Source organism: Enterobacter sp. DNB-S2, assembly GCF_019443845.1.
GTDB classification, from domain to species: domain Bacteria; phylum Pseudomonadota; class Gammaproteobacteria; order Enterobacterales; family Enterobacteriaceae; genus Enterobacter; species Enterobacter asburiae_B.
Genome location: NZ_CP050520.1, coordinates 396,306 through 511,648, shown reverse-complemented (window position 1 = coordinate 511,648; position 115,343 = coordinate 396,306). Strand labels below are relative to the sequence as shown.

The 115,343-nt window shown below is 55.1% G+C and carries 91 protein-coding genes, 6 tRNA genes, 3 rRNA genes and 1 pseudogene (1 of these 101 only partly in view); 72 read left to right on the top strand and 29 right to left on the bottom strand.

Going from position 1 to position 115,343, the window contains the following annotated elements:
- From wzxE to HB664_RS02510, 9 genes are all read left to right on the top strand, one after another.
- Positions 1-602: the 3' portion of a lipid III flippase WzxE gene (gene wzxE, locus HB664_RS02550; RefSeq protein ID WP_219940318.1), read on the top strand. 649 nt of this gene lie to the left of the window's left edge; 602 of the gene's 1,251 nt are visible here — the last part of the coding sequence; its start codon lies off the left edge, out of view; its stop codon occupies positions 600-602.
- Positions 599-1,678 carry a TDP-N-acetylfucosamine:lipid II N-acetylfucosaminyltransferase gene (locus HB664_RS02545; protein WP_196355220.1) on the top strand — a complete coding sequence of 360 codons (1,080 nt, stop codon included), beginning with the start codon at positions 599-601 and terminating at the stop codon, positions 1,676-1,678. Before wzxE ends, HB664_RS02545 begins: the two co-directional genes overlap by 4 nt.
- Entirely contained in the window at positions 1,675-3,027 is a 1,353-nt protein-coding gene (gene wzyE / locus HB664_RS02540; protein WP_033146908.1) for an ECA oligosaccharide polymerase, read from the top strand. The genes HB664_RS02545 and wzyE overlap by 4 nt, the downstream gene beginning before the upstream one ends.
- Positions 3,028-3,039: 12 nt before the next feature.
- Positions 3,040-3,780 (top strand): lipopolysaccharide N-acetylmannosaminouronosyltransferase, encoded by a 741-nt coding sequence (gene wecG / locus HB664_RS02535; protein ID WP_196355219.1) that lies wholly within the window; start codon positions 3,040-3,042, stop codon positions 3,778-3,780.
- Between the two features lie 197 nt (positions 3,781-3,977).
- The gene (locus tag HB664_RS02530; protein ID WP_023309635.1) at positions 3,978-5,363 is read left to right on the top strand and encodes an amino acid permease; all 1,386 of its coding nucleotides are present in this window, start codon (positions 3,978-3,980) and stop codon (positions 5,361-5,363) included.
- 102 nt (positions 5,364-5,465) lie between these two features.
- Positions 5,466-5,542, top strand: a tRNA-Arg gene (locus tag HB664_RS02525).
- Between the two features lie 67 nt (positions 5,543-5,609).
- Positions 5,610-5,685 (top strand) — tRNA-His (locus tag HB664_RS02520).
- A gap of 22 nt (positions 5,686-5,707) precedes the next feature.
- Positions 5,708-5,793, top strand: a tRNA-Leu gene (locus tag HB664_RS02515).
- A 45-nt stretch (positions 5,794-5,838) separates the two neighbouring features.
- Positions 5,839-5,915 (top strand) — tRNA-Pro (locus HB664_RS02510).
- A gap of 507 nt (positions 5,916-6,422) precedes the next feature.
- Here HB664_RS02510 and HB664_RS02505 read toward each other — a convergent pair.
- From HB664_RS02505 to hemC, 5 genes are all read right to left on the bottom strand, one after another.
- Positions 6,423-7,634, bottom strand: coding sequence for an MFS transporter (locus HB664_RS02505; RefSeq protein ID WP_219940317.1), 1,212 nt, complete (start codon positions 7,632-7,634; stop codon positions 6,423-6,425).
- Between the two features lie 172 nt (positions 7,635-7,806).
- The gene (hemY, locus tag HB664_RS02500; protein ID WP_219940807.1) at positions 7,807-9,006 is read right to left on the bottom strand and encodes a protoheme IX biogenesis protein HemY; all 1,200 of its coding nucleotides are present in this window, start codon (positions 9,004-9,006) and stop codon (positions 7,807-7,809) included.
- A 2-nt stretch (positions 9,007-9,008) separates the two neighbouring features.
- Positions 9,009-10,211 carry a uroporphyrinogen-III C-methyltransferase gene (gene hemX / locus HB664_RS02495; protein ID WP_094935544.1) on the bottom strand — a complete coding sequence of 401 codons (1,203 nt, stop codon included), beginning with the start codon at positions 10,209-10,211 and terminating at the stop codon, positions 9,009-9,011.
- Positions 10,212-10,231: 20 nt separating this feature from the next.
- Entirely contained in the window at positions 10,232-10,972 is a 741-nt protein-coding gene (gene hemD, locus HB664_RS02490) for a uroporphyrinogen-III synthase (RefSeq protein WP_047059115.1), read from the bottom strand.
- On the bottom strand, positions 10,969-11,910 hold the full coding sequence (gene hemC, locus HB664_RS02485; RefSeq protein ID WP_033146903.1) for a hydroxymethylbilane synthase: 942 nt from the start codon (positions 11,908-11,910) through the stop codon (positions 10,969-10,971). The genes hemD and hemC overlap by 4 nt, the downstream gene beginning before the upstream one ends.
- Before the next feature lie 350 nt (positions 11,911-12,260).
- Between hemC and cyaA the strand changes: the two genes are divergently transcribed.
- Positions 12,261-14,804, top strand: coding sequence for a class I adenylate cyclase (gene cyaA, locus HB664_RS02480; protein ID WP_023309629.1), 2,544 nt, complete (start codon positions 12,261-12,263; stop codon positions 14,802-14,804).
- Positions 14,805-14,899: 95 nt separating this feature from the next.
- On the opposite strand, the gene cyaY is transcribed toward cyaA, so the two are convergent.
- The gene (cyaY, locus tag HB664_RS02475; RefSeq protein WP_023333807.1) at positions 14,900-15,220 is read right to left on the bottom strand and encodes an iron donor protein CyaY; all 321 of its coding nucleotides are present in this window, start codon (positions 15,218-15,220) and stop codon (positions 14,900-14,902) included.
- A 135-nt stretch (positions 15,221-15,355) separates the two neighbouring features.
- On the opposite strand from cyaY, the gene HB664_RS02470 reads away from it, so the two are divergent.
- From HB664_RS02470 to corA, 8 genes are all read left to right on the top strand, one after another.
- Complete coding sequence (locus HB664_RS02470) at positions 15,356-15,559, top strand: lipoprotein (protein ID WP_014885650.1); 204 nt, start codon at positions 15,356-15,358, stop codon at positions 15,557-15,559.
- A 35-nt stretch (positions 15,560-15,594) separates the two neighbouring features.
- Positions 15,595-16,419, top strand: coding sequence for a diaminopimelate epimerase (dapF, locus tag HB664_RS02465; protein ID WP_008501545.1), 825 nt, complete (start codon positions 15,595-15,597; stop codon positions 16,417-16,419).
- A complete protein-coding gene (locus HB664_RS02460; RefSeq protein ID WP_023309626.1) occupies positions 16,416-17,123 on the top strand; it encodes a DUF484 domain-containing protein in 708 nt (235 codons plus the stop codon). Before dapF ends, HB664_RS02460 begins: the two co-directional genes overlap by 4 nt.
- Positions 17,120-18,022, top strand: a complete 903-nt coding sequence (gene xerC / locus HB664_RS02455; protein ID WP_064673086.1) for a tyrosine recombinase XerC — start codon at positions 17,120-17,122, stop codon at positions 18,020-18,022. Before HB664_RS02460 ends, xerC begins: the two co-directional genes overlap by 4 nt.
- The gene (yigB, locus tag HB664_RS02450; RefSeq protein WP_033146900.1) at positions 18,022-18,738 is read left to right on the top strand and encodes a 5-amino-6-(5-phospho-D-ribitylamino)uracil phosphatase YigB; all 717 of its coding nucleotides are present in this window, start codon (positions 18,022-18,024) and stop codon (positions 18,736-18,738) included. Before xerC ends, yigB begins: the two co-directional genes overlap by 1 nt.
- 107 nt (positions 18,739-18,845) lie before the next feature.
- Entirely contained in the window at positions 18,846-21,008 is a 2,163-nt protein-coding gene (gene uvrD, locus HB664_RS02445) for a DNA helicase II (RefSeq protein WP_033146899.1), read from the top strand.
- Between the two features lie 149 nt (positions 21,009-21,157).
- The gene (gene ysgD / locus HB664_RS02440) at positions 21,158-21,214 is read left to right on the top strand and encodes a YsgD/CorL family protein (protein ID WP_212743980.1); all 57 of its coding nucleotides are present in this window, start codon (positions 21,158-21,160) and stop codon (positions 21,212-21,214) included.
- Positions 21,215-21,365: 151 nt separating this feature from the next.
- Entirely contained in the window at positions 21,366-22,316 is a 951-nt protein-coding gene (gene corA, locus HB664_RS02435) for a magnesium/cobalt transporter CorA (protein WP_008501540.1), read from the top strand.
- 83 nt (positions 22,317-22,399) lie between these two features.
- Here the strand turns inward: corA and rarD are convergent, their stop codons facing one another.
- Positions 22,400-23,296, bottom strand: a complete 897-nt coding sequence (gene rarD / locus HB664_RS02430; protein ID WP_023309622.1) for an EamA family transporter RarD — start codon at positions 23,294-23,296, stop codon at positions 22,400-22,402.
- Between the two features lie 51 nt (positions 23,297-23,347).
- Positions 23,348-23,815, bottom strand: coding sequence for an acyl-CoA thioesterase YigI (gene yigI / locus HB664_RS02425; protein ID WP_008501538.1), 468 nt, complete (start codon positions 23,813-23,815; stop codon positions 23,348-23,350).
- Between the two features lie 163 nt (positions 23,816-23,978).
- On the opposite strand from yigI, the gene pldA reads away from it, so the two are divergent.
- From pldA to rhtC, 3 genes are all read left to right on the top strand, one after another.
- Entirely contained in the window at positions 23,979-24,848 is an 870-nt protein-coding gene (gene pldA, locus HB664_RS02420; protein WP_023333803.1) for a phospholipase A, read from the top strand.
- A gap of 90 nt (positions 24,849-24,938) precedes the next feature.
- Positions 24,939-26,768: an ATP-dependent DNA helicase RecQ gene (gene recQ / locus HB664_RS02415; RefSeq protein ID WP_029741834.1), complete on the top strand. Its 1,830-nt coding sequence runs from the start codon at positions 24,939-24,941 to the stop codon at positions 26,766-26,768.
- 61 nt (positions 26,769-26,829) lie between these two features.
- Positions 26,830-27,450, top strand: coding sequence for a threonine export protein RhtC (rhtC, locus tag HB664_RS02410; protein ID WP_025757538.1), 621 nt, complete (start codon positions 26,830-26,832; stop codon positions 27,448-27,450).
- Here the strand turns inward: rhtC and rhtB are convergent.
- Positions 27,447-28,067, bottom strand: coding sequence for a homoserine/homoserine lactone efflux protein (gene rhtB, locus HB664_RS02405; RefSeq protein WP_008501533.1), 621 nt, complete (start codon positions 28,065-28,067; stop codon positions 27,447-27,449). The genes rhtC and rhtB overlap by 4 nt on opposite strands.
- A 110-nt stretch (positions 28,068-28,177) precedes the next feature.
- Between rhtB and pldB the strand changes: the two genes are divergently transcribed.
- The 3 genes from pldB to HB664_RS02390 all read left to right on the top strand — a co-directional run bounded on the left by pldB (position 28,178) and on the right by HB664_RS02390 (position 30,984).
- Entirely contained in the window at positions 28,178-29,170 is a 993-nt protein-coding gene (gene pldB, locus HB664_RS02400) for a lysophospholipase L2 (protein ID WP_033146896.1), read from the top strand.
- A gap of 31 nt (positions 29,171-29,201) precedes the next feature.
- A complete protein-coding gene (gene yigL, locus HB664_RS02395; protein ID WP_029741831.1) occupies positions 29,202-30,002 on the top strand; it encodes a sugar/pyridoxal phosphate phosphatase YigL in 801 nt (266 codons plus the stop codon).
- Positions 30,003-30,084: 82 nt separating this feature from the next.
- Positions 30,085-30,984, top strand: a complete 900-nt coding sequence (locus HB664_RS02390; protein WP_064673083.1) for a carboxylate/amino acid/amine transporter — start codon at positions 30,085-30,087, stop codon at positions 30,982-30,984.
- On the opposite strand, the gene metR is transcribed toward HB664_RS02390, so the two are convergent.
- Positions 30,872-31,825 (bottom strand): HTH-type transcriptional regulator MetR, encoded by a 954-nt coding sequence (gene metR, locus HB664_RS02385; protein WP_023309616.1) that lies wholly within the window; start codon positions 31,823-31,825, stop codon positions 30,872-30,874. The two genes, HB664_RS02390 and metR, sit on opposite strands and share 113 nt — an antisense overlap.
- A 115-nt stretch (positions 31,826-31,940) precedes the next feature.
- Here metR and metE point away from each other — a divergent pair, with 115 nt between their 5' ends.
- Positions 31,941-34,202, top strand: coding sequence for a 5-methyltetrahydropteroyltriglutamate--homocysteine S-methyltransferase (gene metE, locus HB664_RS02380; RefSeq protein WP_219940316.1), 2,262 nt, complete (start codon positions 31,941-31,943; stop codon positions 34,200-34,202).
- 46 nt (positions 34,203-34,248) lie between these two features.
- Here metE and HB664_RS02375 read toward each other — a convergent pair whose 3' ends face one another.
- Positions 34,249-35,055: a dienelactone hydrolase family protein gene (locus tag HB664_RS02375; RefSeq protein ID WP_023333795.1), complete on the bottom strand. Its 807-nt coding sequence runs from the start codon at positions 35,053-35,055 to the stop codon at positions 34,249-34,251.
- A 255-nt stretch (positions 35,056-35,310) separates the two neighbouring features.
- Between HB664_RS02375 and udp the strand changes: the two genes are divergently transcribed.
- From udp to tatD, 9 genes are all read left to right on the top strand, one after another.
- Positions 35,311-36,072 carry a uridine phosphorylase gene (gene udp, locus HB664_RS02370; protein ID WP_003860792.1) on the top strand — a complete coding sequence of 254 codons (762 nt, stop codon included), beginning with the start codon at positions 35,311-35,313 and terminating at the stop codon, positions 36,070-36,072.
- A gap of 139 nt (positions 36,073-36,211) precedes the next feature.
- On the top strand, positions 36,212-37,669 hold the full coding sequence (rmuC, locus tag HB664_RS02365) for a DNA recombination protein RmuC (RefSeq protein WP_219940315.1): 1,458 nt from the start codon (positions 36,212-36,214) through the stop codon (positions 37,667-37,669).
- A 66-nt stretch (positions 37,670-37,735) separates the two neighbouring features.
- Positions 37,736-38,491 (top strand): bifunctional demethylmenaquinone methyltransferase/2-methoxy-6-polyprenyl-1,4-benzoquinol methylase UbiE, encoded by a 756-nt coding sequence (gene ubiE / locus HB664_RS02360; protein ID WP_023309612.1) that lies wholly within the window; start codon positions 37,736-37,738, stop codon positions 38,489-38,491.
- A 13-nt stretch (positions 38,492-38,504) separates the two neighbouring features.
- Positions 38,505-39,110 (top strand): ubiquinone biosynthesis protein UbiJ, encoded by a 606-nt coding sequence (ubiJ, locus tag HB664_RS02355; RefSeq protein WP_064673080.1) that lies wholly within the window; start codon positions 38,505-38,507, stop codon positions 39,108-39,110.
- The gene (gene ubiB, locus HB664_RS02350; RefSeq protein WP_219940314.1) at positions 39,107-40,747 is read left to right on the top strand and encodes a ubiquinone biosynthesis regulatory protein kinase UbiB; all 1,641 of its coding nucleotides are present in this window, start codon (positions 39,107-39,109) and stop codon (positions 40,745-40,747) included. The genes ubiJ and ubiB overlap by 4 nt, the downstream gene beginning before the upstream one ends.
- Before the next feature lie 76 nt (positions 40,748-40,823).
- Positions 40,824-41,078, top strand: coding sequence for a Sec-independent protein translocase subunit TatA (gene tatA / locus HB664_RS02345; RefSeq protein ID WP_024908000.1), 255 nt, complete (start codon positions 40,824-40,826; stop codon positions 41,076-41,078).
- A gap of 3 nt (positions 41,079-41,081) precedes the next feature.
- A complete protein-coding gene (gene tatB, locus HB664_RS02340) occupies positions 41,082-41,624 on the top strand; it encodes a Sec-independent protein translocase protein TatB (RefSeq protein ID WP_219940313.1) in 543 nt (180 codons plus the stop codon).
- Between the two features lie 2 nt (positions 41,625-41,626).
- On the top strand, positions 41,627-42,397 hold the full coding sequence (tatC, locus tag HB664_RS02335; RefSeq protein WP_023309607.1) for a Sec-independent protein translocase subunit TatC: 771 nt from the start codon (positions 41,627-41,629) through the stop codon (positions 42,395-42,397).
- A gap of 41 nt (positions 42,398-42,438) precedes the next feature.
- Entirely contained in the window at positions 42,439-43,221 is a 783-nt protein-coding gene (gene tatD, locus HB664_RS02330; RefSeq protein WP_033146888.1) for a 3'-5' ssDNA/RNA exonuclease TatD, read from the top strand.
- Here tatD and rfaH read toward each other — a convergent pair.
- Positions 43,218-43,709 carry a transcription/translation regulatory transformer protein RfaH gene (rfaH, locus tag HB664_RS02325; RefSeq protein ID WP_033146887.1) on the bottom strand — a complete coding sequence of 164 codons (492 nt, stop codon included), beginning with the start codon at positions 43,707-43,709 and terminating at the stop codon, positions 43,218-43,220. The two genes, tatD and rfaH, sit on opposite strands and share 4 nt — an antisense overlap.
- 173 nt (positions 43,710-43,882) lie before the next feature.
- Between rfaH and ubiD the strand changes: the two genes are divergently transcribed.
- Entirely contained in the window at positions 43,883-45,373 is a 1,491-nt protein-coding gene (gene ubiD, locus HB664_RS02320; protein ID WP_161496003.1) for a 4-hydroxy-3-polyprenylbenzoate decarboxylase, read from the top strand.
- A gap of 42 nt (positions 45,374-45,415) precedes the next feature.
- Positions 45,416-46,117: an NAD(P)H-flavin reductase gene (gene fre, locus HB664_RS02315; RefSeq protein ID WP_008501516.1), complete on the top strand. Its 702-nt coding sequence runs from the start codon at positions 45,416-45,418 to the stop codon at positions 46,115-46,117.
- Positions 46,118-46,299: 182 nt separating this feature from the next.
- Here fre and fadA read toward each other — a convergent pair whose 3' ends face one another.
- Both fadA and fadB read right to left on the bottom strand, forming a co-directional pair.
- Positions 46,300-47,463, bottom strand: coding sequence for an acetyl-CoA C-acyltransferase FadA (gene fadA / locus HB664_RS02310; protein WP_008501515.1), 1,164 nt, complete (start codon positions 47,461-47,463; stop codon positions 46,300-46,302).
- A 9-nt stretch (positions 47,464-47,472) separates the two neighbouring features.
- On the bottom strand, positions 47,473-49,662 hold the full coding sequence (gene fadB / locus HB664_RS02305) for a fatty acid oxidation complex subunit alpha FadB (RefSeq protein ID WP_219940312.1): 2,190 nt from the start codon (positions 49,660-49,662) through the stop codon (positions 47,473-47,475).
- Between the two features lie 190 nt (positions 49,663-49,852).
- Between fadB and pepQ the strand changes: the two genes are divergently transcribed.
- From pepQ to HB664_RS02245, 12 genes are all read left to right on the top strand, one after another.
- Positions 49,853-51,184 (top strand): Xaa-Pro dipeptidase, encoded by a 1,332-nt coding sequence (gene pepQ / locus HB664_RS02300; protein ID WP_219940806.1) that lies wholly within the window; start codon positions 49,853-49,855, stop codon positions 51,182-51,184.
- Positions 51,184-51,798, top strand: coding sequence for an IMPACT family protein (locus tag HB664_RS02295; protein WP_033146883.1), 615 nt, complete (start codon positions 51,184-51,186; stop codon positions 51,796-51,798). The genes pepQ and HB664_RS02295 overlap by 1 nt, the downstream gene beginning before the upstream one ends.
- 41 nt (positions 51,799-51,839) lie before the next feature.
- Entirely contained in the window at positions 51,840-53,291 is a 1,452-nt protein-coding gene (gene trkH, locus HB664_RS02290) for a Trk system potassium transporter TrkH (RefSeq protein ID WP_023309600.1), read from the top strand.
- 10 nt (positions 53,292-53,301) lie between these two features.
- Positions 53,302-53,847: a menaquinone-dependent protoporphyrinogen IX dehydrogenase gene (gene hemG, locus HB664_RS02285; protein WP_219940311.1), complete on the top strand. Its 546-nt coding sequence runs from the start codon at positions 53,302-53,304 to the stop codon at positions 53,845-53,847.
- Between the two features lie 354 nt (positions 53,848-54,201).
- Positions 54,202-55,741, top strand: a 16S ribosomal RNA gene (locus HB664_RS02280).
- Between the two features lie 69 nt (positions 55,742-55,810).
- A tRNA-Ile gene (locus HB664_RS02275) sits at positions 55,811-55,887 on the top strand.
- 42 nt (positions 55,888-55,929) lie between these two features.
- Positions 55,930-56,005 (top strand) — tRNA-Ala (locus tag HB664_RS02270).
- Between the two features lie 180 nt (positions 56,006-56,185).
- Positions 56,186-59,083 (top strand): 23S ribosomal RNA (locus HB664_RS02265).
- 69 nt (positions 59,084-59,152) lie between these two features.
- A 5S ribosomal RNA gene (gene rrf, locus HB664_RS02260) occupies positions 59,153-59,268 on the top strand.
- The 16S, 23S and 5S rRNA genes sit together here with 2 tRNA genes alongside, the layout of an rRNA operon.
- Positions 59,269-59,394: 126 nt before the next feature.
- A complete protein-coding gene (gene murB, locus HB664_RS02255; RefSeq protein WP_143347688.1) occupies positions 59,395-60,423 on the top strand; it encodes a UDP-N-acetylmuramate dehydrogenase in 1,029 nt (342 codons plus the stop codon).
- Positions 60,420-61,382: a bifunctional biotin--[acetyl-CoA-carboxylase] ligase/biotin operon repressor BirA gene (gene birA, locus HB664_RS02250; protein WP_033146880.1), complete on the top strand. Its 963-nt coding sequence runs from the start codon at positions 60,420-60,422 to the stop codon at positions 61,380-61,382. Before murB ends, birA begins: the two co-directional genes overlap by 4 nt.
- A gap of 16 nt (positions 61,383-61,398) precedes the next feature.
- A complete protein-coding gene (locus HB664_RS02245; RefSeq protein WP_143347687.1) occupies positions 61,399-62,391 on the top strand; it encodes a glycosyl hydrolase family 8 in 993 nt (330 codons plus the stop codon).
- A gap of 48 nt (positions 62,392-62,439) precedes the next feature.
- On the opposite strand, the gene bcsG is transcribed toward HB664_RS02245, so the two are convergent.
- From bcsG to bcsE, 3 genes are read right to left on the bottom strand one after another with little or no spacing between them, the layout of a single operon-like run.
- Complete coding sequence (bcsG, locus tag HB664_RS02240; protein ID WP_033146878.1) at positions 62,440-64,119, bottom strand: cellulose biosynthesis protein BcsG; 1,680 nt, start codon at positions 64,117-64,119, stop codon at positions 62,440-62,442.
- Complete coding sequence (gene bcsF, locus HB664_RS02235; protein ID WP_024908822.1) at positions 64,112-64,309, bottom strand: cellulose biosynthesis protein BcsF; 198 nt, start codon at positions 64,307-64,309, stop codon at positions 64,112-64,114. The genes bcsG and bcsF overlap by 8 nt, the downstream gene beginning before the upstream one ends.
- Positions 64,303-65,865: a cellulose biosynthesis c-di-GMP-binding protein BcsE gene (gene bcsE / locus HB664_RS02230; RefSeq protein ID WP_143347686.1), complete on the bottom strand. Its 1,563-nt coding sequence runs from the start codon at positions 65,863-65,865 to the stop codon at positions 64,303-64,305. The genes bcsF and bcsE overlap by 7 nt, the downstream gene beginning before the upstream one ends.
- A gap of 175 nt (positions 65,866-66,040) precedes the next feature.
- Between bcsE and bcsR the strand changes: the two genes are divergently transcribed.
- From bcsR to HB664_RS02185, 9 genes are all read left to right on the top strand, one after another.
- Complete coding sequence (bcsR, locus tag HB664_RS02225; RefSeq protein WP_008503237.1) at positions 66,041-66,229, top strand: cellulose biosynthesis protein BcsR; 189 nt, start codon at positions 66,041-66,043, stop codon at positions 66,227-66,229.
- A gap of 11 nt (positions 66,230-66,240) precedes the next feature.
- The gene (gene bcsQ, locus HB664_RS02220) at positions 66,241-66,993 is read left to right on the top strand and encodes a cellulose biosynthesis protein BcsQ (protein ID WP_143347685.1); all 753 of its coding nucleotides are present in this window, start codon (positions 66,241-66,243) and stop codon (positions 66,991-66,993) included.
- Complete coding sequence (bcsA, locus tag HB664_RS02215; RefSeq protein WP_029740462.1) at positions 66,990-69,605, top strand: UDP-forming cellulose synthase catalytic subunit; 2,616 nt, start codon at positions 66,990-66,992, stop codon at positions 69,603-69,605. Before bcsQ ends, bcsA begins: the two co-directional genes overlap by 4 nt.
- Positions 69,606-69,615: 10 nt before the next feature.
- Positions 69,616-72,036: a cellulose biosynthesis cyclic di-GMP-binding regulatory protein BcsB gene (gene bcsB / locus HB664_RS02210; RefSeq protein WP_219940310.1), complete on the top strand. Its 2,421-nt coding sequence runs from the start codon at positions 69,616-69,618 to the stop codon at positions 72,034-72,036.
- Between the two features lie 6 nt (positions 72,037-72,042).
- Positions 72,043-73,149: a cellulose synthase complex periplasmic endoglucanase BcsZ gene (gene bcsZ / locus HB664_RS02205; protein ID WP_033146873.1), complete on the top strand. Its 1,107-nt coding sequence runs from the start codon at positions 72,043-72,045 to the stop codon at positions 73,147-73,149.
- Entirely contained in the window at positions 73,131-76,613 is a 3,483-nt protein-coding gene (bcsC, locus tag HB664_RS02200) for a cellulose synthase complex outer membrane protein BcsC (RefSeq protein ID WP_219940309.1), read from the top strand. The genes bcsZ and bcsC overlap by 19 nt, the downstream gene beginning before the upstream one ends.
- Before the next feature lie 119 nt (positions 76,614-76,732).
- A complete protein-coding gene (gene hmsP / locus HB664_RS02195) occupies positions 76,733-78,739 on the top strand; it encodes a biofilm formation regulator HmsP (protein WP_219940308.1) in 2,007 nt (668 codons plus the stop codon).
- A 159-nt stretch (positions 78,740-78,898) separates the two neighbouring features.
- Entirely contained in the window at positions 78,899-80,185 is a 1,287-nt protein-coding gene (locus HB664_RS02190) for a dicarboxylate/amino acid:cation symporter (RefSeq protein WP_023309587.1), read from the top strand.
- A 226-nt stretch (positions 80,186-80,411) separates the two neighbouring features.
- Complete coding sequence (locus tag HB664_RS02185; protein ID WP_219940307.1) at positions 80,412-81,905, top strand: pitrilysin family protein; 1,494 nt, start codon at positions 80,412-80,414, stop codon at positions 81,903-81,905.
- A 344-nt stretch (positions 81,906-82,249) separates the two neighbouring features.
- Here the strand turns inward: HB664_RS02185 and HB664_RS02180 are convergent, their stop codons facing one another.
- A complete protein-coding gene (locus HB664_RS02180) occupies positions 82,250-83,179 on the bottom strand; it encodes a sugar kinase (RefSeq protein WP_094934857.1) in 930 nt (309 codons plus the stop codon).
- A gap of 229 nt (positions 83,180-83,408) precedes the next feature.
- Here HB664_RS02180 and pdeH point away from each other — a divergent pair, with 229 nt between their 5' ends.
- Together pdeH and HB664_RS02170 are read left to right on the top strand one after the other, a co-directional pair.
- The gene (pdeH, locus tag HB664_RS02175; RefSeq protein WP_023309584.1) at positions 83,409-84,182 is read left to right on the top strand and encodes a cyclic-guanylate-specific phosphodiesterase; all 774 of its coding nucleotides are present in this window, start codon (positions 83,409-83,411) and stop codon (positions 84,180-84,182) included.
- 65 nt (positions 84,183-84,247) lie between these two features.
- Entirely contained in the window at positions 84,248-86,290 is a 2,043-nt protein-coding gene (locus HB664_RS02170) for an AsmA family protein (protein ID WP_219940306.1), read from the top strand.
- Positions 86,291-86,331: 41 nt separating this feature from the next.
- On the opposite strand, the gene HB664_RS02165 is transcribed toward HB664_RS02170, so the two are convergent.
- From HB664_RS02165 to HB664_RS02155, 3 genes are all read right to left on the bottom strand, one after another.
- The gene (locus HB664_RS02165) at positions 86,332-87,654 is read right to left on the bottom strand and encodes an MFS transporter (protein WP_211438699.1); all 1,323 of its coding nucleotides are present in this window, start codon (positions 87,652-87,654) and stop codon (positions 86,332-86,334) included.
- A gap of 260 nt (positions 87,655-87,914) precedes the next feature.
- Positions 87,915-88,940 carry an inner membrane protein YhjD gene (gene yhjD / locus HB664_RS02160; protein WP_039263097.1) on the bottom strand — a complete coding sequence of 342 codons (1,026 nt, stop codon included), beginning with the start codon at positions 88,938-88,940 and terminating at the stop codon, positions 87,915-87,917.
- A gap of 52 nt (positions 88,941-88,992) precedes the next feature.
- Positions 88,993-89,892, bottom strand: a complete 900-nt coding sequence (locus HB664_RS02155; RefSeq protein ID WP_045404754.1) for a LysR family transcriptional regulator — start codon at positions 89,890-89,892, stop codon at positions 88,993-88,995.
- Positions 89,893-90,011: 119 nt separating this feature from the next.
- Between HB664_RS02155 and HB664_RS02150 the strand changes: the two genes are divergently transcribed.
- The gene (locus HB664_RS02150) at positions 90,012-90,770 is read left to right on the top strand and encodes an SDR family NAD(P)-dependent oxidoreductase (RefSeq protein WP_094934859.1); all 759 of its coding nucleotides are present in this window, start codon (positions 90,012-90,014) and stop codon (positions 90,768-90,770) included.
- Positions 90,771-90,867: 97 nt separating this feature from the next.
- Here the strand turns inward: HB664_RS02150 and HB664_RS22985 are convergent.
- Together HB664_RS22985 and HB664_RS02145 are read right to left on the bottom strand one after the other, a co-directional pair.
- Positions 90,868-90,966 (bottom strand): annotated as a pseudogene (locus tag HB664_RS22985) (lysozyme); the annotation flags it as partial.
- A 71-nt stretch (positions 90,967-91,037) separates the two neighbouring features.
- Complete coding sequence (locus HB664_RS02145; RefSeq protein ID WP_094934860.1) at positions 91,038-91,577, bottom strand: GNAT family N-acetyltransferase; 540 nt, start codon at positions 91,575-91,577, stop codon at positions 91,038-91,040.
- Between the two features lie 148 nt (positions 91,578-91,725).
- On the opposite strand from HB664_RS02145, the gene HB664_RS02140 reads away from it, so the two are divergent.
- A complete protein-coding gene (locus tag HB664_RS02140; RefSeq protein WP_094934861.1) occupies positions 91,726-93,315 on the top strand; it encodes an STY4199 family HEPN domain-containing protein in 1,590 nt (529 codons plus the stop codon).
- A 127-nt stretch (positions 93,316-93,442) separates the two neighbouring features.
- On the opposite strand, the gene HB664_RS02135 is transcribed toward HB664_RS02140, so the two are convergent.
- The 3 genes from HB664_RS02135 to HB664_RS02125 form a co-directional block, all read right to left on the bottom strand.
- Positions 93,443-95,092 (bottom strand): alpha,alpha-trehalase, encoded by a 1,650-nt coding sequence (locus HB664_RS02135; protein ID WP_033146864.1) that lies wholly within the window; start codon positions 95,090-95,092, stop codon positions 93,443-93,445.
- Between the two features lie 182 nt (positions 95,093-95,274).
- Positions 95,275-96,627 carry a glutathione-disulfide reductase gene (gene gorA / locus HB664_RS02130; protein ID WP_029740254.1) on the bottom strand — a complete coding sequence of 451 codons (1,353 nt, stop codon included), beginning with the start codon at positions 96,625-96,627 and terminating at the stop codon, positions 95,275-95,277.
- A 71-nt stretch (positions 96,628-96,698) separates the two neighbouring features.
- Complete coding sequence (locus HB664_RS02125) at positions 96,699-97,541, bottom strand: 23S rRNA (adenine(2030)-N(6))-methyltransferase RlmJ (RefSeq protein WP_032640380.1); 843 nt, start codon at positions 97,539-97,541, stop codon at positions 96,699-96,701.
- 214 nt (positions 97,542-97,755) lie between these two features.
- On the opposite strand from HB664_RS02125, the gene prlC reads away from it, so the two are divergent.
- Together prlC and rsmJ are read left to right on the top strand one after the other, a co-directional pair.
- On the top strand, positions 97,756-99,798 hold the full coding sequence (gene prlC, locus HB664_RS02120; protein WP_064673676.1) for an oligopeptidase A: 2,043 nt from the start codon (positions 97,756-97,758) through the stop codon (positions 99,796-99,798).
- 7 nt (positions 99,799-99,805) lie between these two features.
- Complete coding sequence (gene rsmJ / locus HB664_RS02115; protein ID WP_029740252.1) at positions 99,806-100,558, top strand: 16S rRNA (guanine(1516)-N(2))-methyltransferase RsmJ; 753 nt, start codon at positions 99,806-99,808, stop codon at positions 100,556-100,558.
- A gap of 96 nt (positions 100,559-100,654) precedes the next feature.
- On the opposite strand, the gene uspA is transcribed toward rsmJ, so the two are convergent.
- Positions 100,655-101,092 carry a universal stress protein UspA gene (gene uspA, locus HB664_RS02110; RefSeq protein WP_003861223.1) on the bottom strand — a complete coding sequence of 146 codons (438 nt, stop codon included), beginning with the start codon at positions 101,090-101,092 and terminating at the stop codon, positions 100,655-100,657.
- A 282-nt stretch (positions 101,093-101,374) separates the two neighbouring features.
- Here uspA and uspB point away from each other — a divergent pair, with 282 nt between their 5' ends.
- Positions 101,375-101,710, top strand: coding sequence for a universal stress protein UspB (gene uspB / locus HB664_RS02105; protein WP_003861224.1), 336 nt, complete (start codon positions 101,375-101,377; stop codon positions 101,708-101,710).
- Between the two features lie 54 nt (positions 101,711-101,764).
- Here the strand turns inward: uspB and pitA are convergent, their stop codons facing one another.
- Positions 101,765-103,264, bottom strand: coding sequence for an inorganic phosphate transporter PitA (gene pitA, locus HB664_RS02100; RefSeq protein ID WP_023309552.1), 1,500 nt, complete (start codon positions 103,262-103,264; stop codon positions 101,765-101,767).
- A gap of 228 nt (positions 103,265-103,492) precedes the next feature.
- On the opposite strand from pitA, the gene HB664_RS02095 reads away from it, so the two are divergent.
- The 8 genes from HB664_RS02095 to HB664_RS02060 all read left to right on the top strand — a co-directional run bounded on the left by HB664_RS02095 (position 103,493) and on the right by HB664_RS02060 (position 114,824).
- On the top strand, positions 103,493-104,695 hold the full coding sequence (locus tag HB664_RS02095) for an NAD(P)/FAD-dependent oxidoreductase (RefSeq protein WP_210867504.1): 1,203 nt from the start codon (positions 103,493-103,495) through the stop codon (positions 104,693-104,695).
- A gap of 142 nt (positions 104,696-104,837) precedes the next feature.
- Positions 104,838-105,680 (top strand): TnsA endonuclease N-terminal domain-containing protein, encoded by an 843-nt coding sequence (locus tag HB664_RS02090; RefSeq protein WP_071922810.1) that lies wholly within the window; start codon positions 104,838-104,840, stop codon positions 105,678-105,680.
- Positions 105,667-107,790 (top strand): transposase, encoded by a 2,124-nt coding sequence (locus tag HB664_RS02085; RefSeq protein ID WP_032653909.1) that lies wholly within the window; start codon positions 105,667-105,669, stop codon positions 107,788-107,790. The genes HB664_RS02090 and HB664_RS02085 overlap by 14 nt, the downstream gene beginning before the upstream one ends.
- Entirely contained in the window at positions 107,790-109,238 is a 1,449-nt protein-coding gene (locus HB664_RS02080; RefSeq protein ID WP_032653906.1) for an ATP-binding protein, read from the top strand. Before HB664_RS02085 ends, HB664_RS02080 begins: the two co-directional genes overlap by 1 nt.
- A gap of 41 nt (positions 109,239-109,279) precedes the next feature.
- On the top strand, positions 109,280-110,836 hold the full coding sequence (locus HB664_RS02075; RefSeq protein WP_032653903.1) for a TnsD family Tn7-like transposition protein: 1,557 nt from the start codon (positions 109,280-109,282) through the stop codon (positions 110,834-110,836).
- An 11-nt stretch (positions 110,837-110,847) separates the two neighbouring features.
- Positions 110,848-111,774 carry a hypothetical protein gene (locus tag HB664_RS02070; RefSeq protein ID WP_032653901.1) on the top strand — a complete coding sequence of 309 codons (927 nt, stop codon included), beginning with the start codon at positions 110,848-110,850 and terminating at the stop codon, positions 111,772-111,774.
- Between the two features lie 362 nt (positions 111,775-112,136).
- A complete protein-coding gene (locus HB664_RS02065) occupies positions 112,137-112,436 on the top strand; it encodes a helix-turn-helix domain-containing protein (RefSeq protein ID WP_001097217.1) in 300 nt (99 codons plus the stop codon).
- 561 nt (positions 112,437-112,997) lie between these two features.
- Positions 112,998-114,824, top strand: a complete 1,827-nt coding sequence (locus HB664_RS02060; protein WP_032653897.1) for an AAA family ATPase — start codon at positions 112,998-113,000, stop codon at positions 114,822-114,824.
- A 165-nt stretch (positions 114,825-114,989) separates the two neighbouring features.
- On the opposite strand, the gene HB664_RS02055 is transcribed toward HB664_RS02060, so the two are convergent.
- Positions 114,990-115,340: a DUF305 domain-containing protein gene (locus tag HB664_RS02055; RefSeq protein WP_032653894.1), complete on the bottom strand. Its 351-nt coding sequence runs from the start codon at positions 115,338-115,340 to the stop codon at positions 114,990-114,992.
- Between the last annotated feature and the right edge of the window lie 3 nt (positions 115,341-115,343).

Genomic DNA, 115,343 nt, shown 5'->3' with positions numbered 1-115,343 from the left:
TGGGTAAATTTACCCTGATGGCGCTCATCACCTCCGTCACGCTGCCGGTGGCCTATGTGATGATGCGAAACCTGCTGGCGGCGCATTATAGCTGGGATGAGGTGGGGATCTGGCAGGGCGTAAGCAGTATTTCCGACGCCTATCTCCAGTTTATTACGGCTTCCTTTAGCGTTTACCTGCTGCCAACCTTATCGCGTCTGACGTCCAGACAGGATATTACCCGTGAGATTTTCCGATCGCTGCGCTTTGTGCTGCCAGCCGTCGCGGCGGCCAGCTTTACCGTCTGGTTACTGCGCGATGTCGCCATCTGGCTGCTGTTCTCGGCGAAGTTCACCGCCATGCGCGATCTCTTTGCCTGGCAGCTGGTGGGTGATGTGCTGAAAGTGGGTGCTTACGTTTTTGGCTATCTGGTGATTGCAAAAGCGTCCCTGCGGATGTATATCCTGGCGGAAATTAGCCAGTTTGCGTTACTGACAGCATTTTCACACTGGCTGATACCCGCGCACGGTGCGCTGGGGGCGGCTCAGGCCTACATGGCAACCTATATCGTTTATTTCGCCGCCTGTTGCGGCGTATTTTTATTGTGGCGTAAACGCGCATGACTGCACTGATTCACATCCTGGGATCGGATATCCCACACCATAACCAGACCGTTTTGCGGTTCTTCAACGACGAGCTGGCATCGGGTAATCCTGATGCGCGTGAGTTTATGGTTGCAGGTCAGGATAAGGGCCTGAGCGAGGCGTTTCCGGCGCTGACGATTCGCTTCTGGCCGGATAAGGCCGCGCTGGCGAAGGCGGTCGTTGCCAGAGCCAAGGCGGATCGTAAGCAACGTTTCTTTTTCCACGGGCAGTTCAATACCGGCCTGTGGCTGGCACTGCTCAGCGGGGGGATTAAACCCTCCCAGTGCAGCTGGCATATCTGGGGAGCCGATCTCTACGAAGTCTCCCGCGGCTGGAAATTCCGTCTTTTCTATCCGCTGCGCCGCATGGCGCAGGGGCGCGTGGGCTGCGTGTTTGCCACCCGAGGCGATCTCAACTATTTTGCTAAACAGCACCCGAACGTGCGCGGAGAATTACTCTATTTCCCAACCCGCATGGATCCGGCGCTGAACGCCATGGCGAATGACGCGGTGCGTGAAGGCAAGCTAACGATCCTGGTGGGGAATTCCGGCGATCGCAGTAACGAACACGTCGCAGCGCTCAGGGCGGTGCATCAGCAGTTTGGCGACACGGTGAACGTGGTGGTGCCGATGGGCTATCCCGCCAACAACGACGCCTATATTGCTGAGGTTCGCCAGCAGGGACTTGCGCTGTTTAGTGCAGAAAATCTGCACATCCTCAGCGATAAGCTGGAATTTGATGAGTATCTTGCGCTGCTAAGAAAATGCGATCTTGGCTATTTCATCTTCGCCCGACAGCAGGGAATCGGCACGCTGTGTCTGCTGATTCAGGCGGGTGTACCGTGCGTGCTCAACCGCGACAACCCGTTCTGGCAGGACATGGCCGAGCAGCATATTCCGGTGCTGTTTACCTCAGACACGCTGAATGTCGAGGTGGTACGGGAAGCCCAACGCCAGCTCACGCTGGTGGATAAAAATAGCATCGATTTTTTCAGCCCGAATTACCTCACGCCGTGGCATCGCGCGCTGCGTATCGCTTCAGGAGACAAAGCATGAGTCAGTTGCAATTCAGCGGCTTACTGGTTGTCTGGCTTCTGAGCGCCCTGTTTATCGCCACGCTTACCTGGTTTGAATTCCGCCGGGTGCGGTTCAACTTTAACGTATTCTTCTCGTTACTGTTTCTGCTGACCTTCTTTTTCGGCTTCCCGCTGACCAGCATTCTGGTCTTCCGTTTTGACGTGAGCGTCGCACCGCCGGAAATCCTGCTCCAGGCGCTTCTGGCGGCGACCTGCTTCTATGCCGTCTACTACGTCACCTATAAAACGCGTCTGCGTTCAGCGCAGGCTGCAGTCCCGCGTCGGCCGCTTTTTACCATGAATCGGGTGGAAACCCACCTGACGTGGGTGATGCTGATGACCATCGCCCTGGTCAGCGTCGGTATCTTCTTCATGCATAACGGCTTTCTGCTGTTTAAGCTCCACTCCTACAGCCAGATTTTTTCGGCCGAAGTCTCGGGCGTGGCGCTTAAGCGTTTCTTCTATTTCTTCATCCCGGCGATGCTGGTGGTCTTTTTCCTGCGTCAGGACAGCAAAGCGTGGCTGTTCTTTCTGGTCAGCACCGTCGCGTTTGGCATTCTGACCTACATGATTGTGGGCGGCACGCGCGCGAACATCATCATCGCCTTCGCCATATTCCTGTTTATCGGCATCATCCGCGGCTGGATCTCGCTGTGGATGCTGGTTGCGGCAGGCGTGTTTGGCATTGTCGGGATGTTCTGGCTGGCGCTGAAGCGCTACGGGATGAACGTGGCGGGCGATGAGGCGTTTTACACGTTCCTCTACCTGACGCGCGATACCTTCTCGCCGTGGGAAAACCTGGCATTGCTGCTGCAAAACTACGACAAGATTGATTTCCAGGGGCTGGCGCCGATTGTTCGCGACTTCTACGTCTTTATCCCTTCCTGGCTATGGCCGGACCGGCCCGGCGTGGTGCTTAACACGGCGAATTACTTTACCTGGGAAGTGCTGAACAACCATTCCGGTCTGGCAATCTCGCCAACGCTGATTGGTTCCCTGGTGGTGATGGGGGGGGCGTGGTTCATTCTGCCCGGGGCGGTTGCCGTGGGGCTGATTATCAAGTGGTTCGACTGGCTTTACCTGCGCGGCAACGAAGAGACCAACCGCTATAAAGCCGCCATTTTGCACAGTTTCTGCTTTGGTGCCATTTTCAATATGATCGTTCTGGCGCGCGAAGGGCTGGACTCGTTCGTTTCGCGCGTGGTGTTCTTCATGGTCGTTTTCGGCCTCTGCCTGTTGCTGGCCAAACTGCTGTACTGGCTGTTTGACAGCGCAGGGCTCGTGCACAAGCGCGAGCGGCAGGGCAGCACAACGCTGTCGCAAGTCTGAGTAAGGATAGTAATGACTGATAAAATTTCTGCACCGCGCTACGCGCTACGTGGCCTGCAGCTTATTGGCTGGCGCGACATGCAGCACGCGCTGGACTTTCTGTTCGCCGACAGCCAGATGAAATCCGGTACGCTGGTGGCCATCAACGCGGAAAAAATGCTGGCGGTTGAGGATAATGCGGAAGTCAAAAGCCTGATTGAAGCGGCTGAATTTAAATACGCGGACGGGATCAGCGTGGTCCGCTCTATCCGTAAAAAGTATCCTGACGCTAATGTATCCCGCGTGGCGGGGGCCGATCTCTGGGAGCAGCTTATGGCCCGGGCAGGTGCGCAGGGTACGCCCGTGTTCCTGATTGGCGGAAAGCCGGAGATACTGGCCCAGACGGAGGAGAAACTGCGTCGTCAATGGAATGTTAATATTGTCGGCAGCCAGGATGGTTACTTCAAACCGGAAGATCGGCAGGCTCTGTTTGAGCGCGTTCGTGACAGCGGTGCGAAAATTGTCACCGTGGCGATGGGCTCCCCGCGCCAGGAGATCCTGATGCGCGACTGCCGTCTGGTCTGTCCTGATGCCCTCTACATGGGCGTCGGCGGCACGTACGACGTCTTTACCGGCCACGTTAAGCGTGCGCCAAAGGTCTGGCAAAATCTGGGGCTGGAGTGGCTGTACCGCCTGCTATCGCAACCGACGCGCATTAAACGACAGATCCGTCTGCTTCGCTACCTCGCCTGGCATTACACCGGGAAAATGTAATCAAAATGTAGCGCGATATGCTATTCGCGCTGCAACTCGCCTGCAAAACTGCTGATAATCTGTGCAATGCATTTATTTTTTTAATGCATCGTTTGCCATTTGGCAGATTTTAGGAAACCATTCGCTCCGTATTTTAGTACCCCTAAAAAACAATACCCGGTATTAAGCCGGGAAACAGCAAACACAATCGAGGATCTATGGCAGAGAAACAACCGGAGCTACAGCGTGGACTGGAAGCTCGTCATATTGAACTGATAGCGCTGGGCGGCACTATCGGCGTGGGCCTGTTTATGGGCTCCGCAAGCACGCTCAAATGGGCAGGCCCTTCCGTATTACTGGCGTATATTATCGCCGGGCTGTTTGTTTTCTTCATTATGCGTTCCATGGGCGAAATGCTCTTCCTGGAGCCGGTAACCGGCTCTTTCGCCGTTTACGCGCATCGCTATATGAGCCCCTTCTTCGGCTACCTGACGGCCTGGTCATACTGGTTTATGTGGATGGCGGTGGGCATCTCCGAGATCACCGCGATAGGGGTCTACGTCCAGTTCTGGTTCCCGGACATGGTCCAGTGGATACCCGCGCTCATTGCCGTGGGGCTGGTGGCGCTGGCAAACCTGGCCGCCGTGCGCCTTTACGGTGAAATTGAGTTCTGGTTCGCAATGATCAAAGTCACCACGATTATCGTGATGATTGTCGTCGGCCTGGGCGTGATTTTCTTCGGCTTTGGCAACGGTGGGCACGCTATCGGCTTTGGCAACCTGACCGAAAACGGCGGCTTCTTCGCCGGCGGCTGGAAGGGCTTCCTGACGGCGCTGTGTATCGTTGTGGCCTCGTATCAGGGCGTGGAGCTGATCGGTATTACCGCCGGTGAAGCGAAAAACCCGCAGGTCACGCTGCGTAGCGCGGTGGGCAAAGTGCTGTGGCGTATCCTGATTTTCTATGTGGGCGCGATCTTCGTCATCGTGACCATCTTCCCGTGGAACGAAATTGGCACGACGGGTAGCCCGTTTGTTTTAACCTTCGCCAAAATTGGTATCACGGCGGCGGCGGGTATCATCAACTTTGTGGTCCTGACGGCAGCGCTGTCAGGCTGTAACAGCGGGATGTACAGCTGCGGGCGTATGCTCTATGCGCTTTCGAAGAATAACCAGCTGCCTGCGGCGATGAGTAAAGTTTCACGTGCCGGCGTACCGGTGGCGGGTGTGGCGGTCTCCATAGTAATCCTGCTGATTGGCTCTTGCCTGAATTACATCATTCCTAACCCGCAGCGCGTGTTCGTTTACGTCTACAGCGCCAGCGTACTGCCGGGCATGGTGCCGTGGTTTGTTATCCTCATCAGCCAGCTGCGTTTCCGTCATGCGCATAAAAAAGCGATTGAAAGCCATCCGTTCCGCTCAATTCTGTTCCCCTATGCGAACTATTTGACGATGGCGTTCCTGATTTGCGTATTAATCGGCATGTACTTTAATGAAGATACCCGCATGTCGCTGTTTGTCGGGATGATCTTCCTGGCGGCTGTAACGGCTGCATATAAGCTTTTTGGCCTGGGTCGCCGCGGCACCACGCAGAAAGTGGAGGAATAAGCGGCAAAATGTGCAAACCATAACCAAACGCGCATTTTTTTCAAAAAAGCACTAGACAGCGGGGACGGAGGTACGTAATATCCAGCCCCGCAACGGCGCTAAGCGCCCGTAGCTCAGCTGGATAGAGCGCTGCCCTCCGGAGGCAGAGGTCTCAGGTTCGAATCCTGTCGGGCGCGCCATTTTAGTCCCGGCGCTAGAGCTGCGGTGGTCTGAGAAGTAGTCAGTACCGCGTGAAAGAATACAGTGGTGGCTATAGCTCAGTTGGTAGAGCCCTGGATTGTGATTCCAGTTGTCGTGGGTTCGAATCCCATTAGCCACCCCATTATTTGAAAGAGTTGTGAATTGCGAAGGTGGCGGAATTGGTAGACGCGCTAGCTTCAGGTGTTAGTGTCCTTTGGATGTGGGGGTTCGAGTCCCCCCCCTCGCACCACGACTTTTTAAATGAATTGAACTAAAAATTCAAAAAGCAGTACATCGGCGAGTAGCGCAGCTTGGTAGCGCAACTGGTTTGGGACCAGTGGGTCGGAGGTTCGAATCCTCTCTCGCCGACCAATTTTGAACCCCGCTTCGGCGGGGTTTTTTGTTTTCTGCGAGTTCTCATCCCTGTAGTCATGCCCCGACAGCACCCTTTTTCTTTGTCGCAATCCAGCGACATGCAACTCATTGAAAATTAAAAAAATAACCATTTATGGGTTTTGCTGTCTCCTCCTGGAGACATATTCCCGTCTTTTCCCGATACGTTGTAGAGCCTAAGACGGCGCCAGGCAGCATAATTTCCTTTTATCTTAAAATGTTGCGTCATTTAAAAGTTCTGGGTGTCATGTTGGCACGTTACGTGCAATAATATGCGTGTAGATGCTCATTCCATCTCTTATGTTCGCCTTAGTGCCTCATAAACTCAGGAATGACGCAGAGCCATTTACGGTGCTTATCGTCCACTGACAGATGTCGCTTCGGCCTCATCAGACACCATGGACACAACGTTGAGTGAAGCACCAAATATGTTGTCTTACAGACCTGTTTTAACGCCTGCTTTTATAGCAGGCGTTTTTTTATGCCTTAATCCCGATACAGGCGCATGATCAGGGCAACCATCAGCAGGGCCGATACAGAGACAGCATAGAGCGCCTGTACGGAGCCAAACCCTGAAGCTACCGCCGCTGCAATGCCGGTGAAAAGAGAGGCGCTGAGCGTTTGCCAGCGCCAGGCTTTACCGCTGGCCGAAGCGGTTTGCGTGAGAGGAAAACTACTGAGTACCCCAAACGTGCCCGCTGCGAAGAGAACATTCGAGGCCAGATGTGCGATAAAGATCATCCCCAGCGCGCATACCGTCCACCCGGACAAAAAAGGCAGCATGCCATAAGCGGCCAGAAAGATGCTCAGGCAAACGATTATTCGCGGCGTGTGGGCCGCAATGCGCGTCAGGCTCTCTTTTTTTAGCAGCAGGGGGCCACAAAGCTGCCCCAGACTCCTCGCGAAAAGCAGAGGCAAAGCAAGGCCCGCCGCATCCTGAGGACTAAGCTGCTGGGCCAGTGCCGGAAGAAGCGCCATCGCCGGTGAGCCGACGGCAGCCAGCGCCGGCAGGATGAGCAGGCTGCGTTTTTGCCGAACGGTCAACGCCTGCCAGCGTAATGTTGCAGAAACTCCCCTTTCCACAGCGGTGGGATGTGGTGCCGGAGAAAACCGGCGCCCAGCCAGCCATAGCAGTACCACTGACCCGAGAAAGCTGGCGGCATCAATAGCCAGCAGGGTAAACACGGACGTCTTCTGAAACAGCACCACGCCCAGGCCGGTCCCTAACAACACCTGAGAAGCAAAAATCACATTTTCCAGACAGGTTGCAGCGGGCAGCTCCGCTTCGCTGAGACCGCGCTTAAAGAGCAATGTCAGCGCGGGCCAGCTCATCCCGCTGAGCAGGGCTTCGGTGGATTGCACGGCGAGCAATGCGGCAATACTGTGGTAACCCACACCAAGCAGGGGAAAGAGCAGGGCGAGCAGGCCCAGCCCCTCGGTCAGTATCAGCAGGGATATCGGCGAAAAGCGTGAGCATAGCTTTTCGCCGAAGATACTGCCGATGAACCCTGGTACCGTAGCGAAAAGAAAAGCGAGTGTGAGCAGAGCGGGCGGGGCTGACCACGCCAGCAGCAAACCGAAGACCACAACCTGGGTTAGACCATTCCCCAGCGAAGAAAAGATAAAAGCACAGGCAAGCAGGCGCAGCCAGCGGTGGCAGCGCAGCGCCTGGATAAGCGCATACAAAAGCGAGTTCATGGAGATTTCCTTTCAAAAACGATTTAGTCCACGCTGCAAAATGTGCGCGTGTGTGAAAAAAGGTTAATGAAAAGACATCGTTACATTGGCGGATTCGTTTGCGGATGTGGGTGCAAAGAATGTAGCAGGAGAAAGGCGATAAAAAAAGGAGACCCTCTGGCCTCCTTTTTATTTACTGCTGCGTACTGTTATTTTGCAGCGTTAGCAGCAATCCGTCACGCCGCATGGCGGCTGCCTCTTCCGGCTTGTGCTGCTTGTCCAGCGTATCGGCAAGCCACGCGTAGTCAAACGCGTCCGGACGCTGCTTCAGCGCCGCGCGGAAGGCGAGGCTCGCCTCCTGCCATTCTCCGTGCTTCATCAGCGACTGACCGAGCGTGCTCCACAGCAGCGGTCGGTCACCGACGGTTTTAATCTGCTGACGCAGCACTTTTTCGATTTGCTCAGGATTATTGGTTTTCAGACGCGGGATCACCATCACCAGACGATCGTCATACTGGCGCTTCAGGCCATCGAGGAGGATCTCCTGAGCCGTGTCATGATCGTCACATTCAATAAGATGTTCCGCCATGGCGACCTGCAGAGGAACCTGCTGGCGCGTCTTACGGCTCTGATTCTTCCACCACGTTTTCAGACCGTCGCTGCCCAGGTCGGCGCGCGCCTGATCCATCAGGCCAATCCATGCCAGACGCTGAAGCTCATCACGATGTTCATCGTCGCCCACCTCGGCCTTCGCCATCGACGGAATGATGTCCAGCAGCGAGCCCCAGGCGCCGGTACGAATATACGCCTGCTCGGCAAGACGCAGCACTTCCGGATGACGTGGCGCAACTTCCAGCAGGCGATCGATACCGTGACGCGCCGCGTGATTTTCATTGCGCGCCAGCTGCAGGCGAACGCGCGTGATTTCTACAGGAATCGGGTCGCCGTGAGCCAGCTCTGCCGCCCGCTCCAGATGCTGATTGGCGCGGGCTTCGTCACCGCGCTGCTGCGCCGCTTCGGCAGCGAGCAGATAATTCACTACCGGCTGTTCGGCATGGTCGGCGTTTTTCGACATCAGCTTTTCAACCTGCTGATAGTCACCCTCTGCAAGCTTAAGCAGCGCCTGTTCGGTCTGCTTGCGGGCGCGGCGGCGTTTACGACCAACGAACCAGCCGCGCGTGTGGGCACCGGTGCGGAAAATACGGCGCAGGATCCACTCGATCGCAAACAGCACCACCACGCCGAGGATCAGAATGATCGTCAGGCCGGTTACGCTGGTTTCAATGTTGTAGTTATCCGTCTGGATCAGGACGTAACCCTGATGACCCGCAAGCATAGGTCCCAGCACGATCCCGGCGATCAGCAGGATGAAGAGTAAGAGAACTTTTAGCATCATTACTCTCCTTGTGGTGCGCTTTCAGGCGCCGGAGCCGGAGCCGGAGCAGGTGCCGCTCCGTCCGTCGGCTCTGCCGGTACGCCCGGCTGCGCCAGCAGGTTACGTACGCGCGTCTGCATCAGTTTCTCCAGAATCGGCTGGCTGGCCAGCTTATCCGGCACGTTCATGGTGATGTTCTGCTGGCTCAGCTTATCAATGTCTTCGAGGAAGGCGGTGGTCGTCGCATCATCGGTGTTGTAGTAGGCGCGTACCCACGTCGAGACGTTATCCAGCGCCTGTTTGTATGTCTCTTCCTGATGACGCGGCACGGCCTGAGCCGCCACCAGCAGGCGGGAACGAATGTTCTCGCGCAGATAGATATCCTGGTTCGGCGCCAGCAGCGGCACGGCGGTTTCGTCGCGACGGCGGATAGTGATGAAGCTGTCCATAAAGTTCTGCCAGCTTTTCTGCAGGTTTATGCGCCATTCGCTCAGGGAGCTGGAAAGCTCGGTACCGTCGGAATCCATCGGGGAATCGTCGTCGTTGTTATCCGCCAGCTGCAGGTTATCAATCTGATTCGACAGCTGGTTCACCTTGAGGATAATGCCGTCGTAATCCACCTGCGAGACGGCGGAGAGGCTGGCGATGTCCTCGGTGATCGCGCGTCGCGCGGTGATAAGGCTCGGGTCGTTCATGTCTGCCAGGCTCGCATCGGCGCTTTTCAGCAGCGCGGCGGCAGTGGTGACGTCCTGATCGCTCCAGAGCTTACGTCCGGCGAGCTTCACCAGGAAGTCAGCCTGCGAGAGCAGCCAGGTTTTGGCATCGGTACCGGAAATCGTGGCGACTTTCTGCTGCACGTCGCCCAGCTGTTTAGCCAGCTCTTCCTGTTTGCTGTTCGCCTCGGCAAGCGCGGCGGCCTGCTGCTTAATCACCGTTTCCAGCTCGGTTTTCTGCGTCTCCTGCGCTTTTTGCAGGGCAGTGAGCTGATTCACCAGCGCATCGCTGGTGGACGTCTGGTTAGCACCCTGTTGCTTCACCAGGCCGTACAGGCCAACCCCTGCTGCCAGCGCAATGGCAATGGCAATCGCGCTCAGCGCGAGGCTCGTTTTGTTGCTGCCGTTTTTCTTCTCAGCGGTTTTCTCAGTCGTCTCTGGCTGTGGCGTCGTCTCCACAGTCTCCCTGGTCTCTTCAACCACGGCGGAGGATTTGTCGTGTTCCGTCATTATGGCTTCCCATTTGAGAGTTATTGTAATGCGCGCAGCAGCGCATCGTTGTCGGCGTTATCAGCGATCCGAATATCCTGCCAGCCCAGTTCCCGGGCCTGGTTCGCCAGACGCTCACTGACGACCAGAAGCCGACAGCGGAGTAACCAGTTTTCGCGATACCAAAGCGGTATCAGCGACCAAAGCTGTTGTAACATTTCACCGCTGGTGACCACCAGCGTATTAATGCCGCGCGCGTGCCAGCGCATCGCCTCTTCCGCGCCATCGTAGTGTTTTGCACAGCGCTGATAGCACTCAATGAACGTCACGTCTGCACCACGTTCACGCAGCGTTTCGCCCAGCAGTTCGCGGCCACCGTTGCCGCGCAAAATGAGCGCACGCTTTCCGGCAATAGTTTGTAATTCAGGTAATTGTAGCAAGACTTCGCTGATTTCCCGATCTAACGGGTAACGAACGTCCGCGCTGCTTACGGTATGCAGCGCCAGTGCCGTTGTGCGGCCAATCGCGAAATAGCGGGGGGCAAGTGGCCAGGCCAACCCCTGCTGTTGCAGCTGCGCGTGGGCAAATTCCACGGCATGTTGCGACAGCGCAAACAGCAGGTCGCCTTCCTGAAGGGTATTCATCTGGTCGGCGAGCGCGGAGAGCTCCCGACCGGGGGAGAATTCAATGAGCGGAAAACTCCAGGCCACCTGCCCCAGTGTGCGCAGACGGCTCACTAACTGCTCTCCTGCGGGAGAAGGGCGGGTGACAAGAATACTCATGCAGGGGGCTCTCCATTATAAACGTCAGCCAGAATCTCGCGGGCGCCGTTATCCAGCAGCTCTTCCGCCAGCGACACGCCAAGCTGCTCGGCATCTTGCGCTTTACCGCGACGTTCGCCGCGTACCATCTGGGAACCGTCCGGAGCGCCCACCAGCGCGCGCAGCCACAGCTCACCTTCTGTTAATTCAGCATAGCTGCCAATCGGTACCTGACATCCTCCTTCGAGGCGGGTATTCATCGCACGCTCGGCTTTTACGCGGATAGCGGTCTCGTCATGGTTCAGCGGTGCGAGCAGTTCGCGGGTACGCGCATCGTCCAGACGGCACTCGATGCCGACGGCACCCTGGCCCACGGCCGGAAGCGACAGCTCTGGCGGCAAGGCCACGCGAATGCGCGACTCCAGCCCCAGACGCTTGAGGCCGGCAACGGCGAGGATAATGGCATCGTAATCGCCGTTATCCAGCTTGCCCAGACGCGTGCCGACGTTACCGCGCAGCGAGCGAATGATCAGGTCAGGACGGCGCTCTGCCAGCTGACACTGACGGCGTAAACTGGACGTGCCAACCACGCTACCCTCCGGCAGCGCGTCGAGCGAGTCATAGTGGTTAGAGACAAACGCATCGCGCGGATCTTCGCGCTCGCAGATGGTCACCAGCCCCAGCCCTTCCGGGAACTCGACAGGCACGTCTTTCATTGAATGTACGGCGATATCGGCGCGGTTCTCAAGCAATGCCAGTTCCAGTTCTTTGACAAACAGGCCTTTGCCGCCCACTTTCGCCAGGGGCGTATCGAGGATCACGTCACCGCGCGTGACCATCGGCACCAGCTCGACGCGCAATCCACTGTGGCAGGCTTCAAGGCGCTGCTTCACATAATGTGCCTGCCAGAGCGCGAGGGGGCTTTGGCGTGTGGCAATTCTCAAAACATTGTCTAACATGCTTGTTACCGTCATTATCAATCGCTAACCATCCTAACATTGTTGACTCTGGGATGGCAGTTTTACGGTTGATGAAGCGTGAGAGGGACAAGGCGGCGTATTCGTCAGCCATAGCCGTATTCAGGAATTTACACGTACAGAACGGTGCTACACTTGTATGTAGCGCATCTTTCTTTACGGTCAACCGGCAAGGTGTTAAATTGATCACGTTTTAGACCATTTTTTCGTCGCTACCACCAAAAATGATAAGGGCGAAAAAGGGTAACGGTTATCTTTTTGAAATACTGCGGGTCCGCTGTTATTCGTGTTTTGAATAGCTTGCGACACCCGGAAACATCAGGCGATACGTCTTGTACCTCTATATTGAGACTCTGAAACAGAGACTGGATGCCATTAATCAACTGCGTGTGGATCGCGCGCTTGCTGCCATGGGCCCTGCTTTCCAGCAGGTATACAGTCTGCTGCCGACATTATTGCACTATCACCATCCGCTGATGCCTGGCTACCTTGACGGTAACGTTCCCCAGGGCATTTGCCTTTTCACGCCTGATGAAACCCAACAGCATTACCTGAACGAGCTGGAACTCTACCGCGGCATGCCGCCACAGGAGTCTCCGAAAGGTGAACTGCCGATTACCGGCGTTTACTCTATGGGGAGCACTTCATCGGTAGGGCAAAGCTGTTCTTCGGACCTGGACATCTGGGTCTGCCATCAGTCCTGGCTCGATAACGACGAGCGTCAGCTGCTGCAACGCAAGTGCAGCCTGCTGGAGAGCTGGGCGGCCTCGCTCGGCGTGGAAGTAAGCTTCTTCCTGATTGATGAAAACCGTTTCCGCCATAACGAAAGCGGCAGTCTGGGTGGTGAGGACTGCGGCTCGACCCAGCACATCTTACTGCTGGATGAATTTTACCGTACTGCTGTGCGTCTGGCCGGAAAGCGTATTCTGTGGAATATGGTCCCTTGCGAAGAAGAAGAGCATTACGATGACTACGTCATGTCGCTTTACGCGCAGGGCGTACTGACGCCAAACGAATGGCTGGATCTTGGCGGCCTCAGCTCTCTGTCAGCCGAAGAGTACTTTGGCGCAAGCCTCTGGCAGCTCTATAAAAGTATCGACTCACCGTACAAAGCGGTGCTGAAAACGCTGCTGCTGGAAGCCTATTCCTGGGAATACCCTACGCCGCGCCTGCTGGCGAAAGATATCAAGCAGCGTCTGCACGACGGGGAGATCGTCTCCTTCGGGCTGGACGCTTACTGCATGATGCTGGAGCGCGTGACCGAATACCTGAAAGCCATTGATGACACCACGCGTCTTGACCTGGTGCGTCGATGTTTCTATCTCAAAGTCTGTGAGAAATTGAGCCGCGAGCGCGCCTGCGTGGGCTGGCGTCGTGAAGTGGTCAGTCAGTTAGTGAAAGAGTGGGGATGGGACGAAGCACGTCTGTCCATGCTCGACAACCGGGCCAACTGGAAAATCGATCAGGTGCGTGAAGCGCACAACGAACTGCTCGATGCGATGATGCAAAGCTACCGTAACCTGATCCGCTTTGCGCGCCGTAACAACCTCAGCGTTTCCGCCAGCCCGCAGGACATCGGGGTATTGACCCGTAAGCTGTACGCCGCGTTTGAAGCGCTGCCGGGCAAAGTCACCCTGGTTAACCCGCAGATTTCGCCAGACCTGTCAGAACCGAATCTGACCTTTATCTACGTGCCGCCGGGCCGCGCAAACCGCACCGGGTGGTATCTGTATAACCGTGCGCCAAGCATGGACTCAATCATCAGCCATCAGCCGCTGGAGTATAACCGCTACCTGAACAAGCTGGTGGCCTGGGCCTGGTTTAACGGCCTGCTGACCTCGCGCACGCGCCTGTTTATCAAAGGTAACGAGGTGGTAGATCTCGCTAAGCTGCAGGAGATGGTCGCGGATGTGTCGCACCACTTCCCGCTGCGTCTGCCTGCCCCAACGCCGAAAGCGCTCTACAGCCCGTGCGAAATTCGCCATCTGGCGATTATCGTCAACCTGGAATACGACCCGACGGCGGCCTTCCGCAATCAGGTGGTTCACTTTGACTTCCGCAAGCTGGACGTTTTCAGCTTTGGCGAGCAGCAAAACTGCCTGGTGGGCAGCGTGGATCTGCTGTACCGCAACTCGTGGAACGAAGTGCGTACCCTGCATTTCAACGGCGAGCAGGCGATGATCGAAGCGCTGAAAACGATTCTCGGCAAGATGCACCAGGATGCCGCACCGCCGGACAGCGTTGAGGTGTTCTGCTACAGCCAGCACCTGCGCGGTTTAATTCGTACCCGCGTGCAGCAGCTGGTTTCTGAGTGTATCGAACTGCGTCTGTCCAGTACCCGCCAGGAAACCGGGCGCTTTAAAGCGCTGCGCGTCTCCGGTCAGACCTGGGGCCTGTTCTTCGAACGCCTGAACGTGTCGGTACAGAAGCTGGAAAACGCCATCGAGTTCTACGGCGCGATTTCACACAACAAGCTGCATGGCCTGTCGGTGCAGGTGGAAACCAACCACGTTAAGCTCCCGCAGGTGGTGGACGGATTCGCCAGCGAAGGGATTATTCAGTTCTTCTTTGAAGAGTCGGGCGACGATGCCGGGTTCAACATCTACATTCTGGATGAAACCAACCGCGCCGAGGTGTATCACCACTGTGAAGGCAGTAAAGAGGAGCTGGTGCGCGACGTCAGCCGCTTCTACTCCTCTTCGCATGACCGTTTCACCTACGGCTCAAGCTTTATCAACTTTAACCTGCCGCAGTTCTACCAGATTGTGAACGTCGACGGACGTACGCAGGTGATCCCGTTCCGTACACAGGCCGTAACGCCAGCCGCGCCTGCCAATCAGGACACCGCGCCGCTGTTGCAGCAGTATTTCTCCTGAGCCTTTTCGCTCGCCCGGTGGCGGCTACGCCTTACCGGGCCTACAACAGCTCGAACCCGTAGGCCGGGTAAGCGCAGCGCCACCCGGCAACAAAACTACCTGAAACTCACAGCCTCACCCGCCTGCGCGGTCGCCGCCTGTTCCAGCAGATCCCAGAACGGTACGCCGCTACGGTCGCAAACCCATTCCCCGTCCTTCAGATCGAAATGATAGCCGCCCTGTTTCGCGGCCAGCCACACCTGGTGAAGCGGCTCCTGGCGGTTAATAATAATTTTGCTGCCATTTTCGAAGCTCAGGGTCAGAATGCCGCCGTTGATTTCACAATCGATATCGCTGTCGCCGTCCCAGTCGTCAAGACGCTCTTCGATGGTCATCCACAGGTTGTCGGCAAGGCGATGGAATTCACTGTCGTTCATGGTTTTGTTCCTGTTTTTCGTGATGCCGGCAGTATAACCCTAAATAATTCCCGTTGCAGGAAAGCGGCAAACTCTTGCTTTTGTGTCTTCTCCTGCGATGATAGAAACAGATTTGAACTTACGGGCAACTTTATAATGAAAAACGCTTTCCGAACGCTTGCCGTTCTCATCACGCTGTTTAGCCTGACTGGCTGCGGACTGAAGGGACCACTGTACTTCCCACCTGCGGATAAAACCGCGCCGCCGCCGACGAAACCCGTGCAAAGCGGCATTGAGTCTACCACGCCAAATACTAACGATCGTGGCGACAACGGTGGCCCGACTCAGGTTAATCTCTGACGACAACGTTCTGTACCCGCGCAATGGAGCAAATGATGCAGTTCTCTAAAATGCATGGCCTTGGCAACGATTTTATGGTCGTCGACGCGGTAACGCAGAATGTGTTTTTCTCCCCGGAACTGATCCGTCGCCTGGCGGATCGGCATCTGGGCGTGGGGTTCGATCAGCTGCTGGTGGTCGAGCCACCGTACGATCCCGACCTCGATTTCCACTACCGTATTTTTAACGCGGACGGCAGCGAAGTTAATCAATGCGGCAACGGCGCGCGCTGTTTTGCCCGCTTTGTCCGCCTGAAAGGGCTGACCAACAAGCGTGATATTCGCGTCAGCACGGCCAATGGCCGCATGGTGCTCAGCGTCACCGATGATGAGCTGGTGCGCGTGAACATGGGCGAGCCTAACTTCGAGCCCTCCGTCGTGCCGTTTCGCGCAAACAAAGCGGAAAAGACCTATATTATGCGTGCGGCCGAGCAGACAGTATTGTGCGGCGTCGTCTCAATGGGTAACCCACACTGCGTGATTCAGGTTGATGATGTGGAAACCGCCGCGGTCGAAACGCTCGGCCCGGTGCTTGAAAGCCACGAACGTTTCCCGGAGCGCGCGAACATCGGATTTATGCAGGTGGTGAAGCGCGAGCACATTCGCCTGCGGGTTTACGAGCGCGGCGCGGGCGAGACTCAGGCCTGCGGAAGCGGTGCCTGTGCAGCGGTGGCCGTGGGCATCTCCCAGGGGTTACTGGCTGAAGAGGTTCGCGTGGAGTTACCAGGCGGTCGGCTTGATATCGCCTGGAAAGGACCGGGTCATCCACTGTATATGACTGGCCCGGCGGCACATGTCTATGACGGGTTTATCCATCTATGAAACAACCAGGGGAAGAACTGCAGGAAACAGTGACGGAACTGGACGACAGAGCTGTTGTTGATTATCTGCTGCGCAATCCTGAGTTTTTTATTCGTAATGCACGCGTCGTCGAAGAGATGCGCGTGCCGCATCCGGTTCGCGGGACCGTGTCGCTGGTCGAATGGCACATGGCGCGCTCGCGCAACCACATCAATCAGCTAGAAGAGAACATGACGCTGCTGATGGAGCAGGCCAGCACCAACGAAAGCCTGTTCTATCGTCTGCTGCATCTGCAGGCGCGTCTGGCGTCGGCGCACAGTCTTGACGAGTTCCTCAGCCGCTTCCACCGCTGGGCTCGCGAGCTGGGGCTGGCGGGCGCAACGATTCGCCTTTTCCCTGACCGCTGGCGCATTGGCGCACCGTCGGGGTTCACCCATCTGGCGCTCAGCCGTCAGGCGTTTGAACCGCTGCGCATTCAGCGTCTGGGCCATGAGCACCACTATCTGGGGCCGCTGAACGGGCCTGAGCTACTGGTGGTGTTACCGGAAGCCAAAGCGATTGGCTCGGTGGCGATGTCGCTGATGGGGCGCGATGGCGATCTGGGAGTCATGTTATTTACCAGCCGCGATGCGCATCACTATGAGCAGGGGCAAGCCACGCACCTGCTGCAGGAGATCGCCCTGATGCTGCCCGAGCTGCTGGAGCGCTGGATTGAGCGCGTATGATGGACGGACTGCTCGCCACTGACGTCTCGCGCTTTCTGCGCTATCTGGGCGTGGAGCGTCAGCTTAGCCCCATTACCCTGCTCAACTACCAGCGTCAGCTTGATGCCATCATGCAGATCGCCGACGACATCGGCCTGAAAAGCTGGCAACAATGTGACGCTGCGACGGTACGCGGGTTCGTCGTGCGTAGCCGTAAAAAAAATCTCAGCCCGGCGAGCCTGGCGCTCAGGCTCTCAGCGCTGCGCAGTTTCTTCGACTGGCTGGTCAGCCAGGGGGGCTTAAAAGCCAACCCGGCAAAGGGGATCGCCACGCCGAAAGCGCCGCGCCATCTGCCTAAAAATATCGACGTCGACGACGTAAACCGCCTGCTGGATATCGACCTTAACGATCCGCTCGCCGTGCGCGACCGCGCGATGCTGGAGGTGATGTACGGTGCCGGGCTGCGTCTGTCCGAGCTGGTTAATCTTGATATCAAACACCTCGATCTGGAATCCGGTGAAGTGTGGGTGATGGGCAAGGGCAGCAAAGAGCGCCGCCTGCCGATTGGCCGCAATGCGGTTTCCTGGATTGAGCACTGGCTTGACCTGCGCGGGCTGTTTGGCAGCGAAGAGGATGCGCTGTTCCTGTCGAAGCTCGGCAAACGGATCTCGGCGCGTAACGTCCAGAAGCGCTTTGCGGAGTGGGGCATTAAGCAGGGGCTGAACAGCCACGTTCACCCGCACAAGCTGCGCCACTCCTTTGCGACACACATGCTTGAGTCGAGCGGCGATCTGCGCGGCGTGCAGGAACTGCTTGGCCACGCGAACCTGTCGACCACACAAATTTATACCCACTTAGACTTCCAACACCTTGCCTCGGTGTATGACGCGGCGCATCCACGCGCCAAACGGGGGAAATAATGCGTTTTTACCGCCCACTCGGTCAGATCTCAGCTCTGACGTTTGACCTTGATGACACCCTTTATGACAACCGCGAGGTGATCCTGCGTACCGAGCAGGAGTCGCTGGCGTTTGTGCAGAACTACCACCCCGCGCTGAAAGCGATACAGAACAAGGACTTTCAGAAGCTCCGTCAGTCCCTGCGGGAAACCGAGCCGGACATTTACCACGACGTGACCGAATGGCGTCGTCGTGCGGTCGAGCAGGCGATGCTCAATGCTGGCCTGAGCGCGCAGGACGCGGCCATCGGTGCCGAAGCGGCCATGGAAAACTTTGCCAAATGGCGCAGCCGTATCGACGTGCCGCAGGAGACCCACGACACGCTGGCGAAGCTTGCCGAAAAGTGGCCGCTGGTGGCCATCACCAACGGCAATGCCCAGCCCGAGCTGTTTGGCCTCAGCGATTACTTTGAATTTGTGCTGCGCGCGGGCCCGCACGGGCGCGCGAAGCCGTTTAATGATATGTACCATCTGGCGGCGGATAAGCTTAACCTGCCGCTGGGTAACATTCTGCACGTGGGGGATGACCTGACCACAGACGTGGCCGGTGCTATTCGCTGCGGGATGCAGGCCTGCTGGATCAAGCCGGAAAATGCGGAGCTGATGACCGCAACCGACAGCCGTCTTCTGCCGCACGTGGAAATTTCACGGTTGGCATCCCTCACGACGCTGATATAATCACCAGTAATATTGTATAAATTACCAGGGGTTTGCAGTTGTAGGCCCGGTAAGCGAAGCGCCACCGGGCGCTTTGCTGTGTTCCTGAATACTATGTGACGGTGCCAATGGACGTTTCTTACCTGCTCGACAGCCTTAATGACAAACAGCGTGATGCGGTTGCCGCCTCGCGCACCAACATGCTGGTGCTGGCTGGGGCGGGCAGTGGTAAGACGCGCGTGCTGGTTCACCGTATCGCCTGGCTGCAGAGCGTGGAGAACTGCTCCCCGTACTCCATCATGGCGGTGACGTTTACCAACAAGGCGGCGGCAGAGATGCGCCACCGTATCGCTCAGCTGATGGGCACCAGCCAGGGCGGCATGTGGGTTGGCACCTTCCACGGCCTGGCGCACCGCCTGCTGCGCGCGCACCATATGGACGCCAACCTGCCGCAGGATTTCCAGATCCTCGACAGCGAAGACCAGCTCCGCTTGCTGAAGCGCCTGATCAAGGCGATGAACCTCGACGAGAAGCAGTGGCCGCCGCGTCAGGCAATGTGGTACATCAACGGCCAGAAGGACGAAGGGCTGCGCCCGCACCACATTCAGAGCTTCGGCAACCCGGTCGAGCAGACCTGGCAGAACGTCTACAAGGCCTATCAGGAAGCGTGCGATCGCGCCGGCCTGGTGGATTTCGCCGAGCTGCTGCTGCGCGCCCACGAGCTGTGGCTCAACAAGCCGCACATCCTGCAGCACTACCGCGAACGCTTCACCAATATCCTGGTGGACGAATTCCAGGATACCAACAACATCCAGTACGCGTGGATCCGCCTGCTGGCCGGTGATACCGGCAAGGTGATGATCGTGGGCGACGATGACCAGTCGATCTACGGCTGGCGCGGGGCGCAGGTGGAGAATATCCAGCGCTTCCTCAACGATTTCCCCGGCGCGGAAACCATCCGTCTGGAGCAGAACTACCGTTCAACCAGCAACATCCTGAGCGCGGCCAACGCCCTCATTGAGAACAACAACGGGCGTCTGGGTAAAAAGCTGTGGACCGATGGCGTCGACGGCGAACCGATTTCGATTTACTGCGCCTTCAACGAGCTCGACGAAGCCCGCTTCGTGGTGAACCGCATCAAAACCTGGCAGGACAACGGCGGCGCGCTGGAGCAGTGCGCCATTCTCTACCGCAGCAACGCCCAGTCGCGCGTGCTGGAAGAGGCGCTGCTGCAGGTGAGCATGCCGTACCGCATTTATGGCGGCATGCGCTTCTTCGAGCGCCAGGAAATCAAAGATGCGCTGTCGTATCTGCGCCTCATTGCGAACCGCAACGACGACGCGGCGTTTGAACGCGTGGTCAATACGCCGACCCGCGGGATTGGCGACCGCACGCTGGACGTTGTGCGTCAGGCCTCGCGCGATCGCCAGCTGACGCTGTGGCAGGCGTGCCGCGAGCTGCTGCAGGAAAAAGCGCTCGCCGGACGTGCCGCCAGCGCATTACAGCGCTTCCTTGAGCTGATTGACGCTCTGGCGCAGGAAACCGCCGACATGCCGCTGCACGTGCAGACCGACCGGGTGATTAAAGACTCCGGCCTGCGAACCATGTACGAGCAGGAGAAAGGCGAGAAGGGCCAGACCCGTATTGAGAACTTAGAGGAACTGGTCACGGCAACGCGCCAGTTCAGCTACAACGAAGAAGACGAAGATCTGATGCCGCTGCAGGCGTTCCTCTCCCACGCCGCGCTGGAAGCGGGTGAAGGGCAGGCGGACACCTGGCAGGATGCGGTTCAGCTGATGACCCTGCACTCCGCCAAAGGTCTGGAGTTCCCGCAGGTGTTTATTGTCGGGATGGAAGAGGGGATGTTCCCGAGCCAGATGTCGCTGGATGAAGGCGGACGTCTGGAAGAGGAGCGTCGTCTGGCCTACGTGGGCGTGACGCGCGCGATGCAAAAGCTGACGCTAACCTACGCCGAAACCCGCCGTCTGTACGGCAAAGAGGTTTATCACCGTCCGTCGCGCTTTATCGGCGAACTGCCGGAGGAGTGCGTGGAAGAGGTGCGTCTGCGGGCGAGCATCAGCCGTCCGGTCAGCCATCAGCGCATGGGCTCGCCGATTGCGGAAACCGACACCGGCTACAAGCTGGGCCAGCGCGTGCGCCATTCGAAGTTTGGCGAAGGCACTATTGTGAATCTGGAAGGCAGCGGCGAGCACAGCCGCCTGCAGGTGGCGTTCCAGGGGCAGGGGATCAAATGGCTGGTGGCGGCCTATGCGAAGCTGGAAACAGTCTAACATTCAGAAAAATATCATTATTTTGTAATAATCTGCTAGCCTTATACAGCGAAGGTCAATTAATGCCCTTCAGCGTTCCGTTGCGTGTTGACGCCACAGTTATAGCTGGCGTAACATGCGCGCACGATTACGCTAAGAGGACATTCGCCTTGGACACACCCAGTAGATACTGGCTCAATTCCCTGTCATCCAGGAACAACTCCTAAGGCTATCTCCTCTTGCTGATGGCCTTAGTGGTTGTCAGCGACCTGCATTATTCCCGTCGCGCTGAGTCAGGCTGTTTAATGGTCTGAAACCCAATTTGTTTCTGTGTGCCCACCGAACTGTCCGATATTTTTTGCATTGGGAGTCCCGGTCATGTTGAGCGCATTTCAACTCGAAAATAACCGACTGACTCGGCTTGAAGCCGAAGAGTCACAGCCCCTCATTGATGCCGTATGGGTGGATCTGGTCGAGCCGGACGACGATGAACGCCTTCGCGTACAATCTGAACTGGGGCAAAGCCTGGCAACCCGCCCGGAACTGGAAGACATCGAAGCATCCGCGCGTTTTTTTGAAGACGAAGACGGTCTGCATATTCACTCCTTCTTCTTCTTTGAAGATGCGGAAGACCACGCGGGTAACTCCACCGTGGCGTTTACCATTCGCGACGGCCGTCTGTTTACCCTGCGCGAGCGCGAGCTGCCGGCATTCCGCCTCTACCGCATGCGCGCCCGCAGCCAGGCAATGGTGGACGGTAACGCTTACGAGCTGCTGCTCGATCTGTTCGAGACCAAAATTGAACAGCTGGCGGACGAAATTGAAAACATCTACAGCGATCTGGAAAAGCTGAGCCGCGTGATCATGGAAGGCCATCAGGGCGATGAGTACGACGAAGCGCTCTCCACGCTGGCGGAGCTGGAAGATATCGGCTGGAAGGTGCGCTTGTGTCTGATGGATACCCAGCGCGCGCTGAACTTCCTGGTGCGCAAGGCGCGTCTGCCGGGCGGTCAGCTGGAGCAGGCGCGTGAGATCTTACGCGATATCGAATCCCTGCTGCCGCACAACGAATCCCTGTTTCAGAAGGTGAACTTCCTGATGCAGGCGGCGATGGGCTTTATCAACATCGAGCAGAACCGCATCATCAAGATCTTCTCGGTGGTGTCCGTGGTGTTCCTGCCGCCGACGCTGGTGGCGTCCAGCTACGGGATGAACTTTGAGTTTATGCCGGAGCTGAAGTGGAGCTTTGGCTACCCGGGGGCGATTATCTTCATGATCCTCGCGGGGCTGGCGCCGTATCTGTACTTTAAGCGCCGGAACTGGCTGTAAAAATCTGGCGGGTGGCGCTTCGCTAACCCGCCCTACGATCGAATTCCCTCTCCCTGTGGGAGAGGGTTAGGGTGAGGGCAACATCACAACCCTTTGCGCACCCTGCGCTGGGTATAAATCGCATCCGCAACAAAGATTGCCAGCGCCACCCAGATAAAGGCGAACGTCACCATCTTATCCGCCCCCGGCACCTCACCGTAGAACACCACCGCCAACAGGAACATCAGCGTCGGGCCAATGTACTGGAAGAAGCCCAGCGTGGAGAGACGCAGACGCGTCGCGGCACCGGTGAAGCACAGCAGTGGAATGGTGGTCACCACGCCCGCCGCCATCAGCATCAGGTTCAGCGACCACGGGTTGCTGCCCATATGGCTGGTGGCGCTGTCGGCGATGCCGAAGAGATAAATCGCCGCCACGGGCAGCAGCCACAGGGTTTCAAACAGCATCCCCGTCTGCGCTTCCACCGCAATCTTCTTACGCACCAAGCCGTAGAATGCAAAGCTGAACGCCAGACCGAGGGCAATAATCGGCAGCGAGCCGAAGGTCCAGAGCTGCACCAGTACGCCGCAGAAGGCCAGAATCACCGCCACCCACTGCATCCGGCGGAAGCGCTCACCGAGGAAAATCATCCCCAGCACGATATTCACCAGCGGGTTAATGAAGTACCCCAGGCTCGCTTCTAGCATGTGATGGTTATTCACCGCCCAGATAAACAGCAGCCAGTTGCCGCCAATCAGCACCGCGGAGAGCGCCAGCAGGAAAATCTTTTTCGGGGTTTGCAGCAGCGTTTTGACGCCCGACCACTGACGGCTGAGGCTCATCAGCGCAATCATAAAGAAGAATGACCAGATAACACGGTGAGTCAGGATCTCATCGGCCGGAACGTAGGCGATAAGCTTGAAATACGCCGGGGCGATACCCCAAATAAAATAAGCGGCAAGGGCGAGTAAAACGCCCTGCCGCGTCTGTTTAGCATCCATCGGGAAAATCCGTTACAAAAAAGTGAATTAATTTTACCCGATTTTGCCGCCTCAACCCACCATATAAGTGGCGGTTGCGCTGGCGATATATACCTGCTCTTCGTTGTGTAATTCAACGCGTGCCACGGCAACTTTATTTCCCGCGCGCAGTAGGCTGCTGGTACAGGTAAAGCGATTTCCGCGCCCCGGGCGAAGATAGTCGACGCGCAAATCAATGGTGCCCATGCGCGCCAGACGCTGGCGGAGTTCGTCTTCGTTGATGGTGTCATGGCGGGTCAGCGTGCTGCCCACGCAGACCAGACCTGCCGCCACGTCCAGCGCGGAGGCAATCACGCCGCCGTGCAAAATACTTTGCGCCCAGTTACCCACCATCATCGGCTGGTTGTTAAAGCTCAGCTGGGCAAAATCTTTCTCGTAACGCTCCAGCTCCAGTCCCAGCGCGCGGTTAAACGGCATATGGTAAACAAAAATCTCGCCCACGAGTTTTAACACTTCTTCGGCGGTAAGCATGGCTGACATGAGGCATCACATCCTTATTGTTAACGAAATGTTGATTTTATGCCTCGGCAACAAGGAATTCCACTTTCAGAAACGAGGATGCAGCAGTTGTCGCAGAAGTCTGTAGAATGTTCGCCACATAACTATTCAGCTAATTTTACTCTTTTGCAGGAGAACACCACCGATGCGGACGTATCTGGCCTGGTTACTGGCGGCGGTTGCGCTGCCCCTCACAGCATATGCGCAGGAAGCAACGATCAAAGAGGTGCATGATAAACCTGCCGTTCACGGTAGCATTATCGCGAACCTTCTTCAGGAGCATGACAATCCGTTCACGCTCTATCCGTATGACACCAACTATGTGATTTACACCCAGACCAGCGATCTTAACAAAGAGGCGATAAGCTCCTATAACTGGTCTGATAATGCGCGTAAAGATGAGGTGAAGTTCCAGCTCAGCCTGGCGTTCCCGTTCTGGCGCGGTATTCTGGGGCCGAACTCGGTGCTCGGGGCGTCTTACACCCAGAAATCCTGGTGGCAGCTCTCTAACAGCGGAGAGTCCTCGCCGTTTCGTGAAACCAACTATGAGCCGCAGCTGTTCCTCGGTTTTGCAACGGATTATGAGTTTGCGGGCTGGACGCTGCGTGACGTCGAAGTGGGCTTTAACCACGATTCCAACGGTCGCTCTGATCCTACCTCGCGCAGTTGGAACCGTGCCTATACGCGTCTGATGGCGCAGAACGGTAACTGGATGGTGGAAGTGAAGCCGTGGTATGTGGTGGGCGAAACCGATGACAACCCGGATATCACCAAATATATGGGCTACTACCAGCTCAAAGTCGGCTATCAGTTGGGTGATGCCGTGCTCAGCGCCAAAGGCCAGTACAACTGGAACACCGGCTACGGCGGTGCGGAAGTGGGCTTAAGCTATCCAATGACGAAGCATGTCCGTATCTATACGCAGGTGTACAGCGGTTACGGCGAGTCGCTTATCGATTACAACTTCAACCAGACCCGCGTCGGCGTGGGCGTGATGCTGAACGATATTCTCTAGGCTGTTCGAATGTTTTTGCGTTAAACGTTGAAGTTTCTCTCTCAGGCGCTGAAAATAGCGCCTGTTTCATTTCTGGCATATGGGGTTAACGTGGCGCAGGCGGAAGTATTGAATCAGGAGTCGCTGGCTAAACAGGTTTTGCATGAAACCTTTGGCTACCAGCAGTTCCGCCCCGGCCAGGAAACCATCATTGAAACGGTGCTGGAAGGTCGTGATTGCCTGGTGGTGATGCCGACCGGTGGCGGCAAGTCCCTCTGTTATCAGGTGCCCGCGCTGGTGCTTAACGGCCTGACGGTCGTGGTATCCCCCCTTATTTCTCTGATGAAAGACCAGGTTGACCAGCTGCTCGCCAACGGCGTGGCGGCGGCCTGTCTCAACTCGACCCAAACCCGGGAGCAGCAGCAAGAGGTGATGGCCGGTTGTCGTACCGGGCAGATCCGCCTGCTGTATATCGCGCCGGAACGCCTGATGCTGGATAACTTCCTCGACCACCTGGCGCACTGGAACCCGGTCCTGCTGGCGGTGGACGAAGCGCACTGTATTTCCCAGTGGGGACACGATTTCCGCCCGGAATACGCGGCCCTCGGCCAGCTGCGTCAGCGCTTCCCCGAGCTGCCGTTTATGGCGCTTACCGCCACGGCGGATGACACCACCCGTCTGGACATCGTTCGTCTGCTCGGGCTGAACGACCCCTATATTCAGGTCAGCAGCTTCGACCGCCCTAACATCCGCTATATGCTGATGGAAAAATTCAAGCCGCTGGATCAGCTCCTGCGCTACGTCCAGGAGCAGCGCGGCAAGTCCGGCATCATCTACTGTAACAGCCGTGCGAAGGTGGAAGACACCGCCGCGCGTCTGCAAAACCGCGGCTTTAGCGCCGCCGCCTATCACGCCGGATTAGAGAACCACATCCGCGCCGACGTGCAGGAGAAATTCCAGCGCGATGACCTGCAGATCGTGGTCGCAACGGTGGCGTTTGGGATGGGGATCAACAAGCCCAACGTGCGCTTTGTGGTGCACTTCGACATCCCGCGCAATATCGAATCCTACTATCAGGAAACCGGCCGCGCCGGGCGTGACGGTCTGCCTGCGGAAGCGATGCTGTTTTACGATCCGGCCGATATGGCGTGGCTGCGCCGCTGTCTGGAAGAGAAGCCGCAGGGACAGCTGCAGGATATCGAGCGCCACAAGCTCAACGCGATGGGCGCGTTTGCCGAAGCGCAAACCTGCCGTCGTCTGGTTCTGCTCAACTACTTTGGTGAAGGGCGCCAGGAGCCGTGCGGCAACTGCGATATCTGCCTCGATCCGCCGAAACAGTACGATGGCCTGATGGACGCGCGTAAAGCGCTCTCGACCATTTACCGTGTGAATCAACGCTTCGGGATGGGCTACGTGGTGGAGGTGCTGCGCGGCGCCAATAACCAGCGTATCCGCGATATGGGCCACGACAAGCTGCCCGTCTACGGTATTGGCAAGGAGCAGAGCCACGAACACTGGGTGAGTATCATTCGTCAGCTGATCCACCTCGGCTTCGCCACGCAGAACATTGCCCAGCACTCCGCCCTGCAGCTGACTGAGGCGGCGCGTCCGGTCCTGCGCGGTGACGTTGAACTCAAGCTCGCCGTGCCGCGCGTCATCGCCCTGAAGCCACGCGTGATGCAGAAATCCTACGGCGGCAACTACGACCGCAAGCTGTTTGCCAAACTGCGCAAGCTGCGTAAGGCCATCGCCGACGAAGAAAACATCCCGCCTTACGTGGTGTTCAACGACGCGACGCTGATCGAGATGGCCGAGCAGATGCCGCTCAGCGCCAGCGAGATGCTCAGCGTCAACGGCGTGGGAACGCGCAAGCTGGAGCGCTTCGGTAAAGAGTTTATGGCGCTCATCCGCTCTCACGCCGACGGTGATGATGAGGAGTAGTCAGCCGGGCGAAAAAGTGCCAGGATGATGACTCACTAAATTATTTCCCCGCGAGCTAATTATGTTAATGCTATTTCTCACCGTGGCGTTAGTGCACATCGTTGCGCTGATGAGCCCCGGCCCGGACTTTTTCTTCGTATCACAAACGGCCGTCAGCCGCTCCCGCAAAGAGGCGATGATGGGCGTGCTCGGTATCACCATGGGCGTTATGGTCTGGGCGGCCGTTGCGCTGCTCGGTCTGAACCTTATCCTGGCGAAGATGGCCTGGCTGCATAACATCATTATGGTCGGCGGCGGGCTGTACCTGTGCTGGATGGGCTACCAGATGCTGCGCGGGGCGCTGAAGAAAGAAGAGAAAAAACCGCAAGAGCCGAAGGTCGAGCTGGCTACGGGCGGTCGCAGCTTTGTAAAAGGGCTGCTGACCAATCTGGCGAACCCAAAAGCGATTATCTATTTCGGCTCGGTGTTCTCGCTGTTTGTCGGCGATAGCGTCGGCGCGGGCGCACGCTGGGGCATCTTCCTGCTGATCGTCGTTGAAACCTTTGCCTGGTTTACCATCGTAGCCAGCCTGTTCGCCTTACCGGCAATGCGCCGCGGCTACCAGCGTATCGCGAAGTGGATTGACGGCTTCGCCGGCGCGCTGTTCGCCGGCTTCGGCATTCATCTCATCATTTCTCGCTAAGCATGACGCGCTGACGCAAGCAGCGCGCCAACCAGCATAAACAGCGAACCAAAGACTTTATTCAGGGCCTTCATCTGCTTAGGCCCTTTAATCCATGCCGCAATTCGCTGCGCCAGCGTCGCGTAACCAATCATCACGATGATGTCGACGATAATGGTGGTCGCGCCCAGCACCACGTACTGCATCACCTGCGGCTGATGCGGAACGATAAACTGCGGGAACAGCGCGGCGAGGAAAACGATGCTCTTCGGGTTGGTCAGGTTGACGAACACCGCACGCTTAAACAGATGGCCGCGGTTTTGCGTCTGAGCCAGCGTATTCAGGTTGATGGAGCCTGCCGCGCGCCACTGCTGGATGCCGAGCCAAATCAGATACGCTGCCCCGGCCCATTTCAGCACCTCAAAGGCCAGCACGGAGCGGGAGAACAGGGTCCCCAGACCGATCCCGACCAGCACAATATGAATGCCCAGCCCGGTCTGCAAACCGGCAATCGACGCTGCCGCACCGCGGTAGCCGTGGTTGATGGAGGTGGTCATGGTGTTAATAGCACCCGAACCCGGAGAAAGGCTGAGGATAATGGATGTCAGCAGGTAGGCGAACCACCATTCGAAGGTCATTTGAAACTCCCGAACCGTCTATTTTTATGCCACAATACGCTATTATTGAGTCATTTTGTGACCGGTGACGAAAAAAACGATATTCCCTGGATTACGTGAGTGGAAACCCAATGTTTCAGCAGAAAAAGGACTGGGAAACACGAGAAAACGCTTTTGCTGCTTTCTCTATGGGGCCGCTGACCGATTTCTGGCGGCAGCGTGAGGAAGATGAGTTTACGGGCATCGGGGGCGTCCCGGTGCGTTTCGTTCGTTTCCGAAATGAAAAAAATGACCGGGTGATAGTGGTCTGCCCTGGGCGTATTGAAAGCTACGTTAAATATGCCGAGTTGGCCTATGACCTGGTCCATATGGGGTTCGATGTCCTGATCATCGACCATCGTGGACAGGGGCTGTCCGGACGTATGCTGCCGGACACGCACCGTGGGCACGTCGATCGCTTCAGCGATTACGTCGACGATTTTGCCGCGTTCTGGCAGCAGGACGTTCAGCCCGGTCCCTGGCGCAAGCGGTATATTCTTGCGCACTCCATGGGCGGCGCCATTTCGACGCTGTTTTTGCAGCGTTACGCGCACCAGTGCGACGCCATTGCGCTCACCGCGCCGATGTACGGTATCGTCATCCGTTTTCCTGACTGGATGGTGCGCCATCTTCTTGACTGGGCTGAGGGCCATCAGCGCATTCGTGAAGGTTATGCCATTGGCACAGGACGCTGGCGCGCGCTGCCGTTCGCCATCAACGTCTTAACCCACAGCCGGCAGCGTTATCGCCGCAACCTGCGCTTTTATGCCGATGAACCGCGCTTGCGCGTCGGCGGCCCGACCTGGCACTGGGTGCGGGAGGGTATTCTGGCCGGTGAGCAGGTGCTGGCGGGCGTAGGCGATGATGACACGCCGACGCTTCTGATCCAGGCGGAAGAAGAGCGTGTGGTGGATAACCGCATGCATGACCGCTATTGTGAACTGCGCGCTGCAGCCGGTCACCCTTGTGAAGGGGGTAAACCGCTGGTCATTAACGGCGCGTTCCATGAGATCCTTTTTGAAAAGGACGCTATGCGCTCAGTCGCGCTTAACGCCATTGTTGAATTTTTCAACAGGCATAATTGATTCTTGTTTTCCACCAGAGGTTGAAATCCCTATGTACCAGGTTGTTGCATCTGATTTAGATGGCACGCTGCTTTCCCCCGACCACACCCTGTCGCCTTACGCGAAAGAGACCTTAAAACTCCTGACTGCCCGTGGCGTGAACTTTGTGTTCGCCACCGGCCGCCACCACGTGGACGTGGGGCAGATCCGCGATAATCTTGAGATCAAATCGTACATGATCACCTCCAACGGTGCGCGCGTGCATGATACCGACGGCAACCTGATCTTTACCCACAACCTGGATCGCGATATCGCCGCCGATCTGTTCGGCGTGGTGCATAACAACCCGGCTATCGTCACTAACGTTTACCGCGACGACGACTGGTTCATGAACCGCCACCGCCCGGATGAAATGCGTTTCTTCAAGGAAGCGGTATTCAACTACTCCCTCTACGAACCGGGCCTGCTGGAGCCGGAAGGGATCAGCAAGGTGTTCTTCACCTGTGACAGCCACGAAGAGCTGCTCCCGCTTGAACAGGCGATCAACGCCCGCTGGGGCGATCGCGTCAACGTGAGCTTCTCAACCCTGACCTGTCTGGAAGTGATGGCGGGCGGCGTCTCTAAAGGTCACGCGCTGGAAGCGGTTGCGAAACGTCTGGGCTTCGGGCTGAAAGACTGTATCGCCTTTGGTGACGGCATGAATGACGCCGAGATGCTTTCGATGGCGGGCAAGGGCTGCATCATGCAGAACGCGCACCAGCGTCTGAAGGATCTGCACCCTGAGCTGGAAGTGATTGGTTCTAACGCTGACAACGCGGTACCGAAGTATCTGCGCAAACTGTTCCTTGAATAATCTTCATTCGGTTGTTTATTGCTCAGTTGTCAACTAAAGAGTTCGCTACAATGCCTCTCCTTCTTTCTGAGAGACAAGCATTGTGGCGCTACTCATTATCACCACTATCCTGTGGGCCTTCTCCTTTAGCCTGATTGGCGAATACCTTGCCGGTTCGGTCGACAGCTACTTCTCGGTGCTGATGCGCGTGGGGCTGGCGGCGCTGGTTTTCCTGCCGTTTCTGCGCAAGCGCGGGCAATCGCTGAAAACGATTGTGCTGTATATGCTGGTGGGGGCGATGCAGCTCGGCATCATGTATTTGTTCAGCTTCCGGGCCTACGTCTACCTGTCCGTCTCCGAATTCCTGCTCTTTACCGTGCTGACGCCGCTCTATATCACGCTGATTTACGACCTGCTCAGCAGACGCCGTCTGCGCTGGGGATACCTGCTGAGCGCGGCGCTGGCGGTGATCGGCGCGGCGATTATTCGCTATGACAAAGTCAGCGATCACTTCTGGACCGGGCTGATGTTCGTCCAGCTCGCCAACATCAGCTTCGCCATCGGCATGGTGGGCTATAAACGCCTGATGGAAACCCGCCCGATGCCGCAGCATAACGCGTTTGCCTGGTTCTATATGGGCGCCGCGATTGTCGCGGTGGCGGCGTGGTTTATGCTCGGTAATCCGCAAAAGCTGCCGACCACCGCCGTGCAGTGGGGCGTTCTGGTCTGGCTGGGCGTAGTGGCGTCAGGGCTGGGGTACTTCATGTGGAACTACGGCGCTACGCAGGTAGACGCCGGTACGCTGGGGATCATGAACAACGTGCATGTCCCGGCAGGGCTGCTGGTCAACCTCGCCATCTGGCAGCAACAGCCGCACTGGCCGAGCTTCCTTATTGGGGGAGCGGTGATCCTGGCTTCGCTGTGGGTCCATCGCCGATGGGTCGCTCCGCGCTCCGCACAAACGGAAGATGGTCGCACGCGTGGTTCCGCGCTGAGCGAATAAACGCCTCCGTAATCGGCTGACGCTGCTCGCCATCGCGCACGGCGGCGTACAGTCGGCTCCACAATCCTTCACCCAGGGTTTTGGTCTGCACCAGACCCTGGCGTTCAAAACTCTCCACCACCCAGTGCGGCAGCGCCGCGATACCCATTCTGGCCGCCACCATCTGAATCAGCAGCAGGGTGTTATCCACGCTTTTCAGCTGCGGGCTAATGCCTGCCGGCTGCAGGAAGTGGCGCCAGATATCCAGGCGGCTGCGCTGCACCGGATAAATCAGCAGCGTCTCTGTCGCCAGGTCTTCCGGCGTGATGCGCGTTTTGGCGGCCAGCGGGTGATCCGGCGCCAGCACCAGGCGCACTTCATAATCAAACATCGGCGAATAGTGCAGGCCGCTGCGCGGCAGGATGTCAGAGGTCATGACCAGATCCAGCTCGCCCTGCTGCAGCGACGGCTGCGGGTCAAAGGTCACGCCGGATTTGAAGTCCATCTCCACCTGCGGCCACTTCTGGCGGAAGTTCTCAAGCGCGGGGGTCAGCCACTGAATACAGCTGTGGCACTCAATGGCGATTCGCAGTTTGGTCTGCTGCGGTTCGTTACACGCCTGCAGCGCGCTCGCGATTTGCGGCAGTACCTGATTCGCCAGCTGAAGAAGAATTTCACCCTGCGGCGTAAAGCGTAGCGGCTGGCTCTTACGCACAAAAAGACGGAAGCCGAGGCGTTGTTCCAGATCGCTGAACTGGTGAGAAAGGGCGGACTGGGTCTGGTGCAGCGTGGCCGCAGCCGCCGCGAGCGAACCGCAGTTCCGCAACGCTTGTAGCGTTTTCAGGTGTTTAATCTCGATCATGAAAGTCCTTCACTTCGCCATGAACATATTGCGCTTGAGGAATATACAGTACCTGCCAATTATAGAAGTGTAAACATCTGGACGTCTAAATAACGAATTTCACAAGGGGCACACCATGACAATCCGCAATCACACTCTCGGTTTCCCTCGCGTCGGCCTGCGTCGCGAGCTGAAAAAAGCGCAAGAAAGCTACTGGGCGGGTAATGCCACCCGTGAAGAACTGCTGGCGGTAGGACGCGAGCTGCGCGCCCGCCACTGGGATCAGCAAAAACAGGCGGGCATTGACCTGCTGCCGGTGGGCGATTTCGCCTGGTACGACCATGTTCTGACGACCAGCCTGATGCTTGGCAACGTGCCGGCTCGTCATCAGAACAAAGATGGATCGGTAGATATCGATACCCTGTTCCGCATCGGCCGTGGCCGCGCGCCAACGGGTGAGCCAGCGGCAGCGGCGGAAATGACCAAGTGGTTTAACACCAACTATCACTATATGGTGCCGGAATTCGTCAAAGGCCAGCAGTTCAGGCTGACCTGGACGCAGCTTCTGGACGAGGTGGACGAAGCGCTGGCGCTGGGCCACCAGGTGAAGCCGGTGCTGCTCGGGCCGGTAACGTACCTGTGGCTGGGCAAAGTAAAGGGCGATCCGTTTGACCGACTCAGCCTGCTGAAGGATATTCTGCCGGTCTACAAACAGGTGCTGAGTGAGCTGGGCAAACGCGGCATTCAGTGGGTGCAAATCGACGAACCGGCGCTGGTGCTTGAGCTGCCGCAGGATTGGCTCGATGCCTTCAAACCGGCGTATGACGCGCTCACCGGTCAGGTAAAACTCCTGCTGACGACCTATTTTGAAGGCGTGACGCCGAACCTGAAGACCATTACCGCGCTGCCGGTCCAGGGCCTGCACGTTGACCTTGTACACGGTAAAGATGATGTGGCGGAGCTGCACAAGCGTTTGCCAGCGGACTGGCTGCTCTCCGCTGGTCTGATCAACGGCCGTAACGTCTGGCGCGCCGATCTCACCGAGAAATACGCGCAAATCAAAGACATCGTCGGCAAACGTGAGCTGTGGGTGGCCTCGTCCTGTTCGCTGCTGCACAGCCCGATCGATCTGAGCGTGGAAACGCGTCTGGATGCCGAGGTGAAAAGCTGGTTTGCCTTCGCCCTGCAAAAATGTGAAGAGCTGACGCTGCTGCGCGACGCGCTGAACAGCGGCGACACGGCGGCGATTACCGAATGGAGCGCTCCGATCCAGGCGCGTCGTCACTCGGCGCGCGTGCACAACCCGGCGGTGGAAAAACGCCTGGCGGCCATCACCGCTCAGGACAGCCAGCGGCAGAGCCCTTACGAGGTGCGCGCCGAAGCGCAGCGCGCCCGCTTTAATCTGCCCGCGTGGCCGACCACCACAATTGGCTCTTTCCCGCAAACTACGGAGATACGCGGCCTGCGTCTGGACTTCAAGAAGGGCAATCTGGATGCGAATCACTACCGCACCGGCATCGCGGAACACATCAAGCAGGCGATTATCGAGCAGGAACGCCTGGGGCTGGACGTGCTGGTGCACGGCGAGGCCGAGCGTAACGACATGGTGGAATACTTCGGCGAGCACCTGGACGGCTTTGTCTTTACCCAGAACGGCTGGGTGCAGAGCTACGGCTCCCGCTGCGTGAAGCCGCCGGTGGTTATCGGTGACGTCAGCCGCCCGGAAGCGATTACCGTGGAGTGGGCGAAGTATGCCCAGTCCCTGACCGATAAGCCGGTAAAAGGGATGCTGACCGGTCCGGTGACCATTCTCTGCTGGTCGTTCCCGCGTGAAGACGTGACTCGTGAAACCATCGCCAAACAGATCGCCCTGGCGCTGCGTGATGAGGTGGCGGATCTGGAAGCGGCAGGCATTGGCATTATTCAGATTGACGAACCGGCCCTGCGCGAAGGCTTGCCGCTGCGCCGCAGCGACTGGGATGCCTACCTGCAGTGGGGCGTGGAGGCGTTCCGCATCAACGCCGCGGTGGCGAAGGACGACACCCAGATCCACACCCACATGTGTTACTGCGAATTCAACGACATCATGGATTCGATTGCCGCGCTGGATGCCGACGTGATCACCATCGAGACCTCGCGTTCAGACATGGAGCTGCTGGAGTCGTTTGAAGAGTTCGACTACCCGAATGAAATCGGGCCGGGCGTGTACGACATTCACTCCCCGAACGTGCCGAGCGTGGAGTGGATTGAAGCCCTGCTGAAAAAAGCGGCCCAGCGCATTCCGGCAGAGCGCCTGTGGGTGAACCCGGACTGCGGACTGAAAACCCGCGGCTGGCCGGAGACGCGCGCGGCGCTGGCGAACATGGTGAAGGCGGCGCAAAACTTGCGTCAGGCTTGATGATGCGTAGGCCCGGTAAGGCATAGCCGCCACCGGGCTTTTTTTATTACGCTTTCTTACCGCCGTACTGGCTAAACCACGCCAGCATTCTTTGCCAGCCATCTTTGGCTGATTCTGCGTGATAGCTCGGACGATAATCGGCGTTAAACGCGTGCCCGGCATCCGGATACACCACGATCTCCGCCTTCGCATTGGCCGCACGGAGCGCATGGCGCATGGTCTCTACCGAATCCAGAGAAATACCGGTGTCCTGACCGCCGTAAAGCCCTAACACGGGGGCGTTTAGCTCCGTGGCGATATCGACGGGATGTTTCGGTGAATTCAGCGTTTTCTCACCCACCAGTTTGCCGTACCAGGCGACAGCGGCTTTGAGCTGCGGGTTATGCGCGGCATACAGCCAGCTAATGCGTCCACCCCAGCAGAAACCCGTGACCAGAAGACGATGCGGATCGCCGCCGTTGCGCGCCGCCCAGCTGGCGACGTGGTCGAGATCGGCCAGCACCTGCGCGTCCGGGACTTTGCTCACCAGGTTGCTGAGCAATGTTGGAATATCGCTGTAGTCGTTCGGATCGCCCTGACGGAAGTAGAGCTCTGGCGCAACGGCCAGATACCCTTCCAGCGCCAGTCGGCGGCAGAGGTCGCGAATGTGTTCGTGAACACCAAATATCTCCTGAATCACAATCACGATAGGCAGCGGACCGTCTGCCGATTTTGGCCGTGCGTGATAAGCAGGCATATTCTCCCCCTGCGAGGGAATGGAGGTCTCGCCCGCGGTAATTGCCGCTTCTGGCGTCGACACGATGGTTGAAGCATGTGGGGCCGCAGCAGGTGCAAAACCGGTTTTTTCAGTCATGGCATTCTCCGTACCAATGAGTTAGCGCAAAGGTAAATATAGACACCAGGTTAACAACTCACAGTGCCTTAAACGGTCTATCTTTTGTGCAGCACCTGGCGTTATAACTTGTTAATGTGATGTGAATCACTTTTTTATGGAAATTCAATGTAATCATTTTCATTCATGGTGAGGTGTGTCACGAAAATATGCTTACTGCTTCTGTAAAGTACCGTTTTACTTCTTCTGACTAACCGACCCACAGAGGAGTCACCTATGTCTAAGTCTGATGTTTTTCATCTCGGCCTCACCAAAAACGATTTACAAGGGGCTACGCTCGCTATCGTCCCTGGCGATCCTGAGCGTGTGGAAAAGATCGCCGCGCTGATGGATAAGCCGGTCAAGCTGGCTGCCCATCGTGAGTTCACCACCTGGCGCGCAGAGCTGGATGGCAAAGCGGTGATCGTGTGCTCTACCGGTATCGGTGGTCCGTCTACGTCTATTGCTGTTGAAGAGCTGGCACAGCTGGGCATCCGTACTTTCCTGCGTATCGGCACCACCGGCGCTATCCAGCCGCACATCAACGTCGGCGACGTGCTGGTCACGACCGCGTCCGTTCGTCTGGACGGCGCAAGCCTGCACTTTGCACCGATGGAATTCCCGGCAGTGGCTGATTTCGAATGCACCACCGCGCTGGTTGAAGCCGCGAAATCCGTGGGCGCAACCACCCACGTGGGCGTCACCGCCTCTTCCGACACCTTCTACCCGGGCCAGGAGCGTTACGACACCTTCTCAGGCCGCGTGGTTAGCCGTTTCAAAGGCTCAATGGAAGAGTGGCAGTCCATGGGCGTGATGAACTACGAAATGGAATCCGCAACGCTGCTGACCATGTGCGCAAGCCAGGGTCTGCGTGCCGGTATGGTGGCGGGCGTGATCGTCAACCGCACCCAGCAGGAGATCCCGAACGCCGAAACCATGAAGCAGACCGAAAGTCATGCAGTGAAAATCGTGGTGGAAGCAGCGCGTCGCCTGATCTAATCCTCTCTTCTGAAATCAAAGGCCGACGCGTTCGGCCTTTATTTTTTGCGTAGCGCCTCGCAGGAAAACCCTTTCAAACTGGACGTTTATACAGCACAATTCTATTTTGTGCGGGTAATACGTTGATGCAGGGGGCATTGTGGATATCTCAATCCTGATTTACGCGGTGATTGCGCTGGTGGGCTTAGGGGTTGGCTGGCTAATTTCCAGCTACCAGCATGCACAGCAGAAGGCCGACCAGCTGGCCGAGCGAGAAGAGATGGTCGCCGATTTAAGCGCGACAAAACAGCAGCTTGCTTTGAGCGAACACTGGCGCGACGAGTGCGAACTGCTCAACAACGAGCTGCGTAACCTGCGAGACATTAACACCTCGCTGGAGGCCGATCTCCGCGAAGTCACTACCCGCCTTGAATCCACCCAGCTGCATGCGGAAGACAAAATCCGCCAGATGATCAACAGCGAGCAGCGCCTCAGCGAACAGTTTGAGAACCTCGCCAACCGAATTTTTGAGCACAGCAACCGCCGCGTTGACGAACAGAACCGCCAGAGCCTGAACAGCCTGCTGACGCCGCTGCGCGAACAGCTGGACGGTTTTCGCCGTCAGGTGCAGGACAGCTTTGGTCAGGAAGCCCGCGAGCGGCACACGCTGGCGCATGAGATTCGCAATCTTCAGCAGCTGAATGCGCAAATGGCGCAGGAAGCGGTCAACCTGACCCGCGCGCTGAAAGGGGATAACAAAACCCAGGGCAACTGGGGAGAAGTGGTGCTGACCCGCGTGCTTGAGGCCTCTGGTCTGCGCGAAGGATACGAGTACGAAACGCAGGTGAGTATCGAAAACGATGCCCGCTCGCGTATGCAGCCGGATGTCATCGTGCGGCTGCCGCAGGGTAAAGATGTGGTGATTGACGCCAAAATGACGCTGGTGGCGTATGAACGCTACTTTAATGCGGACGATGACTACACCCGCGAGTCTGCGCTGCAGGAGCACATTGCCTCCGTGCGTAATCATATTCGCCTGCTTGGCAGAAAAGACTACCAGCAGCTGCCGGGTCTGCGCTCGCTGGACTATGTCCTGATGTTCATCCCGGTAGAACCCGCGTTCCTGCTGGCACTCGACAGACAGCCTGAACTTATCACCGAAGCGCTCAAAAATAACATTATGCTGGTCAGCCCCACCACGCTGCTGGTGGCGTTACGCACCATTGCGAACCTGTGGCGCTATGAGCACCAGAGCCGCAACGCGCAGCAGATTGCCGATCGCGCCAGCAAGCTGTACGACAAAATGCGCCTCTTCGTGGACGACATGTCTTCAGTCGGTCAGAGCCTGGATCGTGCGCAGGATAACTACCGCCAGGCGATGAAAAAACTCACCTCCGGACGCGGCAATCTGCTGGCACAGGCTGAATCATTCCGCAGCCTGGGGGTTGAGGTTAAACGCGAGATTAATCCGGAATTGGTCGAACAGGCCACCGCCCAGGACGACGAATTTCGCCTGCGAGAAGGCGCGGACGAACAAAAGACAAACAGTGAAGACAACACGTTAGCGGCGGATTTATCACCAGACGAGACTCCAGCGCGTTTCTTTCGCGGTGGTTGAAACATAGGGCAAACGCGCCCAATCTGTTACACTTCACGAACATTTTACTGATAAGCAGGCTCTGAGATGGCTGACGATTCACAAGACACAACGCACTTTGGCTTTCAGACTGTCGCCAAAGCGCAGAAAGCTGACATGGTGGCCCACGTATTTCATTCCGTGGCGGCGAAGTACGATGTGATGAATGACCTGATGTCGTTCGGCATTCATCGCTTGTGGAAGCGCTTCACCATTGACTGCAGCGGCGTACGTCGTGGACAAACGGTGCTGGATTTAGCCGGTGGTACGGGCGATTTAACCGCGAAATTCTCCCGTCTGGTGGGCGAAACCGGTCGCGTAGTTCTCGCCGATATTAATGACTCCATGCTGAAAATGGGACGCGAAAAGCTGCGTAACATCGGCGTGGTGGGGAATGTGGAGTATGTGCAGGCAAACGCCGAAGCGCTGCCATTCCCGGACAATACCTTTGACTGCATCACGATCTCTTTCGGTCTGCGTAACGTGACCGATAAAGAAAAAGCGCTGCGCTCTATGTACCGCGTGCTGAAGCCGGGTGGACGTCTGCTGGTGCTCGAGTTCTCTAAACCGATCATTGAGCCGCTGAGCAAAGCCTACGACGCCTATTCCTTCCACGTGCTGCCGCGTATTGGTGAGCTGGTGGCTAACGACGCTGAAAGCTACCGCTATCTGGCGGAGTCTATCCGTATGCACCCGGATCAGGACACATTAAAAGCCATGATGCAGGACGCGGAATTTGAGAACGTTGAATATTTCAACCTGACGGCCGGTGTCGTCGCGCTGCATCGCGGTTACAAATTCTGAGTGGAGGTGTCCCGTGCCCTTTAAACCCTTAGTCTCCGCAGGCGTCGAGAATGTACTGAACGCTTTTCTGTATCGCGCCCCGGCGCTGAAAGCTGCACGTCAGCGGCTTAACGGGAAGGTATTACGCATTGTTTTAAAAGAGTTATCGACGCCGCTTGTGCTGGTATTCTGCGAACGCCAGCTTGACGTTCTGGGGGCGTGGGAAGGTGAAGCCGACTGCTCGGTCATCACGCACATGAGCGTGCTGCCAAAACTGCGCGATCGCCAGCAGTTAACGGCGCTTATCCGCAGCGGTGAGCTGGAAGTGGAGGGCGACATTCAGGTCGTGCAGAACTTCGTTGCGCTCACCGATCTGGCGGAGTTCGATCCGGCGGAGCTGCTCGCGCCTTTTATCGGCGACATTGCCGCCGAAGGTATCGGGAAAGTCCTTCATGGTGGCGCCTCCTTTGTGCGTAAAAGCCTTCAGCGCCAGCAACGCTATGCGGCGGAAGTGCTGACTGAGGAGTGGCGAATGGCGCCCGGGCCACTGGAAGTTGCATGGTTTGCGGAAGAGACCGCTGCTGTTGAGCGTGCGGTTGATGCGTTAACCAAACGGCTGGAAAAACTGGAGGGCAAATGACGCCTGGTGAAATTCGGCGCCTCTATTTTATTATTCGCACCTTTTTGAGCTACGGGCTCGACGAGCTTATCCCCAAAATGCGTATCACGCTGCCGCTTCGTATCTGGCGGCGTATGCTGTTCTGGATGCCCAATCGCCATAAAGGTCAACCGCTGGGTGAGCGTCTGCGCCTGGCGCTGCAGGAGCTCGGTCCGGTTTGGATTAAATTCGGACAGATGCTGTCGACCCGCCGCGATCTCTTCCCGCCTCTGATTGCCGATGAGCTCGCGATGCTGCAGGATCGCGTCGCACCGTTTGACGGCGCGCGCGCGAAAAAGCAAATTGAAGAGGCGATGGGGAATGTCCCCGTCGAGACCTGGTTTGACGATTTCGACATTAAGCCACTGGCATCGGCCTCTATCGCGCAGGTGCACACCGCGCGTCTGAAAGAAAACGGCAAAGAAGTCGTTATTAAAGTCATTCGTCCGGACATCCTGCCAGTCATCAAAGCGGACATGAAGCTGATTTATCGGCTGGCGCGCTGGGTGCCACGCCTGCTGCCGGACGGGCGTCGCCTTCGTCCACTGGAAGTGGTGCGGGAATATGAAAAAACGCTGATTGATGAGCTTAACCTGCTGCGTGAATCGGCGAATGCCATTCAGCTGCGTCGCAACTTTGAAAACAGCCCGATGCTCTATGTACCTGAAGTCTATTCTGACTACTGCAGCCAGAACATGATGGTGATGGAGCGTATCTACGGTATTCCGGTTTCGGATGTGGTGGCCCTGGAGAAACAGGGAACGAACATGAAGCTCCTGGCCGAACGTGGGGTACAGGTCTTCTTTACCCAGGTGTTCCGCGACAGCTTTTTCCATGCGGACATGCATCCGGGCAATATCTTCGTAAGCTACGAGCATCCTGAGGATCCGAAGTATATCGGTATCGACTGCGGGATTGTGGGGTCGCTGAACAAGGAAGATAAACGGTATCTAGCTGAGAACTTCATCGCGTTCTTCAACCGCGACTACCGTAAGGTGGCCGAGCTGCACGTCGATTCCGGCTGGGTGCCGCCGGACACCAACGTCGAAGAGTTCGAGTTCGCGATTCGGACCGTTTGTGAACCTATTTTTGAAAAACCGCTGGCGGAAATTTCCTTTGGGCACGTGCTGTTAAACCTGTTCAACACGGCTCGTCGTTTTAATATGGAAGTTCAGCCACAGCTTGTTTTACTTCAGAAAACATTACTTTACGTTGAGGGTGTAGGCCGACAGCTCTATCCTCAGTTAGACTTGTGGAAGACCGCGAAACCTTTCCTTGAATCCTGGATTAAGGATCAGGTTGGCATTCCGGCGCTGGTGCGCTCGCTGAAAGAGAAAGGCCCGTTCTGGATAGAAAAAATGCCTGAAATTCCTGAACTGGTTTATGACGGTTTGCGTCAGAGCAAGAACCTTCAGCACAGCATGGATAAAATCGCCCGCGAACTTCAGTCCAGCCGTGTTCGCCAGGGACAGTCACGCTATCTCTTTGGGATTGGCGCAACGCTGCTGCTGAGCGGTACGCTGCTGCTGATCAACCGTCCGGACTGGCAGATGATGCCCGCCTGGCTAATGGCTGGCGGAGTGGTAGTCTGGCTAGCAGGCTGGCGAAAAACGCGCTGAGCGTGCGTCGCTATCGACGGGTTGCATACGTATAATGCGACCTGACTCTTTAATCATCTATCCCTGAGGAACATGTATGGGTGGTATCAGTATCTGGCAATTGTTGATCATTGCCGTCATCGTCGTGCTGCTGTTTGGCACCAAAAAGCTCGGTTCTATTGGTTCCGATCTGGGCGCGTCTATCAAAGGCTTCAAGAAAGCGATGAGCGATGATGAGAGCAAGCAGGATAAAACCAGCCAGGACGCTGACTTTACTGCTAAATCCATCGCCGACAAGCAAGAAGAAGCCAAAAAGGAAGACGCTAAACGCCACGATAAAGAGCAGGTGTAAGTCGTGTTCGACATTGGTTTTAGTGAGCTCCTGCTGGTCTTTGTGATTGGCCTGATTGTGCTGGGGCCGCAGCGTCTGCCGGTGGCAGTGAAAACCGTTGCGGGCTGGGTTCGTGCGCTGAGATCTCTGGCATCGACCGTTCAGAATGAACTGGCGCAGGAGCTTAAGCTGCAGGAATTTCAGGAAAGCCTGAAAAAGGTCGAGAAGGCGAGCATGGATAACCTGACGCCGGAACTGAAAGCGTCAATGGATGAGCTGCGCGAAGCGGCGGAATCGATGAAGCGCTCCTATAGCGTTAACGATCCTGAAAAAGCGAGCGATGAAGCGAACACCATCCATAACCCGGTGGTTAAGGGCAGCGAGGAGCAGCGCGAGGTCGTAACGCCTGCCAGTGCTGAACATCAGGTTGCCGCACCAGAACAGACGCCGCAGGAAACCGAATTGAAAAAACAGGCGCAGCCGGAAGAGCCGGTGGCAAAAGCGGCGGAAGTGAAGCCCGCTGCGTCCGTTTCCGAATCATCCCCCTCGTCGAGTGATAAAGCGTAAACATGGCAGTAGATGATACTCAACCGCTGATTACGCACCTCATTGAGCTGCGTAAGCGCCTGTTAAACTGCATTATTGCGGTTTTACTCATATTCCTGTGCCTGGTCTATTTTGCCAACGATATCTATCAGGTGGTCTCTGCACCGCTGATCAAGCAGATGCCGCTGGGCGCAACGATGATTGCAACAGACGTTGCTTCGCCGTTCTTTACCCCCATCAAGCTGACCTTCTGGGTGTCGTTGATTGCCTCTGCACCGGTCATTCTTTACCAGGTGTGGGCGTTTGTGGCGCCTGCGCTGTATAAGCATGAACGCAAGCTGGTTATCCCGCTGCTGGTGTCCAGCTCGCTGCTGTTCTATATCGGCATGGCGTTTGCCTATTTCGTTGTCTTCCCGCTGGCCTTCGGCTTCCTGACGCATACTGCGCCGGAAGGGGTCCAGGTGTCGACGGATATCGCCAGCTACCTCAGCTTTGTGATGGCGCTGTTTATGGCGTTTGGCGTGGCATTCGAAGTGCCGGTGGCTATTGTGCTGCTCTGCTGGGTAGGAGTAACGACCCCGGATGACCTGCGTAAGAAGCGTCCGTATATCCTTGTGGGCGCATTTGTTGTTGGCATGCTGCTGACACCGCCGGATGTGTTCTCGCAGACGCTGCTGGCCATACCGATGTACTGTCTGTTTGAGGTCGGCGTTTTCTTCTCGCGTTTCTACGTGGGTAAAGGACGTCGAGCGGATGACGAAGACGATACGTCCGACAAGACCACTGAAGAGTAAAACCAGCCGCCCGTCAGGGCGGTTGTTATATGGGGATTTGCATGTTTGATATCGGACTCAACCTGACCAGCTCGCAGTTTGCGAAAGATCGTGATGAGGTGGTTGCGCGTGCTTTTGCCGCCGGGGTGAAAGGACTGCTGCTGACGGGCACCAACCTGCATGAGAGCGAGCAGGCGCAGCAGCTGGCGCAACGCTACGATCGCTGTTGGTCTACTGCTGGCGTGCATCCTCACGACAGCAGCCAGTGGACCGCGGAAAGTGGCGACATCCTGTACAGGCTGGCGAAGACGCCAGACGTTGTGGCGATCGGCGAATGCGGTCTCGATTTCAACCGTAACTTTTCCACGCCTGAAGAGCAGGAAAAGGCGTTTACTGCCCAGCTTGCGCTGGCGGCAGAGCTTGGAATGCCCGTATTTATGCACTGCCGCGACGCGCATGAGCGTTTCCTGGCACTTCTGGATCCGTGGCTGGAGAAACTGCCCGGCGCGGTATTGCACTGTTTCACCGGTTCACGGCAGGAAGCGCTGGATTGCCTGGCGCGAGGGCTTTATCTGGGTATTACCGGCTGGGTGTGCGATGAGCGTCGCGGGCTTGAACTTCGTGAGCTATTGCCGGTAATCCCGGCTGACCGGCTGCTCCTCGAAACCGATGCGCCTTATCTGCTACCGCGCGACATGAAACCCAAACCGGCATCGCGGCGAAATGAGCCCGCGTATCTGGGGCACATTGTTGAGAGCGTCGCGAAGTGGCGCGGAGAGGATCCGCACTGGCTTTCGGCGCAGACGGATGACAACGTGCGTAATCTGTTCGGGATAAACGTTTAAAGCTTGCGGAAGTCGGTGTTTTTAACGCTCTGCAGCACCTGCTTGTTCAGCAGATTGAGCAACAGCATAGAGCGCGCTTCCCCGTCCGGCTCGGCAAAAATCGCCTGCAGGCCTTCGAAAGCGCCTTCGGTAATCACGACGCTATCGCCGCTGTAAGGGGTTTCGGGGTCGGTGATCCCTTCAGGTTGTTGATAAATTGACAGCTGATGAATGACCGTCGACGGAACCGTTGCCGGGTGGGCACCAAAACGAACGAAGTGGCTGACGCCGCGCGTTGCGCTGATGGTGGTGGTGTGGATGACTTCCGGGTCGAACTCCACAAACAGGTAGTTCGGGAACAACGGCTCACTGACGGTTGTGCGCTTCCCGCGCTGCATTTTTTCAAGCGTGATCACGGGTGTCAGGCAATTTACAGACTGACGTTCAAGATGTTCCTGCGCGCGCTGAAGTTGCCCGCGTTTGCAATACAGTAAATACCAGGCCTGCATAATCACTCTTTCCCTTAGTTCGGGGCGCAAGCATATCAAAACCCTGGCGGGATCGCTAAGTTGATTATAATGGGGGAAAATGGAACAGAACGCATAAGTTCACGCTTATTTAACAAAATTACAGCATCAAGCAGGCTTACGCCGTATAATGAAGCGCTTACAGAGAGGCCATGATTAACTGCATGAAATACCACGATCTCCGCGACTTCCTGACGCTGCTGGAAAAGCAGGGTGAACTCAAACGTATTACACTTCCTGTCGATCCTTATCTGGAGATGACAGAAATTGCTGACCGCACCCTGCGTGCCGGTGGCCCCGCATTACTGTTTGAAAATCCGAAAGGTTACTCCATGCCGGTGCTGTGCAACCTGTTTGGTACACCGCGTCGTGTTGCACTGGGAATGGGGCAGGAAGACGTCTCTGCGCTGCGTGAAGTCGGTAAACTGCTGGCGTTTCTGAAAGAGCCGGAGCCACCGAAAGGCTTCCGCGATCTGTTCGACAAGCTGCCGCAGTTTAAGCAGGTGCTGAACATGCCCACCAAACGCCTGCGCGGTGCGCCGTGCCAGCAGAAAGTGCTCGAAGGCGATGCGGTTGATCTGACTAAAATCCCCATCATGCAGTGCTGGCCTGAAGATGCCGCTCCGCTTATCACCTGGGGGCTGACCGTTACGCGCGGCCCGCACAAAGAGCGGCAAAACCTCGGTATTTACCGCCAGCAGTTGATTGGCAAGAATAAACTCATCATGCGCTGGCTGTCGCATCGCGGCGGCGCGCTGGATTTCCAGGAGTGGTGCGCTGCGCATCCGGGGGAGCGTTTCCCGGTGTCTGTCGCCTTAGGCGCCGATCCGGCCACCATTCTGGGAGCCGTCACGCCGGTGCCGGATACGCTCTCTGAATATGCATTTGCAGGCCTGCTGCGCGGAACGAAAACCGAAGTCGTGAAGTGTATCTCTAACGATCTCGAAGTTCCTGCCAGTGCGGAAATTGTGCTGGAAGGTTACCTCGAGCAGGGTGAAATGGCGCCAGAAGGCCCTTACGGCGACCACACCGGCTATTACAACGAAGTGGATAACTTCCCGGTGTTTACCGTGACGCACATTACGCAGCGTGAAGATGCGATTTATCACTCCACGTATACCGGACGTCCACCGGATGAACCGGCGGTGCTGGGCGTGGCGCTGAATGAAGTGTTTGTGCCGATCCTGCAAAAGCAGTTCCCGGAAATTGTTGATTTTTATCTGCCGCCTGAAGGATGCTCGTATCGCATGGCGGTGGTCACGATGAAGAAGCAGTATCCTGGTCACGCTAAACGCGTGATGATGGGCGTATGGTCTTTCCTGCGCCAGTTTATGTATACCAAATTTGTTATTGTCTGCGATGATGACGTTAACGCCCGCGACTGGAATGACGTAATCTGGGCCATTACCACGCGAATGGACCCGGCGCGCGATACGGTGTTAGTCGAAAATACGCCGATAGATTACCTGGATTTTGCCTCGCCGGTTTCCGGCCTTGGCTCAAAGATGGGACTGGATGCCACAAATAAATGGCCTGGCGAAACCGACCGTGAATGGGGTCGCCCGATCAAAAAAGATCCTGCAGTGACCGCGCGAATTGACGCGATCTGGGACGAGCTGGCCATAATGAATAACGGTAAACCCTGAGCTGACCGTTAAGCCCTATAGACTTCCCGACAGAGAGAGCGAATGACAACCTTAAGCTGTAAAGTGACCTCGGTAGATGCCATCACCGACACCGTATATCGCGTCCGTTTAGTGCCAGAAGCGCCATTCTCTTTCCGCGCGGGTCAGTACCTGATGGTTGTGATGGATGAGCGTGATAAGCGTCCTTTCTCTATGGCCTCAACGCCAGCGGAGCAGGAATTTATTGAGCTTCATATTGGTGCGTCAGAGCTTAACCTGTATGCGATGGCGGTGATGGATCGGATCCTGAAGGAACGTGAAATCGTGGTGGATATTCCGCACGGCGATGCGTGGCTGCGCGATGACGAAGACCGTCCGCTGATCCTGATCGCTGGCGGTACGGGCTTCTCTTATGTGCGCTCTATTCTGTTGACCGCCCTGGCGCGTAACCCGGACCGTGACATCACCATTTACTGGGGTGGCCGCGAAGAGAAACATCTGTACGACCTGTCTGAGCTGGAAGCGCTGAGCGTAACCCATCCTAACCTGCGCATTGAGCCGGTGGTTGAGCAGCCGGAAGAGGGCTGGCGTGGTCGCAGCGGGACGGTGCTGACGGCGGTGCTGCAGGATCACGGCACGCTGGCAGGGCACGATATCTATATCGCTGGCCGTTTTGAGATGGCGAAAATTGCCCGCGACCTGTTCTGCAACGAACGTGACGCGCGTGAAGACCGCCTGTTTGGCGATGCGTTTGCCTTCATTTAAATAAAAAACCCGCCCCTGACAGGCGGGAAGAACGGCAACTAAACTGTCTCTCTTCGCCAATGACGCCATAACTGCGTTGGCTGCGCTCGTTCACCCGAATCACTTACTTGAGTAAGCTCATCGGGATTCGCTCGCTTGCCGCCTTGTTCTGACGCCATTGGCTTTGAGATACTTTTCCTGATTTACACTCTCTCAAACACCGTCGCGATACCCTGACCCAGCCCGATACACATCGTTGCCAGACCAAACTGGGCATCTTTGCGTTCCATCAGGTTGATAAGCGTCGTGCTGATACGCGCCCCGGAGCAGCCCAGCGGGTGGCCGAGGGCGATCGCGCCGCCGTTGAGGTTAATCTTCTCGTCGATCTGCTCCATCAGCCCCAGATCTTTAATGCACGGCAGGATCTGCGCGGCGAACGCTTCGTTCATTTCAAACAGGTCGATGTCGCTGGCGGTTAATCCCGCTTTTTTCAGCGCCAGCTTCGAGGCCGGAACCGGGCCGTAACCCATGATTGAAGGATCGCAGCCCACGACCGCCATCGAACGTACCCGTGCGCGAGGCGTTAAGCCCAGCTCGCGGGCGCGACTTTCGCTCATCACCAGCATCGCGGCGGCACCGTCGGACAGCGCCGACGAAGTACCTGCCGTTACCGTACCGGTGACCGGATCAAACGCAGGGCGCAGGGTAGAAAGCGCTTCTACGGTGGTTTCCGGGCGGATGACTTCGTCGTAGCTGAACTGCTTCAGTACGCCGTCTGCGTCGTGGCCGCCGGTCGGGATGATCTCATTCTTAAAGGCACCGGACTGCGTCGCCGCCCATGCGCGAGCGTGAGAGCGCGCGGCAAAGGCATCCTGCATTTCACGGCTAATGCCGTGCAGACGAGAGAGCATCTCGGCGGTCAGACCCATCATCCCCGCGGCTTTCGCCACGTTACGGCTCATGCCAGGATGAAAATCGACCCCGTGGCTCATCGGCACGTGACCCATGTGCTCGACGCCGCCCACCAGGCAGGCCTGCGCATCACCGGTCATGATCATCCGCGCCGCGTCGTGCAGCGCCTGCATTGATGAACCGCACAGGCGGTTCACGGTGACAGCCGGAACCGAATGCGGGATCTCCGCCAGCAGCGACGCGTTACGGGCGATGTTGAAACCTTGCTCCAGGGTCTGCTGCACGCAGCCCCAGTAGATATCGTCCAGCGCAGCAGGATCCAGCGCCGGGTTACGCGCCAGCAGGCTACGCATCAGATGCGCGGAGAGGTCTTCCGCACGCACGTTACGGAATGCACCGCCTTTTGAACGGCCCATCGGGGTGCGAATCGCATCAACAATGACAACCTTTTCCATTGTGACTCCTTAAGCCGTTTTCAGCTCGCCAACCGGACGGGCTGGCTCAACTGCTGGATAGTAGGGTTCGTTATGGCGCGCTTTGTTACGCAGCCCTTCCGGCACCTCATAAAGCGGGCCGAGGTGCTGATACTGCTGAGCCATATCGAGATAGCGGGCGCTGCCGAGCGTGTCCAGCCAGCGGAACGCGCCGCCGTGGAACGGAGGGAAGCCCAGGCCGTACACCAGCGCCATATCGGCTTCTGCCGGGCTGGCGATGATGCCTTCTTCAAGGCAACGCACCACTTCGTTGATCATCGGGATCATCATGCGGGCGATGATCTCATCGTCGGTGAAGTCGCGTTTCGGCTGGCTTACATCGGCCAGCAGGCCGTCCACCACGGCATCTTCTTCTTTCTTCGGTTTGCCTTTGCTGTCTTCTTTATAGCGCCAGAAGCCCAGGCCGTTTTTCTGGCCGAAGCGGTTAGCGTCGAACAGAGCGTCAATGGCGTCGCGATAATCTTTCTGCATACGCTGCGGGAAGCCTGCCGCCATCACCGCCTGAGCGTGGTGAGCGGTATCAATGCCGACCACATCCAGCAGATACGCCGGGCCCATCGGCCAGCCGAACTGTTTCTCCATCACTTTGTCGATTTTGCGGAAGTCCGCACCGTCGCGCAGCAGCAGGCTGAAGCCGGCGAAGTAAGGGAACAGCACGCGGTTGACGAAGAAGCCCGGGCAGTCGTTAACAACGATCGGCGTTTTGCCCATCTTGCTGGCCCATGCCACCACTTTAGCGATGGTTTCGTCAGAGGTTTTTTCCCCGCGGATCACTTCGACCAGCGGCATACGGTGTACCGGGTTGAAGAAGTGCATCCCGCAGAAGTTTTCCGGACGCTTCAACACGCTCGCCAGTTCGCTGATTGGAATGGTGGAGGTGTTAGAGGCCAGCACGGTCTCAGGACGAACCTTGTCTTCCGTTTCTGCCAGCACCGCTTTTTTGACTTTCGGGTTCTCGACGACGGCTTCGACCACCACGTCCACACGGTCGAAACCGCTGTATTCCAGCACAGGCTGAATGGTGGAGATCACGCCTGCAAGCTTCAGCCCGTCAATTTTTCCGCGTTCTAGCTGTTTATTCAGCAGCTTGGCCGCTTCGGTCATGCCCAGCGTCAGAGATTTCTCGCTGATGTCTTTCATCACTACCGGCACGCCTTTCCAGGCCGACTGGTAAGCGATGCCGCCACCCATAATGCCCGCACCAAGTACCGCCGCATGTTTTGGCGTCTCAACGTTTTTAGTCAGCTGTTTGGCTTTACCCTTCACGAACTGATCGTTGAGGAAGATACCGACCAGCGCGCGGGCTTCATTGGTGTGCGCCAGCGGGACAAAGCTCTGATTTTCGAGCTTCAGCGCCTCGTCGCGACCGAGACGGGCCGCGGCTTCAATGGTTTTCACCGCCGTGATCGGCGCAGGATAGTGTTTACCCGCCGTCTGCATCACCATGCCTTTGGCGATGGTAAAGCTCATGGTGGCTTCAATCTTGCTGAGTTTTAACGGCTCCAGCTTCGGCTGGCGTTTGGCTTTCCAGTCGAGATCGCCGTTAATGGCCTGACGCAGAATGGCGAGTGCGCCTTCAACCAGTTTCTCTGGCTTCACGACGCCGTCGACCAGGCCGATTTTCTGCGCCTGTTCTGCGCCGACATCTTTACCTGCGGCAATGATCTCCAGCGCGCTGTCGGCACCCAGCATGCGCGGCATACGCACGGAGCCGCCAAAGCCCGGCATGATGCCCAGCCTGGTTTCCGGCAGGCCGATGCGCAGGTCCGGCGTCGCCAGACGGTAGTCGGTCGCCAGTACGCACTCGCAGCCGCCGCCCAGCGCATAGCCGTTAACGGCGGAAATGGTCGGGACAGGCAGATCTTCCAGACGATTAAAGACGCTGTTGGCAAAGTGCAGCCACTGGCTCAGCTGTTCTTCCGGGACCAGGAACAGCGAAAGAAACTCGGTGATATCGGCACCGACAATAAAGGCCGCTTTGTTCGAACGCAGCAGCAGCCCTTTTAATTCAGGTTGTTTTTCAAGAACATCCAGCGCCTGGCCAAGACTGGCCACCGTCGCGGTATCAAGCTTGTTCACTGAGCCGGGAGCATCGAACACCAGTTCGGCAATGCCATCTTCCAGCCAGTTGAGGTACAGGGTGTCGCCTTTGTAGAGCATGTCAGTCTCCTGAATCCAGCAATTGGATCTGGTCATACCAGATGAATCGGAGTGTGGGATTTATGTTAATAAAATGCAAATTACTCATTAAGAAAATGCTGCATTGATCACGGTCGGTGGAAATCACGCAGCCGGAGTGAGGTGTGCTAAGATGCGATGACTTGAGGTCAAAAAAACGAAAGGAAGAATGATGGACTCACTGGCTTCGCTTTATAAAAATCATATCGTTACCCTACAGGAACGTACCCGCGATGTACTGGCCCGCTTTAAGCTGGATGCGCTGCTGATCCACTCCGGCGAGCTGATGAATACCTTTCTGGATGACCACGCTTATCCGTTTAAGGTAAACCCGCAGTTTAAAGCCTGGGTGCCGGTGACTCAGGTTCCAAATTGCTGGCTGCTGGTGGATGGCGTGAACAAGCCGAAACTGTGGTTCTACCTGCCGGTCGATTACTGGCACAACGTAGAACCGCTGCCGACCTCTTTCTGGACGGAAGAGATTGATGTGATTGCACTGCCGAAAGCGGACGGCATTGGCAGCCAGCTGCCTGCCGCGCGGGGCAACATCGCCTATATTGGCCCTGTTCCGGAGCGCGCGCTGGGTCTGGATATTCCGGCTGATAAACTCAATTCGAAAGGCGTGCTGGATTACCTGCACTATTACCGCGCGTATAAAACCGACTACGAACTTTACTGCATGCGTGAAGCGCAAAAAACGGCGGTGAATGGCCACCGTGCCGCGCACGAAGCGTTCCAGTCGGGGATGAGCGAGTTCGACATCAATCAGGCCTATCTGACCGCGACAGGCCACCGTGATACCGACGTGCCGTACAGCAATATCGTCGCGCTGAATGAGCACGCGTCCGTGCTTCACTACACCAAACTGGATCACCACGTTCCGTCGGAGATGCGCAGCTTCCTGCTTGACGCAGGCGCCGAGTACAACGGTTACGCGGCCGACCTGACCCGTACCTGGGCGGCGAATGCGGATACCGATTTCGCGCAGCTGATTAAAGACGTAAACGATGAACAGCTGGCGCTGATTGGCACCATGAAGGCGGGAACCAGCTATGTGGATTACCACATCCAGTTCCATCAGCGCATCGCAAAACTGCTGCGTAAACATCAGATTGTGAAAGACATGAGCGAAGAGGCGATGGTCGAGAACGATCTGACCGGGCCATTCATGCCGCACGGTATCGGCCACCCGCTAGGCCTGCAGGTTCACGACGTTGCGGGCTTTATGCAGGATGACACCGGGACGCACCTGGCGGCACCGTCTAAATATCCTTACCTGCGCTGCACCCGTATTCTGGAGCCGCGTATGGTGCTGACGATTGAACCGGGGATCTACTTTATCGAATCCCTGCTGGCGCCGTGGCGTGAAGGTCAGTTCAGCAAACACTTCAACTGGGAAAAAATTGACGCGTTGAAGCCGTTTGGCGGTATTCGCATCGAAGATAACGTGGTGGTTCACGAAAACGGTATCGAGAATATGACGCGAGACCTGAAGCTGGCCTGATGGAAAGCTGGCTGATACCGGCTGAACCGGTCACCTTTGTTGAGGAAATCAAGAAAAGCCGCTTTATTACGCTGCTGGCGCATACCGACGGCGTAGAGGCGGCAAAGGCGTTTGTCGAGTCCGTTCGGGCTGAGCATCCTGACGCGCGTCACCACTGCGTGGCGTGGGTGGCAGGGCCGCCTGATGATTCGCAACAGCTGGGGTTTTCCGACGACGGTGAACCGGCGGGCACGGCCGGTAAACCCATGCTTTCGCAGCTGATGGGCAGCGGCGTGGGTGAAATTACCGCCGTGGTAGTGCGCTACTACGGCGGCATCCTGTTAGGTACGGGTGGGCTGGTAAAAGCCTATGGCGGCGGAGTTCAGCAGGCACTGAATATGCTTACAACTACCCGCAAAACGCCGCTCACCGAATATACTTTGTTGTGCGATTACGCTCAGCTATCGGGCATTGAAACGCTGCTCAAACAGTTTAACGGCGTCATCGCGCACAGTGAATATCAGGCAATGGTGCAATTACGCGTGGCGCTTCCGCAGGCGGAGCTGGCTGCTTTTTCAGCAAAATTGGCTGATTTTAGTCGTGGTTCGTTGCAATTGCTGCCGATTGAAGAATAATCCCCACCTCACTTTTTTGAATACCAAAGGAAGCGGCAGAGATGCATTTTCGTGCCATAACCCGAATCGTTGGACTGCTGGTCATACTTTTTTCCGGGACGATGATTCTCCCAGGACTGGTGGCGCTTATCTACCGGGACGGCGCGGGGCGGGCATTTACCCAGACCTTCTTTGTCGCGCTGGCGATCGGCTCGCTGCTGTGGTGGCCAAACCGTCGTCAGAAAGGTGAGCTGAAATCTCGCGAAGGATTTCTGATTGTGGTCCTGTTCTGGACGGTGCTGGGGAGCGTCGGTTCGCTGCCCTTTATCTTCTCTGAACAGCCTAACCTGAGCATCACGGATGCCTTTTTTGAATCCTTCTCCGGTTTAACGACCACCGGGGCGACGACGCTGGTGGGGCTGGATTCCCTCCCGCACGCCATTCTCTTTTATCGTCAGATGCTGCAGTGGTTCGGGGGGATGGGGATCATCGTCCTGGCAGTGGCTATTCTTCCTATTCTGGGCGTTGGCGGCATGCAGCTTTATCGCGCCGAAATGCCCGGGCCGCTGAAAGATAACAAAATGCGCCCGCGTATTGCCGAGACGGCGAAAACCCTCTGGCTTATCTATGTCTTACTGACGGTGGCCTGTGCGCTGGCGCTATGGTTCGCCGGGATGCCCGCTTTCGACGCCATCGGACATAGCTTTGCGACGATCGCGATCGGTGGGTTCTCCACTCACGACGCCAGCGTCGGCTACTTCGACAGCCCTACGATTAACACTATTATTGCCATTTTCCTGCTGATTTCAGGCTGTAACTACGGTCTGCACTTCTCTTTGCTGAGCGGGCGCAGCCTGAAAGTGTACTGGCGTGACCCTGAGTTCCGCATGTTCATTGGCGTCCAGCTTACGCTGGTGATCATCTGTACCCTGGTGCTGTGGTTCCATGATGTCTACAACTCCGCGCTGACCACGCTAAATCAGGCGTTCTTCCAGGTGGTATCAATGGCGACGACCGCCGGGTTTACCACGGACAGCATCGCGCGCTGGCCTCTGTTCCTGCCGGTGCTGCTGTTATGCTCGGCATTTATCGGGGGCTGTGCGGGTTCTACGGGCGGCGGCCTGAAGGTAATTCGTATTCTGCTGCTGTTTAAGCAGGGGAACCGTGAGCTGAAGCGCCTGGTCCACCCGAACGCGGTTTACAGCATCAAACTCGGGAACCGCGCGCTGCCGGAACGTATCCTCGAAGCGGTGTGGGGATTCTTCTCGGCGTATGCGCTGGTCTTTATCGTCAGTATGCTGGCGATTATCGCGACGGGGGTGGATGATTTCTCCGCCTTTGCGTCCGTCGTAGCAACATTGAATAACCTCGGGCCCGGCCTGGGCGTTGTGGCAGATAACTTTGCCAGCATGAACCCGGTCGCGAAATGGATCCTCATCGCCAATATGCTGTTTGGTCGTCTTGAGGTCTTTACGCTGCTGGTGCTGTTCACCCCTACATTCTGGCGCGAGTAAGGAGCCGTTGATGAAAACATTGATTCTTTTCTCTACGCGAGACGGGCAAACGCGCGAGATTGCCGCGTATCTGGCATCGGAATTAAAAGAGCTGGGTATTTACTCTGATGTGGTGAACCTGAACCGTGCGGAGCAGATTGCCTGGCAGGAGTACGATCGCGTGGTAATTGGCGCGTCAATTCGTTACGGGCATTTCCATCCGGCGCTGGATCGCTTTGTGAAAAAGCACACGGCGGTGCTCAACAAATTGCCTGGTGCGTTTTACTCGGTCAACCTGGTCGCACGTAAAGCCGAGAAGCGTACGCCGCAGACCAACAGCTATACACGCAAGTTTTTACTCAGCTCGCCGTGGCAGCCTGACCTGTGCGCCGTCTTTGCCGGCGCGCTGCGCTACCCTCGCTACCGCTGGTATGACCGCTTTATGATCCGCCTGATTATGAAGATGAGGGGGGGGGAAACCGATACGCGTAAAGAAGTGGTTTATACCGACTGGTCGCAGGTGGCCAGTTTTGCGCGGGAAATCGCACATTTAACGGGCGATTCGCGACATAAATAAGCGTTAAGTTTGAAAAGTGAGCGAACGAAAAGTTTTTTGTATTTTATGCTTGTCACGTCGGAATAACTCCCTATAATGCGCCTCCACTGACACGGAACAACGGCACACACGCCGCCGGGTCAGCAGAGAAAAGCGAAATTAATCACTTGACTCTGAAGCGGGAAAGCGTAATATGCACACCCCGCGCCGCTGCGAAAAGCGAAGCGGCACTGCTCTTTAACAATTTATCAGACAATCTGTGTGGGCACTCAAAGTGACATGGATTCTTAACGTCGCAAGACGAAAAATGAATACCAAGTCTCTGAGTGAACATACGTAATTCATTACGAAGTTTAATTCACGAGCATCAAACTTAAATTGAAGAGTTTGATCATGGCTCAGATTGAACGCTGGCGGCAGGCCTAACACATGCAAGTCGAGCGGCAGCGGAAAGTAGCTTGCTACTTTGCCGGCGAGCGGCGGACGGGTGAGTAATGTCTGGGAAACTGCCTGATGGAGGGGATAACTACTGGAAACGGTAGCTAATACCGCATAACGTCGCAAGACCAAAGAGGGGGACCTTCGGGCCTCTTGCCATCAGATGTGCCCAGATGGGATTAGCTAGTAGGTGGGGTAACGGCTCACCTAGGCGACGATCCCTAGCTGGTCTGAGAGGATGACCAGCCACACTGGAACTGAGACACGGTCCAGACTCCTACGGGAGGCAGCAGTGGGGAATATTGCACAATGGGCGCAAGCCTGATGCAGCCATGCCGCGTGTATGAAGAAGGCCTTCGGGTTGTAAAGTACTTTCAGCGGGGAGGAAGGCGATAAGGTTAATAACCTTGTCGATTGACGTTACCCGCAGAAGAAGCACCGGCTAACTCCGTGCCAGCAGCCGCGGTAATACGGAGGGTGCAAGCGTTAATCGGAATTACTGGGCGTAAAGCGCACGCAGGCGGTCTGTCAAGTCGGATGTGAAATCCCCGGGCTCAACCTGGGAACTGCATTCGAAACTGGCAGGCTAGAGTCTTGTAGAGGGGGGTAGAATTCCAGGTGTAGCGGTGAAATGCGTAGAGATCTGGAGGAATACCGGTGGCGAAGGCGGCCCCTGGACAAAGACTGACGCTCAGGTGCGAAAGCGTGGGGAGCAAACAGGATTAGATACCCTGGTAGTCCACGCCGTAAACGATGTCGACTTGGAGGTTGTGCCCTTGAGGCGTGGCTTCCGGAGCTAACGCGTTAAGTCGACCGCCTGGGGAGTACGGCCGCAAGGTTAAAACTCAAATGAATTGACGGGGGCCCGCACAAGCGGTGGAGCATGTGGTTTAATTCGATGCAACGCGAAGAACCTTACCTACTCTTGACATCCAGAGAACTTAGCAGAGATGCTTTGGTGCCTTCGGGAACTCTGAGACAGGTGCTGCATGGCTGTCGTCAGCTCGTGTTGTGAAATGTTGGGTTAAGTCCCGCAACGAGCGCAACCCTTATCCTTTGTTGCCAGCGGTTAGGCCGGGAACTCAAAGGAGACTGCCAGTGATAAACTGGAGGAAGGTGGGGATGACGTCAAGTCATCATGGCCCTTACGAGTAGGGCTACACACGTGCTACAATGGCGCATACAAAGAGAAGCGACCTCGCGAGAGCAAGCGGACCTCATAAAGTGCGTCGTAGTCCGGATTGGAGTCTGCAACTCGACTCCATGAAGTCGGAATCGCTAGTAATCGTAGATCAGAATGCTACGGTGAATACGTTCCCGGGCCTTGTACACACCGCCCGTCACACCATGGGAGTGGGTTGCAAAAGAAGTAGGTAGCTTAACCTTCGGGAGGGCGCTTACCACTTTGTGATTCATGACTGGGGTGAAGTCGTAACAAGGTAACCGTAGGGGAACCTGCGGTTGGATCACCTCCTTACCTTAAAGAACCTGCCTTTGTAGTGCTCACACAGATTGTCTGATGAAAAACAGCAGTAAAAATCTCTGCAGGCTTGTAGCTCAGGTGGTTAGAGCGCACCCCTGATAAGGGTGAGGTCGGTGGTTCAAGTCCACTCAGGCCTACCAAACTCCTTTTAAAGGATGAGCGGTACAGAGATTGCAAACGATGGGGCTATAGCTCAGCTGGGAGAGCGCCTGCTTTGCACGCAGGAGGTCTGCGGTTCGATCCCGCATAGCTCCACCATCTTTTACTGCGAACACAAGAAAACTTCAGAGTGAACCTGAAAAGGTGCACTGCGAAGTTTTGCTCTTTAAAAATCTGGATCAAGCTGAAAATTGAAACGACACATCTTAATGGTGTGTTCGAGTCTCTCAAATTTTCGCAAGTCGATGGTGAATCGAAAGAAACATCTTCGGGTTGTGAGGTTAAGCGACTAAGCGTACACGGTGGATGCCCTGGCAGTCAGAGGCGATGAAGGACGTGCTAATCTGCGAAAAGCGCCGGCGAGGTGATATGAACCTTTGACCCGGCGATGTCCGAATGGGGAAACCCAGTGTGATTCGTCACACTATCGTTAACTGAATACATAGGTTAACGAGGCGAACCGGGGGAACTGAAACATCTAAGTACCCCGAGGAAAAGAAATCAACCGAGATTCCCCAGTAGCGGCGAGCGAACGGGGAGCAGCCCAGAGTCTGAATCAGCTTGTGTGTTAGTGGAAGCGTCTGGAAAGTCGCACGGTACAGGGTGACAGTCCCGTACACGAAAGCACACAGGCTGTGAACTCGAAGAGTAGGGCGGGACACGTGGTATCCTGTCTGAATATGGGGGACCATCCTCCAAGGCTAAATACTCCTGACTGACCGATAGTGAACCAGTACCGTGAGGGAAAGGCGAAAAGAACCCCGGCGAGGGGAGTGAAAAAGAACCTGAAACCGTGTACGTACAAGCAGTGGGAGCACCCTTGTGGTGTGACTGCGTACCTTTTGTATAATGGGTCAGCGACTTATATTCTGTAGCAAGGTTAACCGTATAGGGGAGCCGAAGGGAAACCGAGTCTTAACTGGGCGTTAAGTTGCAGGGTATAGACCCGAAACCCGGTGATCTAGCCATGGGCAGGTTGAAGGTTGGGTAACACTAACTGGAGGACCGAACCGACTAATGTTGAAAAATTAGCGGATGACTTGTGGCTGGGGTGAAAGGCCAATCAAACCGGGAGATAGCTGGTTCTCCCCGAAAGCTATTTAGGTAGCGCCTCGTGAACTCATCTTCGGGGTAGAGCACTGTTTCGGCTAGGGGGCCATCCCGGCTTACCAACCCGATGCAAACTACGAATACCGAAGAATGTTATCACGGGAGACACACGGCGGGTGCTAACGTCCGTCGTGAAGAGGGAAACAACCCAGACCGCCAGCTAAGGTCCCAAAGTCATGGTTAAGTGGGAAACGATGTGGGAAGGCACAGACAGCCAGGATGTTGGCTTAGAAGCAGCCATCATTTAAAGAAAGCGTAATAGCTCACTGGTCGAGTCGGCCTGCGCGGAAGATGTAACGGGGCTAAACCATGCACCGAAGCTGCGGCAGCGACGCTTAGGCGTTGTTGGGTAGGGGAGCGTTCTGTAAGCCGTTGAAGGTGTGCTGTGAGGCATGCTGGAGGTATCAGAAGTGCGAATGCTGACATAAGTAACGATAAAGCGGGTGAAAAGCCCGCTCGCCGGAAGACCAAGGGTTCCTGTCCAACGTTAATCGGGGCAGGGTGAGTCGACCCCTAAGGCGAGGCCGAAAGGCGTAGTCGATGGGAAACAGGTTAATATTCCTGTACTTGGTGTTACTGCGAAGGGGGACGGAGAAGGCTATGTTAGCCGGGCGACGGTTGTCCCGGTTTAAGCATGTAGGCGGAGGTTCCAGGTAAATCCGGTACCTTTTAACGCTGAGGTGTGATGACGAGGCACTACGGTGCTGAAGTAACAAATGCCCTGCTTCCAGGAAAAGCCTCTAAGCATCAGGTAACACGAAATCGTACCCCAAACCGACACAGGTGGTCAGGTAGAGAATACCAAGGCGCTTGAGAGAACTCGGGTGAAGGAACTAGGCAAAATGGTGCCGTAACTTCGGGAGAAGGCACGCTGATATGTAGGTGAAGCCCCTGCGGGTGGAGCTGAAATCAGTCGAAGATACCAGCTGGCTGCAACTGTTTATTAAAAACACAGCACTGTGCAAACACGAAAGTGGACGTATACGGTGTGACGCCTGCCCGGTGCCGGAAGGTTAATTGATGGGGTTAGCGGCAACGCGAAGCTCTTGATCGAAGCCCGGTAAACGGCGGCCGTAACTATAACGGTCCTAAGGTAGCGAAATTCCTTGTCGGGTAAGTTCCGACCTGCACGAATGGCGTAATGATGGCCAGGCTGTCTCCACCCGAGACTCAGTGAAATTGAACTCGCTGTGAAGATGCAGTGTACCCGCGGCAAGACGGAAAGACCCCGTGAACCTTTACTATAGCTTGACACTGAACACTGGTCCTTGATGTGTAGGATAGGTGGGAGGCTTTGAAGCGTGGACGCCAGTCTGCGTGGAGCCATCCTTGAAATACCACCCTTTAATGGCTGGTGTTCTAACGTAGACCCGTAATCCGGGTTGCGGACAGTGTCTGGTGGGTAGTTTGACTGGGGCGGTCTCCTCCCAAAGAGTAACGGAGGAGCACGAAGGTTAGCTAATCCTGGTCGGACATCAGGAGGTTAGTGCAATGGCATAAGCTAGCTTGACTGCGAGAGTGACGGCTCGAGCAGGTGCGAAAGCAGGTCATAGTGATCCGGTGGTTCTGAATGGAAGGGCCATCGCTCAACGGATAAAAGGTACTCCGGGGATAACAGGCTGATACCGCCCAAGAGTTCATATCGACGGCGGTGTTTGGCACCTCGATGTCGGCTCATCACATCCTGGGGCTGAAGTAGGTCCCAAGGGTATGGCTGTTCGCCATTTAAAGTGGTACGCGAGCTGGGTTTAGAACGTCGTGAGACAGTTCGGTCCCTATCTGCCGTGGGCGCTGGAGAATTGAGGGGGCTGCTCCTAGTACGAGAGGACCGGAGTGGACGCATCACTGGTGTTCGGGTTGTCATGCCAATGGCACTGCCCGGTAGCTAAATGCGGAAAAGATAAGTGCTGAAAGCATCTAAGCACGAAACTTGCCCCGAGATGAGTTCTCCCTGACCCTTTAAGGGTCCTGAAGGAACGTTGAAGACTACGACGTTGATAGGTCGGGTGTGTAAGCGCAGCGATGCGTTGAGCTAACCGATACTAATGAACCGTGAGGCTTAACCTTACAACGCCGAAGCTGTTTCGGCGAAGAGAGAGACATGATTTTCAGCCTGATACAGATTAACAGAATTTGCCTGGCGGCTTTAGCGCGGTGGTCCCACCTGACCCCATGCCGAACTCAGAAGTGAAACGCCGTAGCGCCGATGGTAGTGTGGGGTCTCCCCATGTGAGAGTAGGGAACTGCCAGGCATCAAATAAGTAGAGAGGCCATCCGAAAGGATGGCCTTTTTGCGTTTTTATAGGCTGCACAAACTAATCCCCCAACGCCCTGATTATACGGTAAACTACCTGCGTTTTTGCATCAGGATAGCGTCTATGAACCACTCCCTTAAGCCCTGGAATACCTTTGGCATTCAACGCAATGCTAAACAAATTGTACGTGCCGATACTGCACAGCAAATGCTGGATGCATGGCAAAGCGCAACTGAAAATAACGAACCCGTACTGATTCTGGGCGAAGGAAGTAATGTCCTGTTTCTCGATGATTTTGCGGGAACGGTGATCGTTAACCGCATCATGGGAATTGATGTGGAAGAGCGTGCCGACAGCTGGCACCTGCACGTGGGGGCCGGAGAAAACTGGCATCATCTGGTGCAATTCACCCTCGAAAAAGGGATGCCGGGCCTGGAAAACCTTGCGCTTATTCCAGGCTGCGCCGGATCGTCACCTATTCAAAACATCGGTGCCTACGGCATCGAACTGAAACATGTCTGTGAATATGTCGACTGCATCGAACTGGCGACCGGAACGGCAAAGCGTTTAACGGCGGAACAGTGCCGGTTTGGCTATCGTGACAGTATCTTCAAACATGAATATCAGGATCGCTACGTGATTGTTGCCGTGGGCCTGCGTCTGTCGAAGGACTGGCAGCCCGTGTTGACCTACGGGGATTTAACGCGTCTCGATCCGGCTACCGTAACCGCCCGCGACGTTTTTGATTCCGTTTGCCATATGCGGGTGACCAAACTTCCCGATCCAAAAGTAAACGGAAACGCAGGAAGCTTCTTCAAAAACCCGGTTATCAGCAGCGAAAATGCAAAAGTCTTTCTTGAAGGATGGCCAGCCGCACCACATTACCCTCAGGCGGATGGCAGCGTGAAGCTTGCCGCGGGATGGCTTATCGATCAATGCCAGCTAAAAGGCACTTCAGTAGGCGGTGCTGCCGTTCACCAGCAGCAGGCTCTTGTGCTGATTAATCAGCGCGATGCGACCAGCGATGATGTTGTACAGCTGGCTCATTATGTTCGTCAGCGTGTGGGCGAAAAATTTAACGTCTGGCTGGAGCCAGAAGTTCGCTTCATTGGCTGCACAGGTGAAGTTAATGCCGTGGAGGCTATCGCGTGAAGGACAATACCGTTCCCTTAACCCTGATTAGCATCCTTGCTGACGGCGAGTTTCATTCTGGCGAGCAGCTGGGTGAACAGCTTGGCATGAGCCGTGCTGCTATCAATAAACATATCCAGACGCTTCGCGACTGGGGTGTTGATGTGTTCACGGTTCCCGGAAAGGGCTACAGCCTGCCGGAGCCGATTCAATTGCTGAATGAAGAAGCGATCCGCAGCCAGATCGGACACGGCAATGTTGCGGTGCTGCCGGTGATTGATTCGACGAACCAGTATCTTCTGGATCGTCTGCCTGAGCTGAAATCCGGCGATGCCTGCGTTGCTGAATATCAACAGGCCGGTCGCGGCCGTCGCGGTCGCAAATGGTTTTCGCCATTTGGCGCTAACCTCTATCTGTCCATGTACTGGCGACTCGAGCAGGGCCCGGCCGCTGCCATTGGTCTGAGTCTGGTCATCGGCATCGTCATGGCGGAAGTTCTGCACGATCTGGGGGCGGATAAAGTACGCGTTAAATGGCCTAATGACCTCTACCTCAACGATCGTAAACTTGCCGGTATTCTGGTCGAACTGACGGGAAAAACGGGCGATGCGGCGCAAATCGTCATCGGCGCAGGCCTCAACATGGTAATGCGCAATGTACAAAATGATGTGGTGAATCAGGCCTGGACTAACCTTCAGGAGGCGGGGATCGTCATCGATCGCAACACCCTTGCCGTGCGTATGATTAAAGAGTTGCGCAGTTCACTCACGCTTTTTGAGCAGGAAGGGCTGGCATCGTTCCTGTCTCGTTGGGAAAAGCTGGATAACTTCATCAACCGCCCGGTGAAATTGCTGATTGGTGATAAAGAGATCTACGGAACTTCGCGCGGTATTGACGCACAGGGCGCGCTGCTTCTTGAGCAGGATGGCGTGATCAAACCCTGGATGGGCGGTGAGATTTCACTGCGAAGTGCCGAATAACCTGATCGAGTTAATTATGCGAAAACCCGTCTGCGCAACGCTGGCCGTCATGATGAGTGTGCTGTTTTCGCCTCTCTCTCATGCGGATCGGGCCTGGGAGAGTTACAAGGCCCGCTTTTTCAAACCGGAAGGCCGTATTGTTGATACCGGTAATGGCGGCGTGTCGCATACGGAAGGTCAGGGTTTTGCCATGCTGATGGCGGTGGCCAACGACGATAAAGCCACGTTCGATAAGCTCTGGCAATGGACAGACAGTCGGCTAAAGAACAAAGAAAATGGTCTGTTTTACTGGCGCTATAACCCCGCAGAGTCCAACCCGGTCGCCGACAAAAACAACGCTGCAGATGGCGACGTGCTGATTTCCTGGGCGTTGCTGAAAGCCGACGCCCGCTGGCATGACAAGCGCTACAGCGCTGCATCGGATGCAATTACCAAAGCACTGATTGACCACAGCGTGATCCGCTATGCCGGTTACCGCGTGATGCTGCCCGGCGTCCAGGGGTTTAAGCTTGAGGGTGAAGTGGTCCTTAATCCTTCCTATTTCGTGTTTCCGGCCTGGCAGGCCTTCTCCAGACGCAGTCATTTGCCGGTCTGGCGCGATTTGATTAAGGACGGGAAACGCCTGCTGGGTAAAATGGGTTCGGGTAAAGCGAATCTACCCACTGACTGGGTTTCACTGGCATCAGGTGGCAAGCTGGCTCCTGCTAAAGGCTGGCCGCCGCGAATGAGCTATGACGCGATTCGTGTTCCGCTGTACGTTGCCTGGTCTGATAAGCAAAGCCCGCTGCTGACGCCGTGGAAGGCCTGGTTCGGTCAGTTCCCCCGGGAACAAACGCCCGCCTGGGTTAACGTCGCGACCAACGAATATGCGCCCTACATGATGGAAGGCGGCCTGCTGGCCGTACGTGATTTCACGATGGGGCAGTCTTCCGGTGAACCCGAAATCACCTCTAAAGACGACTACTATTCGGCAAGTCTGAAAATGCTGGTGTGGATCGCCCAGCAATAATGTCGACATTATCCCTCTCCCCGATGGGGAGAGGGACGTCATACCGTGTTACTGCGGATACGGTACCCAATCCCCGCCGTTCAGGCGAACGTAAGGTTTGTTTTGATATTGAATGACGACCGCGTTAGCGTTTTCTGAGACTTCTGCCGTTTGCGGCAGGTTACTGGTGAGCTGATCCCAGTTCACGCTATCCTCCACAAACAGCTTCCCGTCAACGGCGCGGGCAACCAGCTCTGAGATCGCCAGATAGCTGGTTGGCTGTGTAATCTCAATCGGTGCGCCCTGATGCGGTGCCTTCATCCCAAAGAATTTAATGCCTGCAGGCACGTTAGTGATGGACGGGCTTGGGATATCACGCAGACCCGACACCTGCATTCTGTCACCTTTCAGCGCACCACCGTGCTCAGGTACCACAACCACCATCACTTTACGGCCCGATTTTTCCAGCTCCGTGAAGAACGCGTCCAGCTCGTCAAAGAACTTCTGTGCACGCACTTTATAATCAGCCGTTTTGCTCACGCCCGGGAAATGGTTACCGTCGTGGAGCGGCAGGGTGTTAAAGAACGTCGCGCTGCGCGGATTACTGTCTTTTTCGATGGTCTGCAGCCAGCGCTGCAGGACGGCAGTATCGTCATAAACTGGCGAGCCGTCGAAGCCCAGCAGAGAGACGGGAAGACCGGTTTGATCCATCAGCGGTGCCTGCATGCCGCCCTGTTCGCGCACCTCTTTCAGGAAGTTACCGAACTGGCCGTTATGCCCCAGCATCAGGTGCTGCGTAAAGCCCAGCTTTGCGAGGTTATCGAACAGATAACACTGGTTGCCGGCGGGTTGATACAGGTTTTTATGCGATGTCTGACCGCAGCTTGCACGCAGCAGGCGGATCGCCGCCGGGCCGCTGTACGAGGTGGCAGAGTTGAAATCTTTAAACTGAATATCGAAGTGTGACCACAGCGGATGAGACATCAAACCGGCGGCGTCCACGTCGGCCCAGGAGAGAGAACAGATGTTGATCACCAGCAGTTCAAACGGCTGAGCATCCGCCGGCAGCGCATCCGGGAATTTAGTCTGTCGCTTGTCTTCCGCGGTATAGAAACTGGAGAGCCAGGCGTTCAGGTTGGTAGAGGTCGGCGGTGCGGTCTGGGTTGGGATATCACCCACCACAGGCGTATCGCCTGCCGTTGTGACGGTTGCCGCCGCGCTTCCCCCTGTGGTGGTCACCGTGGTGGTCGGTTGACCGGCAGGCCACAGCGAAAAGTTCGGCCCAGCCAGCGTCAGCACGTTAAGCCAGATCATAATCGCGACGACAAATACCGTGACGCGGATCCACTGTGACAGGAACAGCCAGGCAACCAGCAGCACAAATACCGCGCCAATCATCTGCCAGTTAATAAAGCGCTCGGTCAGATCGAGGACATAGCTGGCGCTAAAGCCCGCCACCTGCGACCCCTGGCTCATAATGCTGTCCGGCCCCGGTAGCCAGGTATCATGCCAGAACAGCGCAAAGCCGACAGGTATAGCGACCCAGTGGCGCAAGCGATGTAACCTGATATTCGGCAGCGGCATCAGCAGGAAGGCCATAAACACGAGGTTGAGAAGGGGATGGAAATTCAGATAGCCTGCCCACAGCAGGCCAAACTTCACCAGAAAGTAGAAGTTCCAGCCGGAAAGGCCGCGCCAGTATTGCCAGAGCGGCGAGGGTGACGAAGCGGTATAGGTAGAATTAGTCATGTTTTCGGTCTGCCTTGACGTGTGATGCCCGTGTCAGTGTTCCGGCTGGTTTTACATAGCGAGGTTTAATAAACAGCACTCTGGCCGTATCACGGATACGGCGGATGGAATGGCGCGCATAGTAGCCAAGCGGGAAAAAGATCAGCGCACAGAATATAACCAGTTGAATGATATCGCTGATGTTCATGATGATGCGTTCTCCGCGTTGTCTGTTAATAAGCGAAGGGGCTCCGGAACCCGACGCCAGACGTGTCCATCATGTCTGGCATTGAGGATCGGTTTGGCATCGCTCTTGATAGCGAGCGGCTTAACCCATTGTTCAGGCTGGAGCGCACGCATCTGCACCAGCTCCGCGCTAATCGTATTATCTTCGAACCAAATCATACGGTTCGAGAAAATATCCCCTGTAGGCAGAGGGAAGATGTGGTTAAGCGCCGTATCGAGATCGTTTACCCGGCAGAAGGACAAAAACAGCACCAGGCGATTGTCGCCAATGGTCATGATGTCCCCTGTACGGTTCGGGCGACATAAGGTGAGAGCCTGTTCAACGCGAATACCCGGTACAGGACGCAGAGCAACCATGACCCCTTTTCCGTCAGCAGGAAGAAGCGTGTTGTTCATCATGTTGCCGACGGCGTCGCAGAAGGTATCCCATTTTTGGTATCCACGCAGCTTCATCGGCTGCGTCATGGAGAGCAGCGTGGAAATATCTTCCGGCACATGGCGGCTAAACTGCTGGCCCTGAACGCTTTCGATAAGCGTCAGGCAGCGTGACAACGGCGCATTCCATGGAATAACCATATTGGCGCCGCAGCCGAGAAGCAGGCGCTCATCGGTGGCGCGCAGGCTGGTATTATTTTCGCGCACGATGATTTTCAACGCACTGCCGCGCTGGCGGCGTAAGGTGTGGATTTGTCGTGCCAGCGTCTCAATCTGGTTATTCTGCATCAGCGAGAAAATAAGGGTTGCCGCCTGGGTTGTGCGGGCTTCATGGAAAAGGGCTTCGTTAGAATCAAACAATGTCCAGTTTTCCGACAGGGCGGGTGCCCCCTCTAAAACCGCGATATGGCTCAGGATGCGTTTTTCATCACTGCGCGGCTGCACCACGGTTTCTTCCTGCTGCGCCAGGTGCCACTCGCCCTCAATATGTTTCAGCGTAAGCTGTTGCCTGGCGCTCACGCCTTTTTCATTACACCAGAATGCAATATCGTAGAGATAGCTGCCTGCCTGGTCACGAACGCTTGCCAGACCGAACAGGGAGCGATATTCGCCCATTAAAAGTGAGAACAGCTTGTCATTATTACTGCCGGGATTGACTATCAATAGCGTGCAATTTTGAAATTTTGCCCATTTATTGATTTTTTCCAGCCAGGGCAGCAGTTTTTCAGCAGGCATATTTTGCAGGACGTTATTTGCGCATTTCAGAATCACTAAATAGTGATCCGGATCAATAGAGCACTGAACGTCGCGGGACAAAAAGTATAGACTATCGGCTTCCGATGTCATGGAAAATAATCGCACCGTCTGGGGGCCGCGACCACTTTCAAGCGTAATAATTTTCTTCGGCTCTTCGCCCATGCTAATGACGGCCACGCGGGAATCCTTATCCTGAGCAGCAATTGTCTGGTTTACCAGACTGATAGCATCTTCATTACGGTCCGTATTAATCCACCAGACTCCTCCGACTGGCATGTGGCTCAATTCGTCCCATAATGACTGGATGCCAATAGAAAATATGGAGTCCACGGTGTCCCTCTTTTCGTCTAATTTATCTGTATCTCAGTTTACTAGCGAAAGCGTAGAAATAAACCTAACATTGAAATTAAAGAACATCAGATTTAGCATGTAAATGAAATTTGTCAGGGCAGGAAGCCCCGCAACTTCTTTAGCGTGCGATTTTCCTTAAAGGGATGGAAAAAGAATGGATAATAACGAACCTGGAACCCCAGTCGACTCGACTCTGGGTTACACATTCCAAAACGATTTTCTGGCGCTGACGCAGGCCTTTTCTTTACCTGAAATAGATTACACCGATATTTCCCAGCGGGAACAGTTGGCCGCGGCTATTAAACGCTGGCCGTTATTAGCTGAATTCGCCCATCAACAATAAGGGAGCCATTGATGGCCATACTCGGATTACAGGGTGTCCGTGGCGGTGTGGGTACCACATCAGTTACCGCGGCGCTGGCGTGGTCATTACAGCTTTTAGGTGAATCGGTGCTGGTTATTGACGCCTGCTCCGATAATTTGTTGCGTATGTCGTTTAACGTCGACTTTTCTCGTGAAGAGGGCTGGGCCCGCGCGCTGCTTGATGATAAAGACTGGCAGGATGCAGGGATGCGCTATACCTCCCAGCTCGATCTGCTGCCGTTTGGGCAACTGACCACCACGGAGCGCGAGAATGAAGCCGCGTATCAGCGCCTGTTTTCGCAGTTCACGCTGGCGCTGCAAACCCTGAAAGAAAAGGGGCACTACAAGTGGATCCTGCTGGATCTGCCGCACGGCGCCGGCACGCTCACCCGACAGCTAATCGCCCAATGCGATCATATACTTTCCATCGTCAACGTCGATGCGAACTGCCATATCCGCCTGCATCAGCAGGGGCTGCCTCAGAACGCTCACCTTCTGATTAACGATTTGCGCATTGGCAGCCAGATCCAGGACGACCTGTATCAGGTCTGGCTGCAAAGCCAGCGCCGTCTGCTTCCCATTGTCATCCATCGTGATGAGGGGATGGCGGAATGCCTTGCGTCTAAGCAACCGCTCGGCGAATACCGCAGCGATTCACTGGCGGCAGAAGAGATCCTGACGCTGGCTAACTGGTGTCTGCTGAACTTCGCCAACAGGGCGGAGCATGCAGGGAGTTCTGTATGAGTCGTCTCGCCAGCTGGTTACTCATCCCACCGGTCAGTTCGCGTTTGAGCGAACATTACCGGCATTTCCGCCGGCACGGTGCTTCGGCATTTAGCGCCGCGCTCGGCTGCTTCTGGATGATTCTGGCCTGGATGTTTATTCCACTCGAACACCCGCGCTGGCAGCGCATACGTGCCCGGCACAGTGAGCTATATCCGCACATTAATCCCAACCGGCCGCGTCCTTTGGATCCGGCGCGATATCTCATTCAGGCCATCTGGCTGGTGGTCACGTCATCCCGCTCAGAGAAAATAACGCCGCACTGGCGCAGCTTCTCCCGCGTCCAGCAGTTACGTGAGCGCTACCACCAGTGGCTGGACAGACTGCCCAACAGCGTAAGCGATAAGACCAGCCATCTGGATAACCATAAAGAGCTCGGGCATCTGCATCCGGGCCTGCGGCGTTTTATCCTCGGCGTGATCGTCGTGTTCTCGCTCATTCTGGCGCTGGTCTGTATTACGCAGCCTTTCAACCCTCTGGCGCAGTTCACCTTCCTGATCCTGCTGTGGGGTGTGGCGCTGCTGGTCCGCCGTATTCCGGGCCGCTTCTCGGCGCTGATGCTGATTGTGCTGTCGTTGACCGTCTCCTGTCGCTACATCTGGTGGCGTTATACCTCAACCCTGAACTGGGACGATCCGGTCAGCCTGGTGTGCGGCCTGGTGCTGTTGTTTGCCGAAACCTACGCCTGGATCGTGCTGGTACTGGGCTATTTCCAGGTCATTTGGCCGCTCAACCGCCAGCCGGTTCCGCTGCCAAAAGACACCGCGCAGTGGCCGTCTGTTGATCTCTTTGTACCGACCTACAACGAAGATCTGAGCGTGGTGAAAAACACCATTTATGCCGCGCTGGGCATCGACTGGCCGAAAGACAAGCTCAAGGTCTGGATCCTGGATGACGGCAACCGTCCGGCGTTCCGCCAGTTCGCAGAGGAGGTCGGCGTCGAGTACATCGCCCGTCCGACTCACGAGCATGCGAAAGCCGGGAACATCAACAACGCGTTGAAGTATGCCACAGGGGAGTTTGTCTCGATCTTTGACTGCGACCACGTGCCGACGCGCTCGTTCCTGCAGATGACCATGGGCTGGTTCCTGAAGGAGAAAGAGCTGGCGATGATGCAGACGCCGCACCACTTCTTCTCGCCGGATCCGTTTGAACGTAACCTTGGCCGCTTCCGCAAAACCCCGAACGAAGGCACGCTATTCTATGGCCTGGTGCAGGACGGAAACGACATGTGGGATGCCACCTTCTTCTGCGGCTCCTGTGCGGTTATCCGCCGTAAGCCGCTGGATGAAATTGGCGGTATCGCCGTCGAAACGGTCACTGAAGATGCGCACACCTCTCTGCGCCTGCACCGTCGTGGCTATACCTCTGCGTATATGCGTATTCCGCAGGCTGCCGGTCTGGCAACGGAGTCACTGTCGGCGCACATTGGTCAGCGTATTCGCTGGGCGCGCGGCATGGTGCAGATTTTCCGTCTCGATAACCCACTGATTGGGAAAGGGCTCAAGCTGGCGCAACGTCTCTGCTACGTCAACGCCATGTTCCACTTCTTATCCGGTATTCCGCGGCTGATCTTCCTGACCGCGCCGCTGGCGTTCCTGCTCCTTCACGCTTATATCATTTACGCCCCGGCGCTGATGATTGCGCTGTTTGTTCTGCCGCACATGATCCACGCGAGCCTGACGAACTCGAAGATACAGGGTAAATACCGCCATTCCTTCTGGAGTGAAATCTACGAAACGGTGCTGGCCTGGTATATCGCACCGCCGACGATGGTGGCGCTGATTAACCCGCACAAAGGGAAATTTAACGTCACCGCCAAGGGCGGCCTGGTGGAAGAGGAGTACGTCGACTGGGTGATCTCCCGTCCGTATATCTTCCTGGTATTGCTGAATATCGTTGGCGTCATCGCCGGTATCTGGCGTTACTTCTACGGCCCGGAAAACGAAATCCTGACCGTCTTTGTGAGTATGGCCTGGGTCTTCTACAACCTGATTATCCTCGGCGGCGCGGTAGCGGTGTCGGTGGAGAGCAAGCAGGTTCGTCGCGCGCATCGCGTTGAAATCTGCATGCCTGCGGCGATCGCCCGTGAAGATGGCCATCTTTTCTCCTGTACCGTGCACGACTTCTCTGACGGTGGCCTGGGGATCAAAATCAACGGCCAGGCGAAGGTGCTGGAAGGCCAGAAAGTTAACCTGCTGCTTAAGCGCGGTCAGCAGGAGTATGTCTTCCCGACGCAGGTTGTGCGCGTGGCGGGCAATGAAGTCGGTTTGCAGCTGATGCCGTTGACCAAAAAGCAACATATCGATTTTGTGCAGTGTACGTTTGCCCGCGCGGATACGTGGGCTCTCTGGCAGGACAGCTTCCCGGAAGATAAACCTCTGGAAAGCCTGCTGGATATTCTGAAGCTGGGGTTCCGTGGCTATCGTCACCTTGCAGAATTCGCCCCGTCGTCGGTGAAATTAATTTTCCGGTCACTTACTTCGCTGGTTTCCTGGGTCGTGTCGTTCATTCCTCGTCGTCCTGAGCGGGATGAGGCGAAGCAGGCGGACCCGGTTATGGCTCAACAATGATGATAACGCGATGAAAACAAAACTTTCCTGGTTATGTGCAGTGGCAATGGGGATGAATGTCCTCCCCGCAACAATGGCTAACGCAGCTCCTGGTAACGCAGCGGCAACGCCTGCGCCAACGGTACCTGTCGTCGCGCAAGCAACCGATCCGGTTGTCACCGCGGCACCTGGTCAAACAGAAAATATCATGCCGAACCAGCCAACGGAGGGGAACACCCTGCCGGCAGACGGCCAGGTCATCGGGCAGGTGATGCCGGGCGTCCGGGGGGCGAATGCGCCTGTCGTTGCGGACAATGCGCCGTCGCGGGACGTGAAGCTGACCTTCGCGCAAATTGCACCGCCTCCGGGCAGTATGGTGCTGCGCGGCATCAACCCTAACGGCGGCATTGAGTTTGGCATGCGTAGCGATGAGGTCGTTTCTAATGCGGTGCTGAACCTGGAATACACGCCGTCGCCGTCTCTGCTGCCGACGCAGTCCCAGCTGAAGGTCTACCTGAATGATGAGCTGATGGACGTACTGCCGGTCACCAAAGAGCAGCTGGGCAAGAAAACCCAGGCGCAGGTGCCGATCAACCCGCTGTTCATCACCGACTTTAACCGTATCCGTCTGGAATTTGTCGGTCACTACCGCGATGTCTGCGAAAACCCGGCCAGCAACACGCTGTGGATGGACATCGGGCGTAACTCCTCGCTGCAGATGACCTACCAGTCGCTGGCGCTGAAAAACGATCTCTCGGCATTCCCGGTTCCATTCTTCGATCCGCGTGATAACCGTCCGCTCACGCTGCCGATGGTGTTTGCATCATCCCCGGACGTGACCGAGCAGCTAGCGGCCACCATTGTGGCGTCCTGGTTTGGTTCACGTGCTGGCTGGCGTGGACAGAGCTTCCCGGCGATGTATGACAAACTGCCGGACAGAAATGCCATTGTGTTTGCGACCAACGCGAAACGCCCGGCCTTCCTGCGCGATCATCCGGACGTCAAAGCGCCGACCGTTGAGATGATAAGCCACCCGGAAAACCCGTACGTGAAGCTGCTGGTGGTGTTTGGCCGTGATGATAAAGATCTGGTGCAGGCAGCAAAAGCGATTGCCCAGGGCAACGTCCTTTTCCGTGGCAACAGCGTTGTAGTGGATGAGGTCAAACCGCTGCTGGCGCGTAAACCTTATGATGCGCCAAACTGGGTGCGTACCGACCGTGCGGTGACATTTGGCGAACTGAAAACCTATGAAGAACAGCTGCAGGCGACGGGGCTTGAGCCAGCGCCGATTAGCCTGTCACTGAATCTGCCGCCGGATCTGTATCTGCTGCGTACCAACGGCATTGATATCAATCTGAACTACCGTTATACCGCGCCAGCGACCAAAGACAGCTCGCGCATGGATATCAGCCTGAACAACCAGTTCCTGCAATCGTTCAGCCTGCAAAGCACGCAGGATACTAACCGCCTGATGCTTCGCCTGCCGGTGTTGCAGGGGCTGCTGGACGGTAAAACGGATGTCTCCATCCCGGCACTGAAGCTGGGTGCGATAAACCAGCTGCGCTTTGACTTCCAGTACATGAACCCGACGCCTGGCGGTTCGGCGGAAAACTGCATCACCTTCCAGCCCGTACAGAACCACGTCGTGATTGGCGATGAGTCGACCATCGACTTCTCGAAGTACTATCACTTCCTGGCGATGCCGGATCTGCGCGCCTTTGCTAACGCGGGCTTCCCGTTCAGCCGCATGGCCGATCTCTCTGAGTCCATCGTTGTGATGCCAAAAGCGCCAAGCGAAGGGCAGGTCACGACCCTGCTGGATACCATGGCGACCGTTGGGGGACAGACGGGATTACCGGCGATTAACGTCACGTTGACGGACGATGGCAGCCAGATCCAGAACAAAGATGCTGACATCATGGTGATCGGTACCATTCCGGATAAGCTGAAGGATGACAAACGTATCGACCTGCTGGTGAAAGCGGCCCAGTCCTGGGTTAACACGCCGCTGCGTCAGACCGAGTTCCCGAGCATTATGCCGGATATGAACGACCGTCAGGCCAGCGCGCAGACGACCGTAACGTCTCAGGGGGCAATGGCCGCGGTGGTGGGCTTCCAGTCACCTTACAACGAACAGCGTAGCGTGGTGGCTCTCCTGGCGGACAGCCCGCGCGGGTATGAACTGCTCAATACGGCCATGAACGACAGCGGTAAACGTGCCGCGATGTTTGGATCCGTGTCGGTGATCCGTGAGTCCGGCGTCAATAGCCTGCGCGTGGGCGACGTGTACTACGTGGGCCATCTGCCGTGGTTCGAACGCCTGTGGTATGCGCTGGCTAACCATCCGGTTCTGCTCGCCATCCTGGCGGCGGTCAGCGTGGTCTTGCTGGCATGGGTGCTGTGGCGTCTGCTGCGTATCATCAGCCGTCGTCGCCTGAACCCGGATGAGTAAGATGTGATGAAAGCCTTTCGCTGGTGTGCATTAGCAGCGTTGATGCTGGCGGCGCTTCCTCTTCGCGCCGCCTGTACCTGGCCTGCCTGGGAGCAGTTTAAAAAGGATTACATCAGTGAGGGCGGGCGTGTCGTTGATCCCAGCGACACGCGCAAAATTACGACCTCGGAAGGGCAAAGCTACGCCTTGTTCTTTGCCCTTGCGGCGAACGATCGCAGCGCGTTTGACCAGCTGCTGACCTGGACGCGCGATAATCTTGCCAGCGGCAATCTCAACGACCATCTGCCCGCCTGGCTATGGGGCCAGAAAGATAAAGAGACGTGGGCGGTGATTGATACCAACTCCGCCTCTGACGCCGATGTCTGGATCGCCTGGTCTCTGCTCGAAGCGGGCCGGTTGTGGAAACATCCGGACTATACCCGCACGGGTAAGGCGCTGCTAAAACGCATTGTCAGTGAGGAAGTGGTGAAAGTGCCGGGGCTCGGCGCAATGCTGCTTCCAGGTAAAGTCGGTTTTGCCGATGAAAACGTCTGGCGTTTTAACCCCAGCTATCTTCCTCCGCAGTTAGCGAGTTATTTCACGCGCTTTGGTCCCCCGTGGACCCAGCTTCGTGAAACCAATCAGCGTCTGCTGCTGGAGAGCGCGCCGAAAGGGTTTTCGCCGGACTGGGTTCAGTATCAGAAAAACAAAGGCTGGCGGTTACAGCAGGATAAATCGCTGGTGGGCGGCTACGACGCCATCCGCGTTTATCTCTGGGTGGGAATGATGAGTGATAAAGATCCTCAGAAAGCCCGGCTGCTGACGCGCTTCCAGCCGATGGCGGCAAAGACAATGAAACGGGGTGTGCCGCCGGAGAAAGTGGATGTGGCGACGGGTAAACGCACCGGGAATGGCCCGGTCGGGTTCTCTGCCGCCATGCTGCCGTTTTTACAACAACGTGATGCCCAGGCGGTTCAGCGCCAGCGCGTTGCGGACCATTTTCCCGATAACAATGCCTATTACAGCTACGTGCTGACTCTCTTTGGGCAAGGATGGGATCAGCATCGTTTTCGCTTCACCGCAAAAGGTGAATTAATACCGGATTGGGGCCAGGAATGCGCAAGTTCACAGTAAATCTACTCACTTTATCGCTTGGCCTGGCACTGATGCCGATGGCTGAGGCCGCCAACTCTCCGCAGCAGAAACAGCTGCTGGAACAGGTTCGGCTGGGCGAATCGACACAGCGTGAGGATTTGGTTCGTCAGTCGCTTTACCGTCTTGAGCTGATTGACCCGAACAACCCTGACGTCATTGCCGCACGCTTTCGCTACCTGCTGCGCCAGGGCGATAACGCCGGTGCGCAAAAAGAGCTGGATCGTCTGAAAGGGATCGCGCCGGGCTCGAGTGCATACCAGTCATCACGCAACACGATGCTGCTGTCCACGCCGGATGGCCGCCAGCAGCTCCAGCAGGCGCGTTTGCTCGCCACCACGGGACACACGCAGGAGGCGATTGCAGCCTATGACAAGCTGTTTGACGGCAACCCGCCGGGCGGCGACGTGGCGACGGAATACTGGAATGTGGTCGCCAAAGATCCTGCTCGCCGGAATGCGGCCATTAACCAGCTCAAGAAAATCAATACCAGCAGCCCCGGAAATTCGCAGCTGCAGGCAACGCTGTCCCAGCTTTTGTTCCAGAGCGGACGCCGTGATGAAGGCTTTGCGGTATTGCAGGAGATGGCTAAATCGACCAACGGGCGCAGCCAGGCGTCTGATATGTGGTATGACCAAATCAAAGGCCAGCCTGCCAGCAGCGCCAGCGTCAGCGCGCTGCAAAAATACCTGAGCGTATTCAGTGACGGCGATAGCGTCGCGGCGGCGCGTGCCCAGCTCGAAGAACAGCAAAAACAGCTCGCTGACCCGGCGTTCCGCGCGAAAGCGGAAGGGCTGGCGGCGGTGGATGCCGGGCAGGGAAGTAAGGCGGTCGCGGAACTGCAAAAAGCCGTCAGCGCCAACCATGCCGACAGTGAAGCGGTAGGTGCCCTTGGCCAGGCTTATTCCCAGAAAGGCGACCGCGCCCGCGCGGTGGCGCAGTTTGAAAAGGCGATTGCCCTCGATCCCCAGAGCGATAACCGGGGTAAATGGGACAGTCTGCTCAAGGTTAACCGTTACTGGCTGCTGATCCAGCAGGGCGATGCGGCGCTGAAGGCGAATAACCCGGCGCAGGCGGAGCGTTACTATCAGCAGGCGCGCAGTATCGACAATACCGACAGTTATGCCGTGCTGGGGCTGGGCGATGCCGCCGCGGCGCGTAAAGATAACGACGCGGCGGAACGTTACTATCGCCAGGCGCTGCGTATGGACAGCGGTAACAGCAATGCGGTCCGCGGCCTGGCCAATATTTACCGCGCGCAGTCCCCGGAGAAGGCCTCGCAGTTTATTCAGTCTCTCTCCGCCAGCCAGCGCCGGAGCATTGATGATATTGAACGCAGCCTGACCAACGAGCAGCTCTCCGCTCAGGCAGAACAGCTGGAAAATCAGGGGAAATACGCCCAGGCGGCAGAGATTCAGCGCCGTCGTCTGGCGCTCTCACCGGGCGACGTGTGGATAACCTATCGTCTCTCGCGCGATCTCTACAGCGCGGGTCAGCGCAGCCAGGCGGATACCCTGATGCGTCAGCTTGCCAGCCAGAAACCGACCGATCCGGATCAGGTGTACGCCAGCGGGCTCTATCTTTCCGGCAACGATCAGGACCGCGCCGCGCTGGCGCATCTGGACACGCTGCCGCGCAGCCAGTGGAACGGCAATATTCAGGAGCTTGCCGACCGCCTGCAAAGCAATCAGGTGCTGGAAACCGCCAACCGTCTGCGCGACAGCGGCAAAGAGCAGGAGGCGGAAAACCTTCTGCGTCAGCAGCCGACCTCCACCCGCCTCGACCTGACGCTGGCGGACTGGGCGCAGCAGCGTGGCGATCTGGCGTCGGCGAAAACGACGTATAACGCCGTTCTGCAGCGTGAACCGCAGAACGAAGACGCGATCCTCGGCCTGACCGAGATTTACAGCGCGCAGGGCGACAAAGATGCCGCGCGCGCAGAGCTGGCGAAACTGCCCGCCGCGCAAAACGGCCAGCCGCTGTCGCTCAACATGCAGCGCCGGATCGCGATGGCGCAGGCAGGTCTGGGCGATTCCGCTGCCGCAGAACAGACCTTCAACAAAATCATTCCGCAGGCTAAATCGCAGCCCGGCTCCATGGAAAACGCGCTGGTGTTACGTGATGCCGCGCGTTTCCAGGCGCAAAACGGTCAGCCTCAGCAGGCGCTGGAAACCTATAAAGACGCGATGGTGTCGACGGGTATCACCACGACGCGTCCGGCGGACAACGACAGCTTCACTCGTCTGACGCGTAACGATGAAAAAGACGACTGGCTGAAGCGCGGCGTGCGCAGCGATGCCGGTGACTTGTACCGTCAGCAGGATGTTAACGTCACGCTGCAGCACGACTACTGGGGCTCCAGCGGCACGGGCGGCTATTCTGACCTGAAAGCGCACACTACCATGCTGCAGGTGGATGCTCCGCTGTCTGACGGGCGCATGTTCTTCAGAAGCGATCTGGTCAACATGGACGCCGGTTCATTTGATAACAATAACGGGACCTACGATCCAAAATGGGGGACCTGCTACGAAACGCCGTGTAGCGGCAACACCCATCAGTCCGACAATGGCGCAAGCGTCGCCGTCGGCTGGCAGAATAAAACCTGGGCGATGGATATTGGCACCACGCCAATGGGCTTTGACGTCGTCGACGTGGTGGGCGGCATCAGCTACAGCAGCGATCTGGGGCCCATCGGCTATACCGTTAACGCCCATCGCCGCCCCATCTCCAGCTCTCTGCTGGCGTTCGCCGGGCAAAAAGATACCAACACCGGCACCACCTGGGGCGGCGTACGTGCCACCGGTGGCGGCGTAAGCATGAGCTATGACAAAGGGGAAGCGAACGGCGTCTGGTCAAGCCTGAACGCGGAAACGCTGACGGGTAAAAATGTGGAAGATAACTGGCGCGTCCGCTGGATGACGGGTTACTACTACAAGCTCATTAATAAAAACAACGAGCGCCTGACGGTCGGCGTCTCCAATATGCTCTGGCACTACGACAAAGACCTGAGCGGTTATACCCTGGGTCAGGGCGGCTACTACAGCCCGCAGGAGTATGTCTCCTTCGCACTGCCGGTGACCTGGCGTAAACGCACGGAGAACTGGTCCTGGGAGCTGGGCGGCTCGGTGTCCTGGTCTCACTCGAAAACCAAAGACGAACTGCGCTACCCGATCCAGAATCTGATCCCGACCGATGAGCCAGACCGCTATACCGACCGGGGCGTGATGGAAACCGGCAGCAGCTCCTCAGGCACGGGTTATACCGCGCGGGCCATTATCGAACGCCGCGTAACGTCCAACTGGTTTGTGGGCATGGGCGTGGATATTCAGGAAGCGAAAGACTATACCCCAAGCCATGCGCTGATCTATGTGCGTTACTCTGCTGCAGGCTGGCAGGGCGATATGGACTTACCGCCGCAGCCGCTCATCCCTTACGCGGACTGGTAATCGGATTATCCTTAATCCATTTGTAAGTCTCTCTTAATAGCGCGGCAATCGGGTATACTCAGGCGCGCCAGGTTTACACCCTGGCGCGCCCTGCGCTTCGAGTTTTGTGGAGAGTCATTTTGCGTGTCAGCCGTTCCTTAACAATCAAACAGATGGCGATGGTTTCTGCCGTCACCATGCTGTTTGTACTGCTCTTCTGCGTAATTTTGCTGTTTCATTCCGTACAGCAGAATCGCTATAACACGGCTTCGCAGTTAGAAAGTATCGCGCGATCGGTGCGCGGCCCGCTCTCTGCCGCTATCCTGAAAGGGGATATTCCCGAAGCGGAAACCATTTTAAAACGCATTCAGCCTGCCGGCGTCGTTAGCCGCGCCGATGTCGTCTTGCCCAACCAGTTTCAGGCGCTGCGGATGAGCTTTATCCCGGAGCGTCCCGTCCCGATGATGGTGATGCGCCTGTTTGAACTGCCGGTGCAGATTTCGCTGCCCGTTTATTCGCTTGAACGCCCTGCCAATCCGCAGCCGCTGGCCTACCTGGTATTACAGGCGGATTCCTACCGCATGTATAAATTCGTCATGAGCTGGGTGGTTACGTTAGTGACCACTTGCTTACTTATGACGCTTATTCTCAGCGTGGCGCTCACCTGGTGCATTAACCGGCTGATTGTTCATCCGCTGCGCCGTATCGCCCGCGAGCTGAATACGCTTGCGCCGCAGGATCAGATGGGGCATCAGCTTGAGCTGCCGCGTCTGCATCATGACGATGAGATAGGCATGCTGGTGCGCAGCTACAACCTCAACCAGCAGCGCATTCAGCGCCAGCAGGATGAGTTAAACAGCAGCGCCACGCGCTTCCCGGTGTCGGAGCTTCCCAATAAAGCCTTCCTGATGGCGATGCTGGAGCAGACCGTTGCCCGTCAGCAAACCACGGCGCTGATGGTTATCGCCTGTGAAACCCTGCAGGATACGGCTGGCGTGCTCAGGGAGAGCCAGCGCGAAATGCTGCTGCTGACCCTGGTGGAAAAAGTGAAGTCTGTCCTTGCCCCGCGCATGGTGCTGACCCAGGTCAGCGGTTACGACCTGGTGGTGATTGCCAACGGCGTAAAAGAACCCTGGCATGCGATCACTTTAGGTCAGCAAGTACTCACTGTCATTAATGAGCGGTTGCCCATTCAGGGTATCCAGCTTCGTCCAAGCGCCAGTATCGGTATTGCGATGTACTATGGCGATTTAACGGCAGAGCAGCTTTATCATCGCGCGTTCTCGGCGGCGTTCACCGCCCGGCGCAAAGGCAAAAATCAGATCCAGTTCTTCGCGCCGGAAGAGATGGAAAAGGCGCAGCAGCGACTGACGGAAGAGAGCGACATCCTGACCGCGCTGGATAACCGCCAGTTTGCCCTCTGGCTACAGCCGCAGGTGAATTTGCTGACGGGAGAAGTGAAAAGCGCCGAGGCACTGCTGCGCGTGCAGCAACCGGATGGTTCATGGGAGCTGCCGGAAGGGTTGATTGAGCGCATTGAGTCCTGTGGCCTGATGGTTACCGTCGGCTACTGGGTGCTGGAGGAGTCCTGCCGTCAGCTTGCCGCCTGGCAGGAGCGCGGCGTGACGCTGCCGCTGTCGGTCAATTTATCTGCCCAGCAGCTGATGCACCCAACCATGGTTTCAGAGATGCTGGAGCTGATCCATCGTTACCGAATCAAGCCTGATACGTTAACTCTGGAAGTGACGGAGAGCCGACGCATCGACGACCCTAATCAGGCGGTCGCGATCCTGAAACCGCTGCGCAATGCCGGCATTCGCATTGCGCTGGACGATTTCGGCATGGGATACGCCGGGCTGCGTCAGCTTCAGCACATGAAAACCCTTCCGGTGGACGTGCTCAAAATTGACAAAGCGTTTGTCGACGGTCTGCCGGGCGACAGCAGCATGGTGCAGGCGATTATCCAGATGGCGCGCAGCCTCAACCTGCATCTTATTGCCGAGGGGATTGAAACCGAAGCGCAACGTGCCTGGCTGGCAGAGGCGGGCGTGGAGAGCGGACAAGGCTTCCTTTTTGCCCCTGCTGTTCCTTCGGATGTCTTTGAAGAACGATACCTTTCTGGTGCTGACAATAACGCAAAAGTGTAATTTTGTTGCTGGCTTGTGCGAGCCAGCTCAAAGTTCTTAACATTTGTGTTTCAAATTTGAACTGAGTTTATTTCTGTCCTGTTATGTGGGTGTTATTTTAAAGCCGCAGGTTAACCATAACCTTACAAAGCCTGTGGTTTTTCTTCCCAAGGACACCTTATGAAAACCTCACTCTTCAAAAGTCTTTATTTCCAGGTCCTGACAGCCATCGCCATCGGTATTCTGCTGGGTCACTATTACCCTGAGCTGGGCGCGCAAATGAAACCGCTTGGCGACGCGTTCGTTAAGCTCATCAAAATGGTCATCGCGCCGGTGATCTTCTGTACCGTAGTAACGGGCATCGCTGGCATGGAAAGCATGAAGGCGGTCGGCCGTACCGGTGCAGTGGCGCTTCTCTATTTTGAAGTGGTCAGTACCCTTGCGCTGATTATCGGTCTGATCATCGTCAACGTGGTGCAGCCGGGCGCGGGGATGAACGTAGACCCGTCAACGCTGGATGCCAAAGCGGTCGCGGTATATGCCGAGCAGGCGAAGGATCAGGGTGTGGTGGCCTTCCTGCTGGACGTGATTCCGGGCAGCGTCATTGGCGCGTTCGCCAGCGGAAACATCCTGCAGGTTCTGCTGTTTGCCGTGATGTTTGGCTTTGCTCTGCACCGTCTGGGCAGCAAAGGCCAGCTTATCTTTAATGTGATCGAAAGCTTCTCCCAGGTGATTTTCGGCATCATCAATATGATCATGCGCCTGGCGCCGATCGGTGCTTTCGGCGCGATGGCCTTCACCATCGGTAAATATGGCGTCGGTACGCTGGTGCAGCTGGGTCAGCTGATTATCTGCTTCTATATCACCTGTATCCTTTTCGTGGTCGTGGTGCTGGGCTCCATCGCCCGCGCGACGGGTTTCAACATCTTCAAATTTATCCGTTACATCCGCGAAGAGCTGCTGATCGTTCTGGGGACTTCCTCTTCAGAATCGGCGCTGCCGCGTATGCTCGACAAGATGGAAAAGCTGGGGTGCCGTAAATCGGTGGTCGGGCTGGTGATCCCGACGGGCTACTCCTTCAACCTGGACGGCACCTCGATATACCTGACGATGGCGGCCGTGTTTATCGCTCAGGCGACCAACAGCCATATGGATATTTTCCATCAGATTACCCTGCTGGTGGTGCTCCTGCTCTCCTCTAAAGGCGCGGCAGGCGTGACGGGCAGTGGCTTTATCGTGCTGGCTGCCACTATTTCCGCTGTGGGTCACCTGCCGGTGGCGGGTCTGGCGTTGATTCTCGGTATCGACCGCTTCATGTCAGAGGCGCGTGCGTTAACCAACCTGGTGGGTAACGGCGTGGCAACGGTGGTGGTGGCGAAATGGGTGAAAGAGCTGGATCACAAAAAGCTCGACGATACTCTGAATAACCGTTCAACTGACAGCAAAAATCCTGGCTTAACCTCTTAATCTTGTCACAAATGCCCGTATTCCCTTGTCGGGATGCGGGCTCCTGCGCATAATAACTGTTCGTACCTGTCATAATTCGACAAGATTTTTTTGGGTATATTTCACTTCTGACCGTGACGTTTTGCCGAACGCGCGGTCTAATCGACGTGTTTTCATCGTCATCTTTAAGAGTGAAGCGCGTCGCGAAACACTCTTTTTTAACCAGGAATGTTGATCAGGGGTTCACATGCAGGGCACAAAAATTCGACTCTTAACCGGCGGTTTGCTGATGATGGCAGCAGCCAGTTATGTGCAGGCAGATGCGCTCCAGCCAGACCCGGCCTGGCAACAAGGGACATTAGCGAACGGTTTTCAGTGGCAGGTTTTAGCCACTCCGCAACGTCCCAGTGACCGTGTAGAAATCCGTCTGTCCATTAATACCGGTTCCCTCGCGGAAAGCACTCAGCAAACCGGTTTTAGCCATTTTATTCCCCGGCTGGCGCTCACGCAGAGCGGCAGCCTGCAAGCGGTTCAGGTGCGTTCGCTTTGGCAGCAGGCCATCGATCCGAAACGCCCGCTCCCTCCGGCTGTGGTCTCGTATGACTACACCATGTTTAACCTGAGCCTGCCTAATAACCGTAACGACCTCCTTAAAGAAGCGCTTACGTATCTCTCCGATGCCTCTGGCAATCTGGCGATTACGCCGGACACCGTCAACTATGCGCTGAACAACAGCGACATGGTGGCGACCTGGCCCGGGGATACCAAAGAGGGCTGGTGGCGTTACCGCCTGAAGGGCTCGACGCTGCTGGGACATGACCCGGCCGAACCGCTGAAACAGCCGGTGGACGCCGAACAGGTAAAATCGTTCTACCAGAAGTGGTACACCCCGGATGCGATGACGCTGATCGTGGTGGGTAACGTGGACAGCCGCGCGGTGGTGGAGCAGATCAACAAAGCGTTTGGTGATTTGAAAGGCAAGCGTGAAACGCCAGCCCCTGTCCCGACGCTCTCTCCGCTGCGTGCAGAGCCTGTCAGCATTATGACGGACGCCGTGCGTCAGGATCGCCTCTCCGTCATGTGGGATAACGCCTGGCAGCCAATCCGCGAGTCCGCGGCGATGTTGCGCTACTGGCGTGCCGATCTCGCGCGTGAAGCGCTGTTCTGGCACGTTCAGCAGACGCTGAGCAAGAACAACGTGAAGAATATCGGTCTTGGCTTTGACTGCCGCGTGCTGTTCCAGCGTGCGCAGTGTGCCATCAACGTTGAATCGCCGGGCGATAAGCTGAATGCCAATCTGGGCGTGGTCGCAAAAGAGCTGGCAAAAGTGCGTAAAGAGGGGCTTTCCGAAGAGGAATTCAACGCTCTCGTGGCGCAGAAAAAACTCGAGCTGCAGAAGCTGTTTGCGACCTACGCTCGCGCCGATACCGACATTCTGATCAGCCAGCGTATTCGTTCCCTGCAGAATCAGGTGGTGGACATTGCGCCGGAACAGTATCAGAAACTGCGTCAGGACTTCCTGAACGGTCTGACCGTCGAGATGCTCAATCAGGACCTCCGTCAGCAGCTGTCGCAGGAGATGGCGTTGATCCTCCTGCAACCGAAGGGCGAGCCGGAGTATGACATGAAGGAACTTCAGAAGACCTGGGATTCCATTATGGCTACCGCGCCGCAGCCTGCGCAGGCCGCCACGGCTGATGATTTACATCCGGACGCGACGGATATTCCGCAGGGGCAGTAATGCTTAAACATTCCCTCTCCCACAGGGAGGGGGTGTTCATCGTCCACTCTCCCTGTGGGGAGAGTAATCCCCAGTAATTTTTTACCTGAAGCGATGAATGTTGCTTCAGGTAAATGAATGACTTACAGCGATGCCCTGAGCCACCCTGGCACGTTCACAAGTCATGTTGTTACAGAGTAGCAAGGAACATAAAGTGAACGGAATGACCACCAGAGCCGTATGTTCCCCCTCACCCCAGCCCTCTCCCTCAAGGGAGAGGGGGTCGTCCGTGCTGGCATTATTTTGTGGGGAACCCTCAGCCCCGTGGGAGAGGGTTAGGGTGAGGGCATCAGCCCGCAGCCTCTTTAAACAGGCATCGCCTCGCGCGGAATAATTGCCCCGCGATACTGAATCACCGTGCTGGCCGTCAGGTGACCACGCTGTGCCGCCGCTTCCGGCGTTCCACCCGTCAGACGTACCGCCAGATAGCCCGCGCTGAATGAATCACCGGCCGCCGTGGTATCAATCACTTTCTCTCTGGCAAGCTTCACCGCCGGAACGTCAACCAGCGCTTCGCCCGCCACCGCGACCAGGCACGAATCCGCCCCGCGCTTAATCACCACTTCGCTCACGCCAGCCGCCTGCGTGCGTGCAATCACGTCCTCTACCGGTTTCTCACCCCACAGAGCGTCTTCATCGTCGAGCGTGAGGAAGGCGATATCGGTGCACTGCAGCATCTGCTGATAGACCTGCTGCGTCTCTTCGCGGCTGGCCCACAGGCGCGGGCGGTAGTTGTTATCGAAAATAACCTTGCCGCCGTTTGCACGGCATTCGCGCAGCAGCGAGAGCAGTTTTTCACGGCTGGTAGGGCTCAGGATCGCCAGGCTAATCCCGCTCAGATAGAGGTAGTCAAAGGTCGCCAGCTCTTCGCAGATGGCCGCGGCCGCGTCGCTCTCCAGCCAGAATTTGGCCGCGGCTTCGTTACGCCAGTAATAAAACGTGCGTTCGCCGGTGCTGTCGGTTTCGATGTAATAAAGCCCCGGGAGGCGGTTCTCCATACGCTGAATCAGCGACGTTTCGACATGTTCACTCTGCCAGGCCTCCAGCATTTGCTGGCTGAAGCTGTCCGTACCCAGGGCGGTCACGTAGTTCACGGTGAGCGCCTCAGGCGCGACCTGACGGGCAATATAAACGGACGTGTTTAACGTATCGCCACCAAATCCGCGGCTGACTTCCGCGCCTTTTTGTGACAGCTCAATCATGCATTCGCCAATCACGGCAATTTTTTTGGACATAGTCGTGAACCTGAACAGAAGAATTATCAGCAGTGTGCGCTGAGTGAATTAACCGGTCAACTATATTAAAACAACGTTCCATTATTTTATTTGAGCCAGCGCGTGTTCCCGCGCATTTCTGTCATCTTAATTTCATTTTCCCGGTGAATTGAACATAAAGTTCTCAATTGTCGCGCCGATAATCCTGTGACGAGTCCAGAAAGGCTATCCCAACAACAGGACATCTGAAATGAAGTCAGAGCAGGTTATCCAGCGGCTGAGCACTACGCCTGAGGCAAGTATTGAGAACTTGCAGGAGCATCGCTACTGGCTGCAATGTGAGCGTGCGTACACCTATCAGCCGATCTACCGAACAGATGGTCGACTGATGGCAATTGAAATTTTGACCGTCGTTACGCATCCCTCAAACCCTACTCAGCGCATCGCGCCGGATCGCTATTTTGCCGAAGTTGCCGTTCGCCAGCGTCTGGACGTGCTGGAAGAACAGCTTCGTATGCTGGCGACGAAGCAGCCCTTTTTCGAACAGCACGATATCCTCGCCTCGGTGAACGTCGATGGTCCAACCCTGCTGGCGCTGCGTCAGAACGCAAAATTGCAGGAGCTGATCGCCACCCTGCCGTGGATGCGCTTTGAGCTGGTGGAGCATGTCCGTCTGCCGCAGGACTCCTCGTTTGCGTCGATATGCGAATACGGCCCGCTGTGGCTGGATGACTTTGGCACCGGCATGGCGAACTTCTCCGCCCTGAGTGAGGTGCGCTACGACTACATCAAAGTGGCCCGCGACCTGTTCATTATGCTGCGTCAGACCCCGGAAGGGCGGAATCTGTTTACGCTGTTATTACAGCTGATGAACCGCTATTGCCAGGGCGTGATTGTTGAAGGTGTGGAAACACTGGAAGAGTGGCGTGATGTGCAAAACTCTCCCGCGGCGGCGGCGCAAGGCTATTATCTCTCCCGCCCGGTACCCATGGATCGCCTCGATAGCGTTATAACGACCCTCTGATAAGCCCGCTTCCCTTTGTCTGGACTATAGTTTTACAGGACAGGTCATCAGGAAAGGGGATAAAAATGACGAGAACAACCAGGGTAATCTCCTGGACAGCAGGGATTTTCTTGTTGTTGATCGTGGTCGTCGCCATCATTATTGCGACGTTTGACTGGAACCGTCTCAAGCCGACCATCAACCAGAAAGTCTCAACCGAACTGAACCGCCCCTTCGCCATACGCGGCGATTTAGGGGTGGTATGGGAGCGTCAGAAAGAGGAGCCCGGCTGGCGAAGCTGGATCCCCTGGCCTCACGTCCATGCCGACGACATCATTCTCGGCAACCCGCCGGATATCCCGGACGTCACCATGATCCACCTGCCGCGCGTTGAGGCCACGCTGGCTCCGCTGGCGCTCCTCACCAAAACGGTTTATCTGCCGTGGATCAAACTTCAGCAGCCCGATGCGCGTCTGATCCGACTTTCAGAAAAAAACAACAACTGGACGTTTAACCTTGCCAGCGACAGCGAAAAAGATCCGAATGCCCGGCCTTCTTCCTGGTCATTCCGTCTCGACAATATTCTCTTCGATCGCGGGCGGATCGCCATCGACGATAAGGTCAGCAAGGCGGACGTGGAGATCCTCGTCGATCCGCTGGGCAAACCGCTGCCGTTTAGCGAGGTCACGGGCACGAAAGCAAAAGGCGACGCGGCAAGCGTAGGCGACTATGTCTTCGGCCTGACGGCAAAAGGACGCTACAACGATCGGCCCCTCAGCGGTAAAGGGAAAATAGGCGGCATGCTGGCGCTGCGGAGCGAAGGCACGCCGTTCCCGGTGCAGGCGGACTTCCGTTCCGGTAACACCCGCGTGGCGTTCGTTGGCACGGTCAACGACCCGATGAATATGGGCGGCGTCGACCTTCAGCTTAAATTTGCCGGCGATTCGCTGGGCGAGCTGTATGAACTGACCGGCGTGCTGCTGCCGGATACCCCGCCGTTCGAAACGGACGGGCATCTGGTTGCCAAAATCGACACCGAAAAAGCGTCCGTTTTTGACTACCGGGATTTCAACGGCCGCATCGGCGACAGCGACATCCACGGCGCGCTGACCTACACCACCGGAAAACCGCGCCCGAAACTGGAAGGGGATGTTGAGTCCCGTCAGCTGCGTCTGGCCGATCTTGGTCCGCTGATTGGCGTGGATTCGGGTAAAGGTACCAGGTCGAAAGAGGTCAAAAAGGATGTTCAGCCTGCCGGCAAAGTGCTGCCATACGATCGCTTCGAAACCGACAAATGGAACGTGATGGATGCGGATGTGCGCTTCAAAGGCGGAAAAATTGAACATGGCAGTACGCTGCCGATCAGCAATCTTTCGACCCATATTCTCCTCAAAAACGCCGACCTGCGCCTGCAGCCGCTGAAGTTCGGCATGGCGGGCGGGACAATTTCCTCGAACATTCATCTGGAAGGCGATAAGAAGCCGATGCAGGGACGGGCGGAGATCCAGGCGCGTCGATTGAAGCTGAAAGAGCTGATGCCGAACGTAGAGCTGATGCAGAAAACCCTCGGTGAAATGAACGGTGATGCCGACATTCGCGGCGTGGGGAACTCGGTGGCGGCGCTGCTGGGCAGCGGCAATGGTAACCTGAAGCTGCTGATGAACGACGGGCTGGTCAGCCGCAACCTGATGGAGATCCTGGGGCTGAACGTCGGTAACTACGTCATCGGGCAAATTTTTGGTGATGACGAGGTGCGGGTGAACTGCGCGGCGGCCAATCTGGATCTGGTTAACGGCGTGGCGCGTCCGCAGATATTTGCCTTCGACACGGAAAACGCGGTGATTAACGTGACCGGGACCGCCAGCATGGCCTCGGAGCAGCTTGATTTGACGATTGACCCGGAAAGTAAGGGGATTCGTATCATCACCCTGCGCTCGCCGCTTTACGTGCGCGGAACCTTCAAAAACCCGCAGGCGGGCGTGAAGCCCGGACCGCTGATTGCGCGCGGTGCGGTGGCTGCGGCCCTGGCGACGCTGGTCACCCCGGCCGCAGCGCTGCTGGCGTTGATTTCGCCGTCAGAAGGCGAGGCCAATCAGTGCCGGACTATTTTGTCGCAGATGAAGAAGTAGCTCCCTTTCTCCCTCTCCCTGTGGGAGAGGGCCGCAGTGAATTACAGAGCCTGGTGCTTCGTCTCGTGCGTCAGCAGCAGCGCAATCAGCGTTAGCGCCGCCATGGCCGCCAGATAGACGCCCACATAGAACAGACCATAGTTCGCCTGCAGCCAGGTGGCGATATACGGCGCAACGGACGCGCCCAGAATAGAGGCAACGTTGTAGGAGAACGACGCGCCGGTATAACGCACTTCCGTCGGGAACAGCTCAGGCAGCAGCGCGCCCATCGGGCCGAAGGTCAGCCCCATCAGGCTCAGGCCAATCAGCAGATAGGCCATCACCAGCGCCGGGCTACCTGAACCCAGCAGCGGCGGGAAGACGAACAGCGCGAACAGAATAATCAGCGTGGTGATCGTAATCATGCTCGCACGACGACCAAATTTATCCGCCAGCAGGCCCGCAATTGGTACCATCACGCCAAACCCGATCACCGCCATCATCAGCATCCACAGCACTTCGTTACGCGGCAGCCCCAGGCCAACCGGCGCGGCGGCGGTACTGAACGTCATGGAGTAGACGGTCATGATGTAGAACAGCGTATAGGTTGCCAGCATGATGAACGTGCCCAGCACGGTCACGCGGACGTGTTTGGTCAGCAGCGTACCCAGCGGCACTTTCACCTGCTTGTTCTCCGCGGCCACTTTCGCAAAAACAGGAGTCTCATGCAGCGAAACACGCACATACAGGCCAATCAGCACCAGCACGGCTGAGAAGATAAACGGGAGACGCCAGCCCCAGCTCATGAACTGTTCATCCGTCAGCAGCCAGGAGAGCAGCAGGAACGTCCCGTTGGCAAAGAAGAAGCCAATCGGCGCGCCCAGCTGCGGGAATGAGCCGTACAGCGCGCGCTTGCGCGCCGGGGCGTTCTCGGTGGCCAGCAGCGCCGCGCCGCCCCATTCACCGCCCAGCCCCAGACCCTGACCGAAACGCGCCAGCGCCAGCAGGACCGGCGCCAGAATGCCGATGGTTTCATAGGTCGGCAGCAGACCGATGGCTACGGTGGAGATGCCCATCGTCAGCAGCGAGGCCACCAGGGTGACTTTTCGGCCAATGCGATCGCCAAAGTGTCCAAACAGCGCAGAGCCAATCGGACGCGCAACAAACGCGATGGCAAAGGTGGCCAGAGACTGCAGCGTGGCCGCCGTCGGATCGCCCTGAGGGAAGAAAATATGCGGGAAGACGATGACCGCGGCGGTGGCATAAATATAAAAGTCGAAGAACTCAATGGCGGTGCCAATCAGCGAGGCGACGACAACTTTATTGCGCGAGTTTACCGGAACGTTTTCCGTCCCTGAGTCGAGTGTGGTGGCTGTTGCTTGCATAATATTTTCTTATTTTTGTCGAACGAAAGGCCATATTACGCACAGCAAAAGCGACATTTCAATCTGTAACAAAGCCGCGTGCTGGTGATAAAAGCAACAAAAAGCGGATAATTTTCAGGCCAGCGAAAACACGTCTATGAAATGCTTCACAGATTTTAAATATCAGTCAATTAAACTGGTTTTCAGTTAAATAAAAGTTACGGACTGGATTTATATGCTGAAATGATGAATCGGGCTGAAATTTCAGCCCGAGAGCGGGGCTAGCGGTGCGTTTTACCGGGCATTCGCGTGTCGCCTTTGTACTCGGCGGTGGCAATCCATGCCGCGCAGAACAGAGTCAGACGGGCGAAGAAATAGAAGAAGGCCATCAGTCCCAGCACCGAGCCAAACGCCGCGCCAGAAGGGGATTTCACCAGCGACGGCAGCGTGTAGGTCATCACGATTTTGATCACCTCAAAGCCGATCGCCGCAATCAACGTGCCGCGGATCAGCGCCTTCTTGCGCGGACGATGGCGAGGCAAGCGCCAGAAGATCCAGAAGAACAGCAGGTAGTTGGCGAAGATGGAAATGGCCAGCCCAATGCCGCGCCAGGCGGGCTTGAGCCATTCGATGTAATCAAGATACAGCGCGGAGATGATCATCTGCTGCGCCGAGCCCGCCACGGAGGTAATGGAAAGCGTCACGATCAGCGCGACGAGCAGGCCAATCAGCGAAACAAAATCGCGGAGATACTTCACCCAGATTTTCTCCTGGTCCTGCGGCTTACGCTCCCAGACGTCGCGCGACTGGGCGCGAATGGCCTCGCGCAGGTTGCCCATCCAGTTCACGCCGGAGTAAAGGGCAATCAGCAAACCGACGATACCCACGGTGGTACGCTGCTGAACGGCGGTATTGATGGTGCTCTTGAGCGTGCTGGCAAGGGTCGGATCACTGACGTTATTCAGGATCTTACTGAAGATATCCTGCAGCAGCGTCGGGTGCGACGCGAGCACAAAACCGGCTGCCGCAAATGACACCATCAGGATTGGGATCATCGACAGGAAGGAAAAATAGGTGATGGCGGCACCAAACTGGTTTCCCATGCGGTCATTAAACCGTTCTGTGGCGCGTATCAGGTGCGCAATCATGGGAAGCTGCTGGATCTTTTCTGCCATGCTGGTAACCGTACCCAGCGCTTTGCTGGCTGTTCCCGGCGTTGCGGGCGCTTCAGGCTCGGTTTCCATCTTTTTGATGGGGTCATACTCTAAATGTTGAGTCGGTCGTTGCGGATTGTTTTCCGGCGTCACGCGCATTTTCCTTTTCGTTGAGCTGGATGTGTTTTTGAATTATAGCTTGCGGCTAGTCCACGTAAGCTTTTGTGAGTTCGGTAAGCCACTCCATGAACAGATGGACCCGGCGGGAGAGGTTGCGGCGGTGGGGGTAAATCAGGGAGACAGGCATCGGTTCGGCCCGGTATTGCGGGAGGATCTCAATCAGTTTCTTCGCGCGCAGTAAATCACGCACCCCAACCCGCGGAACCTGAATAATGCCCAGCCCGGCGAGACAGGCAGCCTGGTAAGTTTCCGTGCTGTTGACGGTTAACACCCCGCCCGTTTTTATCCACTGCGTCGCACTGCCGTTATAAAACTCAAAGCCCTGCGGGCGGGTTCCCAGCATCGCGGCGTAGTGGATCACGGCGTGCGAGCCTAAATCGTCGAGCGTTTCCGGGTAGCCAAATCGCGCCAGATAATCCGGGCTGGCGCAATTAATCACCGACAGCTTGCCCAGCGGACGGGCAATCAGCCCTGAATCCTTCAATGTGCCGACGCGCACCACGCAATCAAACCCTTCGCGGATCACATCCACCAGACGATCGCTGCTGCTGAGCTCGAGTTCAATGCCCGGATAGTGCTGCAGAAAAGCAGGCAGTTTGGGGATGACTAAATTTCGAGCAACGCCGACGGGCATATCCACGCGGAGCCGACCGCTGATGCTGGAGGGATCGTGCTGAAACATACCGTCGAGTTCATCAAGGTTTGCCAGCAGATCTTTTGCCCGTTCGTAATAGACCATGCCGTCCTGCGTCAGGCTGACGCGTCGCGTGGTGCGGTGCAATAGCTGGGTGCCAAGCCGGTTTTCCAGGGCCTGAATTTGCCGCGAGACGCTGCCTTTCGGCAGGGTTAATGTTTCGGCCGCGCGGGAAAAACTCTCCAGTTCCGCGACGCGGACGAACAACTGCATTGCGTGAATTTTATCCATAGAGGAAGCTCATTGTTGTTTCTGTTGAAACAGTGAAGCGTTTTAACCCATCTTTATTGATTTTCTATCACCTAATAAGCTCTTTCTCAATCTCCTTAACAGCCAAAACGAGGTTTATGATGAGTGAACGTATCGCATTAGTGACGGGTGGTAGCCGTGGTCTGGGTAAAAACGCTGCGTTAAAGCTGGCGGCAGACGGAACGGGAATTGTCCTGACATACAATCGTAGCCAGCAGGAAGCGCTGGATGTTGTGCATGAAATTCAGGAAAAAGGCGTCAACGCAGCGGCATTACAGCTCAACGTCGGGGATATCACGAGTTTTGATCATTTTGCCCGACAGCTTCAGGAAACCCTTAAGACCGCCTGGCAGCGCGAAACCTTTGACTATTTATTGAACAATGCCGGAACGGGTTTATATGCGCCCTATGCCGACACGACGGAAGCCCAGTTTGATGAAGCGCTGAACATTCATTTCAAAGGACCTTTCTTCCTGACCCAGCGCCTGCTGCCGCTGCTTAACGACGGGGGGCGTATCCTCAACGTCTCCAGCGGGCTGGCCCGTTTTACCCAGCCGGGCTCTGGGACCTACGCGGCCATGAAGGGGGCGATGGAAGTGCTGACGCGTTATCAGGCGAAAGAGCTGGGCGCGCGCGGAATTTCCGTCAATATCATTGCGCCGGGCGCGATTGAAACCGACTTTGGCGGCGGACGCGTGCGCGACAACGCGGAGCTGAATCAGCTTCTGGCCTCGCAGACGGCGCTGGGCCGGGTGGGGCTGCCGGACGATATTGGCGATGCCATTGCGGCACTGCTCAGCGATAAATTGGGCTGGATGAATGCGCAACGTATTGAAGTATCAGGCGGTATGTTCCTGTGATACACGGGCTTAAGGGGAAGGAACCCCTTAATGAAACCCTTAGTATGGATGTGTCTGCATACTGACAGTGATAAAGAACGCAGGCAGCCATAGCCGATAACCCCTTTTCATCACGATATTTCTCAAGAGAAAGACCCTGATGATTATTTATTAACGCAATGGCGGCAGAAAATATTTTCAGCGAATGACGTTTGATATTCGTTTCCTCTTAATAGCGACACTGAAGAGGAAACGACGTCCGGGAAATATCTGCTAAAAAGCGGTTGGTCAGGAATTATTATTCAGGTATTCCTGCTGTAATAAACCAAATAGCCAGTCATTTTGCCAGCGCCCCGCAAGGTAATAGCTCTCGCGTAATTCACCTTCCAGACGAAAGCGGGCTTTTTCCAGCAGGCGTCTTGACGCGACATTTCCCGCGGTGACGGTGGCGGTGAGTCGCCGTATACCGCCCTGATGAAAAGCGTAATCGCAAAGCGCTTTCAGGGATTCAAAGCCGTAACCTTTCCCCTGCGCCTCGGGTGCGAAAAGGAAGCCCACTTCGGCGCAGTCTTCCTCCCGATGAATATACCCGGTAACGCCCAGCGGGGCCTGTGAGGCGATGTCACGCACGACGAGACAAAGCCAGTGCGCGCTGCCCGGTGCCCATGGGGCCAGGCGCGAATCAAACGCCTCGCGGATCGCCGCGACGGGGCGGCCTTCCGCCACAAAGCGCATCACGTCCTGGTGCTGCTGTAGCGCCAGAAAAAAGGGCCAGTCTTGCTCCTGCAGGGGCGAACAGGTCAGGCGAGAGGTAATTAAAACCGGCATTCAGATTCTCCTGAAACATTTTAAATCATTTTAGGGTTGTCACTTTATTTCAACAGAAAGTCAGGTATGGTTAACCGCGTATAAATAAAAAGAATAAAGGGCATTTCGTGCCCATTCCGGATGTCTTCGTTGTCGCTTAAGGAAAACAATGACTCTCAGCACATCACATCATATTCGCGAACAGTTTGAACACTGTCTGGCGGTCATTCGCCATGCGTCGGTGGAAATTTTACTCCTTCTGAATGTACATGCTTCTGAGGGAAAAGATCCACGCTGGTTTCTGGAACAACTCGACAGCGCGCGATTAGCTCTGGGCGGCTGGGGAGCCGTTGCGAAAAAACTCAACCTCAATGATGCCGAGATGTCGGAATTTACGCTCCAGCTGCGCCTGCTGCAGCAGCGCGTTCCGCAGTATGAAAGCGGACAGGATGTGAGTGAAAACCAGCTTATTGCGGCGATGCGGTTTGTGACCGCGCTGGAACATCTTCGCCTGCAGCAGCCGCTGTTGACCTACAGCACCGACCTGGCACCGGGAAGCGAACTCCAGCAGCAGCAGGCGCACAAGCAGGTACGCGCGATTGAGCTGATGATCAAAGGGCTCATCCAGCAGGCCTGGCCCGATCAGGTACGGCTGAACAACCATCTTAAGACCCTGTTTAACGCTGACCGCGTGCGGCGCTGGCTGAAGCTTGGCGAGATCAACGATGTCCTCAGCGGCATGATGTTCAGTGAACTGGCGCAGATGCTGGTGGATAAAAAAGAGTTCAGCCGCTATTACGCTTCGCTGTTCAGCGACCCGTCCATGCTGACGCTGCTGGTAGAACCGCGCAAAACGCTGCAAACCTTCCTCGATGACATCCGGCAAATCCGCAACAGCATCACCGTTCAGAAAACGCTAAGCTCGGCGCAAATTCAGCTGCTGGATAGCTACTACGCGCAGATCGCGCGGCCCGTTCAGCGCGCGTTTGAAGAGGGGAGAACGCGCGTCAATCCGGCCGGATTCATGGCGGTAGATGCCAGCGAATTGCATACCTTCTGGGAAAAGGCGCAGAAAATGGATCGGGTCACTGGGGGGGATCTGTTTGAAGTCCGTGACACCATTGAAAAGCCGACCCAGCGCGCGCCGCGTACCCCTGAACAACGTGAGCAGCTCATTTCCGGTGCGCTATGGGGGGCGGTCGGCGTCATGGTGATTGCCATCGTGGCGGGGGGCTTCTGGCTGGTGACCAGCAGCAAACCGCAGCCTGCAACCGCCAGCGCGGCTGAAGCGGCTCCTCCGCAGGAAATGCGCGAGACGCCTTCTTCGCGCGAAACGCTCACGCGCATGGGGGTCACCTGGGACGAGAATAATTTCCGCTCGGCCATTAACCGCAACGATACCCGCGTGACCCTGCTATTTTTGCAGGGCGGTATGGACTGGAAGCTCTCCTGGACCGAAGAGGCGATGTCGGCAGGCTATGACGATGTGCTGGAGCTGATGCTACGCTACCGCCAGAACATGGTGGAAGAGAAGCCGTGCCGTCGCTTCATCAACACGCTCAGCCACGCCATGTCGAACGGCGAGTCTCTGACCTCGGTTCGTAAAGAGTATCTCAAAGCGTTCTGCACCGTGCCTGCCGTGGTGAAACGCCAGCAGCACGATCTCGACATGGCCACTCGCCGCGCGCAGTCGCAGCCGGATGCCACCACGAAAAAATGGCAGTCCATTCAGACTGCCATTTATGAGGTGATTCGCTAAAATTTTTCCCCTCACCCCAGCCCTCTCCCCATAGGGGCGAGGGAGATGAAGAGCGCACCGTGCAGTCCCCTCTCCCCTCTGGGGAGAGGGTTAGGGTGGGGGGTGAGGGCACCAGACCGCACCCCGCTTAAGGCTCCCCATACAACCCAATCAGCCGCCGCACCACGCCGTTCGTCCAGCCAAAACCGTCCTGCAGCGGATACTCACCCCCGCCACCTTCGCGCGGCGTGCTGCTGGCGATGTGGTACTTCTCAATCAGCTTGTGATGCGTCTTATAAAAATGGTTCACCGTATGCAGCCAGCTCCAGGCGATCTCATCGCCCAGCGAGTCGTTGCCGTACTGCTTGAACCCCTGAATCGCCATCCACTGCAGCGGCGCCCAGCCGTTGGGTTTATCCCACTGCTCTCCGGTTTCGTACTCGGTCGCCAGAATTCCGCCCGGCGTCAGCAGACGCGCTTTGACCGCATCCGACAAACGTTCTGCCTGCTCGTGCGTCGCCATTCCAACATACAGCGGCACAATGCTGGCGGCAGAAAACAGCGCAAGCTCTTCGCGTCGCCAGTCGTAATCGCGGTAGCAGCCGCTCTCCTCGTCCCACAGATAGCGGTTCACCGCCGCGCGGCGATCGTTGGCTTTCTGGCGGAACGCCTCTGCCGTCTCTTTATCCCCTTTCGACGCCGAGATGTTGGCGATAGCGCTTTCCAGCTTGAACAGGAAGGCGTTCAGATCGATGGGGATAAACTGCGTCGTGCGGATGCTGGCGAGCCGCGACGGATCGCGCAGCCAGCGGGACGAATAATCCCAGCCGGACGCCGCACCCGCGCGCAGGTCGCGATATACCTCATTGGGCGGACGACCCGAGTGGCGGGCAGTTTCCACGTCCTCAATCCACGATTCGTCGCGCGGGGTATCACGGTCGTCCCAGTAGCGGTTGAGCAGTGAACCGTCCGGCATGCGCACAGCACTGCGGTAAGCCTGGTTAAGCAGCAGCGACTCCGCGCCGTCCATCCAGAAGGCGTATTCCATTTTGAGGTGATCCAGATAGCGTTTCGCACCGCGCACGCCGTCCTCCTCGAACAGCTCCACCATCAGGGCAAAGACCGGCGGCTGCGAGCGGCTGAGGTAATAGGTGCGGTTGCCGTTGGGGATATGCCCGTAGCGTTCAATCAGCCAGGCGAAGTTGTCCGCCATACATTTGAGCAGATCGTTACGGCCGCTCTCCGCCAGCCCCAGCATGGAGAAATAGGAATCCCAGTAGTAGGTCTCGCTGAATCGCCCGCCGGGGACGATATAGGCCTGCGGCAGGGCCAGCAGGGAAGACCAGGGAATATGATCCTGCGGCTCGCGCGTCAGCACCGGCCACAGGTTATCAATATGCTCTTTCAGGGAGAGTCCCGGGTCGGAGACATATTCTGTGCCGTACGTTTCCGGCATCCAGAAGTGGTTCTCCACAAACTGGCGCAGGTCGAAATCCCGGTGGCGTCTGACCTTGCGGTAGCGGATCAGGATATCCAGCGGATCCATCTTCGGCGCGCAGTCGGGGAAGGTTTTACTGTCCGCAAACAGCCGCGTCGACTGCACATGCTCGAACAGTTCAAGATAGCGGTCTGCGGGCGTCAACGCATCGGAGGCGGGTAGCCCCTCGATCATTTCGGGTTCCGGCTCCGCCTCAATCATTTCATCCAGTTTCAACTCGCAGGGATCGGTCTCGTAGCGCAGCTCTTCTGCAATCTCGAACTCGATGTTCTCGGTAGCCTGTAGTTTCTGGTTGAACATGGTGATAGGGACCTCCGGTTGTGTGTTCAAAAGACAGGTTTATCCGGGCGTCTTATAAGCGTAGACATTCGCTTCGGTAGATGGGGAGGGATATGTGCGGTAGATCACTATTTTCGGAGCATTCGTTTTGCAACGATTTATGAATGTTAAAAAAAATGCCCCTCCGGAGAGGGGCATCAGGATTAACGCATGGTCACAAACTCTTCCGCGGCCGTCGGGTGGATGGCCACCGTGTTGTCGAAGTCTTTCTTGGTTGCGCCCATCTTCAGCGCCACGGCGAAGCCCTGCAGGATCTCGTCCATGCCGAAACCGATGCCGTGGATACCGACAATCTTCTCTTCCGGACCTACGCAGACCAGCTTCATGCGGCACGGCTGACGGTGAGAGGTGACGGCGGTGTACATCGCGGTAAATGCCGATTTATACACTTTCACCTGGTCGTCGCCGTACTGCTCGCGCGCCTGCGGCTCGGTTAAGCCGACGGTGCCGATTGGCGGGTGGCTGAAGACCACGGTTGGGATGTTGCTGTAGTCCAGATGCTCGTCCGGCTTGTTGTTGAACAGGCGCTCGGAGAGACGACGGCCCGCCGCAACGGCGACCGGCGTCAGCTCAACCGCGCCGGTGTTATCGCCGACCGCATAAATGCCCGGTACGCTGGTGTTCTGGAATTTATCGACGACGATATAGCCTTTTTCGTCGGTTTTCACGCCCGTCACGCCCAGGTTGAAGTTATCGTTCGCAGGTTCACGGCCAATCGCCCAGATCAGGCAATCGACGGTCTGGCTGCGGCCATCTTCCAGCTCAAGCGTCAGGCTACCATCCGCGTTTTTCACCACCGCTTTTGGCACGGCGTTGGTGTGCAGGGTCGGGCCTTCGGTGTTCATCACTTCAACCAGCGTATCGACAATCAGCGGGTCAAAGCTGCGCAGCGGCGCGTGTTTACGTACGAACAGGTGCGCTTCCGCGCCCAGGCCGTTAATCACGCCAGCCAGTTCCACCGCGATATAGCCCGCGCCAACAACGGCAACGCGTTTTGGCAGGGCAGGCAGCTCGAAGAAACCGTCGGAGTCGATGCCGTATTCCACGCCCGGGATGTTCGGGTGGCTCGGACGACCGCCGGTGGCGATCAGGATGCGATCGGCGGTGATCGTCTCGCCGTTCACTTCGATCGTTTTCGCGTCCACAAAGCGGGCGAAACCGTGGATAACATCGACGTTATTTTTACCCAGCACGTTGTCGTACGAGGTGTGAATACGGTCGATGTAGGCGGTACGGCTGGCGATCAGTTTGTCCCAGTCGAAGCGGTTGATGGTGGTGTCAAAGCCGTAGTCCGGGCCATACATATGGATAGCTTCACGGATCTGCGCCGCATGCCACATCACTTTCTTCGGTACACAACCCACGTTCACGCAGGTGCCGCCCAGCGCTTTGGCTTCAATCAGCGCGCACTTCTGGCCGTACATGGCCGCACGGTTGATGGAGGCGATGCCGCCGCTGCCGCCGCCGATTGCGATGTAGTCATAATGCTTAGTCATTGCTTTTGTCCTTAATCGTGAATTGCCGCGATTGTATACCTGAAATCAATAGTTTCCACCGATGACTGCGATTACTCCGGCACGATCCAACTGACGGTGGCGTGGCCTGTACCGGCGGGCACCAGCGTTTTATGCAGCCACGGCAGCACGTTGTTCATCTGCGCTTCGAGCTTCCACGGCGGGTTGATCACAATCATGCCGGAGGCGGTCATGCCGCGCTGATCGCTGTCAGGGCGTACCGCCAGCTCGATCTGCAGGATCTTGCGGATGCCGGTCGCTTCCAGGTCTTTGATCATGCGTTTGATTTGCGCGCGCAGCACCACCGGGTACCACAGGGCATAGGTGCCGGTAGCGAAGCGTTTGTAACCTTCGTGGATGCCGGTTACCACCGCCTGATAGTCGGTTTTGATTTCGTACGGCGGGTCGATCAGCACCAGGCCACGACGGGAAACCGGCGGCAGTTTGGCCTTCAGCTGCTGGTAACCGTCGGCTTTTTCCACGCGGGCGCGGCTGTCTTTCTGGAATTCGGAACGCAGCAGCGGGAAGTCGCTCGGATGCAGTTCGGTCAACTGGAGGCTGTCCTGCTCGCGCAGCAGCTGGCGTGCAATCAGCGGTGAGCCAGGGTAGTAGCGCAGCTGGCCGTTGCGGTTGAAGTGATTCACCACACCGATGTAAGGCTCCAGCTCGGCAGGCAGGTCGTCCTGCTGCCAGATGCGGGCAATCCCTTCCAGATATTCACCGGTACGCTCGGCATGCTCGCCGCTCAGCTGATAACGGCCCGCGCCCGCGTGCGTGTCCAGATAGAGAAACGGCTTCTCTTTCTCTTTGAGCGATTCGATGATCAGGCTCTGAACGGTGTGTTTAAGGACGTCGGCGTGGTTGCCTGCGTGGAAGCTGTGGCGATAACTGAGCATGGATGAATGTGTTCCAGGTAATAAACGTAGGCCCGATAAGCGTAACGCCATCGGGCAAAAATAGAGCGTATCGCCACAGTATACAGAAAAGTTTCCACCGCCGCGAAAGCGCAACGTCCGGCATTGAAATCCTCTACACTTAACCCCATTCTAGATCTCATATGCACAGCGCCGGATGCGCGCTTCATTCACCTATTTCAACAGGACAGCGTTTATGACCAATCCATTACTGACGCCTTTTTCGTTGCCGCCGTTTTCTAAAATCCTCCCTGAGCATGTTGTTCCAGCCGTTACGCAATCGCTGGACAACTGCCGCGCGGCGGTAGAAAGCGTGGTAGCGCAGGGCGCGCCGTACACCTGGGAAAATCTGTGTCAGCCGCTGGCCGAAGTGGACGACGTGCTGGGGCGTATCTTCTCCCCGGTGAGCCACCTGAACTCGGTAAAAAACAGCCCGGAACTGCGCGAAGCCTACGAGCAGACCCTGCCGCTGCTCTCTGAGTACAGCACCTGGGTCGGGCAGCACGAAGGGCTGTACAAAGCCTACCGCGACCTGCGCGACGGCGACCACTATGCCGAACTGAACACGGCGCAGAAAAAATCGGTCGATAACGCCCTGCGTGATTTTGAGCTGTCCGGGATTGGCCTGCCAAAAGAGAAGCAGACCCGCTACGGCGAAATTGCCGCGCGTCTGTCCGAGCTGGGCAACCAGTACAGCAACAACGTGCTCGACGCCACCATGGGCTGGACGAAGCTGATTACCGACGAAGCGGAGCTGGCCGGTATGCCGGAAAGCGCGCTGGCGGCGGCAAAAGCCCAGGCTGAAGCGAAAGAGCAGGAAGGCTTCCTGTTGACGCTTGATATCCCGAGCTATCTGCCGGTGATGACCTACTGCGACAACCAGGCCCTGCGCGAAGAGATGTACCGCGCGTACAGCACCCGCGCCTCCGATCAGGGGCCGAATGCCGGTAAGTGGGACAACAGCCCGGTAATGGCGGAAATCCTCGCCCTGCGTCACGAGCTGGCGCAGCTGCTGGGCTTCGAAAACTACGCCGATAAATCCCTCGCCACCAAAATGGCGGAGAACCCGCAGCAGGTGCTCGACTTCCTGACCGATCTGGCGAAACGCGCCCGTCCGCAGGGTGAGAAAGAGCTGGCCCAGCTGCGCGCCTTCGCGAAAGCGGAGTTCGGCGTGGACGAGCTGCAGCCGTGGGATATCGCGTACTACAGCGAAAAACAGAAGCAGCACCTCTACAGCATCAGCGACGAGCAGCTGCGCCCGTACTTCCCGGAAAACAAAGCCGTTAACGGCCTGTTCGAAGTGGTAAAGCGCATCTATGGCATCACCGCCAAAGAGCGTACCGATATCGACGTCTGGCACCCGGACGTGCGCTTCTTCGAGCTGTATGACGAGAAAAACGAGCTGCGCGGCAGCTTCTACCTCGATCTCTACGCGCGTGAGAACAAGCGCGGCGGGGCGTGGATGGACGACTGCGTAGGCCAGATGCGTAAAGCCGACGGTTCCCTGCAAAAACCGGTCGCCTACCTGACCTGTAACTTCAACCGTCCGGTAAGCGGCAAACCGGCGCTGTTCACCCACGACGAAGTGATCACCCTTTTCCACGAGTTCGGTCATGGTCTGCACCACATGCTGACCCGTATCGAAACCGCAGGCGTAGCCGGTATCAGCGGCGTGCCGTGGGATGCGGTCGAGCTGCCAAGCCAGTTTATGGAAAACTGGTGCTGGGAGCCGGACGCGCTGGCGTTTATCTCCGGCCACTACGAGACCGGCGAACCGCTGCCGAAAGAGCTGCTGGATAAAATGCTGGCGGCGAAAAACTACCAGGCGGCGATGTTCATTCTGCGCCAGCTGGAGTTCGGCCTGTTCGATTTCCGCCTGCACGCCGAGTTTAGCCCGGAGCAGGGCGCTAAAATCCTTGAGACCCTGGCCGAGATTAAAAAGCAGGTTGCCGTTATTCCAGGGCCAACCTGGGGCCGCTTCCCGCATGCCTTCAGCCATATCTTCGCCGGCGGCTACGCGGCGGGCTACTACAGCTACCTGTGGGCCGACGTGCTGGCGGCAGATGCCTTCTCCCGCTTCGAAGAAGAGGGGATCTTCAACCGCGAAACCGGCCAGTCGTTCCTCGATAACATCCTGACCCGCGGCGGGTCTGAAGAGCCAATGGTGCTGTTCAAACGCTTCCGCGGCCGCGAGCCGCAGCTGGACGCGATGCTTGAGCATTACGGGATCAAAGGCTGATTGTTACGTGAAGATCTGCTTAGTAGATGAAACAGGCGCCGGAGACGGCGCCTTATCTGTTCTGGCGGCCCGCTGGGGGCTGGAGCACGATGAAGAAAACCTGATGGCGCTGGTGATGACGCCGGAACATCTCGAATTACGCAAGCGCGACGAACCGAAGCTCGGCGGGATTTTCGTCGACTTTGTCGGCGGCGCGATGGCGCACCGGCGCAAGTTTGGCGGCGGTCGCGGCGAAGCGGTGGCCAAAGCGGTCGGCATCAAAGGGAGCTACCTCCCGGATGTGGTCGATGCCACGGCGGGGCTGGGGCGCGATGCGTTTGTGCTGGCGTCAGTCGGCTGTCGCGTGCGGATGCTGGAGCGTAATCCGGTCGTCGCTGCGCTGCTCGATGATGGACTAGCGCGGGGCTATGCGGACCCGGAAGTCGGCCCGTGGCTGCAGGAACGACTACAGCTGATCCACGCTTCCAGCCTGACGGCATTAACGGACATCACCCCGCGCCCGCAGGTGGTCTATCTCGACCCTATGTTCCCGCATAAGCAGAAAAGCGCGCTGGTGAAGAAAGAGATGCGGGTGTTTCAGTCGCTGGTGGGACCGGATTTGGATGCCGATGGCCTGCTGGAGCCGGCTCGTCAGCTTGCCACGAAGCGGGTGGTGGTAAAGCGCCCGGACTATGCGCCGCCGCTGGCGGACGTTGCGACCACTAACGCGGTGACCACCAAAGGGCACCGGTTTGATATTTATCCGGGTACGCCGGAATAAAAAAGCCGGGTGGCGGCTTCGCCTTACCCGGCCTGTGTCCTCGATCTATTCCCTCTCCCTTTGGGAGAGGGTTAGGGTGAGGGGAGTTTAACGCACTTACTCGTCTTCTTCGTCACGCAGTGGAACAATCAGCATATCCACGTGAACGGTGTTAATCAGCTGGCGCGCTGAAGACATCAGTTTGCTCCAGAAGTCCTGATGATGACCGCAAACCACCAGGTCCATATCGTATTTCTTAATCGCATCAACCAGCACCTGGCCCAGGTCGCCGCTGCCGCTCAGGGTTTCGGTAATCGGATAGCCCGCGTTGGTGGAGAGTTCGCTCAGGGCATGGTGAGTCTCTTCGGAGATGCGTTTCTGCATATCGCCAAGATTCACGTCGATCAGACCGGTGTAGAGGTCGGAGTAATTCACGTCAACGTGAATCAGCGAAACTTTCGCGTTGTAGGGACGTGCCATGGATACCGCTTTATCAACCAGCACTTTGCTCTCCGGAGAGAGGTCAACCGCGATGAGAATGTGTTTGTAAGCCATAGTGTTACTCCTTCCTTAAGTTATCGATGACTAAGTGAGAATGCCGTCGTCTGATACTTTCATTACGGCCCAGTTAAACATATTTTTCAAGCTTTGGTGTTGATAACGATTAACCTTGTGGCAAAAAAATTAACGGATCTCCTACACTGTTAAATGAGCCGTTCGGATATTAAAACGCGAACCGGATCGATTTTGGTCATTCTTTCACTGAACTGTCTGTCAGGGCATTGGGGTGCGGTAGCTCAGGAGCCTTGCTTCGTGGGCGGACGCCGGGGAGGATGTATGATTAGCACCGTCGCATTGTTTTGGGCGTTATGCGTGGTTTGCATAGTGAATATGGCGCGCTACTTCTCATCGTTACGTGCGCTGTTAGTGGTACTTCGTGGTTGCGATCCGTTGCTTTATCAGTATGTGGACGGTGGAGGGTTCTTCACCTCGCATGGACAGCCCAGCAAGCAGATGCGTCTGGTGGGGTACATCTACTACCAGCGCTACCGCGATCATCACGATGAAGAGTTTATTCGTCGCTGCGAGCGCCTGCGTCGTCAGTTCATTTTGACCAGCGCCCTGTGCGGGCTGGTCGTAGTCAGTATGATTGCATTGATGATTTGGCACTGAGCATAAAAAAAGCGGGTCAGTTTCCTGACCCGCTTTTTTGTCGCCTTCAGCCGATTAAATCAGCTTCAGCGAAATCCAGTACAAACCGCCAGACAGCAGGATGGACGCCGGAAGGGTGAACACCCAGGCCATCAGAATGTTGGTCACGGTTTTGCGCTGCAGACCGCCACCGTCAACAATCATGGTACCTGCCACGGACGAAGAGAGTACGTGGGTGGTGGATACCGGCATACCGGTGTAGCTCGCCAGACCGATAGACACTGCCGCCGTCATCTGCGCGGACATACCCTGCGCATAGGTCATGCCTTTCTTACCGATCTTCTCGCCGATGGTGGTCGCCACACGACGCCAGCCAATCATCGTACCGATACCAAGCGCCAGCGCGACGGCCATGATGATCCAGATTGGCGCGTACTCAATGGTGTTGAGCATATCGCTTTTCAGTTTCTTCAGCAGACGTTTGTCGTCACCATTCACCTCTGGCAGCTTCGCGACTTTATCGGTCACATCAGAGATACAGAGCATGATACGACGAAGCTGACCACGCTGTTCTACAGCCAGTTTGTCGTAGCTTTCGATATCGCCCAGCATGCCTTTCGCACGTTCCAGCGCGTTAATCGCGTTTGCCGGATGGCAGTGGAACTCGCCAGGCGCGGTGGTTGCACCGGCTTCCGGAGAAGGGATCAATTGATCAACGCCGGTCGCTTTTTTCAGCAGGTCAGGATGCTGCTGGAAATAGGTTTCAACGTTGTTGACCGCATCGCGGGTACGGGTGATTTCGTAACCCGAGGCGTTCATGTTCACCACGAAGCCTGCCGGTGCGACGCCGATCAGAACCAGCATCACCAGACCAATGCCTTTCTGCCCGTCGTTCGCGCCGTGAGAGAAGGCCACGCCGATAGCAGAAATGATCAGGGCGATACGCGTCCAGAACGGCGGCTTTTTCTTGCCGTCTTTCTTCTCACGCTCTGCTGGCGTCAGGTGGATACGCGCACGTTTTTTCGTGTTACTCCAGTAACGACGCAGGATGAAAATCAATCCCCCCGCGACTACCAGACCCACGATAGGGGAGATGATCAGGGAGCCGAAAATGCCCAATACTTTAGGCAGGTTCAGCGCATCAACAACCGATGTCCCGGTCATCAGGGCGTTGGTTAACCCGATACCGATAATCGCGCCGATGAGGGTGTGAGAACTGGATGCAGGCAGGCCAAAATACCAGGTACCGAGGTTCCAGATAATTGCAGCAAGCAGCATTGAGAACACCATAGCGAGGCCATGGCCAGAACTAACGTTAAGCAGCAGATCCGTTGGCAGCATATGCACAATGGCATACGCAACGCTCAGCCCGCCCAGGAGAACACCAAAAAAGTTAAATACCGCCGCCATAACAACCGCAAGCTGCGATCGCATTGCGCGAGTGTAGATAACCGTCGCTACTGCGTTTGCAGTGTCGTGGAAGCCGTTGATCGCTTCGTAAAACAGTACAAAAACCAGAGCAAGCAATAATAAAAGCCCGGTATGTAAATCCAGGCCGGCAAACAAATGTAGCATAGGACGTTACGCCATTTTGAGGACATGAACGCGGCGCATTATCCAGGACAAATGCGCGGCGGGCAAAGTGAAATATAGACTTTTTTTGACATGCCACCTGATTTGAGAAAAGCGCCAGAAAGGATATTCTTTAAATTTCAATGGAATGGCTTTGTAATATCTTTTTACGCTGGTGTGACCACAGAGGAAACTTTACAATCCGCGGCAGTTAACAAAGAGGGTTTTGACGTGGAAAGGTTTGATGCCGTGGTAATTGGCGCCGGTGCGGCGGGTATGTTTTGTGCGGCAATGGCCGGACAGGCGGGTCGTCGCGTGCTGCTGCTGGATAACGGTAAAAAGCCCGGCCGTAAGATCCTGATGTCCGGCGGTGGGCGCTGCAACTTTACTAATCTGTATGTTGAACCCGCGGCCTATTTGAGCCAAAACCGTCATTTTTGTAAATCTGCGCTGGCGCGCTACACCCAATGGGATTTTATCGACCTGGTGGGTAAGCACGGCATCGCGTGGCATGAAAAGACGCTGGGGCAGCTGTTCTGCGACGACTCCGCGCAGCAGATTGTCGATATGCTGGTGGCCGAGTGCGAGAAGGGCGGCGTCGTCATGCGCCTGCGCACGGAAGTGCTGGAGGTCGCCCGCGACGACCAGGGCTATACGCTGCAGTTGAATGGTGAAACCGTCAGCGCTGACAGCCTGGTGATCGCCAGCGGCGGCCTGTCTATGCCGGGGCTGGGCGCCTCCCCGTTCGGCTATAAGATTGCCGAACAGTTTGGCCTGAAAGTCTTGCCTACGCGCGCCGGGCTGGTGCCATTTACGCTGCATAAACCGCTTCTTGAACAGCTTCAGACGCTGTCTGGCGTGTCCGTTCCCTCCGTCATTACCGCCGAAGACGGGACGGTGTTCCGCGAAAATCTGCTCTTTACCCATCGCGGCCTCTCCGGCCCGGCGGTACTGCAAATCTCCAGCTACTGGCAGCCGGGGGAGTTTGTCACGGTTAACCTGCTTCCCGATTGCGATCTCGACGCGTTCCTTAACGAGCAGCGTACCGCGCACCCGAATCAAAGCCTGAAAAACACCCTGGCAATGCAGCTGCCAAAACGTCTGGTGGAATGTTTGCAGGCGCTGGGGCAGATCCCGGACGTGTCGCTCAAGCAGCTTAACAGCCGCGAGCAGGAAACGCTGGTCGAGACCCTGACAAACTGGCGCGTTCAGCCAAACGGCACCGAAGGCTACCGCACGGCGGAAGTGACGCTGGGTGGCGTTGACACGAATGAGCTCTCGTCCCGCACCATGGAAGCGCGCAACGTGCCGGGGCTCTATTTTATTGGCGAAGTGATGGATGTGACCGGCTGGCTCGGCGGGTACAACTTCCAGTGGGCATGGGCAAGTGCCTGGGCGTGCGCTCAGGCGCTGGCAGATGTCCGAAGACAATAAAGTTGTACACAAAGCACTAAAGTTGTAACCATTCTCAAAAAACGACGCTAATGTTGTATACTTACTCTATGTGTGGTTATAGGGTTGGAGACTATAAAATGCACATATAGGTACGTATCAATGACGTTTTGTGGGTACGATCATGGCTAGGGGCAGGCGTCTAAAATCCTATCTGGATTATGAAAATGCGCTAGGTGACGGCATAGGGTTGGGCTACGGACAAAGTTATCAACCCTGGCTTAGAGCCCAGGACGTTAGATCCCATGGAAACCGTTCGATAGTCTTTGGCCTCAAGACGTTTCGGAACCACCATTTCTTTTCTTCTGTCGAAAGTAACTTTTTCTACCTGGCTGAGTTTAATGACTCGGTGATCGATATCCGCGAACAATTCCCACTCATACCCCTACTGCTGACCCAACAGATAGCCAATCACTTACATGTGCAGCATCCGCTTGTTAGGGGAGTCAGAGGTGTACCAGCCGATGTCCTGAATGTTATGACAACTGATTTCTTGCTGACCTTGAGAACTCCTGAAGGCGGACTTCGATACAAAGCTATAGCAGTAAAACAAAACGAGTGCATACCTAAACGCGAAGCCCAAAAGCTTGAAATAGAGAGAATGTTTTGGCAGTTGATTGATGTTGAGTTTCAAATTTATGTTGGCTCGGAACTCAATAACGTCGTCGGTAAAAATATTTGTTGGGCTACTTCTGTATTAAGAGATGGCTCTGAATTTTATGATAAATATCCTCTTGGTAAAATCCTATGGAAGCTTAAACCAGATGTTTATCCCATAGTGGGACTACGCGCAATGATTTCATCAATCATTGGGGTAGATGCACAAGAAGCGATGATGTTATTGCAGGCAATGATTGGATTAAAGATGATAAATGTTGATTTATCATATCCAATACTCGAAACCGGACTGATAAAGATAATTTCCAATGGCCACTATATAGGACTGAACGCAAATGGATATTATTAGAAATTCAGTCTGGCTCTCTCAAGGCACTGATTTGCTTGCAGAGGGGCTTTATCGTGTTTTGGATTTTGACAGAAAGGTCGATTTGTTAATTTTATTTAAAATAAAATCAGAAAGAACTGGTAAGCCAATTCCTTTCTCATTTTCACTGTTTAAATATTATATTGAATCAAATAGCATAACTTGTAAAGATTATATCTACCCTTCATATATGTTAGTAGATGAGAAAGAAATAACAGATGAAGACAGGGTAAGGCGAGATGAAAATTACAATATCATTAAAGATCTTGTAGATGACAGAATGTTTCTGTTCGACTATGCATTACATAAAAAGTCTCACCTTTTAATGGATTACTCCCGGAATAAAAAAATATCACAATATACTATCAGAACGCTTCTGGCGTTGTACTGGCGACATGGACAGGATATTTATGCATTGCTACCCGCATTCTCGAACTGTGGTGCCGCTGGGAAAAGTAGAATCAAACATGAAATTAAACTTGGGAATTCCAAGAAAAACAGGGCATTACCTAATGAACGTTCACGTGTTTTCATTCTTAATGAAAGAGATATAAATAATATTAGAAAATCCCTCATTACGTATCATTATAAAGTTAACGGAGATACGATAAAGAAAACATTAGAGAGACATATTGATTTGTATTTTAGGGATGAAATTAAAACAGCAAACCTAGAAAATAGAGCTCCATATGTTCCTTCTTTAAAACAATTTTCCTACTGGAATAAAAAACTCTTCACTAAAGATTTCTCTATAAATAAGAAGAACACGAAAAAAGAAATAGACCTCAAAATGCGGGCGCTTTTAGGTAGTGTGGCTAATACAACTGTTTTACCGGGTGATGTTTTCGAAATAGACTCAACTGTCGCTGATGTACATCTTATTTCCAGTTTAAACAGACGAAAAGTCATTGGGCGTCCTACTATCTATACAGTGGTGGATCGCGCAACAAGAATGATTGTTGGCCTTCATGTTTCTTTATACCATGCTTCATGGCGAGCCGCCCGACAAGCGTTAGCAAATTGCTTTATGCCAAAAAAAGAATATTGTAGATTATTTGGAATCTCTATTACTGATGATGATTGGCCTTGTTCTCATATTCCATTAACATTGATGTGTGACAACGGGGAGATGATTGGTCTTAAACCTCAGGAAAAGATGACCCCCCTGACAAAACTTGAGTTTGCGCCAGTCGGTAGAGGCGACAGAAAAAGCATTGTTGAACGCTGTTTCGGTATTCTAAATGATGAAGTTATTCATAGGCTTATTGGAACAACACGAAGGGGAAAGATTGTTAAAGGAGAGCCAACACCGCAATCCAGGGCTTGTTTAACGATTCAGGAGGTCACTTCTTTACTGATTCGGGAGATACTTGCACATAATCAGAGAACATATGAAGAACTGGCTTATATCAATCCCTTACTGATTGAAAATGATCTCGTAATATCACCAAAAAATAGTTGGATGATAAGCTTAAAGCACGGGAGATTCAGCGCAAGAGCCGTTGGGGCCGACGAAGTGATCGCACGATTATTGATCCCTGTGAACGCTAACATTACCGCCGGTGGGATTCAGTACAATAATCTTTTTTATGAATGTGATCCAGACATTGCATCAGGTGCCAGAGTATTTGGAAGAACCACTTGTGAAGCAAGAATAGATGACAATTGTGTAGATTTTATATATGTAAGATTTGACAAAAATAGCATTTTCAAAAAACATTATCTACTTAAGAAAAGAGATATATTTAAAGGGAAAGCTCATCTTGATACAGATGTAATGGCTGATTGGGTAGATACTCAAAAAGAAATTAATTTATTTACTCTGGATTCACTCAGCAATATCAATAATAAAGATGAATTTAACAGAAAAGGTAATGAAAGATTAAATGAAATATACGAATCTCGCCGGATACATGGTAAAGATATTAAAAAGAACAGGAAAAATGAACTTGATTCATTAGGGCGAACTGATGTTGCTAATGGAAGACCTGAACCCCTACTTCCTTCATCCAGTAATGTTCTGCTTTTGCCTGGCCGGGAGGAGAAACAAAGATGGTTAAAAGGTAAGAAGAAGACTGAGGACGCAGAATAATGAACCTTATACGGAGCGTTTCAGCGATATATAAAGAACAGGAGTTACCTGAGTATCGTGGCAATCCCTTAATTGAAGCACTTCCTGAAGCGCTTACGGAAGATGAAGTACTTCTGGAAATGAGTTATTTCCCCGAAATTGACGAAAAAATCCGCTGGACCGCCCCGGCGAATGTTAGAGAGCAGTATGTCGAACGTATAAAGAAATTCCGTTGCCCACAAACCAATCTTATCCAGGCTTATAAAATGATTTTACGGGCACTTAGGGAAAGCTATGCAGCCCGTAATCCTTTAAAAAGCGGAACAATTCAATATCTTCATTACTATGGAACTGAGCGTCCTGATATTGAACCCGAAAGTGGATATTTTAAATCCCAGGCTGAAACTATTACGATAGTTGGAATGAGTGGTTCTGGAAAAACTACCATGATCGAGCAAGTCATGGATCATTTCCCTCAGATTATAGAACACAGCAGCTATAAAGGAGTTTTTCCCGGCTTCAGTAAGCAAATCGTATGGGTAAAGATTAATTGTCCATACAATTCAAGTGTGAGAGATCTTTGTGAAGAGATTTTACAAAAATTAGATGATGCAATTGGGATGGAACGAACTACACCAGAGATTAGAAATGGTGCTCTGGCTCGCCAGATTGCGCAAAGAATAAAATCATCATTTTTGGGTATTCTTGTTATTGATGAAATGCAGAGGCTTAAATTTTCAAGAACCGGGGGTGAGAGTAAGTTGATTGATTTTTTACATGAAATTGTAGATTCGATGGGGGTATCTATGGTTTTTTGTGGAAATCATCCTTTCGACGAGACTCTGACAAAGAGAATGAGAATTGCCAGACGGGCAGAGTCTGGTGGTTATATGAAAATTACAAACGTCAGATACGACTCACAAGACTGGCAATCGTTTATTCATTATTTATGGCCATTACAATGGACAAATGTTGAAACTCCATTAAATGATGAGTTAAACGAAAAATTATTCATTTTATCTAAGGGCAACATTGGATTGGCTCAGATGATTTATCGGGGGGCACAATTAAAGGTTATCGGTAGCGGTAATGAAATCATAACTGGTGCAGTCTTGTCGGCCTCTGTACCGGTACTCGTAAGTCATACGGAGGAATATAAGGATACTTTACTCCCGGGGGCAGCGACTGAAGACGAAGAAGCTAAATGGCTCTCTGCATCTAATGAAGGTGATGCTTCGGCTAAGTTCATGACAGATAAGACCTTAAAAGCTTTGATCCCTGGGGATATAGACAGGCCACAGCACAAGGAATTCGTAAGAAAAATAGACGAGGTTATGCGCAATTTCGACGAGAAAATACTGTCTCTTGACCATGATCTTGTTATCACCAGAACAGCTGAAAAGAAAAATTCCTACGATGCTCTTCAGCGTTGCGGGCTTATAAATACAGATCCACTTAATAAATTGTAATGAGGTCAACAGTTCGTAACGGTCAAAGAGAGGTGGGGTAAATGATAATGTTACCTGTTTTACCTGATGAATCCTTGTTCAGCCGGTTTTGTCGGACAGCTACCGTGAACGGTATGTCCCCATCTTCTCTGTTAACGATCATTTTCCACAAACCTGATATTAGCGTCCATCCAATTCTCAATTCAGGATTAAAGGCTATTTCTCTTCATACATCCGAAAGTGCAGATCAGCTCTGGCATGAACAGACTTTACTCCCTCTGTTTGCCTGGGCACTACCAATCAGTCGTAATGAAATTATAGATTTCAACACGACCCCTGCCAGGCTTAATAGATTGTGCCGCCTTAGTAATTTTTCACTGGGACAGCGGACACTATTGAAGTTTTGCCCGGTTTGCGCTCGTGAAGATACTTTTCATTATGGTGTAACTTATTGGCATCTGGCGCATCAACTTCATGGGGTTACAACCTGCCATCGGCACCCAGTAGCGCTTGAAAGCATCAATGTCCCTTCTGCACCGCACATACGCATTGGACTTATGCCTCCTGTTTCGTATACAGAACAACTTAGCAATGAGACAGACTTCGATTTTGCTAAATTTTGTTATGAGTCCATTAATATAATCAGAAGAAAAGATATTGCTCATCCCAATTACATGGATGTGCTTAAAAATTTGAATTTATTATCACTGGATGGGCATCTAAAGAAAAATTTATTCTACGCACATGTTTATGCTAAGTGCCAGTTATTTGGAGAGGGTTCATCGGAGCTTCTACCGACATCCCTTACTGATTATCACTACTGGGAGCCTATACTCAAAGATAAATGTTGTCAGCATCCCACAAAGCACCTTTTGCTTTGTTATTGTTTGTTAAATACTTGCTGGCCAACGTATGCAGGAAGTCGTCCTAATAAAAAGAATGAAATCTTTAAAAGTCATAAGGAATACAGCTTTCATATGGCTGGAAATAATACTAGCGTTAGCAACCTTGGGAGGGAATTTAATCGCAGCAGATGTTACATTAAAACACTTATTTATAAAAAATACCTGAGGGCGTTTAAGCGAAACACAAAAATTAATATATTCACTGAATTGCTTATCAAATCTATGGCTTTAAGGGGGTTTAGTCTGGCATCCATAGCTGAGAAAAACTCATTATCGCAAGGAACTGTATCCTCTGTAATTTCATCTTGTTACGGTTTATGCTCATGGCGTAAAAAATGTAAAAAAGATTCTTTAAGACGGCGCCATAAGCAGAAGATATTAAGATTTATACATAATCAATCCGGTTCTATAACGCGAAAGTTAGTCAAGGAAAGTTGTTATGCTAGTTTCTATTGGCTAAATAAACATGAAAATGACTGGCTTAATTCCTGTCTTCCTAAAGCAGTACGATGCTATAGAAATAAAAGAGTAGACTGGAGCGAGAGAGATATAATCTCATCATCATTAATAAATGATGTTTTATCTCAGGGGCAATACCCGATGTCACTTACAAGCCTGGATGCTTTACTGGGGGGGCATAACTGGCTTTTGAAATACAGAGATAAACTACCAATGACAATGACACTTCTCAGGAAAAATAATCTAATTAAATAAGAGGGAGTAATATGGTTTACGAAAATGAATTGTGGCACAGTTTTCTTCTGCGTTCACAGATAATGTATAACTTATCCAATTGCAGAAACATAATATCTAAGCATGGTGAACTAAGGTACGATGCCTTTCCTCGGCTCGAACTGATTGATATGTACAAATTGCATAGTTTGCAGGATATATATGACATTCTTGCTACAAGAAATGGTTATATACTAACTTCCAATATAGTGTCGTTATCTTCTGGTGTTTACGGGTATTTCAACGCTGTTGAAGATGCCTGTCGAAATAATCTACACATAACTAATTCATATCCATTGGTAAACATCTCAAAGATTCGTTACTGCCATAAATGTATTATTGAAGATATATACTCTAAAGGCATTGGTTATCTTCGTCATAGATGGTTGTTTGAATCTAGATGTGCAGCTCATAGTACCTGTTTATATGAGGTTTGTTTTGATAACTATTTGGATGCAGTGAAAGGACTTAGTGACTTAATTATAAGTGGAATTAATCCTCATGGTTATTGTTCCCTTGTGGTTGACATTTCAAATCCTTTCAAAATTCCAGTGTATTTATTGCCCTGTGCCAGGGATAAAATTTTAAAATGGATTTCTGACAATAAAAGTGAGCTAGTTTACTTTCTCTTTGACCTCTTTAAATGTAAATCGCATTCTAGTTTATTAAAGGTTATTGAAGTCAGGATAATGCATGGTAGTTATATTTCTGCGGTGTTCAGGATATTGAGTGAGGTTAATTTTTGTAATTTCAACTCATTTATTACAGATTTATTTGAGGACGTAAGTTATGCCTCTGTTGGACTTGATGATTATTCTGTTAATGTGGATTTCCTCAGGCTAAGAGCCGTAGATTGTAAATTTTGCCAGTTCAATGGTAAAAATTTTTGCTCACTTTTTAATGTAAAGTTTCTTCGCTAATTTTTACTCCATTTATAAATTACTAAGAAAGCTAATAAGATAGGGTTATATATTTTGACTGGGGCGGTAATAATTTATCACTTCCCGAGTATCCCTGGGGGTTACCACCTGAGTATGATGCCGGTTAGCAACAACGTCTAAAAGACCTACGATCACGATAAATGTCACTGGGTCACCCTCAAGCAAAGGGGGTAGGGGGGCTAGATACCAGTACTGCTTACTCAACACGGCCTTGTTTTTGAAAGATGTCGCATCTTGGCAAGAAGCGTTTTACAGCCTATAGTCTGTTAATGAGTATTACAGCTTATATGCTGTAAATCCATGCGTTGTGCTTGTTAACCCGTCGATACGGATGGTCACTTATGAACACTCAATACGCTTTGAAGACCTTGAATCAGTTGCGTCCTGTTTTAATCGGCTTTCGCAAAGCCAATGGACTGACGCAAAGAGATGTTTCTGAACGTTTGGGTGTAACACAGCAAACTTATGCCCGACTGGAGGCCAACCCTGCAAGTGTGGGTTTTGAGCGTTTGTTTAGGGTGTTCAGCGTCCTTGGGGTGGAGATCGTACTTTCATCCAGGGAACCATTGTCAGATGCAAAGCCCGAATACGGAGCTTTGCACAATGATTCTTCACTTCCAGCCAGGCGGGAGAAATGGTGACGCCATACGCTTCCCGGTCTAATTATCTGCAGCAATATTAACCCCTTAGCGGCCTGAAGTATCAGGCTGCTATGAAGCCTTTCGTTTCTTCTGTTATGTTAACTACACCAGTTTGAGCTATTTCAGTCAACCTTAAATTATCTCTTCACTCTTAAATGAAAATTTTATGTCGATCACATTATCGATGAATTTAGGAAATAATCCGTAATGAAAATCTATCTTCCTTTAAATTCATCAATGTCCGTACGACATAATTCACATCAAAGAATGTGTATTATTATCATTTAAGTCATAAAAGCCATGAGTCAGTTCCGAAAAATATAATGAGCATTGAAATTATTACCCATCATTCTGGATTTTTAACTTTGTCATGTATCCAACCACAAGTTGGCTTCCGGTGTTTTGAGGAGCATTAAAGTTCAGAAAGCGCGACCAGATCATAATCCAGAAATGTCGTTAAGATATTCTCAATAACGGTTATCCCTGCATGTTGGCAGGCATTTGAAAATATATTTTGTATTCAGGTTGCAGCAAAACGCTTTCTTACACACAGGACTTCATATGCGGCTCAAAAAATTAAAACTGAAAAACTTCAGAGGCTACAGAAGCTCTACTGAAATCATTATTGATGAAGGCATGACGGGCATTGTTGGTCGTAATGACTTTGGGAAATCAACGCTTCTGGAAGCGCTGGCTATTTTTTTTGAAACAGAAGGAATGAAGGCTGACAAGAATGACATGAACTGTTTCAGCCTGAGAGAAGGGGAGGGCCGTTTTGAAATAGCCTGTGAATTCGATGATCTGCCCGACTTTATCATGATAGACGACAGGGTGCAGACCACGCTCGCCTCAGAACATCTGCTGAATGAAGATGGCAATTTTGAAATCGTCAAAACGTTTAAAGCAACGACCTCAGGAAAACCGGAGCAGACCTGCATCCGCTGCATCCACCCGGATGAGGAGCCCCTGAGAAATTTACTGGGCATGAAAATTTCCGAACTCAAGGCGGTGGGAAAAGAAGTTGAGAAAAATGTGGCGGATAAACGCACTGCATCGTTATGGCGTCAGGCCATCAGGGAAGCCGCCGCTCCCTATACCTGTTCGGAAATGTTGCTGGATGTCGATAAAGAGTTTGGAACCGACACAAAATCATTATGGGGTAAGATCCTCGATTTGCTGCCCACGTATGCGATTTTCAAAGCCGACAGGGAAAGCAGCGACGGGGATTCCGAAGCTAAAAACCCCTTACAGCAGGCCGTAAAAGACGCTCAGGCTGCGCTGCAGGACAAAATTACAGCGCTGGAAAATGAGATCCAGGACAGCGTACTGGATGTCGCACAGAGAACGCTGGATAAATTACGTGAAATGGCCCCCGAACTCGCCAGCGAACTGACTCCACGATTTAAGGAGAAACCCAAGTGGACCTTCAATTTCACCCTGGATGGGGAAAATGGCATCCCCATCAATAAGCGCGGCAGCGGGATAAGGAGGCTTATCCTGTTGAATTTTTTCCGGGCTGAGGCTGAAAAGAATGTCGCGGGGACGCCCAGAAATGTGATTTATGCCATAGAGGAGCCTGAAACGTCACAGCATCCGAACTATCAGATGATGCTGATGAAAGCGTTACTGGCACTGGCAGGCCAGCCGCACCGTCAGATTATCGTCACCACCCATGTCCCGGCGCTTGCCGGATTGATCCCTGTCGAAGGCGTACGTTATGTCACCCGAAATGAGGCGGGTGAACCCGCAGTAAAAATGCCGGATGACGCTGTGCTGAAGGAAGCCACTGAAAGCCTGGGGGTGCTGCCAGAGACCGGTATGGAAAGGGCGCAGGGGATAGTTCTGGTAGAGGGAAAGTCGGATGTCACTTTCCTGAGGCATGCGGCCAGTTCATTAAAACAGTCAGGTATGTTGCCAGCCTCTCTGGAGGACGTGAAAATAGTGCCAGTCCTCATAGGAGGGTGTGGCAGCGTCAAACACTGGGTTACATTGAATCTGGCCAACGATCTGGGGCTTCCCTGGTGCGTATTTCTGGACTCCGATATTGGAGGAGACCCCGCACAGGTTCTGTCCATTCAGAAACGTAAAAAAGAAGTGGAGGATGCCGGTAAGGTATTCTTCGCCACGCGCAAACGTGAAATAGAGAACTATCTCTGCCCGGATCTGATCGAAGAAATGACCGGTGTAGTCGTCACGTTTACGGACACCTGTGATGCTAAAAAAATAATTGGACGGGCGGTGGGAATGAAACCCGATAATGTGCTTGATAAATTCTGGCCCCGGATGACAGCGGAAAGAATCATCTCAAGATCAACCTATCATGACGGAACGCAGGAGAGAAGCGAGCTGGTTGAGATCCTGAGCGACATTGTATCCATGACGAGATAATGTATTAAATAAGCATCTCAGGTGCATATACTCCGGTCCTCAACAAAGGACCGGAGTACAGAGTAGTAAAACCCGAAATTAATCGGGCTTTAATTATTCAACGTTTAACAGGCTCCCTGCCCGGAAGTTGTGTTAAATACGTTTAACGAAGCGGTTTTACAAACTTTATTTATGACTGCCAAGCCATTTATTCATCTGCTCGATTTCACCTTTCTGAGCTTTTATGATGTCCTGTGCAAGCTTTCTCATTTCGGGATCTTTACCGTATTTGAGCTCGGTCTCAGCCATTGCTATTGCACCTTCGTGGTGAGCGATCATACCTTTTGCAAAGGCCTTGTCAGGATTGGGCTCATTAACGGCGGCCATCATTTTGTCATGCATGTCTTTCATGCCCGACATATATTCCTGTGACGATGTCGACGAGTGCATATCTGACATTTTCATTTCCGAATGTTCTGCGGAAATGGCTGGCAGGGATAAGATTAATATAACAAACAAGGAGCTTTTGATTTTCATATA

Coding starts and splice junctions, on each gene's coding strand:
- rhtB (WP_008501533.1), bottom strand. CDS start 28,067: ATGACCTTCGAATGGTGGTTCGCCTACCTGCTGACATCCATTATCCTC.
- udp (WP_003860792.1), top strand. CDS start 35,311: ATGTCTAAGTCTGATGTTTTTCATCTCGGCCTCACCAAAAACGATTTA.
- uspA (WP_003861223.1), bottom strand. CDS start 101,092: ATGGCTTACAAACACATTCTCATCGCGGTTGACCTCTCTCCGGAGAGC.
- ubiB (WP_219940314.1), top strand. CDS start 39,107: ATGACGCCTGGTGAAATTCGGCGCCTCTATTTTATTATTCGCACCTTT.
- pdeH (WP_023309584.1), top strand. CDS start 83,409: ATGAAGTCAGAGCAGGTTATCCAGCGGCTGAGCACTACGCCTGAGGCA.
- tatD (WP_033146888.1), top strand. CDS start 42,439: ATGTTTGATATCGGACTCAACCTGACCAGCTCGCAGTTTGCGAAAGAT.
- HB664_RS02190 (WP_023309587.1), top strand. CDS start 78,899: ATGAAAACCTCACTCTTCAAAAGTCTTTATTTCCAGGTCCTGACAGCC.
- bcsG (WP_033146878.1), bottom strand. CDS start 64,119: ATGACTAATTCTACCTATACCGCTTCGTCACCCTCGCCGCTCTGGCAA.
- bcsB (WP_219940310.1), top strand. CDS start 69,616: ATGAAAACAAAACTTTCCTGGTTATGTGCAGTGGCAATGGGGATGAAT.
- fre (WP_008501516.1), top strand. CDS start 45,416: ATGACAACCTTAAGCTGTAAAGTGACCTCGGTAGATGCCATCACCGAC.
- ubiE (WP_023309612.1), top strand. CDS start 37,736: ATGGCTGACGATTCACAAGACACAACGCACTTTGGCTTTCAGACTGTC.
- HB664_RS02125 (WP_032640380.1), bottom strand. CDS start 97,541: ATGCTCAGTTATCGCCACAGCTTCCACGCAGGCAACCACGCCGACGTC.
- corA (WP_008501540.1), top strand. CDS start 21,366: ATGTTGAGCGCATTTCAACTCGAAAATAACCGACTGACTCGGCTTGAA.
- uvrD (WP_033146899.1), top strand. CDS start 18,846: ATGGACGTTTCTTACCTGCTCGACAGCCTTAATGACAAACAGCGTGAT.
- yigB (WP_033146900.1), top strand. CDS start 18,022: ATGCGTTTTTACCGCCCACTCGGTCAGATCTCAGCTCTGACGTTTGAC.
- hemG (WP_219940311.1), top strand. CDS start 53,302: ATGAAAACATTGATTCTTTTCTCTACGCGAGACGGGCAAACGCGCGAG.
- HB664_RS02545 (WP_196355220.1), top strand. CDS start 599: ATGACTGCACTGATTCACATCCTGGGATCGGATATCCCACACCATAAC.
- pldA (WP_023333803.1), top strand. CDS start 23,979: ATGCGGACGTATCTGGCCTGGTTACTGGCGGCGGTTGCGCTGCCCCTC.
- yigI (WP_008501538.1), bottom strand. CDS start 23,815: ATGTCAGCCATGCTTACCGCCGAAGAAGTGTTAAAACTCGTGGGCGAG.
- tatA (WP_024908000.1), top strand. CDS start 40,824: ATGGGTGGTATCAGTATCTGGCAATTGTTGATCATTGCCGTCATCGTC.
- cyaY (WP_023333807.1), bottom strand. CDS start 15,220: ATGAACGACAGTGAATTCCATCGCCTTGCCGACAACCTGTGGATGACC.
- hemD (WP_047059115.1), bottom strand. CDS start 10,972: ATGAGTATTCTTGTCACCCGCCCTTCTCCCGCAGGAGAGCAGTTAGTG.
- uspB (WP_003861224.1), top strand. CDS start 101,375: ATGATTAGCACCGTCGCATTGTTTTGGGCGTTATGCGTGGTTTGCATA.
- HB664_RS02245 (WP_143347687.1), top strand. CDS start 61,399: ATGCGAAAACCCGTCTGCGCAACGCTGGCCGTCATGATGAGTGTGCTG.
- bcsQ (WP_143347685.1), top strand. CDS start 66,241: ATGGCCATACTCGGATTACAGGGTGTCCGTGGCGGTGTGGGTACCACA.
- fadB (WP_219940312.1), bottom strand. CDS start 49,662: ATGCTCTACAAAGGCGACACCCTGTACCTCAACTGGCTGGAAGATGGC.
- bcsC (WP_219940309.1), top strand. CDS start 73,131: ATGCGCAAGTTCACAGTAAATCTACTCACTTTATCGCTTGGCCTGGCA.
- HB664_RS02080 (WP_032653906.1), top strand. CDS start 107,790: ATGAACCTTATACGGAGCGTTTCAGCGATATATAAAGAACAGGAGTTA.
- HB664_RS02055 (WP_032653894.1), bottom strand. CDS start 115,340: ATGAAAATCAAAAGCTCCTTGTTTGTTATATTAATCTTATCCCTGCCA.
- pldB (WP_033146896.1), top strand. CDS start 28,178: ATGTTTCAGCAGAAAAAGGACTGGGAAACACGAGAAAACGCTTTTGCT.
- trkH (WP_023309600.1), top strand. CDS start 51,840: ATGCATTTTCGTGCCATAACCCGAATCGTTGGACTGCTGGTCATACTT.
- pitA (WP_023309552.1), bottom strand. CDS start 103,264: ATGCTACATTTGTTTGCCGGCCTGGATTTACATACCGGGCTTTTATTA.
- HB664_RS02070 (WP_032653901.1), top strand. CDS start 110,848: ATGGTTTACGAAAATGAATTGTGGCACAGTTTTCTTCTGCGTTCACAG.
- bcsA (WP_029740462.1), top strand. CDS start 66,990: ATGAGTCGTCTCGCCAGCTGGTTACTCATCCCACCGGTCAGTTCGCGT.
- bcsZ (WP_033146873.1), top strand. CDS start 72,043: ATGAAAGCCTTTCGCTGGTGTGCATTAGCAGCGTTGATGCTGGCGGCG.
- wzyE (WP_033146908.1), top strand. CDS start 1,675: ATGAGTCAGTTGCAATTCAGCGGCTTACTGGTTGTCTGGCTTCTGAGC.
- xerC (WP_064673086.1), top strand. CDS start 17,120: ATGATGGACGGACTGCTCGCCACTGACGTCTCGCGCTTTCTGCGCTAT.
- rfaH (WP_033146887.1), bottom strand. CDS start 43,709: ATGCAGGCCTGGTATTTACTGTATTGCAAACGCGGGCAACTTCAGCGC.
- HB664_RS02505 (WP_219940317.1), bottom strand. CDS start 7,634: ATGAACTCGCTTTTGTATGCGCTTATCCAGGCGCTGCGCTGCCACCGC.
- fadA (WP_008501515.1), bottom strand. CDS start 47,463: ATGGAAAAGGTTGTCATTGTTGATGCGATTCGCACCCCGATGGGCCGT.
- HB664_RS02170 (WP_219940306.1), top strand. CDS start 84,248: ATGACGAGAACAACCAGGGTAATCTCCTGGACAGCAGGGATTTTCTTG.
- hemX (WP_094935544.1), bottom strand. CDS start 10,211: ATGACGGAACACGACAAATCCTCCGCCGTGGTTGAAGAGACCAGGGAG.
- HB664_RS02470 (WP_014885650.1), top strand. CDS start 15,356: ATGAAAAACGCTTTCCGAACGCTTGCCGTTCTCATCACGCTGTTTAGC.
- HB664_RS02090 (WP_071922810.1), top strand. CDS start 104,838: ATGGCTAGGGGCAGGCGTCTAAAATCCTATCTGGATTATGAAAATGCG.
- murB (WP_143347688.1), top strand. CDS start 59,395: ATGAACCACTCCCTTAAGCCCTGGAATACCTTTGGCATTCAACGCAAT.
- yigL (WP_029741831.1), top strand. CDS start 29,202: ATGTACCAGGTTGTTGCATCTGATTTAGATGGCACGCTGCTTTCCCCC.
- HB664_RS02135 (WP_033146864.1), bottom strand. CDS start 95,092: ATGTTCAACCAGAAACTACAGGCTACCGAGAACATCGAGTTCGAGATT.
- hemY (WP_219940807.1), bottom strand. CDS start 9,006: ATGCTAAAAGTTCTCTTACTCTTCATCCTGCTGATCGCCGGGATCGTG.
- HB664_RS02185 (WP_219940307.1), top strand. CDS start 80,412: ATGCAGGGCACAAAAATTCGACTCTTAACCGGCGGTTTGCTGATGATG.
- HB664_RS02180 (WP_094934857.1), bottom strand. CDS start 83,179: ATGTCCAAAAAAATTGCCGTGATTGGCGAATGCATGATTGAGCTGTCA.
- HB664_RS02155 (WP_045404754.1), bottom strand. CDS start 89,892: ATGGATAAAATTCACGCAATGCAGTTGTTCGTCCGCGTCGCGGAACTG.
- HB664_RS02145 (WP_094934860.1), bottom strand. CDS start 91,577: ATGCCGGTTTTAATTACCTCTCGCCTGACCTGTTCGCCCCTGCAGGAG.
- HB664_RS02060 (WP_032653897.1), top strand. CDS start 112,998: ATGCGGCTCAAAAAATTAAAACTGAAAAACTTCAGAGGCTACAGAAGC.
- HB664_RS02140 (WP_094934861.1), top strand. CDS start 91,726: ATGACTCTCAGCACATCACATCATATTCGCGAACAGTTTGAACACTGT.
- HB664_RS02530 (WP_023309635.1), top strand. CDS start 3,978: ATGGCAGAGAAACAACCGGAGCTACAGCGTGGACTGGAAGCTCGTCAT.
- pepQ (WP_219940806.1), top strand. CDS start 49,853: ATGGACTCACTGGCTTCGCTTTATAAAAATCATATCGTTACCCTACAG.
- prlC (WP_064673676.1), top strand. CDS start 97,756: ATGACCAATCCATTACTGACGCCTTTTTCGTTGCCGCCGTTTTCTAAA.
- HB664_RS02375 (WP_023333795.1), bottom strand. CDS start 35,055: ATGACTGAAAAAACCGGTTTTGCACCTGCTGCGGCCCCACATGCTTCA.
- metE (WP_219940316.1), top strand. CDS start 31,941: ATGACAATCCGCAATCACACTCTCGGTTTCCCTCGCGTCGGCCTGCGT.
- HB664_RS02085 (WP_032653909.1), top strand. CDS start 105,667: ATGGATATTATTAGAAATTCAGTCTGGCTCTCTCAAGGCACTGATTTG.
- HB664_RS02065 (WP_001097217.1), top strand. CDS start 112,137: ATGAACACTCAATACGCTTTGAAGACCTTGAATCAGTTGCGTCCTGTT.
- rarD (WP_023309622.1), bottom strand. CDS start 23,296: ATGGATGCTAAACAGACGCGGCAGGGCGTTTTACTCGCCCTTGCCGCT.
- HB664_RS02150 (WP_094934859.1), top strand. CDS start 90,012: ATGAGTGAACGTATCGCATTAGTGACGGGTGGTAGCCGTGGTCTGGGT.
- metR (WP_023309616.1), bottom strand. CDS start 31,825: ATGATCGAGATTAAACACCTGAAAACGCTACAAGCGTTGCGGAACTGC.
- gorA (WP_029740254.1), bottom strand. CDS start 96,627: ATGACTAAGCATTATGACTACATCGCAATCGGCGGCGGCAGCGGCGGC.
- tatC (WP_023309607.1), top strand. CDS start 41,627: ATGGCAGTAGATGATACTCAACCGCTGATTACGCACCTCATTGAGCTG.
- bcsR (WP_008503237.1), top strand. CDS start 66,041: ATGGATAATAACGAACCTGGAACCCCAGTCGACTCGACTCTGGGTTAC.
- HB664_RS02075 (WP_032653903.1), top strand. CDS start 109,280: ATGATAATGTTACCTGTTTTACCTGATGAATCCTTGTTCAGCCGGTTT.
- wecG (WP_196355219.1), top strand. CDS start 3,040: ATGACTGATAAAATTTCTGCACCGCGCTACGCGCTACGTGGCCTGCAG.
- HB664_RS02295 (WP_033146883.1), top strand. CDS start 51,184: ATGGAAAGCTGGCTGATACCGGCTGAACCGGTCACCTTTGTTGAGGAA.
- HB664_RS02460 (WP_023309626.1), top strand. CDS start 16,416: ATGAAACAACCAGGGGAAGAACTGCAGGAAACAGTGACGGAACTGGAC.
- hemC (WP_033146903.1), bottom strand. CDS start 11,910: ATGTTAGACAATGTTTTGAGAATTGCCACACGCCAAAGCCCCCTCGCG.
- rhtC (WP_025757538.1), top strand. CDS start 26,830: ATGTTAATGCTATTTCTCACCGTGGCGTTAGTGCACATCGTTGCGCTG.
- dapF (WP_008501545.1), top strand. CDS start 15,595: ATGCAGTTCTCTAAAATGCATGGCCTTGGCAACGATTTTATGGTCGTC.
- HB664_RS02165 (WP_211438699.1), bottom strand. CDS start 87,654: ATGCAAGCAACAGCCACCACACTCGACTCAGGGACGGAAAACGTTCCG.